96 protein-coding genes and 2 pseudogenes are annotated in these 115,343 nt (G+C 76.1%); 44 read left to right on the top strand and 54 right to left on the bottom strand.

Features of this window, described 5'->3' with window-relative positions; genetic code table 11:
• The first annotated feature begins 233 nt into the window (after positions 1 to 233).
• On the top strand, positions 234 to 1,058 hold the full coding sequence (locus WAA21_RS01735) for an Ltp family lipoprotein (protein ID WP_336921010.1): 825 nt from the start codon (positions 234 to 236) through the stop codon (positions 1,056 to 1,058).
• Positions 1,059 to 1,138: 80 nt separating this feature from the next.
• On the opposite strand, the gene cls is transcribed toward WAA21_RS01735, so the two are convergent.
• The 5 genes from cls to WAA21_RS01710 all read right to left on the bottom strand — a co-directional run bounded on the left by cls (position 1,139) and on the right by WAA21_RS01710 (position 6,361).
• Positions 1,139 to 2,614 (bottom strand): cardiolipin synthase, encoded by a 1,476-nt coding sequence (gene cls, locus WAA21_RS01730; protein WP_336921009.1) that lies wholly within the window; start codon positions 2,612 to 2,614, stop codon positions 1,139 to 1,141.
• A gap of 158 nt (positions 2,615 to 2,772) precedes the next feature.
• A complete protein-coding gene (locus tag WAA21_RS01725) occupies positions 2,773 to 3,000 on the bottom strand; it encodes a zinc-binding dehydrogenase (protein ID WP_336921008.1) in 228 nt (75 codons plus the stop codon).
• Between the two features lie 159 nt (positions 3,001 to 3,159).
• The gene (locus WAA21_RS01720) at positions 3,160 to 4,722 is read right to left on the bottom strand and encodes an MFS transporter (RefSeq protein ID WP_336921007.1); all 1,563 of its coding nucleotides are present in this window, start codon (positions 4,720 to 4,722) and stop codon (positions 3,160 to 3,162) included.
• Positions 4,723 to 4,804: 82 nt separating this feature from the next.
• The gene (locus WAA21_RS01715) at positions 4,805 to 5,467 is read right to left on the bottom strand and encodes a hypothetical protein (RefSeq protein WP_336921006.1); all 663 of its coding nucleotides are present in this window, start codon (positions 5,465 to 5,467) and stop codon (positions 4,805 to 4,807) included.
• 147 nt (positions 5,468 to 5,614) lie between these two features.
• Complete coding sequence (locus tag WAA21_RS01710; protein WP_336921005.1) at positions 5,615 to 6,361, bottom strand: GntR family transcriptional regulator; 747 nt, start codon at positions 6,359 to 6,361, stop codon at positions 5,615 to 5,617.
• 78 nt (positions 6,362 to 6,439) lie between these two features.
• Here WAA21_RS01710 and WAA21_RS01705 point away from each other — a divergent pair, with 78 nt between their 5' ends.
• The 3 genes from WAA21_RS01705 to WAA21_RS01695 are packed head-to-tail and all read left to right on the top strand — an operon-like array spanning position 6,440 to position 8,987.
• Positions 6,440 to 6,754, top strand: a complete 315-nt coding sequence (locus WAA21_RS01705) for a rhodanese-like domain-containing protein (RefSeq protein WP_336921004.1) — start codon at positions 6,440 to 6,442, stop codon at positions 6,752 to 6,754.
• A complete protein-coding gene (locus tag WAA21_RS01700) occupies positions 6,751 to 8,118 on the top strand; it encodes an MBL fold metallo-hydrolase (protein WP_336921003.1) in 1,368 nt (455 codons plus the stop codon). Before WAA21_RS01705 ends, WAA21_RS01700 begins: the two co-directional genes overlap by 4 nt.
• A complete protein-coding gene (locus tag WAA21_RS01695) occupies positions 8,115 to 8,987 on the top strand; it encodes a sulfite exporter TauE/SafE family protein (protein WP_336921104.1) in 873 nt (290 codons plus the stop codon). Before WAA21_RS01700 ends, WAA21_RS01695 begins: the two co-directional genes overlap by 4 nt.
• 78 nt (positions 8,988 to 9,065) lie before the next feature.
• Here WAA21_RS01695 and WAA21_RS01690 read toward each other — a convergent pair whose 3' ends face one another.
• Together WAA21_RS01690 and WAA21_RS01685 are read right to left on the bottom strand one after the other, a co-directional pair.
• Complete coding sequence (locus tag WAA21_RS01690) at positions 9,066 to 11,009, bottom strand: adenylyl cyclase (protein ID WP_336921002.1); 1,944 nt, start codon at positions 11,007 to 11,009, stop codon at positions 9,066 to 9,068.
• A gap of 101 nt (positions 11,010 to 11,110) precedes the next feature.
• Positions 11,111 to 11,668 carry a helix-turn-helix domain-containing protein gene (locus WAA21_RS01685; RefSeq protein ID WP_336921001.1) on the bottom strand — a complete coding sequence of 186 codons (558 nt, stop codon included), beginning with the start codon at positions 11,666 to 11,668 and terminating at the stop codon, positions 11,111 to 11,113.
• A gap of 77 nt (positions 11,669 to 11,745) precedes the next feature.
• On the opposite strand from WAA21_RS01685, the gene WAA21_RS01680 reads away from it, so the two are divergent.
• The 9 genes from WAA21_RS01680 (at position 11,746) to WAA21_RS01640 (ending at position 20,572) form a co-directional block, all read left to right on the top strand.
• Positions 11,746 to 13,404: a bifunctional NAD(P)/FAD-dependent oxidoreductase/class I SAM-dependent methyltransferase gene (locus tag WAA21_RS01680; protein WP_336921000.1), complete on the top strand. Its 1,659-nt coding sequence runs from the start codon at positions 11,746 to 11,748 to the stop codon at positions 13,402 to 13,404.
• 81 nt (positions 13,405 to 13,485) lie between these two features.
• Complete coding sequence (locus WAA21_RS01675) at positions 13,486 to 14,088, top strand: TetR/AcrR family transcriptional regulator (RefSeq protein ID WP_336920999.1); 603 nt, start codon at positions 13,486 to 13,488, stop codon at positions 14,086 to 14,088.
• Between the two features lie 52 nt (positions 14,089 to 14,140).
• Complete coding sequence (locus WAA21_RS01670; protein WP_336920998.1) at positions 14,141 to 14,464, top strand: putative quinol monooxygenase; 324 nt, start codon at positions 14,141 to 14,143, stop codon at positions 14,462 to 14,464.
• On the top strand, positions 14,461 to 15,837 hold the full coding sequence (locus WAA21_RS01665) for an FAD-binding oxidoreductase (RefSeq protein ID WP_336920997.1): 1,377 nt from the start codon (positions 14,461 to 14,463) through the stop codon (positions 15,835 to 15,837). Before WAA21_RS01670 ends, WAA21_RS01665 begins: the two co-directional genes overlap by 4 nt.
• Positions 15,838 to 16,060: 223 nt before the next feature.
• The gene (locus WAA21_RS01660; protein WP_336920996.1) at positions 16,061 to 16,279 is read left to right on the top strand and encodes a type II toxin-antitoxin system CcdA family antitoxin; all 219 of its coding nucleotides are present in this window, start codon (positions 16,061 to 16,063) and stop codon (positions 16,277 to 16,279) included.
• The gene (locus WAA21_RS01655; protein ID WP_336920995.1) at positions 16,276 to 16,722 is read left to right on the top strand and encodes a type II toxin-antitoxin system VapC family toxin; all 447 of its coding nucleotides are present in this window, start codon (positions 16,276 to 16,278) and stop codon (positions 16,720 to 16,722) included. Before WAA21_RS01660 ends, WAA21_RS01655 begins: the two co-directional genes overlap by 4 nt.
• Before the next feature lie 15 nt (positions 16,723 to 16,737).
• Positions 16,738 to 17,478 carry a siderophore-interacting protein gene (locus tag WAA21_RS01650; protein ID WP_336920994.1) on the top strand — a complete coding sequence of 247 codons (741 nt, stop codon included), beginning with the start codon at positions 16,738 to 16,740 and terminating at the stop codon, positions 17,476 to 17,478.
• A 54-nt stretch (positions 17,479 to 17,532) separates the two neighbouring features.
• On the top strand, positions 17,533 to 17,661 hold the full coding sequence (locus WAA21_RS01645; protein WP_336920993.1) for a hypothetical protein: 129 nt from the start codon (positions 17,533 to 17,535) through the stop codon (positions 17,659 to 17,661).
• A 475-nt stretch (positions 17,662 to 18,136) separates the two neighbouring features.
• Positions 18,137 to 20,572, top strand: coding sequence for a right-handed parallel beta-helix repeat-containing protein (locus WAA21_RS01640; RefSeq protein WP_336920992.1), 2,436 nt, complete (start codon positions 18,137 to 18,139; stop codon positions 20,570 to 20,572).
• Between the two features lie 83 nt (positions 20,573 to 20,655).
• Here the strand turns inward: WAA21_RS01640 and WAA21_RS01635 are convergent, their stop codons facing one another.
• Genes WAA21_RS01635 through WAA21_RS01605 form a run of 7 tightly spaced genes read right to left on the bottom strand, consistent with a single transcriptional unit; the run spans position 20,656 to position 26,535 of the window.
• Positions 20,656 to 21,756: a sugar kinase gene (locus WAA21_RS01635; protein WP_336920991.1), complete on the bottom strand. Its 1,101-nt coding sequence runs from the start codon at positions 21,754 to 21,756 to the stop codon at positions 20,656 to 20,658.
• The gene (locus tag WAA21_RS01630) at positions 21,753 to 22,088 is read right to left on the bottom strand and encodes an L-rhamnose mutarotase (protein WP_336920990.1); all 336 of its coding nucleotides are present in this window, start codon (positions 22,086 to 22,088) and stop codon (positions 21,753 to 21,755) included. Before WAA21_RS01630 ends, WAA21_RS01635 begins: the two co-directional genes overlap by 4 nt.
• Positions 22,085 to 23,098 (bottom strand): aldo/keto reductase, encoded by a 1,014-nt coding sequence (locus tag WAA21_RS01625; RefSeq protein ID WP_336920989.1) that lies wholly within the window; start codon positions 23,096 to 23,098, stop codon positions 22,085 to 22,087. The genes WAA21_RS01630 and WAA21_RS01625 overlap by 4 nt, the downstream gene beginning before the upstream one ends.
• Positions 23,095 to 23,757, bottom strand: coding sequence for a bifunctional 4-hydroxy-2-oxoglutarate aldolase/2-dehydro-3-deoxy-phosphogluconate aldolase (locus tag WAA21_RS01620; protein WP_336920988.1), 663 nt, complete (start codon positions 23,755 to 23,757; stop codon positions 23,095 to 23,097). Before WAA21_RS01620 ends, WAA21_RS01625 begins: the two co-directional genes overlap by 4 nt.
• Complete coding sequence (locus tag WAA21_RS01615) at positions 23,754 to 24,515, bottom strand: SDR family oxidoreductase (protein WP_336920987.1); 762 nt, start codon at positions 24,513 to 24,515, stop codon at positions 23,754 to 23,756. Before WAA21_RS01615 ends, WAA21_RS01620 begins: the two co-directional genes overlap by 4 nt.
• Positions 24,512 to 25,570 carry a zinc-dependent alcohol dehydrogenase gene (locus tag WAA21_RS01610; protein WP_336920986.1) on the bottom strand — a complete coding sequence of 353 codons (1,059 nt, stop codon included), beginning with the start codon at positions 25,568 to 25,570 and terminating at the stop codon, positions 24,512 to 24,514. Before WAA21_RS01610 ends, WAA21_RS01615 begins: the two co-directional genes overlap by 4 nt.
• Entirely contained in the window at positions 25,567 to 26,535 is a 969-nt protein-coding gene (locus WAA21_RS01605; protein ID WP_336920985.1) for an amidohydrolase family protein, read from the bottom strand. The genes WAA21_RS01610 and WAA21_RS01605 overlap by 4 nt, the downstream gene beginning before the upstream one ends.
• A gap of 102 nt (positions 26,536 to 26,637) precedes the next feature.
• Here WAA21_RS01605 and WAA21_RS01600 point away from each other — a divergent pair, with 102 nt between their 5' ends.
• From WAA21_RS01600 to WAA21_RS01590, 3 genes are read left to right on the top strand one after another with little or no spacing between them, the layout of a single operon-like run.
• Positions 26,638 to 28,002, top strand: coding sequence for an ABC transporter substrate-binding protein (locus tag WAA21_RS01600; protein ID WP_336920984.1), 1,365 nt, complete (start codon positions 26,638 to 26,640; stop codon positions 28,000 to 28,002).
• A gap of 16 nt (positions 28,003 to 28,018) precedes the next feature.
• Positions 28,019 to 28,960, top strand: a complete 942-nt coding sequence (locus WAA21_RS01595; RefSeq protein WP_336920983.1) for a carbohydrate ABC transporter permease — start codon at positions 28,019 to 28,021, stop codon at positions 28,958 to 28,960.
• Positions 28,957 to 29,859: a carbohydrate ABC transporter permease gene (locus WAA21_RS01590; protein WP_336920982.1), complete on the top strand. Its 903-nt coding sequence runs from the start codon at positions 28,957 to 28,959 to the stop codon at positions 29,857 to 29,859. The genes WAA21_RS01595 and WAA21_RS01590 overlap by 4 nt, the downstream gene beginning before the upstream one ends.
• 5 nt (positions 29,860 to 29,864) lie before the next feature.
• Here the strand turns inward: WAA21_RS01590 and WAA21_RS01585 are convergent, their stop codons facing one another.
• Positions 29,865 to 30,599 (bottom strand): FadR/GntR family transcriptional regulator, encoded by a 735-nt coding sequence (locus tag WAA21_RS01585; RefSeq protein WP_336920981.1) that lies wholly within the window; start codon positions 30,597 to 30,599, stop codon positions 29,865 to 29,867.
• A gap of 92 nt (positions 30,600 to 30,691) precedes the next feature.
• Between WAA21_RS01585 and WAA21_RS01580 the strand changes: the two genes are divergently transcribed.
• Positions 30,692 to 31,858 (top strand): mandelate racemase/muconate lactonizing enzyme family protein, encoded by a 1,167-nt coding sequence (locus WAA21_RS01580; RefSeq protein ID WP_336920980.1) that lies wholly within the window; start codon positions 30,692 to 30,694, stop codon positions 31,856 to 31,858.
• Positions 31,859 to 32,006: 148 nt separating this feature from the next.
• Here WAA21_RS01580 and WAA21_RS01575 read toward each other — a convergent pair whose 3' ends face one another.
• Complete coding sequence (locus tag WAA21_RS01575; RefSeq protein ID WP_336920979.1) at positions 32,007 to 32,735, bottom strand: hypothetical protein; 729 nt, start codon at positions 32,733 to 32,735, stop codon at positions 32,007 to 32,009.
• A gap of 191 nt (positions 32,736 to 32,926) precedes the next feature.
• Between WAA21_RS01575 and WAA21_RS01570 the strand changes: the two genes are divergently transcribed.
• The 4 genes from WAA21_RS01570 to WAA21_RS01555 all read left to right on the top strand — a co-directional run bounded on the left by WAA21_RS01570 (position 32,927) and on the right by WAA21_RS01555 (position 35,994).
• A complete protein-coding gene (locus WAA21_RS01570; protein WP_336920978.1) occupies positions 32,927 to 34,084 on the top strand; it encodes a sensor histidine kinase in 1,158 nt (385 codons plus the stop codon).
• Positions 34,081 to 34,764 carry a response regulator transcription factor gene (locus WAA21_RS01565; RefSeq protein ID WP_336920977.1) on the top strand — a complete coding sequence of 228 codons (684 nt, stop codon included), beginning with the start codon at positions 34,081 to 34,083 and terminating at the stop codon, positions 34,762 to 34,764. Before WAA21_RS01570 ends, WAA21_RS01565 begins: the two co-directional genes overlap by 4 nt.
• 252 nt (positions 34,765 to 35,016) lie before the next feature.
• Positions 35,017 to 35,688, top strand: coding sequence for a nucleoside/nucleotide kinase family protein (locus tag WAA21_RS01560; protein WP_336920976.1), 672 nt, complete (start codon positions 35,017 to 35,019; stop codon positions 35,686 to 35,688).
• Positions 35,689 to 35,817: 129 nt separating this feature from the next.
• Positions 35,818 to 35,994, top strand: a complete 177-nt coding sequence (locus WAA21_RS01555; RefSeq protein WP_336920975.1) for a CsbD family protein — start codon at positions 35,818 to 35,820, stop codon at positions 35,992 to 35,994.
• 7 nt (positions 35,995 to 36,001) lie between these two features.
• Here WAA21_RS01555 and WAA21_RS01550 read toward each other — a convergent pair whose 3' ends face one another.
• Positions 36,002 to 36,193 carry a hypothetical protein gene (locus tag WAA21_RS01550; protein ID WP_336920974.1) on the bottom strand — a complete coding sequence of 64 codons (192 nt, stop codon included), beginning with the start codon at positions 36,191 to 36,193 and terminating at the stop codon, positions 36,002 to 36,004.
• A 61-nt stretch (positions 36,194 to 36,254) separates the two neighbouring features.
• On the opposite strand from WAA21_RS01550, the gene WAA21_RS01545 reads away from it, so the two are divergent.
• From WAA21_RS01545 to WAA21_RS01530, 4 genes are all read left to right on the top strand, one after another.
• Positions 36,255 to 37,469, top strand: a complete 1,215-nt coding sequence (locus WAA21_RS01545) for a pyridoxal phosphate-dependent aminotransferase (RefSeq protein ID WP_336920973.1) — start codon at positions 36,255 to 36,257, stop codon at positions 37,467 to 37,469.
• A gap of 113 nt (positions 37,470 to 37,582) precedes the next feature.
• Entirely contained in the window at positions 37,583 to 38,227 is a 645-nt protein-coding gene (locus tag WAA21_RS01540; RefSeq protein WP_336920972.1) for a hypothetical protein, read from the top strand.
• A gap of 190 nt (positions 38,228 to 38,417) precedes the next feature.
• Positions 38,418 to 39,158 (top strand): DsbA family protein, encoded by a 741-nt coding sequence (locus tag WAA21_RS01535; protein ID WP_336920971.1) that lies wholly within the window; start codon positions 38,418 to 38,420, stop codon positions 39,156 to 39,158.
• Positions 39,159 to 39,288: 130 nt separating this feature from the next.
• Positions 39,289 to 39,867 (top strand): VanZ family protein, encoded by a 579-nt coding sequence (locus tag WAA21_RS01530; RefSeq protein ID WP_336920970.1) that lies wholly within the window; start codon positions 39,289 to 39,291, stop codon positions 39,865 to 39,867.
• Here WAA21_RS01530 and WAA21_RS01525 read toward each other — a convergent pair.
• Positions 39,761 to 40,684, bottom strand: a complete 924-nt coding sequence (locus tag WAA21_RS01525; protein WP_336920969.1) for an NAD-dependent epimerase/dehydratase family protein — start codon at positions 40,682 to 40,684, stop codon at positions 39,761 to 39,763. The genes WAA21_RS01530 and WAA21_RS01525 overlap by 107 nt on opposite strands.
• 181 nt (positions 40,685 to 40,865) lie before the next feature.
• Here WAA21_RS01525 and WAA21_RS01520 point away from each other — a divergent pair, with 181 nt between their 5' ends.
• On the top strand, positions 40,866 to 41,657 hold the full coding sequence (locus tag WAA21_RS01520; RefSeq protein WP_336920968.1) for a hypothetical protein: 792 nt from the start codon (positions 40,866 to 40,868) through the stop codon (positions 41,655 to 41,657).
• A gap of 133 nt (positions 41,658 to 41,790) precedes the next feature.
• Positions 41,791 to 43,302: a histidine kinase N-terminal 7TM domain-containing diguanylate cyclase gene (locus WAA21_RS01515; protein ID WP_336920967.1), complete on the top strand. Its 1,512-nt coding sequence runs from the start codon at positions 41,791 to 41,793 to the stop codon at positions 43,300 to 43,302.
• Between the two features lie 55 nt (positions 43,303 to 43,357).
• On the opposite strand, the gene acs is transcribed toward WAA21_RS01515, so the two are convergent.
• Complete coding sequence (acs, locus tag WAA21_RS01510; RefSeq protein WP_336920966.1) at positions 43,358 to 45,367, bottom strand: acetate--CoA ligase; 2,010 nt, start codon at positions 45,365 to 45,367, stop codon at positions 43,358 to 43,360.
• 97 nt (positions 45,368 to 45,464) lie between these two features.
• Between acs and WAA21_RS01505 the strand changes: the two genes are divergently transcribed.
• Entirely contained in the window at positions 45,465 to 46,379 is a 915-nt protein-coding gene (locus WAA21_RS01505) for a ribonuclease Z (protein ID WP_336920965.1), read from the top strand.
• On the opposite strand, the gene WAA21_RS01500 is transcribed toward WAA21_RS01505, so the two are convergent.
• From WAA21_RS01500 to WAA21_RS01490, 3 genes are read right to left on the bottom strand one after another with little or no spacing between them, the layout of a single operon-like run.
• Complete coding sequence (locus WAA21_RS01500) at positions 46,362 to 46,898, bottom strand: DUF2306 domain-containing protein (RefSeq protein ID WP_336920964.1); 537 nt, start codon at positions 46,896 to 46,898, stop codon at positions 46,362 to 46,364. The two genes, WAA21_RS01505 and WAA21_RS01500, sit on opposite strands and share 18 nt — an antisense overlap.
• Positions 46,895 to 47,332, bottom strand: coding sequence for a MarR family winged helix-turn-helix transcriptional regulator (locus WAA21_RS01495; protein ID WP_336920963.1), 438 nt, complete (start codon positions 47,330 to 47,332; stop codon positions 46,895 to 46,897). The genes WAA21_RS01500 and WAA21_RS01495 overlap by 4 nt, the downstream gene beginning before the upstream one ends.
• 53 nt (positions 47,333 to 47,385) lie before the next feature.
• Positions 47,386 to 48,774 carry a dihydrolipoyl dehydrogenase family protein gene (locus WAA21_RS01490; RefSeq protein WP_336921103.1) on the bottom strand — a complete coding sequence of 463 codons (1,389 nt, stop codon included), beginning with the start codon at positions 48,772 to 48,774 and terminating at the stop codon, positions 47,386 to 47,388.
• A 247-nt stretch (positions 48,775 to 49,021) separates the two neighbouring features.
• Here WAA21_RS01490 and WAA21_RS01485 point away from each other — a divergent pair, with 247 nt between their 5' ends.
• A complete protein-coding gene (locus tag WAA21_RS01485) occupies positions 49,022 to 49,987 on the top strand; it encodes an ATP-binding cassette domain-containing protein (RefSeq protein WP_336920962.1) in 966 nt (321 codons plus the stop codon).
• 1 nt (position 49,988) lies between these two features.
• The gene (locus WAA21_RS01480) at positions 49,989 to 50,828 is read left to right on the top strand and encodes an ABC transporter permease (protein ID WP_336920961.1); all 840 of its coding nucleotides are present in this window, start codon (positions 49,989 to 49,991) and stop codon (positions 50,826 to 50,828) included.
• Here the strand turns inward: WAA21_RS01480 and WAA21_RS01475 are convergent.
• From WAA21_RS01475 to WAA21_RS01465, 3 genes are all read right to left on the bottom strand, one after another.
• Positions 50,825 to 51,208, bottom strand: coding sequence for a DoxX family protein (locus WAA21_RS01475; protein ID WP_336920960.1), 384 nt, complete (start codon positions 51,206 to 51,208; stop codon positions 50,825 to 50,827). The two genes, WAA21_RS01480 and WAA21_RS01475, sit on opposite strands and share 4 nt — an antisense overlap.
• A 74-nt stretch (positions 51,209 to 51,282) precedes the next feature.
• Positions 51,283 to 52,014: a PIG-L deacetylase family protein gene (locus WAA21_RS01470; protein WP_336920959.1), complete on the bottom strand. Its 732-nt coding sequence runs from the start codon at positions 52,012 to 52,014 to the stop codon at positions 51,283 to 51,285.
• A 44-nt stretch (positions 52,015 to 52,058) separates the two neighbouring features.
• Entirely contained in the window at positions 52,059 to 54,248 is a 2,190-nt protein-coding gene (locus tag WAA21_RS01465) for a phospholipase D family protein (RefSeq protein ID WP_336920958.1), read from the bottom strand.
• Positions 54,249 to 54,335: 87 nt separating this feature from the next.
• On the opposite strand from WAA21_RS01465, the gene WAA21_RS01460 reads away from it, so the two are divergent.
• A complete protein-coding gene (locus tag WAA21_RS01460; RefSeq protein WP_336920957.1) occupies positions 54,336 to 56,060 on the top strand; it encodes an HNH endonuclease signature motif containing protein in 1,725 nt (574 codons plus the stop codon).
• A 21-nt stretch (positions 56,061 to 56,081) separates the two neighbouring features.
• Here the strand turns inward: WAA21_RS01460 and WAA21_RS01455 are convergent, their stop codons facing one another.
• The 8 genes from WAA21_RS01455 to WAA21_RS01420 form a co-directional block, all read right to left on the bottom strand.
• Positions 56,082 to 56,915: a carbon-nitrogen hydrolase family protein gene (locus WAA21_RS01455; RefSeq protein ID WP_336921102.1), complete on the bottom strand. Its 834-nt coding sequence runs from the start codon at positions 56,913 to 56,915 to the stop codon at positions 56,082 to 56,084.
• A 19-nt stretch (positions 56,916 to 56,934) separates the two neighbouring features.
• Positions 56,935 to 57,405: a hypothetical protein gene (locus tag WAA21_RS01450; protein ID WP_336920956.1), complete on the bottom strand. Its 471-nt coding sequence runs from the start codon at positions 57,403 to 57,405 to the stop codon at positions 56,935 to 56,937.
• A gap of 148 nt (positions 57,406 to 57,553) precedes the next feature.
• The gene (locus tag WAA21_RS01445; protein ID WP_336920955.1) at positions 57,554 to 58,594 is read right to left on the bottom strand and encodes a M14 family zinc carboxypeptidase; all 1,041 of its coding nucleotides are present in this window, start codon (positions 58,592 to 58,594) and stop codon (positions 57,554 to 57,556) included.
• Between the two features lie 143 nt (positions 58,595 to 58,737).
• Positions 58,738 to 60,843: an exodeoxyribonuclease V subunit alpha gene (gene recD, locus WAA21_RS01440; RefSeq protein WP_336920954.1), complete on the bottom strand. Its 2,106-nt coding sequence runs from the start codon at positions 60,841 to 60,843 to the stop codon at positions 58,738 to 58,740.
• On the bottom strand, positions 60,840 to 64,235 hold the full coding sequence (locus WAA21_RS01435; RefSeq protein WP_336920953.1) for a UvrD-helicase domain-containing protein: 3,396 nt from the start codon (positions 64,233 to 64,235) through the stop codon (positions 60,840 to 60,842). Before WAA21_RS01435 ends, recD begins: the two co-directional genes overlap by 4 nt.
• Positions 64,232 to 67,756: an exodeoxyribonuclease V subunit gamma gene (gene recC / locus WAA21_RS01430; RefSeq protein ID WP_336920952.1), complete on the bottom strand. Its 3,525-nt coding sequence runs from the start codon at positions 67,754 to 67,756 to the stop codon at positions 64,232 to 64,234. Before recC ends, WAA21_RS01435 begins: the two co-directional genes overlap by 4 nt.
• 114 nt (positions 67,757 to 67,870) lie before the next feature.
• Positions 67,871 to 68,554 carry a response regulator transcription factor gene (locus tag WAA21_RS01425; RefSeq protein WP_336920951.1) on the bottom strand — a complete coding sequence of 228 codons (684 nt, stop codon included), beginning with the start codon at positions 68,552 to 68,554 and terminating at the stop codon, positions 67,871 to 67,873.
• Entirely contained in the window at positions 68,551 to 69,780 is a 1,230-nt protein-coding gene (locus WAA21_RS01420; protein WP_336920950.1) for a sensor histidine kinase, read from the bottom strand. The genes WAA21_RS01425 and WAA21_RS01420 overlap by 4 nt, the downstream gene beginning before the upstream one ends.
• A 197-nt stretch (positions 69,781 to 69,977) precedes the next feature.
• Here WAA21_RS01420 and WAA21_RS01415 point away from each other — a divergent pair, with 197 nt between their 5' ends.
• Positions 69,978 to 70,595 (top strand): hypothetical protein, encoded by a 618-nt coding sequence (locus WAA21_RS01415; RefSeq protein ID WP_336920949.1) that lies wholly within the window; start codon positions 69,978 to 69,980, stop codon positions 70,593 to 70,595.
• A gap of 44 nt (positions 70,596 to 70,639) precedes the next feature.
• A complete protein-coding gene (locus tag WAA21_RS01410) occupies positions 70,640 to 71,473 on the top strand; it encodes a serine hydrolase (protein WP_336920948.1) in 834 nt (277 codons plus the stop codon).
• Here WAA21_RS01410 and WAA21_RS01405 read toward each other — a convergent pair.
• Positions 71,463 to 72,385 (bottom strand): annotated as a pseudogene (locus WAA21_RS01405) (NADP-dependent oxidoreductase). The gene WAA21_RS01410 and the pseudogene WAA21_RS01405 overlap by 11 nt on opposite strands.
• 205 nt (positions 72,386 to 72,590) lie before the next feature.
• On the opposite strand from WAA21_RS01405, the gene WAA21_RS01400 reads away from it, so the two are divergent.
• Complete coding sequence (locus WAA21_RS01400; RefSeq protein ID WP_336920946.1) at positions 72,591 to 73,625, top strand: hypothetical protein; 1,035 nt, start codon at positions 72,591 to 72,593, stop codon at positions 73,623 to 73,625.
• Between the two features lie 151 nt (positions 73,626 to 73,776).
• On the opposite strand, the gene WAA21_RS01395 is transcribed toward WAA21_RS01400, so the two are convergent.
• Positions 73,777 to 73,944 carry a hypothetical protein gene (locus tag WAA21_RS01395; protein WP_336920945.1) on the bottom strand — a complete coding sequence of 56 codons (168 nt, stop codon included), beginning with the start codon at positions 73,942 to 73,944 and terminating at the stop codon, positions 73,777 to 73,779.
• A gap of 174 nt (positions 73,945 to 74,118) precedes the next feature.
• Here WAA21_RS01395 and WAA21_RS01390 point away from each other — a divergent pair, with 174 nt between their 5' ends.
• Positions 74,119 to 75,264, top strand: a complete 1,146-nt coding sequence (locus WAA21_RS01390; RefSeq protein ID WP_336920944.1) for a DNA topoisomerase IB — start codon at positions 74,119 to 74,121, stop codon at positions 75,262 to 75,264.
• Between the two features lie 9 nt (positions 75,265 to 75,273).
• Here WAA21_RS01390 and WAA21_RS01385 read toward each other — a convergent pair whose 3' ends face one another.
• Together WAA21_RS01385 and WAA21_RS01380 are read right to left on the bottom strand one after the other, a co-directional pair.
• Positions 75,274 to 75,858 carry a hypothetical protein gene (locus WAA21_RS01385; RefSeq protein ID WP_336920943.1) on the bottom strand — a complete coding sequence of 195 codons (585 nt, stop codon included), beginning with the start codon at positions 75,856 to 75,858 and terminating at the stop codon, positions 75,274 to 75,276.
• A gap of 210 nt (positions 75,859 to 76,068) precedes the next feature.
• Positions 76,069 to 77,466, bottom strand: a complete 1,398-nt coding sequence (locus WAA21_RS01380; RefSeq protein WP_336920942.1) for an HNH endonuclease signature motif containing protein — start codon at positions 77,464 to 77,466, stop codon at positions 76,069 to 76,071.
• Positions 77,467 to 77,790: 324 nt separating this feature from the next.
• Here WAA21_RS01380 and WAA21_RS01375 point away from each other — a divergent pair, with 324 nt between their 5' ends.
• The gene (locus tag WAA21_RS01375; protein WP_336920941.1) at positions 77,791 to 80,826 is read left to right on the top strand and encodes a S8 family serine peptidase; all 3,036 of its coding nucleotides are present in this window, start codon (positions 77,791 to 77,793) and stop codon (positions 80,824 to 80,826) included.
• Positions 80,827 to 81,334: 508 nt separating this feature from the next.
• Here the strand turns inward: WAA21_RS01375 and WAA21_RS01370 are convergent.
• The 6 genes from WAA21_RS01370 to legP form a co-directional block, all read right to left on the bottom strand.
• A complete protein-coding gene (locus WAA21_RS01370) occupies positions 81,335 to 82,492 on the bottom strand; it encodes an ABC transporter substrate-binding protein (protein WP_336920940.1) in 1,158 nt (385 codons plus the stop codon).
• Positions 82,493 to 82,572: 80 nt separating this feature from the next.
• On the bottom strand, positions 82,573 to 83,358 hold the full coding sequence (locus WAA21_RS01365; protein ID WP_336920939.1) for an ABC transporter permease: 786 nt from the start codon (positions 83,356 to 83,358) through the stop codon (positions 82,573 to 82,575).
• On the bottom strand, positions 83,355 to 84,149 hold the full coding sequence (locus WAA21_RS01360) for an ABC transporter ATP-binding protein (protein WP_336920938.1): 795 nt from the start codon (positions 84,147 to 84,149) through the stop codon (positions 83,355 to 83,357). The genes WAA21_RS01365 and WAA21_RS01360 overlap by 4 nt, the downstream gene beginning before the upstream one ends.
• Positions 84,146 to 85,105 (bottom strand): ABC transporter permease, encoded by a 960-nt coding sequence (locus WAA21_RS01355; RefSeq protein ID WP_336920937.1) that lies wholly within the window; start codon positions 85,103 to 85,105, stop codon positions 84,146 to 84,148. Before WAA21_RS01355 ends, WAA21_RS01360 begins: the two co-directional genes overlap by 4 nt.
• A gap of 192 nt (positions 85,106 to 85,297) precedes the next feature.
• Positions 85,298 to 86,605, bottom strand: coding sequence for an MvdC/MvdD family ATP grasp protein (locus WAA21_RS01350; protein WP_336920936.1), 1,308 nt, complete (start codon positions 86,603 to 86,605; stop codon positions 85,298 to 85,300).
• An 11-nt stretch (positions 86,606 to 86,616) separates the two neighbouring features.
• On the bottom strand, positions 86,617 to 88,023 hold the full coding sequence (legP, locus tag WAA21_RS01345) for a Dot/Icm T4SS effector Zinc-dependent metalloprotease LegP (RefSeq protein WP_336920935.1): 1,407 nt from the start codon (positions 88,021 to 88,023) through the stop codon (positions 86,617 to 86,619).
• Positions 88,024 to 88,169: 146 nt separating this feature from the next.
• Here legP and WAA21_RS01340 point away from each other — a divergent pair, with 146 nt between their 5' ends.
• Positions 88,170 to 88,913: a phosphatase PAP2 family protein gene (locus WAA21_RS01340; RefSeq protein WP_336920934.1), complete on the top strand. Its 744-nt coding sequence runs from the start codon at positions 88,170 to 88,172 to the stop codon at positions 88,911 to 88,913.
• A gap of 31 nt (positions 88,914 to 88,944) precedes the next feature.
• Here the strand turns inward: WAA21_RS01340 and WAA21_RS01335 are convergent, their stop codons facing one another.
• The 3 genes from WAA21_RS01335 to WAA21_RS01325 all read right to left on the bottom strand — a co-directional run bounded on the left by WAA21_RS01335 (position 88,945) and on the right by WAA21_RS01325 (position 93,374).
• The gene (locus WAA21_RS01335; RefSeq protein ID WP_336920933.1) at positions 88,945 to 90,759 is read right to left on the bottom strand and encodes a hypothetical protein; all 1,815 of its coding nucleotides are present in this window, start codon (positions 90,757 to 90,759) and stop codon (positions 88,945 to 88,947) included.
• Positions 90,760 to 90,823: 64 nt separating this feature from the next.
• Positions 90,824 to 91,840 carry a TIGR03842 family LLM class F420-dependent oxidoreductase gene (locus WAA21_RS01330; RefSeq protein WP_336920932.1) on the bottom strand — a complete coding sequence of 339 codons (1,017 nt, stop codon included), beginning with the start codon at positions 91,838 to 91,840 and terminating at the stop codon, positions 90,824 to 90,826.
• A 16-nt stretch (positions 91,841 to 91,856) separates the two neighbouring features.
• Positions 91,857 to 93,374, bottom strand: a complete 1,518-nt coding sequence (locus tag WAA21_RS01325; RefSeq protein ID WP_336920931.1) for a CoA-acylating methylmalonate-semialdehyde dehydrogenase — start codon at positions 93,372 to 93,374, stop codon at positions 91,857 to 91,859.
• 83 nt (positions 93,375 to 93,457) lie between these two features.
• Here WAA21_RS01325 and WAA21_RS01320 point away from each other — a divergent pair, with 83 nt between their 5' ends.
• Entirely contained in the window at positions 93,458 to 94,660 is a 1,203-nt protein-coding gene (locus WAA21_RS01320; RefSeq protein WP_336920930.1) for a serine hydrolase domain-containing protein, read from the top strand.
• Between the two features lie 19 nt (positions 94,661 to 94,679).
• On the opposite strand, the gene hydA is transcribed toward WAA21_RS01320, so the two are convergent.
• Positions 94,680 to 96,098, bottom strand: a complete 1,419-nt coding sequence (gene hydA, locus WAA21_RS01315) for a dihydropyrimidinase (protein ID WP_336920929.1) — start codon at positions 96,096 to 96,098, stop codon at positions 94,680 to 94,682.
• 76 nt (positions 96,099 to 96,174) lie between these two features.
• Positions 96,175 to 96,828 (bottom strand): dihydrofolate reductase family protein, encoded by a 654-nt coding sequence (locus WAA21_RS01310; RefSeq protein WP_336920928.1) that lies wholly within the window; start codon positions 96,826 to 96,828, stop codon positions 96,175 to 96,177.
• 111 nt (positions 96,829 to 96,939) lie between these two features.
• Between WAA21_RS01310 and WAA21_RS01305 the strand changes: the two genes are divergently transcribed.
• Positions 96,940 to 98,853, top strand: a complete 1,914-nt coding sequence (locus WAA21_RS01305) for a glycerophosphodiester phosphodiesterase family protein (protein WP_336920927.1) — start codon at positions 96,940 to 96,942, stop codon at positions 98,851 to 98,853.
• A 52-nt stretch (positions 98,854 to 98,905) separates the two neighbouring features.
• Here the strand turns inward: WAA21_RS01305 and WAA21_RS01300 are convergent, their stop codons facing one another.
• From WAA21_RS01300 to WAA21_RS01290, 3 genes are all read right to left on the bottom strand, one after another.
• The gene (locus WAA21_RS01300; RefSeq protein ID WP_336920926.1) at positions 98,906 to 100,249 is read right to left on the bottom strand and encodes an aspartate aminotransferase family protein; all 1,344 of its coding nucleotides are present in this window, start codon (positions 100,247 to 100,249) and stop codon (positions 98,906 to 98,908) included.
• Positions 100,250 to 100,311: 62 nt separating this feature from the next.
• Entirely contained in the window at positions 100,312 to 101,844 is a 1,533-nt protein-coding gene (locus WAA21_RS01295; RefSeq protein ID WP_336920925.1) for an AI-2E family transporter, read from the bottom strand.
• A gap of 61 nt (positions 101,845 to 101,905) precedes the next feature.
• Positions 101,906 to 102,748, bottom strand: a complete 843-nt coding sequence (locus tag WAA21_RS01290; RefSeq protein ID WP_336920924.1) for a nitrilase-related carbon-nitrogen hydrolase — start codon at positions 102,746 to 102,748, stop codon at positions 101,906 to 101,908.
• A gap of 114 nt (positions 102,749 to 102,862) precedes the next feature.
• On the opposite strand from WAA21_RS01290, the gene WAA21_RS01285 reads away from it, so the two are divergent.
• Together WAA21_RS01285 and WAA21_RS01280 are read left to right on the top strand one after the other, a co-directional pair.
• Positions 102,863 to 104,530, top strand: coding sequence for a cation:proton antiporter (locus WAA21_RS01285; protein ID WP_336920923.1), 1,668 nt, complete (start codon positions 102,863 to 102,865; stop codon positions 104,528 to 104,530).
• A gap of 26 nt (positions 104,531 to 104,556) precedes the next feature.
• A complete protein-coding gene (locus WAA21_RS01280) occupies positions 104,557 to 105,294 on the top strand; it encodes an SDR family oxidoreductase (RefSeq protein WP_336920922.1) in 738 nt (245 codons plus the stop codon).
• A 99-nt stretch (positions 105,295 to 105,393) separates the two neighbouring features.
• Here WAA21_RS01280 and WAA21_RS01275 read toward each other — a convergent pair whose 3' ends face one another.
• The gene (locus WAA21_RS01275; protein WP_336920921.1) at positions 105,394 to 107,559 is read right to left on the bottom strand and encodes a chorismate-binding protein; all 2,166 of its coding nucleotides are present in this window, start codon (positions 107,557 to 107,559) and stop codon (positions 105,394 to 105,396) included.
• A gap of 140 nt (positions 107,560 to 107,699) precedes the next feature.
• Here WAA21_RS01275 and WAA21_RS01270 point away from each other — a divergent pair, with 140 nt between their 5' ends.
• Both WAA21_RS01270 and WAA21_RS01265 read left to right on the top strand, forming a co-directional pair.
• On the top strand, positions 107,700 to 110,378 hold the full coding sequence (locus WAA21_RS01270) for a hypothetical protein (protein WP_336920920.1): 2,679 nt from the start codon (positions 107,700 to 107,702) through the stop codon (positions 110,376 to 110,378).
• 212 nt (positions 110,379 to 110,590) lie between these two features.
• Complete coding sequence (locus WAA21_RS01265) at positions 110,591 to 112,732, top strand: RecQ family ATP-dependent DNA helicase (RefSeq protein WP_336921101.1); 2,142 nt, start codon at positions 110,591 to 110,593, stop codon at positions 112,730 to 112,732.
• A gap of 30 nt (positions 112,733 to 112,762) precedes the next feature.
• On the opposite strand, the gene WAA21_RS01260 is transcribed toward WAA21_RS01265, so the two are convergent.
• Positions 112,763 to 113,395 (bottom strand): helix-turn-helix domain-containing protein, encoded by a 633-nt coding sequence (locus WAA21_RS01260; protein ID WP_336920919.1) that lies wholly within the window; start codon positions 113,393 to 113,395, stop codon positions 112,763 to 112,765.
• A 79-nt stretch (positions 113,396 to 113,474) separates the two neighbouring features.
• Between WAA21_RS01260 and WAA21_RS01255 the strand changes: the two are divergent.
• Positions 113,475 to 114,665: pseudogene (locus tag WAA21_RS01255) on the top strand (MFS transporter); the annotation flags it as partial.
• A 75-nt stretch (positions 114,666 to 114,740) separates the two neighbouring features.
• Here the strand turns inward: WAA21_RS01255 and WAA21_RS01250 are convergent.
• Complete coding sequence (locus WAA21_RS01250) at positions 114,741 to 115,184, bottom strand: DUF1801 domain-containing protein (RefSeq protein ID WP_336920918.1); 444 nt, start codon at positions 115,182 to 115,184, stop codon at positions 114,741 to 114,743.
• Positions 115,185 to 115,343: the final 159 nt, after the last annotated feature.

Raw genomic sequence — 115,343 nt, 5'->3', positions numbered from 1 at the left:
ACGGCGCCGGACGCCTACACCGTCTCGTGGTGGTTCGGCGGGCCCTTCGACGCAGGTCGTCCTTTCGTCCCCTCTGCACCCGTTCGGCTGCTCAGCCCGCCCGAGGACATGTGACATGGGCGGGTCCTTCGACGCCGATGACCTGGAGCGCTGCGATGTCCGGCTCTGCCACCCTCCCGCCCGTCTCTCCCGGAGCGCCGCCTCCTGCGTCCCCGGCCGGCCCGGGGCGGGGCGTGGAGCCGCTCGCCGTCGTCGCGCTCGTGCTCGCCATCCTGTTCTGGCCGGTCGGACTCGTGCTCGGCGTCCTCGCGCTGCGTCGGACCGGTCCCGGGAGGCGCGACGGTCGTGGCCTGGCTGTGGCCGCCGTCGTCATCGGCGGCCTCGCGGCTCTGTTCTGGGTGATCGTCATCGCTGTCGCCGTCGCCGCGGGCGGTAGCACCACCGAGGTCGAGGCCGCCTCGGCGGCCGACACGTCCGAGCTGGTCGAGGAGGTTGCTGCGGCAGAGGCCGAGGCCTCCGTCGTCGCTGTCGACGAGGCCGCCGCCGAGGCGGCGGCCGAGAACGAGGCGGCCGAAGAGGCTGCTGCGCAGGAAGCAGCCGAGAAGGAGGCGGCAGAGGAAGCGGCGGCGGCTGCAGAGGCCGCCGAAGCCGAGCGCGTGGCGGCCGAGGAGGCGGCGGCCGCACAGGCGGCCGAGGAGCTCGCGGCGGAGCAGAAGGCGGCAGAGGAGCGGGCGGCAGCGGAGAAGGCGGCCGAGGAGGCTGCGGCCGGGACGGTCGCCCAGCAGAACGCGAAGCGGTCCGCCGAGGACTACCTCGCCTTCACCGCCTTCTCCCGGTCCGGGCTCATCGAGCAGCTCGAGTTCGAGGGCTACTCGAACGCCGACGCGGAGTGGGCCGTCAGCCAGCTCGATGTCGACTGGAACGAGCAGGCCGCCAAGTCCGCGCAGGACTACCTCGACTTCACGTCCTTCTCTCGCTCCGGCCTCATCGAGCAGCTCGAGTTCGAAGGCTTCACCCGCGAGCAGGCCACCTACGGGGTCGATCAGACCGGGCTGTGACGCCCCCCTCACCGCGGCGCCGGGTGGCGCGTTCCGTGCGTGGGTCGGTGCGGAGTCGACCGGAGGGCAGCCCGCTGGCGTCACTGCAGCGCGGACGTGAGGCGCGCGAGGTTGTCGACCACCCGTGCTACGCGCGGCCGGTACAGCCACTCCGCGAGCGTGAGCTCGCGGCTCGCCGCCCGGTACCCGTCCTCCACCCGCCGCAGGTCGTCGACGAACTCACGGCCCTGGATGAGCAGCGAGGACTCGAGGTCGAGCTGGAAGGAGCGGATGTCGAGGTTGCTGGAGCCGACGTAGGCGACGTCGTCGTCGATGCTCATGTGCTTGGCGTGCAGCACCGTCGGGGCCGGGTAGAGGTGGATGCGGACGCCTGCGCGCAGCAGCGTCTCGAAGTAGCTGCGCTGGGCGTGCTGCACGAAGAACTGGTCGGCCTCGGCCGGCACGAACAGCTCGACGTCGAGGCCACGCAGCCCGGCGGCGACGACGGCGTCGAGCAGCGACTCGTCCGGCACGAAGTACGGGCTCGTGATGCTGACCCGCCGGCGGGCGGAGTACAGCAGCGCGTTGAACATGAGCAGGTTGTTCTCGGTGTCGTAGCCCGGCCCGCTCGGCAGGACCTGGATCGCGAGCGGCCCTTCCGCGGCCACCCCGGCGGCGTCCGTCGGACGCTCGGGTGCGGTGATGTCGAGCAGCTCGTCGGTCTCGCTGAACCAGTCGGTGAGGAACACCGCGTCCAGCGACTGCACGACCGGGCCGCGCACGCGGACCATGAGGTCCTGCCAGCGCAGCCCCTTGCGGCGGTTGGCGCGCTTGTCGTAGGAGCTGTCGATGACGTTCTGCGACCCGGCCCAGCCGACGAGACCGTCGACGACGACGAGCTTGCGGTGGTTGCGCAGGTCGGGGCGCTGGTAGCGGCCGCGCCACGGCTGCACCGGCAGCATGAGGTGCCATTGCACGCCGGCCGCCGTGAGCCGCTCCAGGGTCGCGCGGTAGCCGGGGTAGCCCGCCGAGCCGATGTGGTCGAGCAGGACCCGCACGCCGGCGCCGTTGGCGACGGCCTTCTCCAGCGCGGCGAAGAACGGCTCCGTCGTCTCGTCGAGGGACAGGATGTAGACCTCGACGTGGACGAAGTCGGTGGCGGCGGCGATGTCGTCGGCGATCGCCTGGATCGTCTCCTCGTAGCCGTCGTGGATCTCGGCGGAGCAGCCCTGCAGCATGGGCAGGGCGCCGACGTTCTGGTTCTGCCGGACGACGCCGTCCAGCCACGGCGGGCCCGGTGCCTCGACGTGCCCGAGGCCCTCGGCGACCACGCGGGCCGCGATCCGACGGTCGACCTCGGTCTGCCGCGCGCGCCGGGCGGCGGGCAGGCGGGGGCTGCCGATGACGAGGAAGGCGAGCAGACCGACGACGGGCAGGATGTAGATGAGGAGCATCCAGGCCGTCGCCGAGCTCGGCTTGCGGTTCCGCGGCACGACGACGAGGGCGACGTAGGCGGCGACCAGCAGGACCGCGAGGACCGCGACCCCTAGCGGTCCCCGCAGCTGCTCGACGGTCACGACGAGGCCACCGCGGTCGGTCGGTCCGCGGGCGGCTGCATCGGCTCACGCTAGGGCGGAGCCGCTCGGGCGGTCCAGACGCCGGGTGGTCCGGGCGGCGGACGGTCCAGGTCGCCGACGGCCATGAGCACGCCCCCGACGGTTCCGGACCCACCCCCTCAGAGCGTCGGAACCACCTTGCCGACGACGTCCGTCCGGGCGCGCGCCGCGGCGGCACCGGCCTGCTCGAGCGGAAGGACGGTGTCGAGCGCAGGCCGGAGCCGCCCGTCACCGACCAGCCTTACGAGGTGCGCGAGGTCGCCGGGGCGCGGGGCGCGCGGGGTCGGTCGGTCGCCGACGACGAGGCGTCCGTCGCCGTCGCTGTGGTCCACGCCCGCTGCCCGCACCCGTCCAGCGTGCCTCCCGACCCGCGCGACGCCAGTCGCGACGGTCGGCGTCAGGGGCGCCCGTCGACCGGTCGGCGCCGGAGCCGAGGACGGCTGCGACGCCGTGGGGGCACAGTGGGGGCATACCGCGGTGACGACAGCTGCCTCCCGCCGACCGGCTCACGACCCCGCGAGCGCGTCCTCCAGCTCGGAGGCGCGGACCTGGCCCTTGCGCGGTGCGAGCCACAGCACGAGCGCCGCGGCGACGAGCTGCACGACGGCGGCCACGACGAAGGCCGTCGTCGCGGCGTCGACGAAGGCCGCCTCGGCCGTGTCGAGCAGCTGCTCGCCGGCGGGTCCGAGCCGGTCGGCCGCGAGCCGGACGAAGGCGATCGACGCCTCCGCACGCTCCGCGGCCTCGGGCGGCAGGCCCTCGACCGCGCCCGAGACGCCACTGCGGTACACGGCGGTGATCGTGCTGCCGAGGACGGCGATGCCGACGGCGCTGCCGACCTCGCGCGAGACGTCGTTGACCGCGGAGGCGACGCCCTGCTTGGCCTGCGGCAGCGACGACACGATGGCCGTGGTCGACGGCGTGCCCGCCAGGCCCATGCCGGCGGCGAAGACGACGAGGCCGAGCGCGACGTGCCAGTAGCGCAGGTCCGTCGTGAGGCCGGTGAGCACGAGCATCCCCGTCGCGCTCAGGGTGAGGCCGAGCGCGACGACCCGGTTCGTGCCGAGCCGGTCGGCGACGCGCGGGGCGTTGCGGGCGACGGGGATGAGCACGAACGGCAGCGGCAGCAGGCACAGCGCCGCCTGCAGCGGCGACAGGTCGGTGACGAACTGGAGGTACTGGAGGATGACGAAGAACAGCCCGAAGCTGCCGAAGAACTGCACGGTGAGCGCCAGCGACCCGGCGCCGAAGCCGCGCAGGCGGAACAGGCGCGGGTCGAGCAGCGGGTGCTCGCGCCGCAGCTCCCACCACACGAAACCCACGAGCGACACCGCTCCGACCGCGAGCGACGACAGCGTCCACGCGTCGCCCCAGCCCCGCTCGGCGCCCTCGATGATGCCGAAGACGAGCCCGGCCACGGTGAGCACCGACAGGACCCCGCCCACCGGGTCCAGCGGCGGGCGGTGGGGGTCGCGCGAGCTCGGTACCACGACGAGCGTGCCGAGGAGGGCGAGGACGGCGAGGGCGACGTTGAGCCCGAAGAAGGACGACCAGTCGAACAGCTCGAGCAGGATGCCGGAGGCGAACAGGCCGAGGACGGCACCGCCGCCGGCGACCCCGACCCACACCCCGACGGCCCGACCGCGCTCCTCGGGCGGGAACGACGTCGTGATGACCGACAGCGTCACGGGCATGACGGCGGCCGCGCCGACACCCATGACGCCGCGCAGCGCGATGAGCGTCTGCGGGTCGTCGACCGTCATCGCCATCCCGGCGGCGGCGCCGAACAGGGCGAGCCCGGCCAGCAGGATGCCCTTGCGGCCGAACCGGTCACCGACAGCGCCCGCGGACAGCAGCAGCCCGGCGAACACGACGGTGTAGGCGTCGACGATCCACGTCAGCTCGGTCTGGGTGGCGCCCGTGGCGAGCGCGAGGTCGGGCAGGGCCACGTTGAGGCCGCTCACCGCGCTCACGACCATCATGAGCGCGAGGGCGACGACGCCGAGGAGCGCGCGGCGCCGCCGGGGCGAGAGCTCGACCGGGGTGGGAGCCGGGGCGGTGGACGGCATGGCGGCCTCCTACGAATTCAACGGCTGCTGAATTCTGCTCCCGGCCTCGTCGTGCGGTCAAGAGGCCCGCGGCCGCCGGCGCTCAACGGTTGAGGACCTCGACCACCGTCTCCTGCACGACCGGCTCCGGCTCGAAGGTGACGGTCGAGCGGGCGCGCACCACGAGCCGCTCGCCGCTGCCGGTGACGACGGTGCCGGTGGCGCTGTTCGTCTCCCGGCCGACCCGGACGGGACCGTCGTCGCCCGCGACCCACGTCGCGGACTCCCGCAGCCGCAGCAGACCCTCGCCGCTCGCGAGGGGCTCGACGGACTCGCCGGCGAACAGGACGCCCGGGCAGACGCTGTCGAGGAGCTCCGGTACCGACAGCCCGTCACCGTCGTACAGGGTGAGCCGGACCTGGTCGTCGACGGCGACGTCCTGGGTCGCGCCCGGCTCGGGCGGCGTGCCCGTGGTGCGGGTCCGCAGCGCGACCTCGTCGATGTCGCTGAACCGGCAGACGTCCTCGACGGTGACGCCCGCGAACAGGAGCAGGTCGGTGTCGAGGCCGTCGCCGCCGGTCACGAGGTTGTCGTAGAAGCGGCCGAAGGGGACCTGGACCCGCTCGACGTCCGTCCGGGCCTGCGCCGGGGCCGCGCCCACGGCGGCGAGCCCGACGACGGCGGCGGCCGCGACCGACACCGCGGTCCAGGGCGGTCGCCGACGCTGCGGCGGGACGTCGGGTCGGGCCGGGTGGTCTGCGCTCATGGTGTCGCCTCCGTGTCGTCGGGGTCCCGACGCTAGGAGCCCGTGCGACCCGGCGGTGCCGTGCAGGCGCCCGGTGAGTACCGCCCGCCCGCTCGGTGAGTAGGGCGCCGGTCGGGGGCAGGGCGGCCCGGACGTCCGGCCGTCGGCTCAGCGAGCGGCCAACCGTGAGCCCTCCCGCGCCGAGAACTCCGCACCGAGCACGAAGCGGTCGGAGCGCACGACCGTCCGGCGCACCTCGAACGGGCGGCCGTCGGCGAGCCCCAGGCGCTCGACCTCGACGACGGCCGCGGGGTCCGGCAGCCCGAGCGCCTCCCGCGTCGGTGCGTCGGCGAGGGCGGCGCGGATCTCCTCCGAGCCGCCGGAGATCGTGACGCCGCAGCGCAGCCGCAGCTCGTCGTACAGCGCGGTGTGGGAGAAGTCGACGCCGAGCAGCGGCCGGGTCTCGGCGGCGGGCAGCCACACGTCGTCCACGGCCAGGGGCACGTCGTCGGCGAGGCGCACCCGGGCCAGGTGCAGCAGCCGGAGCCGGGGGCCGCGGCCGAGCCGGGCGGCCACGTCGGGGTCCGTGACCACCTGCAGCGAGCGGACGAGGCTCGTCTGGCGCCGCCCGCTGCCCTCGACGGACCGGAACAGGCTGTACAGCGCGCCGAGCGGCTGGACCAGGGCGCCGTCCTCGGCCACGCGCGGCGCCCGGCCGCGCGCGGCGCTCACGAGGCCCTCGCCGCGCAGGTCCCGCAGCGCCTCGCGGACGGTGTGGCGGCTCACGCCGTACTCGGCCGCCAGGCCGTGCTCACCCGGGAAGCCGGCCTCGAACTCGCCGTCGGCGATGCGCCGGCGCACGTCGTCCTGCAGCCGCCGCCACAGCGGGCCCGCGCCGGGCTCGAGCGTTCGCACGGGACCAGCGTAGGGCTGGACAACGGCATCTAATGTACGTACATTTACGCCGTGCCGTTGTTCCGCTGGAGGAGAGCCATGACCCCCGAGACCGACATCCCCGACCTCGCCCGCGCGCACCGCGAGGGCGCCGTCGTCGTCGACGTCCGCGAGCCGTCGGAGTACGCCGCCGGGCACGTGCCCGGCGCGCTCAACGCCCCGCTGGCCACGGTCGCCGGCCGCGCCGGCGAGCTGCCCGACGGCCGGCTCTACGTCGTCTGCGCGGGCGGCAACCGCAGCAAGGCCGCCACCGACGTGCTGCGCCGCGCGGGCCGCGACGCCGTGTCCGTCGTCGGCGGCACGAAGGGCTGGGTGTCCGCCGGTCACCCCGTCACGAAGGGAGCCCGGCCGTGATCGAGGTCATCACCATCGAGACGCCGAGCCTCGGCGACCGCAGCTACGTCGTCACCGACGGGACCGTCGCGGTCGCCGTCGACCCGCAGCGCGACCTCGACCGCGTCCTCGACGTGCTCCACGAGCGCGGTCTCCGGCTCACCCACGTGCTGGAGACGCACATCCACAACGACTACGTGACGGGCGGGTACGCCCTCGCGCAGGCGACGGGTGCGCGCTACTGCGTGAACGCCGACGACGAGGTGTCGTTCGAGCGCACCCCCGTGCGCGACGGCGACGAGTGGACGACCGGGGCGCTCCGCGTCCGCGCCCTCGCCACCCCCGGACACACGTTCACGCACCTGTCGTACGCGGTGGACGCACCGGGCCACGACGACGAACCCGTCGTCTTCACCGGCGGGTCGCTGCTGCACGGCTCGACGGGCCGTCCCGACCTGCTCGGCCCGAACCACACCGACGCCCTCGCGCGCCACCAGCACGCCTCCGCCCGTCGCCTGGTGGCCGAGCTGCCGGACGCCACGGAGATCTACCCGACCCACGGCTTCGGCAGCTTCTGCGCGGCGACGCCGACCTCGGGCGACGCCTCGACGATCGGCAGCCAGCGCACGAGCAACCCGGCGCTGCGGCAGGACGTCGAGGAGTGGGTCGAGCAGACCGTCGCGTCCCTCACCGCCCACCCCGCGTACTACGCCCACATGGCGCCGGCCAACAGCGCCGGGCCCGCCGCCCCGGACCTGTCGCCGCCGGCCCCGGCCGACCCGGCCGAGCTGCGTCGGCGGATCGACGCGGGGGAGTGGGTCGTCGACCTGCGCGGGCGGACCGAGTTCGCCGCCGGCCACCTGCGCGGCGCCTTCAACTTCGGTGCCGACGGCTCGTTCGTCACCTACCTCGGGTGGCTCCTGCCGTGGGGCACGCCGGTCACCCTGCTCGCCGACACGCCCGAGGACCTCGAGGCCGCGCAGCGCGACCTCGTGCGCATCGGCATCGAGCGGCCCGCGGCGGCCGCCACGGGCCGGGTCGAGGACTGGGCCGGGGTCGACGCCCTCGCCTCCTACCGGCGCGTCACCTTCGCCGACGTCGCCGCGGCCCGCGCCGCGGGCGAGGAGCCGCACGTGCTCGACGTGCGTCGCGACGACGAGCGGCGCTCCGGTCACGTCGCCGGCTCGCAGCACGTGCCGCTCCACGAGCTGCTCGACCGCGCGGACGAGGTGCCGCACGACCGCGGCGTCTGGGTGCACTGCGCCTCCGGCTACCGCGCGTCGATCGCCGCGGCGGTGCTCGACCGCGCCGGTGTGGACGTCGTGCTCGTCGACGACGGCTTCGACAACGCCGCCGGCGCGGGCCTCGTCGTCGTGGCGGGCTGAGCGTGCTCTGGCTCGTCCTGGCCCTCGCCGTCGCGGTCGGGCTGAGCCTCGGCCTGCTCGGCGGGGGCGGCAGCATCCTCGCGGTGCCGCTGCTCGTGTACGTCGCGGGGCTGGACCCCAAGGAGGCGATCGCCACCTCGCTGCTCGTCGTCGGCGCGACGAGCCTCGCGGCGCTCGTGCCGCACGCCCGCGCCGGGCGGGTCCGCTGGCGGACCGGCCTGCTGTTCGGGGCGGCCGCCATGGCGGGCGCCTATGCGGGTGGACGGCTCGCGGCCCTCGTGCCCGGCGCCGTCCTGCTGCTGGTCCTCGCCGCGATGATGCTCGCGACCGCCGTCGCGATGATCCGTGGCCGTCGCGCGGTGCGAGCGCACCCCGACGGCGGGCTGCGGGTGGGCGTCGTGCTCGCCGAGGGCGCCGTCGTCGGCCTCGTCACCGGCATGGTGGGCGCGGGCGGCGGGTTCCTCGTGGTGCCGGCGCTCGTGCTGCTCGGCGGGCTGCCGATGACGGCAGCCGTCGGGACGTCGCTGCTCGTCATCGCGCTCAAGTCCTTCGCCGGTCTCGCGGGCTACCTCGCGAGCACCGACATCGACTGGCCGCTCGCGCTCGCCGTGACCGGCGCCGCCGTGCTCGGCTCGCTCGCCGGCGGGTCGCTGACCGGCCGCATCCCGGCCGACGTGCTGCGACGGGCGTTCGGCTGGTTCGTCGTCGCCATGGGCGGCTTCGTGCTCGCGCAGGAGCTCGGCGACGTCCTCGGGCTGGCCGCGCCCGTCGCCGTGGCCGTCGCGCTGCTCGTCGTCGCGGTCACCGCGGTCGCGGCGCTCGCCCCGCGCCGGGGCGCCGACCGCGACCGCGTCGGCGCGAGGACCTAGGTCCGACAGCCGGAGCGCCGGCCCACCCGAGGGTGGACCGGCGCTCCGTGCTGGTGCGGTCGTGCCTGCCGCCGCCCGTCAGGGCAGCGGGTAGCGGACCAGGTAGGCCGGGTTCTCGTAGTCGTCCGGGTCGCCCTCGTCCGGGATGCCGTCGACCCGGTCGCCGACCCCGTTGACGATCGAGTCGATGATCCCGGGGCCGCTGAGGTTCTTCGTCATGATGTGGTGCAGCACGACGCCCGGCGTCTCGGGCACCTCGTAGCCGTTCGCTGTGACGATGTCGGGGTTGTTGCGGTTGAACACGTACACCCCGCCGCCCCACAGCGTGTGGCGCTCGACGTCGTCGGCGACCTTGTACGCCGCCCAGCCGAGCGTGCCGTCGTCGGCCGTCCACTCCGCCTGCGTCGGCGGGTCGTACGGCAGCTCGTTCTGGAAGAAGAGGACGAAGCCGTCCTCGCCGTTCCACACGACGTTGTGCTCCTGGAAGTGCTCGACGAAGAAGCCGGTCGCGGTGACGCGGTCGCCGTTGACGACGACGCCGTTGCGGCCGATGTTCGTCCGCCAGCGCTCGTTGTCGCCGAACGTGCCGTCGGTCCGGTCGAAGCCCTCGACGCCGTGGTCGGCCCGCCACACCCACGTGTGGTCGATGAGGACGTCGTCGCTGTTGACCTCGAGCGCGACGTCGGTCTTGCCGACGTAGGGCCCGCCGACGCGGAAGTACACGTCGGACAGCGTCGTCGGGTTGCTCGCGCTCGACTTGTTCGCCGCCTTCGGCCCGTTCGTCTTGCCGACACGCAGCAGGGCGGGGGACTCGACCTCGCCGGCATCCACCGTCACGCCCGCGACCACGACGCCGGGGACGTCGGCGACGACGAGCGGGACGGACCCGCCGACGGAGTGCAGCGTGGCCAGGCCCATGCCGAGCACGACCGTGTCGGCGCGCTTCACCGAGATGCTGCGGGCGACGTCGTACACCCCCGGCGTGAGCAGCAGGTGCTTGCCGCGCGCGAGCTGGTTGTTGATCTCCTGGACGGTGTCGCCGGGCTTCGCGACGAAGAACTCGGTGAGCGGGATGGTGCGGCCCGGCGTCATGCCGTAGGCCCACGTGAGGCCGCGGGTCCCGGTCCGCGCCGACGGCACCCGCACCTGGTAGCGGCCGGCGTCGTCGACGAAGAGGAACGGCTTCTCGCGGCTGATGGGCGTCTCGTCGAACGTCGTGTACGGCGGGTCGGGGTAGGTGCTGTCGTCGGGGGCACCGACGACGCCGGAGAACACCTGGTTCCACACGGCGTTCGACCACGTGCCGAACTCGCTGTTGCGCGCGTACCACTGCTGCTGGGACCCGTTGACGACCGTCTCGGCACGGGAGTCGGCGATGAAGCCGCCGCTCGCGAACGACGGACCGGTGCAGTAGTCCATGAGCGTGAGCGTCGGCCCCTGCACGTCGACCCGGCGCATGGACACCGCCTGCGAGACGGCCCAGAAGTTCGCCGAGGCCTCGCAGCCGCCCTGCCCGGCGGTGTTGACGTCGATCGTGAGGTTGGAGATGCCGCGCCAGAAGTTGTTGAGGGCGAAGCAGCCGACGAACTCGGGGTTCGTGGGGTCGTCGAAGCACTGGTTGTAGACCTCGACGGCGCCGTTGATGACGACGTCGCCGGGGTCGGCGCCGAGGCCGATGACCTCGGTGTAGTAGCCGACCTTCATCTGCAGCGGCTCCTCGTCGGTGCCGTACACGCCCGGCTCGAAGACGAGCGCGTAGCGGTTGGGGCCCATCTCGTCGCTGACCTGCTGGGCGTGGATCGCGTCGGCCGTCGCCTGGATCTCGCTGGTCGGCATGCTCGGGTCGAAGACGATCGTGCCGGGGCCGAGGTCGGGGTCGGTCGCCGACGTCCTCGGTGGGGGCGCTGCGCCCGCGGAGACGGCCGGGACGAGGGCGAGGGCGGTCGCGGCCACGAGGGCCGGGGCCAGGAGACGGGCGGCCCGACGGCGACCGCCGGGCAGGGTGGAACCGGGTGGGGTCATGCGTGGACTCCTTCGTCCATCGGGGTCGCGCGTACCGGTCGGCGCGACCGTCACACGATGCCACGCCGGGCGGACGGTCGGGAGGGCCCGGCCTCCTCGGCTCAGGCGTGCGTGTGGGCGCGCTGCCCGTCCCGGTCGAAGATCATGATGACCTCGGCGGGACCGTCGAGCGCGCTGAGGGCGTGCGGGGTCATGGTCGTGAACTCCGCAGCCTCGCCGGTGTCGACGTCGACGTCGCGCTCGCCCAGGTGCAGCCGCACGCGACCGAGCAGCACGACGAACCAGTCGTGCCCGGGGTGGACGCGCTGCGCGGGCCGGCTCGCCGTCGGCTCCAGGCGCATCTTGAGCGCGACGGTCCGCCCGTCCGGCCGGCTCAGCGGCCACGTGGTGCGGGCGCCGTCGCTGTGGGCGACTGGACGGATGACGACGTCCTCGTCGCCGGGCGCCTCGAACAGCGTGTCGAGGCTGACGGACAGCGCCCGCGCCAGCGGGACGAGCACGTCGAGCCCGAGCGTCCGCTTGCCCGTCTCGACGCGGCTGATGGTCGACGGGCTCAGGTGCGTGCGGGCGGCGAGCTCCTCCAGGGAGTAGCCGAGCGTGGTCCGCAGGCTGCGCAGCCGCGTCCGCGCCAGCGCCTCGACGTCCCGGGTGTCGGTCACGGGATCAGGATGGGACTGTCTTGCAGATCCTGCAAGGCCTCTGCCGGTTACGTACCGACCGCCGTAGCGTTCCTCCTATGACGACGACGGGTGAGAACACGCGGCACCAGCACGACCACGGGCACGCCCACGACCACGCCCACGACCACGGGCAGTCCCCGGTCGTGGAGCGGCGCTGCGACGTCGCCGTCGTCGGCGGGTCGGCCGCGGGCCTGGCCGCCGCGCTGCAGCTGGCCCGGCAGCGCCGCAGCGTCCTCGTCGTCGACGACGGCACGCCGCGCAACGCCCCCGCCGCGCACATGCACGGCTACCTCGGCCGGGAGGGCGCCGCCCCCTCGGAGCTGCTGGCCGTCGGACGCGAGGAGGTCCGCTCCTACGGCGGGGAGGTGCTGGCCGGCCGCGTGCTCGCCGTGCACCGCCTGGACGAGGGCGGCTTCCGGGTCGAGCTGACGGGCGGGCACACCCTGCTGGCCCGGCGCGTGGTCGCCGCGACCGGCATCACCGACGAGCTGCCGGACATCGAGGGGCTCGCGGAGCACTGGGGCCGCGACGTCGTGCACTGCCCGTTCTGCCACGGCTACGAGGTGCGCGACGCCCGGCTCGTGCAGGTCGTCACGCACCCGATGGGGCTGCACCCGACGGCGGTGCTGCGGCACCTCACCGGCCGCCTCACCGTCGTGCTCGACGGCCGCGACGCCGACCCCGACGCCTTCGACCCGCAGGCCCTCGCCACGCTCGAGGCCGCCGGGACGCCGGTCGTCCGGGGCAGCGTCCGTCGCGTCGTCGGCGGGCCCGACGGCCGGCTCACGGGCGTCGAGCTGGCCGACGGCGAGGTGCTGGCGGCCGACGCCGTCCTGGTCGGCGCCCGGTTCCGCGCCCGCGTCGACGTCCTCGCCCCGGCCGGCGTGACGGCCACCGCGCACCCCACCGGCTTCGGCGACGTCCTCGAGGTCGACGCGCGCGGCGAGACCGCCGTCCCGGGCGTCTACGCCGCCGGCAACGTCACCGACCCGAGCCTGCAGGTGCTGCCGTCGGCCGCCCACGGCAGCCGGGTCGCCGCGATGGTCGCCTTCGACCTCGCCGAGGAGGACCTCCGGGCGGGCTTCCGCGCCTCGGGGGCGCAGGTCGACTGGGACCACCGCTACGGCGGGGCGGAGCCGGTGTGGAGCGCGAACCCCAACGGCACCCTCGTCGCCGAGGCCGCCGGGCTGCCCGTCGGTCGCGCGCTCGACGTCGGCGCGGGGGAGGGGGCCGACGCCCTGTGGCTGGCGGAGCACGGCTGGACCGTGACCGCGAGCGACGTCTCCGGCAACGCGCTCGCGCGGGTCGGCGCCGAGGCGGGACGGCGCGGGCTCGACGTCCGGCTGCTGCGCGCGGACGCCGGCGAGGCGGGCGCCTTCGGCGCCGAGACCTACGACCTCGTGTCGCTGCAGTACGGCTCCTTCCACCGCAGCCCCGACGGCCTGGGGGTGGCGAACCTGCTGGGGGCGGTCGCGCCGGGCGGCACCCTGCTCGTCGTCGCCCACGACCTGACTCCGCTCACCGAGCCGCTCGACGTCGCCGAGCAGACGCGCATGTGGGACCCCGCCGCCTACGTCGGGGTCGAGGAGCTGGCCGCGGCGCTCGACCGCGACGAGTGGGACGTCGACGGCCCCGCCACCCGGCCGCGCCCGCCGGGGGCGGTCAGCGGGCACCACGTCCACGACGTCGTGCTGCGGGCGACCCGCCGCCGCTGACGCCCGCGCCGCCCTACCCCGCGCGGTCGTGCGGGATCATGACGCGGCAGCGAGGTGGTGGGGCGGCGGAGAGGTGGCGGCGTGGCGGGACGACCGAGCGGGCGCCGGCCCGGCGACAGCGGCACGCGCGAGGCGATCCTCGCCGCGGCGCGGCGGCTGTTCGCCGAGCAGGGCTTCGACCGGACGACCATCCGGCAGGTCGCGGGCGCCGCCGACGTCGACCCCACGCTCGTCCACCACTACTACGGCTCGAAGCAGCGGCTGTTCGTCGCCGTCGTGGAGCTGCCGTTCGAGCCGGATCACGTCGTCGCCCACGTGCTGACCGGCGACCCCGCCGGGGTGGGGGAGCGGCTCGCCCGCTTCGTCGTCGGCGCGCTGGAGGCCGAGGAGTCCCGCCGCCGGCTCCTCGGGCTCATCCGCGCCGCCGCGTCGGAGCCGGAGGCCGCGGCCATGCTGCGGACCCGGCTCACCGACGACCTGCTGTCGCGGGTCGCGACGGGGATCGGCGCCGACCGGCCCGAGTACCGGGCCACGCTGTGCGCGTCGCAGATGATCGGCATCGCGATGGCGCGCTACGTCGTCGCGGTGGAGCCGCTCGCGTCCGCGTCCGCCGCCCGGCTGGTCGCCGACGTCGCGCCGACGCTGCAGCGCTACCTCACGGGCTCGCTCTCCCCGTCCGGCTGAGCCGGCGCTGCCCCGGAGCGCGTCCGTCGGGGACGGGCGGGAGGATCGGCCCATGATTGCCATCACCGCCAAGTTCCCGGTGAAGCCCGAGCACGCCGACGACTGGCCGGAGCTGTCCCGCGCCTTCACCGAGGCGACCCGCGCCGAGGACGGCTGCCTGTGGTTCGAGTGGTCGCGCTCCCTCGACGACCCGACCGTGTACGTGCTCGTCGAGGCGTTCCGCGACGGCGACGCCGGCGGCGCGCACGTCGGCTCCGCGCACTTCCGGCAGGCGCAGGCCGACCTGCCGCAGTACCTCGTGCGGACCCCCGACATCGTGAGCACCGAGGTCGACGCCGACGGCTGGTCCGAGCTCGGCGAGATGCGCGTGGGGTGAGCGCCCACCCGCTGCTCGCAGAGCTCCGGACGGCGCTGCCCGAGGACGGTGCCGTCCTCGACGCGCCCGCCTCCACCGACCGCTACCGCCGCGACCAGGCGGCGTGGGCCGAGGCCGGTGTGCCGCTCGCCGTCGTGCGGCCCTCGACCGCCGAGCAGGTGCGCGACGTCGTGCGCGCGTGCCGGCGGCACGGGGTGCCGGTCGTGCCGCGCGGGGCCGGGTCCGGTCTCGCGGGCGCGGCGAACGCCGTCGACGGCGGGGTCGTCGTCAGCACCGAGCGCCTGCTCGGGGTGACGGTCGACCCGGTCGAGCGGCTCGCCGTCGTCGGCCCCGGCGTCGTGAACGCCGACCTGCGGGCGGCCGTGGCGGAGCACGGCCTCTGGTACGCGCCCGACCCGGCGAGCGCCGGGTTCTCCAGCATCGGCGGCAACGTCGCGACGAACGCGGGCGGGCTGTGCTGCGTGAAGTACGGCGTCACCCGCGACCACGTGCTCGGCGTGCAGCTCGTCACCGGCGCCGGGGACCTCGTGCGCCTGGGCCGGCGCACCGCCAAGGGCGTCGCCGGGCTCGACCTGCTCGGCGCGGTCGTCGGCTCCGAGGGCACCCTCGGCGTCGTCACCGAGGTGACGGTCCGGCTGCGCCCGGCCCGCCCGCCGGAGCGGACGGTCGCCGGGTTCTTCGACTCCCTCGTCGACGCCGGGGAGGCGGTCGCCGCCGTCGCGCGCGCCGGCGTCGTGCCGTCGGCGCTGGAGCTCGTGGACTCCCACAGCCTTCGCGCGGTCGACGCGTGGAAGGCGACCGGGCTCGCCGACGAGGCCGACACCGTCCTGCTCGCCCGGCTCGACGCGCCCGGCGAGGTCGGCGACGCCGACGCCGCGACCGTCGAGGCGTGCTTCACCGCCGCGGGCGCGACCTGGGCGGGCGCCTCGAGCGACGAGGCGGAGGCCGAGGCGCTGTTCGACGCCCGCCGTCTCGTGTGGCCCGCGGTGGAGCGGCTCGGGCCGCTGCTCACCGAGGACGTGTGCGTCCCGCTCGGCGCCCTGCCCGCGATGCTCGCCCGCGTGCAGGCCGCGGCGGCGCAGCACGACCTCGTGATCGCGACCGTCGCCCACGCCGGTGACGGCAACCTCCACCCCCTCGTCGTGGTGCCTGCGGGGGCCGACGGCGAGGCCCGGGCGGCGGCCGCCTTCGAGCAGCTGATGGACGACGCCCTCGCCCTCGGCGGCACCATCACCGGCGAGCACGGCGTCGGCCGGCTCAAGCGCGAGGGCCTCACCCGCGAGCTCGACCCGCTCGTGCTCGACCTGCAGCGGCGGGTCAAGGCCGCCTTCGACCCCGACGGGATCATGAACCCGGGCGCCGTCTGGGCCTGACGGCCGTGCCACGGTCCGCGGCGGCCCCGCGGGAGAAGACCCTCCTCCGGCGGCGTGGGGGCACAGTGGGGGCATACGCCGGACACCGAGGGGGTCTCGCTCGGGGCCACCTCGACGCGCCGCGCGACGGCGGGCGGACTCGGCTGCGTCCACAGGGGCGACGCGCCGTCCACACCCGCTCGTCGCGGGGTGCCACCGACCACGACGCCAGGACACTGGCGGAGTGCCGAAGGTCAGCGTCTACCTCCCCGACGACCTCGCGGCCGAGGTGCGGGCACGGGAGCTGTCGCTCTCGGCCCTGGTCCAGCGGGCGGTCGAGGCCGAGATCCGGACGGTGGACCGCGAGCGCTGGCTCGCCCGGATGCGACGGCTGCCGTTCGCGGACCACGACGTCGACGTCGTGGACCTCGTGCGCGAGGTGCGCGGTGAGGGCCGCACGTGATCGTGCTGGACGCGTCCGCGCTCGTGGAGGTGGTCGTCGCGCGGCCCGATCGTCACTGGGTGGTCGACCTGCTCGCCGTGCACGAGCCGGCGGCTCCGGCGCACCAGCTCGTGGAGGTGACGACGGCGCTCGCCGTCCTGGGGCGACGCGGGGTGCTGTCACCGGACGAGGTGGACGCGGCGGCTGTCGCGGCGGCCGAGCTGCCGCAGCGCGTCGAGCCGGTCGACGCGGACCTCGTGCAGCGCGCCCTCGCCCTCCGCCGCGGCGGGACCGTCGCCGCCGCGCTGTACGTCGCGCTCGCCGAGCGCCTCGACGTGCCGCTGCTGACGACGGACCCTCGGCTGGCGTGGGCCGTGCCGACGGGTCGGGTCCTCGCTCCCGAGCCGTGGCCCGGCCGCACCCGCCCCAGGCCGCCGCGCGGATCCGCCTGCAAGGTTGGTTAGGCTAACCTCATCGACATGCGCCACGGCTGGGAGGGCGTCGTCCTCAGGGCGATGCGGGGGCGGGACTTCGTCCTCACGGTCGGCGAGTCCGAGGACGTCACCGACCGCTACCGGCGGGTCCGCGTCACCGACGACGGCGGCCTTCTCGCCGCGTGCGGCACGCACCCGACGATGTGGGTGCGGCTGTGGTTCGACGACGGCGGCTCACCGCACCAGCGCGCGTACACGCTCGTCGACCCCGACCCGGCCGCGGGCACCTTCGACCTGGAGTTCGCCCTCCACGACGGCGTCGCCGCGCGCTGGGCGCAGAGCGTCCGGCCCGGCGCGACGATCGACGCGACGGTCCAGGGGACGGGCTTCGACCCGGTCCGGCCCGCCCCGCGGCGCATGCACGTGGTCGGCGACCCCGCGTCGCTGCCGGCGGTCAACAGCCTGCTCGACGCCTCGCCCGGCACTCCGGCGCGGCTGTGGCTGGAGCACGGCGCGGACTCCGACCGGACCCTGCCGCTGCGCCTGCGCGCGGGCGACGAGGTGACGTGGGTCGCGCGGCACGGGGCGGCGGTCCCGGGCGGGGCCCTCGTCGCCGCCGTCACCCAGGCGTGGACGTGCCCGGCCGCCGACGTCGACGTCGCCGCCGACTGGTTCTGGCTCGCCGCGGAGGCCGCGAGCACCCGCGCCCTCGCCCGCACGCTGCGCAAGGAGCTCGGCGTGGCCAAGGACCGCTGCTCCGCGCTCGGCTACTGGCGGGCCGGGTGAGCGCGGGTGCCGCCGCGTACGCCGCGCGGGGCGGTCCGCCGCTACACCGTCGTCATGGACCTGTCCCGGCCCGCGACGGCCGGCAGCGACTTCACGACCCTCACGACGGTCCCGCTGCTCGCCTCGTTCGTCGCGGGCTCGCTCGCGCTCGCCGTCGCCGGCCCGCTGAGGGAGGCCTCCTGATGGTGGGCCCGCGTGGGCCGATTCCGCGCGGACGGGCTGCCACGGACCGTCCGTCGCCGCACGGTGGTGTGCGACGAGGCGGTGTACCCCCATTGGGGGCACACCGCCTCGCGCGGGTACCTGCCCACCGGCTCGGCGTCACCCGGCGGGCGGGTGGAGGCGGACGGCCACCGCTCTTGATATGACGTCATACCTATGCTTCGCTTTCGTCGGGCACCTGCCCTAATCACGAGGGAGTGAGCAGATGACGACGACGTCACCACCGACCCCGACCCCCCTGCGCCGCGTGGGACGCGCTGCGCTCGGGGTCTCAGTCGCCGCGGCCTCCGTGCTCGGTACGACGGCGACGGCCCCGTTGGCGGCCGCGGCCCCGCCGGGCACAGCGCGGACCGTCCATGTGGTCCCGGACGACCAGGCCCGTGGCGCCGCCTGCGTCGCACAACGGCCCTGCTCGATCGACCGCGCGCGAGCCGTCGTGCAGCGTCTGGCGGCCACCGGCCGGCACGACGTCACCGTCGAGCTGGCCGACGGCACCTACCGCCTGGAGGAGCCCCTGGAGCTCGGCCCGGAGGACGGCGGCCGCGACGGTCGCACCGTCACGTGGGCCGCCGCGCCCGGAGCCACGCCCGTGCTGAGCGGGGCGACGGACGTGTCCGGCTGGTCCGTGCACGACGCCGACGCCAACGTCTGGGTCGCCGACGTCCCCGCCGGCACCGACTCGCGCCAGCTGTACGTCGAGGGCGTCGTCGCCCCCCGGGCCACGCTCGAGCTCGCGGTCTCCGACGTGTCCGTGTCGCCCGACGGCCTCACGATCGAGAACCCGGACCTGCAGTGGCTCACGGAGCTGCCGGACCTCGACCGGGTCGAGTTCGAGTCGCTCGGCGACTTCACCGACCGCTACTCCCCGGTCGCGGGGGCCGAGGGCGACCTGCTCGTCATGGAGCAGCCGGCGTGGGACAACAACACGTGGGGCTGGGACACGTTCCAGAACTCGTTCCTCGCCGCGCCCACCTACCTCATGCAGAACTCGCTGGCGTTCCTCGACGAGGTGGGCGAGTGGTACCTCGACCCCGAGGCCGGGCAGCTGTTCTACAAGCCGGGCGACGGCGTCGACCCGGCCGACCTCGACGTCGAGCTGCCCCGCCTGGAGGCGCTCGTCAGCATCGGCGGCACCTACGACGAGCCCGTCACCGGCATCGGGATGCGGGGCCTCACCTTCACGGGCACCTCGTGGCTCGACCCGTCCGACGTCGGGTACGCCAACCAGCAGAACGGCTTCTTCATCGCCGAGGAGGTCGACTACCGGCCCGCCGACGCGTTCACCAGCTGCTCGCGCGGCTGCGAGGCGTTCGAGCGCGCGCGCTTCGTCACGTGGTCGCAGCAGCCGGCCGCCGTGCAGGTGTCGGCCGCGTCCGGCATCACGTTCACCGAGAACCGCTTCGTCGCCCTCGGCTCGACCGCGCTGGGGATCGGCCAGGACGACAACGCCGTCCTCACCGGCGTCGGGCTCGGCGCGAGCGACGTGCGCGTCACGGGCAACGTCTTCAACGAGGTCGCCGGCCACGGCATCGCCGTCGGCGGGGTCGAGGTCGACGCCCACCACCCGAGCGACGAGCGGATGACGAACCGTGACATCACGCTCGAGCACAACACCGTCAACCGCGTGGCCGTCGACTACAAGGACAACTCGGGGATCCTCACGACGTACGTCACCCGGATGGACATCGTCCACAACGAGGTCGCGAACGTCGCCTACAACGGCATCGACACCGGCTACGGCTGGGGCATCCACGACCCGGGCGGCTCCGGCGACTACGTCCGCCGCGGCTACTACAACTGGCACCCGCTCTACGACACGCCCACGACGCTGCGCGAGAACTTCGTCCACGGGAACCTCGTCCGCAACACGAAGGCGCGCTTCGCCGACGGCGGCAACCTCTACAACCTGTCGGCGAGCCCGGGCACCGTGGTGTCGGAGAACTACCTCACCCGCGTCTCCGGGGTCGGGCTCTACCTCGACGAGGGCACCCGGTACACCGTGTACGAGCGCAACGTGCTCGACGGCACGAACCCGTGGGTGTTCACCAACGCCTACAACGCGGGCAACGGCACGAACGACAACCTGCTGCGCAACAACTGGCTGAACTCCGGTGGCGAGCAGATCCCGAACGCCGAGGAGCGCAACAACCGGCTCGTCGACAACGTCCGCGTGCAGGGCACGAACTGGCCGGCCGAGGCACGCGAGGTCATCTGCGCCTCCGGCGTCGCGCCGCGGTACCGCACGGTGCTCAACGCCAACCTCTTCGGGCTCGACGGGTGCACCGTCGAGGCCCCCGTGACCGGCTTCGAGACGACGACGGAGGCGGCGGCGCGCTCCTACACCGGCCAGCAGGGCGACGCGCTCGGCATCGGGGCCGCGGGCTCCGACATCTGGGGCGGCGGCGGCCAGCGCGACGACCAGTACGCCGCGGTGTACGCCGACGACGCCTTCACCGACGGCTCAACCGTGACCGTGCGCGTCGACGCGCTCGTCGACACGGACGTGTGGGCCAAGAGCGGCGTGATGGTCCGCAACGACGTGGCCGCGGGCGGGGAGTCTGCCGGGTACGCGATCGTCGCGGTCACCGGCCGCAACGGCGTCGCGTTCCAGTGGGACGCCGACGGCGACGGGTACGTCGAGCAGGCGGCCACGGCAGCGGTCGACGTCTTCCGGCCCGTGTGGGTGCGGGCGACGCGCACCGGCACGCAGCTGACCGCCTCGTACTCCTACGACGGGGTCAACTTCGTCCCCGTCGGCGGACCGGTCACCCTCACCGGGGCGACGGACGTCCAGGACGCCGGGGCCTTCGCCACCTCGCACGACCGCAACCGCATGGCGGTGAACGTCTTCAGCGACCTCACGGTCGACTGAGCCGGCGTACCACGCAGCAGGGCCCCCGGACTGTGACGGTCCGGGGGCCCTCGCCGCGAGCGTCGACCGGTTGAGGTCCGGGTTCAGCGCTGGACGCGCGCACCCGCCCCGGCCACGAGTGCCTCGACCTCCCGCAGGCTCGCCATCGACGTGTCGCCGGGCGTCGTCATCGCGAGCGCGCCGTGGGCCGCCCCGTACTCGACGGCAACGGCGAGACCCTTGCCGCTCAGCAGCCCGTAGGCCAGGCCGGAGGCGAAGGAGTCCCCACCACCGACCCGGTCGAGGATGTCGAGCCCCGGTCGCGGCGTCGACGTCACGACGCCGCCGTCGCGCGACCACGCGAGCGCGGACCAGTCGTTTGAGCTCGCCGTGTGCGCCTCGCGCACCGTGACGGCGAGGACCTGCAGCGTCGTGAAGCGCTCGCCGACGGCGAGCACGGTCCGCCGCAGCGCGTCGACGTCGATGTCGGTGAAGTCCTCGCGCGCCCCCTCGGTGACGAACCCGAGGGCGGCGCCGAGGTCCTCCTCGTTGCCGAGGAGCACGTCGACGAGGCCGACGAGGCGCGTGTTGACCTCGCGCGCGGCATCGGGTCCGCCGAGGGACCGCCACAGGCTCGGGCGGTAGTTGAGGTCGTACGACACGACGGTGCCGTGCCGGCGGGCGGCCGCCATGGCCTCCTCGGCGACCTCGGCGGTGCTCGCCGACAGAGCGGCGAAGATGCCGCCGGTGTGCAGCCAGCGCACGCCCTGCCGACCGAACAGGTCGTCCCAGTCGACGTCGCCCGGGCGCAGCCGGGACACGGCCGTGTGGCCGCGGTCGGACACCCCGACGGCGCCCCGTACGCCGAAGCCGCGCTCGGTGAAGTTGAGGCCGTTGCGGGCCTCGCGCCCTAGCCCGTCGAAGGGCACCCACCGCAGCAGGGCGGTGTCGACGCCACCGGCGAGGACGAGCTCCTCGACGAGCCGTCCGACCTCGTTGTCGACGAGCGCGGTGACGACCGCGGTGCGCAGGCCGAAGCAGCGGCGCAGCCCGCGGGCGACGTTGTACTCCCCGCCGCCCTCCCACACCCGGAAGGACCGCGCGGTGCGGATGCGCCCCTCGCCGGGGTCCAGGCGCAGCATGACCTCGCCGAGCGCGACGAGGTCGTAGCGGCAGTCCTCGGCGGGGCGCAGGTCGAGGCTCACGCGCCGGCCTCCTGCTGCGCGGCGAGCGTCCACACCGGCTGCGCGACGAGCGGGGCCACGCTGCCGTCGTCGCGGGTCACGGGCACGACGTGCGGGCCGATGTGGCGCTGCCACGCGTGCTCCGCGGGCTCCTCGGCGAGGGCGAGGCGCGCGGCCTCCCAGTCCTCGCAGTCGACGACGTGGAAGACGTCGCGCCCGCTGCGCCAGATCTGCCAGTCGGTGATGCCGGCGCGCGCCATGGCGGTGGCCAGGTCGTCGGGGACGCGCGCGTGGTCGACGTCGTAGCGGTCCTCGTGCCCCGGTGCGAGGCGGGTGTGCAGCGCGACCCTCATGGCCGCTCCTCTCCGTCGGTCGGGGCGAGCAGCCCCTGCTCGGTCAGGTCGTCCCACAGCGCGTCCGGGACGCGCTCGGCGTGCAGTGCGACGTTGCGGCGCACCTGGTGCGCGTCGCGCATCCCGAGGGTCACGTCCACCACCGCCGGGTGGCGCAGCGGGAAGGCGACCGCGGCCGCAGGCAGCGTCGTGCCGTGCGCGCGGCACACCGCCGCGAGCCGCCGCGCCCGGGCGAGAACGGCCGGGGGTGCGGCGGCGTACTCGTAGCGGGCGTCGTCGGGCACGTCGTCCCGCGCGAGCAGCCCCGAGTTGAAGACGCCCGCGGAGACGACGGACCGGCCGGTCGCCAGCGCCGCCGGGAGCGCGTCACGCAGCGCGCCCTGCTCGAGCAGCGTGAACCGGCCCGCGAGCATGACGACGTCGACGTCGGTCTCCCGCAGGAACCTCGCCGCGAGCGGGGCGGAGTTGAGGCCGACCCCGACGGCTCCGACGACACCCTCGTCGCGCAGCCGCGCGAGCGCCGGCACGGCCTCCCTCGAGGCCTGCTCCCAGTGCTCGTCGGGGTCGTGGACGTAGACGACGTCGAGGCGGTCGAGCCCGAGGCGCTCCAGGCTCGAGGAGATCGAGCGGAGCACGCCGTCGCGGCTGTAGTCCAGGCGCCTGGCGAGCGTGCCCGGCACGTCGAAGCCGTCGTCGTCGCGGGGCAGCGGCGGCACCCGCGGCTCCAGCAGCCGCCCGACCTTGGAGCTGACGACGACGGAGTCCCGGTCGGCCCCGCGGAGCAGCTCGCGCAGCGCGGTGCCCAGCCGGCGCTCGGACAGGCCGAGGCCGTAGTGCGGGGCGGTGTCGAAGTAGCGCACGCCGAGGCGCCACGCCTCGTGCACCGCGGCGACGGCGGTGGCGTCGTCGACGGCGCGGCCGAGGTTGCCGATGACGGACCCGCCGAAGCCGAGCTCGGTGACGTGGACACCGCTCGTGCCGAGACGGCGGCGCGGCAGGACGGCGCTCACGCGAGTCCCGCCAGCGCCTCGCCCACGAGCCGGTGCACGTCGGCCCTCGCGGCGGCCTCCGCGGCGGAGCCGCTGCCGTCGAGGGCGCCCAGCCGCGCGGCGGGCACGAACCACGACCCGCCCACGGCCACGACGTTCGACCTGGCGAGGTAGTCCCTCGCCGTGCTCGCGTCGACGCCGCCGGTGGGCACGAGCCGCACGCCCGGGTAGGGCCCGGCGAGCGCCGCGGCCATGCCGGGCCCGCCGACCACGGCGGCGGGGAAGAGCTTGAGCACGTCGAGCCCCGCGCGGCGGGCCCGCTGCACGTCGCCCGGTGTCGCGACGCCCGGGAGGACCGCGAGGCCCAGCTCGCGCGCCCGCGCGACCACGTCGAGGTCGAGGGCGGGGCTCACGACGAAGCGACCGCCGGCCTCGGCGACCCGGTCGACCTGCTCGACGTCGACGACGGTCCCCGCCCCGACGACGAGCCGCTCGCCCGCGGCCTGGACGCAGGCGGCGAGCACGTCGAGGGCGGCCGGGGAGCGCAGTGTCACCTCCGCGGTCGTGAGGCCCGCACCGGCGAGCGCGCGGCCGAGCGAGGCGCCGTCGGTCGTGTCGGGCACGACGAGCACCGGCACGAGCGGGCACCGGGCGAACGCGTCCTCCAGCAGCGCGCTCATCGCCCGAGCCACCCGCCGTCGACGGCGAGCACGGTGCCGTGGACGTAGTCGGAGGCGGGGGCGGCGAGGAACACGACCGCCTGGGCGATGTCGTCGGCGCGGGCCCAGCGACCGGCGGGGATGCGGGCGAGGATGGCGGCCGCGCGCTCGGGGTCCTCCCGCAGCGACGCGGTGTTGTCGGTCTCGACGTAGCCGGGCGCGACGGCGTTGACGTTGACCCCCTGCGCGGCCCACTCGTTGGCGAGCGCCTTCGTGAGCCCGACGACGCCGTGCTTGGCCGCCGCGTAGCCCGGCACCGTGATGCCTCCCTGGAAGCTGAGCAGCGAGGCGGTGAACACGATCTTGCCCCGGCCGCGGGCGAGCATGGCGCGGCCGACGGCCTGCGTGAGCACGAACTGGCTCGTCAGGTCGACCGCCACGACGTGGTCCCAGTCGACGAGGTCGTGCTCCGCGGCCGGGGCGCGCCGGATCGTGCCCGCGTTGTTCACGAGGACGTCGACGGGCCGCTCTCGGGCGGCGAGGTCGGCCCCGAGGGCCTCGACGGCGCCCCGGTCGGCGAGGTCGCAGACGAGACCCTCGAAGGAGCGGCCGTGGGAGCGGACCGCGTCGGCGACGTCCGCCCCCGGGGGCCGGGTGGAGCCGACCCCGACGACGTCGGCGCCGGCCTGCGCGAGCGCGACGGCGGTGGCGGCACCGATCCCGCGCGTGGCGCCGGTGACGACCGCGAACCGGCCGGTGAGGTCGAACGGGCCGCTCACCGCTGGTCCCGCTCGTCGACGGAGGAGCCTGGCCGGCAGTCGACGAGGACCTTGACCGCCCCGCCCGCGGCGAGGCGCTCGAAGGCGGTGGCGACCTCTGCGAGCGGGACCACGTCGCTCACGAGGTCGGCGACCGGCAGCCGGCCGTCGTGGACGAGGGCGACGGCCTCGGCCCAGTCCTCGCGGGTGTACAGCCGCGCCCCCAGCAGCTCCAGCTCGCGCCAGAAGACCCGGTGCAGGTCGAGCGTGCGCGGCCGGGGGTGGATACCGACCTGGCAGAGCCGGCCGCGCACGGCGAGCACGGCGACTGCGGTGTCGAGGCCCGGCTGGGTGCCGGAGACCTCGAAGGCGACGGCCGCGCCGGCCTCCCCGGTCCGCCGGCGCACCTCCTCGGCCACGGCGTCGTCGTCGGCGGGCACCGCGTCGAGGCCGAGCCCTGCCGCGGTGCGGCGGCGCGCCTCGTCCGGCTCGACGACGAGCACGTGCGCGCCCCGCTCGCGGGCGACGAGCGCGACGAGGAGCCCCACCGGTCCGCCGCCGACCACGACGACGGCCTCGCCGGCCACGACCCTGGCCCGGTGCACGTCGTGGACGGCGACCGCGGTGGGCTCCAGCAGGGCGGCGGTGCGCATCGGGAGGTCCGCCGGCAGCCGCAGGAGGGTGTCGGCGGGGACCTCCCAGCGCTCGGCGAGCGCGCCGGGGGAGTCGACGCCGAGGAACGTGAGGTGCTGGCACACGTGGCCGTGTCCCGCGAGGCAGGCCGGGCACGTGCCGTCGGCGTGCAGCGGCACCACCGTGACCGCGTCGCCCGGCTGCCAGCCCTCGACGCCCTCGCCCACCGCGACGACGTGCCCGGCCGTCTCGTGGCCGATGACGGCGGGCGGGTGCACGCGCGCGTCCATGTCGCCGTGTACGACGTGCAGGTCGGTGCCGCAGATGCCGGTGTAGGCGGGAGCGACGTGCACGTGCCCGGGCGGGGGTGCCCCGCCCTCGAGAGGGGTCGCGGCGATGACGCCGCCGCCCTCGTAGCGGGCGGCGAGGTAGGTGGGGCTCACGGGTCCTCCGGGTCGTCGGTGGCGGGGCTGGGGTCGGGCAGGTCGTACGTGCGCACCGCGGTGCCGGCCAGCACGGCGTGCCGCCCGGCGGCGGGCAGCGGCTCGACCAGCCCGGCGGCGAGCGCGGCCCACTCCGCGTAGGGCCGGGCGAGCAGGCAGACGGGCCAGTCGGAGCCCCACGCGAGCCGGTCCGGGCCGAAGGCGTCGAGCAGGACCGTCCACACCGCCTCGAGCGGCTCGGGGGAGCGGTGGGTGTCGATCTTGGTGACGAGGCCGGAGACCTTGCACACCGTCCCGGGCCGCGCCGCGACCGCGCGCACGTCCCGCTCCCAGGCGGTGAGGTGGTCGCGCGCGGGGGCGTCGACGGGGACCTCGGGGTTGCCCGCGTGGTCGAGCACGAGCCGCAGCCCGGGCACGGCCCCCGCGACCTCCGCGACGGCGGGCAGCTGGTGGCTGCGGACGACGACGTCGAAGGCGAGCCCCTCGGCCACGAGCACGCCCAGGCCGGCGAGCACGTCGTCGCGCAGCAGCCAGCGCGGGTCGGGCTCGTCCTGCACGAGGTGCCGCACGCCGCGCAGGAGCCCCCCGCCGGCACCGCCGCGCAGGCGCTCGAGCTGGCCAGGGACGTCGCCGGTGAGGTCGACCCAACCGACCACGGCGGCCACCGTCGGGTCGCCCGCGGCGGTCGTGAGCAGCGCGACGGTCTCCGCGAGCGTCGGGACGCTCTGCACGACGACACCCGCCGCGAGCGGGCGGCCCGCGACCCCCGTGCGGGCGGCCTCCCGCAGGTCGTCGGGGGTGTAGGGCCGTCGCAGGACCTCCAGGCCCGGCTCGCGCAGCCAGTCCTGGCCGGGGTCCGCGGGGTCCCACAGGTGGTGGTGGGCGTCCACGGCCAGGCCGCGCCAGGTGTCCGCGGCGTCCCGTGCGGCCGGGCCGACGTCGTCGTCGGGGAGTCGCTCTCGCATCGCCGTTGACGCTATTGGTCAGTCGTCATATGTTCAAGCCTGCGGAGGTGGTCATACCTTCGCCGACCCGCGTCGAGGACGACCAGGGAAGGAACCCCGTCCATGTTCATCTCCCCCCACCCCGCACGCCGCCGTCGCGTGCTCGTGCTCGCCACGGCCGCCGTCGTCGGCGCCACCGCGCTCGCCGCCTGCGGCTCCGGCGAGGACGTCGCGGCCCCCGGGGCCGGCGCGTCCGGTGCCGCCGGCTCGGCCGGCTCCGGCGGCATCACCGTCTGGGTCGACGCGTCCCGCGCGCCCGCCGCCGAGGCCTTCCTCGCGGCCAACCCCGACGCCGACGTCGAGGTCGTGAGCTACGACGGGTCCGCCAACGGCTCCGACACCTTCAAGACGCGCATGAACCTGTACGACCAGGCCGGCGAGGGCTGGCCGGACGTCGTCTTCTCCACGCAGAACAACGACGCGTCGTGGGCCAGCCAGGCCACCCCCGGCAACGAGCCGTTCGCCGCCGTCCTCGACGACGGCCTCGTCGACCCCGAGGTGCTAGAGGGCTTCACCGAGGGCTCGCTCGACCCGTGCACGGTCGAGGGCCAGGTGTACTGCCTGCGCAACGACCTCGCGCAGGTCGTCCTCTGGTACGACCAGCAGCTCATGGACGACCTCGGCTACGAGGTGCCGACGACGTGGGAGGAGTACGTCGAGCTGAGCGGGCGCGTCGCGGCGGAGAACCCGGGCGTCATCACCGGCTCGGTGGGCGACGCGTGGACGCCGGAGGTCTTCATGTGGGGCAGCCGCTGCCCCGCCAACCAGGTGACCGGACCGCGCAGCATCAGCGTCGACGCCACCGCCGCGGAGTGCGTGCGCGCCGCCGAGGTCATCGACGCGGGCGTCGCCGACGGCTCGCTCACGACGCTCAGCGTCTTCGCGCCGGAGTTCGTGCAGGAGTACAGCGAGAAGGTCCTCATGATGCCGGGCCCGGCGTGGTTCGCCGGCGCGATCTTCAACAACCCCGACTCGCTAGCGCTGCCCGAGGGCCGACTCGGCGTGGCCGCCCCGCTGCCGTGGGAGGGCGAGGAGGCCGTGACCGGCAACGTCGGCGGCGGCACGTGGTTCGTCTCCAGCCACTCCGAGAACCCGGAGCTCGCGGCCGACTTCGTCGAGTTCGTCACCACCGACGACGCGTACCAGGTCGAGCAGGCGCCGGGCTACCCCGCCTACGCCCCGGCGGCCGAGAAGTGGCTCGCGCAGCAGGAGGAGAGCGGCTACTACGCCACCGACCTCTCGGCCCTCACCGAGGCCGGCTCCGTCATCTGGGACGGCTGGGGCGCGCCGGCCTTCAGCCAGGAGGCCGTGTGGGCGGACACCATGACGCCGCTCGTGACCGCGGGCGGGTCGGTGGTCGACAACCTCGACACCTGGGGCGAGGCGATCCGCAACGAGGCCCAGGTCAACGGCTACACCGTCGAGTGACGGGCGGTTGAGCTCCGTGGCCACCGCCCAGAAGGCCGCCGCCCCGCTGCGTCGTGCAGCGGGGCCGGCGACCGGCCCGCGCCCCGGACGGCGCCGCGCGAGCCTGGTCCCCGTCCTCCTCGTCCTGCCGTACACCGTGCTGCTGCTCGCGTTCGGCCTCGGCCCCGCCGTGTACGCGCTGTGGCTCTCGTTCACCGACGCGACGGGCGGCTTCGCCGGCGTCGACAACTACGCCCGGGTCGTGCAGGACTTCCGCTTCCCCGGCGCAGCGCGGCACGTCGCGCTCTTCGTCGGGCTGTGGCTCGTGCTGCTCGTCGTGCTCGTCGTCGTGCTCGCGCTGCTCGTCCACGCCGTCAGCCGCCGGTGGGTGGGCACGGCGCTGCGCTTCGCGTACTACGTGCCGGGCGCGCTCGCGGGCGCCTCGAGCGTGCTGCTGTGGCTGTTCCTGCTCAACCCGGTCGCGAGTCCGGCGGCGCCGCTGCTGCGCCTGCTCGGGTACGAGAGCTTCAACGACACCATCCAGCCGACGAACCTGCCCGTGGTCTTCGCGCTCATCGCGTTCTGGACCGGCGCCGGCGGCTGGATCCTCGTCATGTTCGGTGCCCTCAACAACATCCCCGACGACGTCATGGAGGCCGCCCGCATCGACGGCGCCGGCCCGGTGCGCATCGCGTGGTCCATCCAGCTGCCGCTCATCCGGAAGTGGGTGACGTACATGGTGATCCTGTCCCTGGCCGCGGGAACGCAGCTGTTCGTGGAGCCGACGCTGCTGTCGCAGGCGAGCAACGCCGTCGTGCCGAACGACTACTCGCTCAACCAGCTCGCGTACCAGTACGCGTTCAGCCTCGCCGACTTCAACGGCAGCGCGGCCATCTCGGTGCTGCTGCTCGTGGTGTCGCTCGGGCTGTCGTCGGTCTTCGTCGCGCGCGGCGGCCTCTTCGACACGGACGCCTCGTGAGCACGCTCACGCGCACCGGCACGCGTCCCGCACGCCGACCCACCGCCGGTGGTGCGGTGGCGGCGCTCGTGCACGCAGTGTTCGTCGTGTTCTTCGCGCTGCCGCTGCTGTGGCTGCTGCTCGCCGCGACGCGGTCGGGCGCGTCGCTCGTCCGCGACGCGCCGCTCTCGCCGGGAAGCCTCGGCCAGCTCGCGGAGAACTGGCGATCGCTCGTCGGCTTCCAGGACGCCGCGATCCTCACCTGGGTGGGCAACTCGGCGTACTACTCCCTCGCCGCCCTCGCGCTCACGCTGCTCGTGTCCATACCGGCGGGGTACGCCCTCGCCCTCACGCGCTTCCGGGCGCGGCGGACGCTGCTGCTGACGACGCTCGTCGTCATGCTCATGCCGAACACGGCCCTCGTGCTGCCGGTGTTCCTCGAGATGAATGCCGTCGGCCTCATCGGCACGGCAGCGGCGGTCGTGCTGCCGTTCTCGTTCTTCCCGTTCGGGGTGTACCTCGCCTACATCTACTTCTCCTCGAGCATCTCGCGCTCGCTGCTGGAGGCGGCGCGGATCGACGGGTGCGGGGAGCTGCGGCTGTTCCTCCACATCGCGCTGCCGCTGTCGGCGCCCGTCGTGGCGCTGGTCGGGTTCTTCAGCTTCGTGCAGAACTGGAACAACTACTTCCTGCCGTTCGTCATGCTGCCGAGCAGCGACGACTACCCGGTCCAGATCGGGCTGTCGGCCCTGCTGTCGTCCACGCCGGCCTTCAACCCGAGCGCGGCGGGCGCGGCCGTCATCGACCTGCCGACGCTCGCGCTCGCCACGATCGTCTCGGTGCTGCCGGTGCTGCTCGTGTTCGCCTTCGCGCAGCGCTTCCTCGTGACCGGCCTGACGGCCGGCGGGGTGAAGGGGTGAGGGGCTCAGCCGTTGCGGGGCCGGCGCCGCTCCCAGCTGCTCTCGATGTGCGCGGCCATCGCCCGCTCCGCCGCGGCGGCGTCGCCGGACCCGATGGCCTTCAGGACCTCCCGGTGCTGCCGGTTGGTCTCGCGGCGGTCGACCGGGCCGACCACGCCGCTGTAGCGGCGGCTGCGTCGGGCCTCGGCGTGCACGGTCCGGACGATGGCGCGGCCGAGCTGGTTGCCGGAGGCGAGCATGATCCGCTCGTGGAAGGCGACGTCGGCGTCGTCCATCCGCTCGGGGTCGTCGACGAGGTCGTCGAGCTCGTCGAGCATGCGGCGCAGGTCCGCGAGGTCGTCGGGACCCGCCATCCGGGCCGCGTCGGCGGCCATGCCGGACTCCAGCGCCGTCCGGACGGCCACGAGCTGGTCGAGCACGTGGAACTGCTCGTCGTGCTCGACGACGGCCGCGAGCACCCGCGGCTCCAGCAGGTTCCACGCCTCCTGCGGGGTGACGGTCGTGCCGATGCCCTGCCGGACCGTCAGCAGCCCGTGCGACTCCAGCGCCTTGACGGCCTCCCGCACGACCGTGCGGCTCACGCCGTGCGCGAGGCACAGCGCCGCCTCGTTGGGGACGAGCTGCCCGGTGGCGAGCTCGCCGGAGACGATGTCCTCCAGCAGCGCGTCGACGACGGCGTCGGCCCGCCGCGCCGGCCGGCCGGTGTCCTCGCGGGGCCGCTGGGTCGTGCGGTCTGCCATCGCCTCGTCACCTCCCGCTCGCGCCGCGGCGAGCGTAGCAAGACGTCACATGTTCAACCGCCCGCCGAACACCGCCAGAACCGAGGAGCACCGTGAAGATCACCGGTTACCGCAGCCTGACCACGTACCACGAGTGGGGCCGGCCCATCGGTGACGTCAACTACGCCCACGAGGGGACCCGCACGCCCGTCTCGCTGCTCGTGGTGGAGACCGACACCGGCCTGGAGGGGGTGGGCGTCGGCCCGCACCCGGACGTCGACCGGGTGTTCCACGCGGTGGCGGGGGAGGACCCGCGCTCGGTCGTCGCGCTGTACGACCGGATGTGCGACCACGTCTTCAAGTTCGGGCACCAGGGCTTCACCGCCGGGGCGATCGGGGCCCTCGACATGGCGCTGTGGGACATCAAGGCGAAGGCGGCGGGCGAGCCGCTGTGGCGCCTGCTCGGGGGTCGCGACCGCTTCGTGCCCGGGTACGCCTCCGCGCTCGACATGCACCTGGGCGACGAGGAGCTCGCAGGCCTGCACGCCCGGTTCGTGGAGCGGGGCTTCCGCGCGGTCAAGCTCAAGGGCGGTCGGCTCGTGGCCGACGACCTGCGGCGCCTGCGGCTGCTGCGCGACGTCTACGCCGCCAACAGCGCCGACCCCGGGCTCATGCTCGACGCGAACGAGGCGTGGCACCGCTCCCAGGCCGTCCGGCACATCAGCCGCATCGAGCGCGAGCTCGACCTCACGTGGGTCGAGGAGCCCGTGCGCCGCTGGGACGCGGCCGGGCTCGCCGCGGTCAGGGGCTCGGTGACGGCCGGGGTCGCCAGCGGGGAGAACCTCACCGGCCTCGAGCAGTTCGTGCCGCTGCTGGACGCCGACGCGCTCGACGTCGTGCAGACGGGCTGGGGCTGGGGCACGACGTTCTCCCTGCGGGTGTCCCTCGCCGCTCACGCGCGCGGCCTGCCCGTCAGCCCGGTCGGCTTCACGCCGGCCGTGGCCGCCGCGGCGACCGCGATGCCGAACATGCTCACCATCGAGGTGCAGGACCTCGGGTGGCCGGTCGGCCTCGTGGCGGACATGGAGGTGGCCGACGGTGGCTACGTGCTCGGGGACGCCCCGGGCAACGGCTTCAGCCTCGACACCGCCTCGCTCGACGAGGCGGGCCGGACGCCCGTCACGCTCGTCGGCAACCACGCCCGCCCGCCGCGGGCGTCGCTGCACGTGTCCCCGGAGGACTGGCCGCGTCCCCGCGGCCACGTCGACGCCTCGGCCTGAGTCGGTCCTCGCTGCCGCACGAGGGACGGGGCATGCGACGAGGCGGTGTACCCCCAGTGGGGGCACACCGCCTCGCGCGGGTACCTGCTCGCCGGCCCGGCGTCGCCCGGCGGGCAGGCGCCACGCCGTCGGTCACCCGCGGGTGCGCTCAGGCGAGCGCCTCCGCCGCCCGCACGTCGGCGCGGGCCCGGCGCAGGATCCGGTAGCCGGTGACGGCCGTCGGCGCCCAGCACAGCGCGGCGAGCACGAGGCCGAGCGGGCCCGGCACGACGAACGGCACGACCATGGTGCCGAGCGAGCCGGGCACGAGCCACCACGGCAGCACCCCGGCCCGGGCCAGGCCGACGAAGAGGACGGGGAAGCCGATCGTCGGCAGCAGGCGGGCGCTCATGAGCCACGTCACGCCCCACGCGTCGGACATCGCGACCTCGAACACGCGCACCGCGTCGGCCGTCGCCACCTCGTTGCCGAGGGCCGCGAGGTACCAGTCGCCGAGCAGCAGGCCGCTGATCTGCAGCGAGCCGACCGCCGCCATGAGGGCGCCGACGGTCGCGATGCCCCGCCCGCGCCGGCCGCGGACGAGGGTGAGCGCGGCGAGCGCGCCGAAGGTGAGCAGCAGCCAGCCGTAGTGGAACAGCCCCGCCGAGACCGCGCTCAGCGCGGGGTCAGCGGCGAGCGACGCGATGTAGGCGGCCGGGCTGTCGTCGGCCTGCGGCGGCGAGGTCGCCGACGCGCCGAGCATGAGCAGCGGGGCGGCCACGAGCGCGGCGCCGCCGAGCGGGGCGAGCCGGCCGAGGGCGCCGGCGGCGCGGACGGCCGGGTCCGGGGTCGTCGGTGCGGCGGAGGCCGTGGTGCGGGGGTCGAGGTGCGTGGTCATGACGTCTCCTGTGAGGGTTCCGGGGCCGCTCCGGTCGGTGCGGCGTCGAGGAGGACTCTCGTTGCGGCGGCACCCCGGGCGGATCGGCCCGGCGGCCCGACCGTCCTCACACCGCGGGACGACCTGACCGCTCCGGGGGTCCTCCCCCAGGAGGACCCCGGTCGTCCCGGTCGCGCCCTACCGTCACCCTCGTGCACCCGGTCCTCGCCCGCCGTGGCGTCCGTCGCGCCCTCGCCGTCGGCCTGCCGCTCGCCGCCGCCGGTGTCGCGCTCGTGGAGTCCGCCGCCGACCAGCGGGTCGTCGAGCTGGGCGTCGGCAGCGTCGCGGTCGCGGTGGCTCTCGGCGCCGGGGTCGCCGTCTCTGCCCGCCACCCGCTGCTCGGTGCGCTGTGGCAGGTCGCCCTCTTCCCGCTGCCCGCGCTGCTCGTGGCCTCACCCGGGCCCGGCGGGGCGCAGCTCATCGTGCTGCTCGGCTCGCTGCTGTGGGCCGGGTACCGGCTGCCTCCGCGACGCTCCGCCGCCGCCTACGCCGTCGCGGTGCTCGTGCCGGCCGTCACCCTCGTGGTGGCGGGGGAGACGGTGTGGGAGTTCCTCTTCTTCGCCGTCATCCTCGGCCTCGGCTGGGTGATGGGGCTGCTGCTGCGCCGCGAGCGCGCCCGGGCCCTCGAGCTCGCCGCGCTGTCGCAGCAGCTGCGGCGCGAGCGCGCGCTGCGGGAGCAGCAGGTGGTCGCCGAGGAGCGTGCGCGCATCTCCCGCGAGCTGCACGACGCCGTCGCCCACACGATGAGCGTGATGACGCTGCAGGTCGGCGTCGTGCGGCACCGCCTCGCCGACCGGCCGGTCGAGCGCGAGGCCCTGCAGCAGGTCGAGGCCCTCGGCCGCCGTGGCGTGGAGGAGCTGCGCCGGGTGGTCGGGCTCGTTCGCGCGGGCGACGGCGACACCCTCGCGCCCGCGCCGTCGCTCGCGCGCCTCGACGACCTCGTCGCGGACCTCGAGGCGACCGGCACGACCGTCCGCCTGCACGTCGAGGGCGAGCCGCGCCGGGCCCTGCCGGCCGCCCTCGACGCGTCGGCGTTCCGGGTGCTGCAGGAGGCGACGTCGAACGCGCTGCGCCACGCGCCGGGCTCGCCGATCGACCTCACCGTCCGCTGGGCCGGCGACACCGTGTGCCTGGAGGTGGTGGACGCCGGACCGCGGGGACCGGTGCCGGCCGCGCGTTCCGAGGACGGGGTCGGCGGGCACGGCCTCGTCGGCATGCGCGAGCGGGTGTCCCTGTTCGGCGGCTCGCTGCACGCGGGGCCGCACGGCGGTGGCTTCGCGGTCCGTGCCGAGCTGCCGGTGCCCGCGTGAGCGCGCGCGAGGGCGTGGGCCCGCCGGTGCGCGTGGTCGTGTGCGACGACGAGGCGATGGTGCGCGCCGGGCTGCGGATGCTGCTCGACGGCGAGGCGGACGTCGAGGTCGTCGGGGAGGCGGTCGACGGGGTCCAGGCCGTCGAGGTCGTGACCCGGGAGAGGCCCGACGTCGTGCTGCTCGACGTCCGCATGCCGCGCCTCGACGGGCTCGCCGCCGCCGCCCGGCTGCGGGAGGCAGGCGTCACCTCGCGCGTCGTCGTGCTCACGACCTTCGACGACGAGCCGGTCGTCGACGCGGCCCTCCGTCAGCTCGTGACCGGGTTCCTGCTCAAGTCCTCGCCGCCGGAGCGGCTGCTCGAGGCGGTCCGCGAGGCGGCCGCCGGTCGCGGGGTGCTCGACCCCGCCGTCGTGCCGCACGTCGTGGCCGGCTACGCCACCCGGCCGGCCGCGCCCGCGGCGTCGCCCGTCCTGCAGCGCCTCACGCCCCGCGAGACCGACGTGCTCCGCCTCGTGGCCCGCGGCCTGTCGAACGCCGAGGTAGCGGCGCGGCTGTACCTCGGCGAGACCACCGTGAAGACCCACCTCGGCCGGGTGCTCGACAAGCTGGGCGCCCGGGACCGCCCGCAGGCGATCGCCCTCGCCTACGAGCTGGGGCTCGTGCGACCCGGCGGGGACTGAGGGCCGCCACGGGGTGCGCCGGGTAGCCCGACCCACCGGCGCTCCCGTCCGCCGGCCCTGCGTCGGGCGGTGCCGCGAGCCGCCGGGCCGGCCGGTCGACCTCGCCACCCATGAACACAGGAAGCGCGAGCCGCTCCGCCTCGCCCGGGCGCTGAGCCGTCGTCGGCGCCGGCCGTGCCACGATCGTGGCCGTGGCGAGCGACCGGGACGGACGGGCGGCGGCACCGACCACGACGCCGTGGAGCCGGGCCGTTGCCTGACACCCTCGACGCGCTCCTCGACCGCGCCCTCGCGCTCCTCCCGGCGGACCCGGGACGTGCGGTGCTGGGCGTCACGGGCAGCCCGGGTGCGGGCAAGACCACCCTCGCGGCCGCCCTCGCCGCGCGGGCCGACGCCGCGCTCGGCGGCTCCGACGCGGAGCCCCGCGCGGTGCACGTGCCGATGGACGGCTTCCACCTGGCCAACGCGACGCTGGACCGGCTCGGCCTGCGCGGGCGCAAGGGTGCGCCGGAGACCTTCGACGGCTGGGGCTTCCTCGCGCTGCTGCGCCGCCTGCGCGCCGAGACCCGGCACACCGTGTACGCACCCGGCTTCGACCGGACGGTCGACGAGGGCGTGGCCGGGGCGGTCACGGTCCTGCCCGGCGCCCGCCTCGTCGTCGTCGAGGGCAACTACCTGCTGCTCGGCGAGGAGCCGTGGGTCCACGTGCGTCACGAGCTGGACGAGGTGTGGTTCTGCGACACGGCGGAGACCGAACGCCTGCGCCGCCTCGTGGACCGCCACCGGGCCGGCGGGCGCAGCCCGGAGGCGGCGCGCGCGTGGGCGAGGGACGTCGACGGTGCCAACGCCGTGCTCGTCGAGGCCGGGCGGGAGCGCGCGGACCTGGTCGTGCCGCCCGTCCGGCTCGACGACCCCGGGACCTAGCCGCTGCCCCGCGGTCGGACCGTATGACGCACGTCACACAGTGGGCGCGTGCGGATGCGGGCAGCTGGAGCGACCCACTCCCGGAACCGTCACCCGGTGGACGCCGGGGACCCGTCGAGAGGAGACAGCATGAGCACCGCGGACAAGGCCGGGAACACCGCCGACAAGCTGATCGGCAAGGCCAAGGAGGCCGTCGGCAAGGTGACCGACAACGAGCGCCTCGAGGCCGAGGGTCAGGCGCAGCAGTCGAAGGCCGACCTCAAGCAGGGTGGCGAGAAGGTGAAGGACGCCTTCCGCCAGGACTGAGCAGGTCCTACGTCGCGGCGGGCGGGCCTCCCGCGGACCCCGGTCCCGGAGGCCGCCCGCCGCCGACGCGCCGCTCGCGCTCGCGCTCGTGGCGGATCGCGAGGCGCACCGCCCAGTACAGGCCGAGCAGGAGCAGACCCAGCACGACCAGCCACACGAGCCCCACCACGGGCAGGAAGAACAGGTCGGGACCGACCACCGGCACACCCCCTCGACGTCGTACGGATCGTGCCACTTCCGGCCGGGCTAGCCTCGGAGGCATGCCCGTCGACGTCGACCCGCTCGTCGCCCGCATGCGCGGCTTCGGCACCACGATCTTCGCCGAGATGTCGGCGCTCGCCGCCGCGACGGGAGCGGTCAACCTCGGGCAGGGCTTCCCCGACTTCGACGGGCCGCCGGAGATGCTCGAGGCGGCGCAGCGCGCGATCCGCGACGGCGTCAACCAGTACCCGCCCGGCCCGGGCACCCCGCAGCTGCGAGAGGCGGTCGCCGCCCACCAGCGCCGCTGGTACGGCCTCGACTACGACCCCGGCAGCGAGGTCGTCGTGACGGCCGGGGCGACAGAGGCCGTCACCGCCGCCGTCCTCGCGTTCTGCGAGGCGGGCGACGAGGTGGTCGTCCTCGACCCGCTCTACGACTCCTACGCGGCCTCGATCGCCCTCGCCGGGGCCGTCGTGCGCCCGGTGCCGCTGCGTCCGGGCCCCGACGGGCGCTTCGGCTTCGCCGAGGCCGACCTGCGGGCCGCGTTCGGCCCGCGCACCCGCCTCGTGCTGCTCAACAGCCCGCACAACCCCACCGGGACCGTGCTGTCGCGCGCGGAGCTCGCACTCGTCGCCGAGCTGTGCACCACACACGACGTGCTCGCCGTCACCGACGAGGTCTACGAGCACCTCGTGCTCGACGGCGTCGACGGGGCCGGGCACGTCCCGCTCGCGACCCTCGAGGGCATGCGCGAGCGCACGCTCGTCGTGTCCTCGGCGGGCAAGACGTTCTCCTGCACGGGCTGGAAGATCGGCTGGGTGTGCGGTCCGGCGCCTCTCGTGGGCGCGCTCATGCGGGTCAAGCAGTACCTCACGTACACCAACGGGGCGCCGTTCCAGCCGGCCGTCGCCGTCGCGCTCGGCCTGGGCGACGACTACTTCGACGGGCTCGTGAGCAGCATGCGCGCCAAGCGCGACCGGCTCGCGAGCGGCCTGCGCGAGGCGGGCTTCGCCGTCGAGCGCTCGCAGGGCACGTACTTCCTCGCCGCGGACATCCGCCCGGTCCTCGGCGCCGATCCCGACGGGCCGCTGCCCGACGGGCACGACGGGCTCGCCTTCTGCCGCGCGCTGCCGGAGCGGGCGGGGGTGGCGGCGGTGCCGATGCAGGTCTTCTACGCGACGCGCGGCGAGGGACGCCACCTCGTCCGCTTCACCTTCGGCAAGCGCGACGAGGTGCTGGACGAGGGGGTCCGCCGGCTGCGCGCGACGGCGTAGCGCGACGGCGTAGCGCGACGGCGTAGCGCGACGGCGTAGCGCGACGGCGCAGCCCCGGCGGCCGAGCCTCGGCGCCCGGTCCCGCCCCAGCCGGCTCACGTAGGCTCCGGAGCGTGCGGGTGCGGTCGTGGCGCGACGTCGCCTCCCGCGCTGCCCGCGCGGGCGGCGCCGCGGCGCTCGTCGTCGCCCTCGCCTCCGCCGCGCACGTCGCCGCCGGCGCCGGCTCCGGCGCCACGGGCTGGCTCCTCGCGCTCGTCGTCGTGGCGGGTGCGGCCCTCGTGCTCGCGCCCCGGGCCACGACCCCCGGTCGCCTCGTCGTCCTGCTCGGCGGCGGGCAGCTGCTCGTGCACCTGTCCCACGTCGCCGTCGCGGCCGGCGCCGCCGCCGGGACCCACTGCTACGCGCCGCGTGGGGCCTCCGCCGCCGACCCGGGTGGCGTGTTCGCCGCCGTCCCCGCGGTCGCCTCGTGCGGTGCGGCCGCGGGCAGGGCCGCGGACGCCGTGCACCTGCACGTCCTGCCCTCACCGCTCATGCTGCTCGCGCACGCGGCCGCGACCCTCGTCACCGCCGCGGTGCTCGCGCGGGCACAGCGGCTCCTCGAAGCCGTGGCGGGCCTGTTCCGGGTCCGGCCCCGTCCGGCGACGCCCACGGTCGCGGTGCCCGGGCGCCGACCGGTCCCGGCCGTCCGGGCGCCGCGGCCCGCCACCGGGCCCCGCCGGGGTCCGGCCCCCACCCGCGGTCCTCCGCTCCCGGTCTGACCCGCCCGCCCGCCCCGTCGGGGCCCCGCGGCGCCGGGAGGACCTGCCCCGGCTCGCGCCCGCGCGCCGGGACGCCGGCGGCGACGCACGAGCGCGCCGCCCGACAGCGGAGGAGCACGCCCATGGACACCCGACCCGCAGGACCCGTCCTGCCCCGAACCGACGCCACCCCCGACGGGCAGGCGCTCACGTGAGCCGGCCGCGCAACGGGGGAGCGACCGACCTGCGCTCCGGCAGCCGCACCCTCGTGGTCGTCGTCTCGCTCGTCGTGCTCGCACTCGTCGCGACGACCGTCACCGTCATCGCGCTCGCCGCCCGCGACCGGGACGCGCTCGCCGGGCTCGAGCCGGGCGGCACGACCACCCAGGAGTGGGCCGGCTCGCCCGCCGCCGGCCTCGACGAGACCGGCGGCGTCGCCGTCGGCGACGGCGGACCCGTGCTCACGGTGTACCTCGACCTGCTGTGCCCGGCCTGCCGGCAGCTGGAGGAGACGAGCGGGGAGTACCTGCGGGGGCTGGAGGCCTCCGGCGAGGCGACGGTCGACTACCGCCCGATCGCGATCCTCGACCGTCTGAGCGCCGGCACCGAGTACTCCACCCGCGCCGCGTCGGCCGTCATGTGCGTGGCCGACACCGACGGCCCGGCCACGGCGGTCGACGTCGTCGACGCGCTGTACGCGGCGCAGCCCGCCGAGGGCGGCCCCGGCCTCGACGACGCCGCGCTCGCCGAGGTCGCGCTCGGCGCGGGAGCGAGCGAGGCGGTCCGGCTGTGCATCGAGGAGACCCGGTACGCCGGGTGGGTGGCCCGCTCGACCCAGCAGGCGCAGCAGCTGGGCGTCGGCGGCACCCCGACCGTCTGGGTCGACGGCCAGCCCACGACCGCGCGGACGCCCGAGGCGCTCGCGGGGGCGCTGCGGCAGGCGGGGGGCTGAGCGACCGCCGGCTCGGGACGGGCACCGGACCGTCCCGAGCCGCGGCCGGGGAGGACCCCGAGCGGGTCGTGCGGGGGACGTCGCGGCCGACCCGAGCCGACCGGGCCGCCGTGCGCCGTAGGCTCCCGCGGTGATCGCCACCTGGCTCGTCCTGCACCGCGAGCTGGTCCTGCCCGGCGTCGGGGTCGCGGTCGCCCTGTGCGCGGGACTCGGGCACGCGCTGCTGCGCCTCGGCCGGTGGGGGCGCGTGGTGGCGTGGCTGCTGGCCGGGGCGTGGGCGGTCGTCGTCCTCGTCCTCACGCTCGTGCCGGAGGCCGAGCCGTCCAACGCGCGGGAGTGCCTCGTCGGCCTCACGCTGCCGTCGCCGGGAGCGGTGGAGGCGGTCGCCAACGTCGCGCTCTTCGTCCCGCTCGCCTACCTGGCGGGCGTGGCGAGCCGGCGGCCGTGGCGGGTGCTCGCCGCGGCGGTGCTGTGCTCCGTCGGCATCGAGGTCGTCCAGGGGCTGCTGCGCCGGCTAGGCCGGGCCTGCGACACCAACGACGTCGCCATGAACGCGCTGGGGGCGTTGCTCGGGTGCGTCCTCGCGGTCGCGAGCCTCGCCCTCAGCCGGGCGGCGGAGCGGCGCGGACGTCGCGACGCAGCTCGGCCAGCGCCGCCGCCAGGTCCACCGACGGCGTCCAGCCCCACGCCGCCGCGCGCCCGGTCCTGACCCGGCCGGTCCACACCGGCTCGTCGGTCCACTCGGGGTCCACGCCGAGCGCCTCGCAGACCGCGCCGTGGTACTCCCGCCACGTGGCGGGCCCGCCGGCCACGAGCAGGGGTGTCGCGCTGCCCGGCACCGGGCCGCGTGCCGGGTCGTCGGCGGTCGCGACGACGCCGGTCGCGAGGTCGGCGACGGCCCGGGCGAGGTCGTCGACGTGCACCCAGGCGAAGGACTTCGCCGGGTTGGCGGCCCGCTCGCCGTCGCGCACGGACGCGGGCCGCAGGGCGTTCCACACCGACGTCGGGCCGGAGCCGAGGATCGCCGGCGGCCGGACGAGGACCGTCGTGAGGCCGTCGAGCGCCGCGAGCGCGGCGTCGGTGTCGCGCTTGGTGACGGCGTAGTCGCCGCCGTCCTCGCCGACCAGCGCTGAGCCCTCCTCGACGTCGCCGACGCCCGGCGAGCGGTCGTACACCCCGGCCGTGGACAGGTGGACGAGACGGGTCACGCCGGCGTCGCGGGCCGCGCGGGCGAGCGCGGGCGTCCCCTCGACCGCCACCTGCTGCTGGACGGCGCGGTCGGAGCCCATCGGGTGCACCGTCGTGACGACGGCGTCCGCCCCGTCGACGACGCGGGCGGCCAGCGCCGGGTCCGCGAAGTCGCCGACGTGCTCCTCGACCCCCGGGCCGCCCGGCGCGGTGCCGGGACGCCTCACCACCGCGCGCACCGCGGCGCCGCGCTCGGTGAGCAGCGCGCACACGCGCGCGCCGACGAGTCCGTTCGCCCCGGTGACGACGACGACGGGACCGCTGGGTGTGTCGGGCACGCCCCCACCCTCGCAGCGGGACCGCCCGGGTGCTCGTCGTCGCGGCGAGGTCGGATAGCACCGGAGCGCCGTGCCCGTCCCGGGTTCGACGGAACTCGACCCATGTGTCCGGTCTCGCTGGTTGGGTGCTGGGGTCCGTGACCCTCACGGACGACCGACCCCATCTGGAGGACCTCGAACCATGCGTTCCGTCCGCGGCGCCGTCGCCGCTGTCACCCTGGGCCTCGCGGCCCTCGCCCTCGCCCCGACCGCGTCCGCCGCCGGCACGACCGTCGTCGACGAGACCTCCCTGACGTCCACGTGGACGACCGGCGACCAGCGGGGCGACGGTGCTCTGGCCTTCGTCACCGAGTACGGCGCCCCCGCGGGGCTCGGTGACGGCGCGCTCCAGCTGTCCACCCCCGGCGACTCCGACAAGGTGCAGATGCTCACCGCCGCGGACCTGCCGTTGTCGGCCCTTGCCGACGCGTCCTACTGGACGTACCGCGTCAGCGGCTCGGGCGAGCAGGTCCCGGCGATCAACGTCGTCATCGACCACAACGGCCCGGCCGACGGCGGCTTCGCGACCCTCGTGTTCGAGCCGACGTACTCCTACCCGGGCCAGGTCGCCGACGGCGTCTGGCAGCGCTGGGACGCCGGTGCGGACGCGTCGTGGTGGTCCACCCGGTCCTTCCCGGGCATGCCGAGCGCCTTCGACTCCTTCGTGAGCCTCCGGAGCATCATCGACGCGAACCCGGACGCCGTCATCGAGGCGTTCGGGGTCAATGCCGGCAGCGGCAACGCCGGTCTGCTGGCCGCGGTCGACGGGCTGACCGTCGCCGGCACCACGTACGACTTCGAGCCGCGCACGTACTCGAAGGCGGACTGCCGGGACGGCGGCTGGGCGAGCAACTTCGCCGCCGACCGGTTCGTCAACCAGGGCGACTGCGTGTCCTACTTCGCCTCCGGCGGTCGCACCCACGCGGAGGACTGACCGAGCGGGGGAGCGGCCTCGACCGGCCGCTCCCCCTTCGGGCACGTCCCTCCGGGTGAGGCGGCTCAGACCCGGCCCCCGACCTGCCGATCGCCACCTCGACGGGTGCTCGGCGCAGGAGAGGCGGTGGACGGTGCTCGACGTCCTCGACCTCGCGTGCCTCGCGACGGCGCTCGTCGCCGGCGCGACCGGGGCGTTCCTGCTCCTCGGCCGCCGGTCGGCGATGAGCTCGCGGTCCCTTGCCGTCGTCATGCTGTCCGCGGCCACGTGGGCGCTGCTCAGCATCGCGCTGTCGCACGTGCCCGGCGTCGCCGCGGCCGCCGCGGTCACGCGGGTCATCGTGGCGGCGGCCGCGGTGCAGGCGACGGCGGGCGCCTGGTTCTGCCTGTCGCTCGCGGGGCGCCGCCCGAGCGGCCGGAGCGTCCGGCTGCTGTCGGTCCACCCGGTCCTGCTCTCGCTCGCGCTGCTCACCGACGCATGGACCGGCCTCGTGGTCGAGGAGGTCCGCACGGAGCCGACCGGTCTCGTGGTGGTCTTCGGGCTCGGGTTCTGGGCCCACACCCTGTACTGCTACGCCCTGCTCGGCTGGGGCCTGGTCGCGCTGCTCGTGGCCGCCGGCCGGGCGGTCTCCGGGCACCGGCTGCACTACCTGCTCGCCGTCGGGGCGGTGCTGCCGCCCGTGTGCGGCAACGCCGTGAGCGTCCTCGGCGCCGGCGGCGGCCAGCGCGACCTCACCGCCCCGCTCTTCGTCGTCACGGCGATGCTGTGGTTCTGGGTCGACCGCTGGAGCCCCCGGTTCCGCAGCGCGCCCATCACCACGCCGCAGGTGCTGCAGGCCCTCAGCGACGGCGTGGTCGTGGTCGACGCGCTCGGCCGCATCGTCGACGTCAACCCCGCCGCGCTGCGCATGCTGGCGGGCGTCGGCAGCCGGCGCTCGCACGTGGTCGGGCGCCACTGGCGCGACGTCGTGGACGAGGACCTCGTCGTGGCCGTCGAGGCCGAGGGGACCCGCTCGGTGCTGCGACCGGACGGCTCCGTCGTCGACGTGCGCGTCACCCCCGTCGTGGCCGGCGGCGCACGCACCGGCTGGGTCGTCGTGGCCCGTGACGTCACCGAGGTCGAGCGGCTGCGGGGCGAGCTCGCGGAGCAGGCCCTCCGGGACGGGCTCACCGGCCTGCACAACCGGCGCCACCTCGAGCAGGTGCTCGCCGCCGCGGTCGCCGAGCACGCCGTGCTGTCGCTCGCGGTCGTCGACGTCGACCACTTCAAGGCGGTGAACGACGCCCACGGGCACCTCGTCGGCGACGAGGTGCTCGTCGCCCTGTCGCGCCTGCTGCAGGCCGCCGCCGGCGCCGACGGGGTCGCCGCGCGCCTGGGCGGTGAGGAGTTCGTCCTCGTCCTGCCCGGCCTGACCGCGGGCCGGGCCCACGACCGGGTCGAGGACCTGCGACGGCGGTGCGGCGGGGTCGTGGTCCCGGCGCGCGACGGCACGGTGCGCGTGAGCGTGAGCGCCGGCATCGCGCAGCTGCGACCCGGGCAGGACGCCGCTCGGCTGCTCGCCGCGGCCGACGCCGCCCTGTACGCGGCCAAGGCCGCGGGCCGGGACCGGGTCGTGCTCGCCGACCCCGTCCCCGCGCCGCGCTAGCTGGGTCCGTCGGCCCGCCGGCCCGCCGCCCCGTCGGCCCGTCGGCCCGGACCGCTCAGCCGGCGTTCGCCCGGCCCTCCACGACGCGCTGCAGCACGGGCACGACGGTCTCGTCCTGCAGCGAGGTGGTGTCGCCCAGCGGCCGACCGGTGAGCACGTCGCCCAGCAGCCGCCGCATGATCTTGCCGGAGCGGGTGCGCGGCAGGTCGGGCACGCACACGACGTGCGCGGGCTTCGCGACCGGGCCGATCGCCGCCGCGACGTGGGCGACGAGCGCGGGCCGCACCTGCTCGGCCAGCGCCCGCCACGCGGCGGGGTCGTCGGTGGCGGGCGGCGCGACGGGCACGACGAAGACGGCCACGGCCTGCCCCGTGAGGGGGTCGTCGACCCCGACGGCGCCGGCCTCCGCGACGAAGGGGTGCGCGACGAGCGCGGACTCCACCTCGATCGTCGACAGCCGGTGCCCTGACACGTTGACGACCTCGTCGACGCGGCCCTGCAGGCGCAGGTACCCCGCGTCGTCGAGGACCCCGCCGTCGCCGGCGAGGAACAGCCCGCGCGCGGCGAAGCGGGCGAAGTAGCTGTCGCGGTAGCGGGCGTGGTCGCCCCACACGGTCCGCGCCATCGCGGGCCAGCGGCCCTCGAGGGTCACGAGCCCGCTCGTGCCCGCGGGCACGTCCGTCCCGTCCTCGTCCACCACGCGCACGCGCTGCCCGGGCAGGGCGACGCCCGCCGCCCCGGGCACCCCGGTGTGCACGCCCGGCAGCGTGGAGACGACCGCGGCCCCGGACTCCGACTGCCACCACGTGTCGACGAGCGGGGCGCGGCCGCCGCCGACGTGGCGGTGGAACCACACGTACGCCTCGGGGTTGATCGCCTCCCCGACGCTGCCGAGCAGGCGCACGCTCGACAGGTCCCGGTCCCGCCCGTCCGGGTGCGCGCCGAAGCCGTCGGGGAAGCGGGCCATGAGCGAGCGCACGAGGGTGGGCGCCGTGTAGTACACCGTCACGCCCAGCCGCTCGATGACGTCGGCGTGCCGCGTCGCGGTGGGGTGGTCCGGCGAGCCCTCGGCGAGCACGACGGTGACGCCGTTGCTCAGCGGCCCGTACAGCACGTACGTGTGCGCGGTCACCCATGCGAGGTCCGCGGTGCACCAGTACACGTCGTCCGGCTTCGCGTCGAAGACCGCCCAGTGCGTCCACGACGCCTGCACGAGGTAGCCGCCGGTCGTGTGCACGACGCCCTTCGGCCGCCCCGTCGTGCCGGACGTGTACGTGACGAACAGCGGGTGCTCCGCGTCCCACGCCCCCGGGTCGGTGACCGGCTCCGCCTGCGCGAGCGCGTCGTGCCACCAGACGTCCCGGCCGGCGGTCCACGGCACGTCGGGGGTCTCCTCCCCGGTGCGGCGCACGACGAGCACGTGCTCGACGTGCTCCAGGCCCGCCACCGCCTCGTCGACGGTGCCCTTGACCGCGACCGCGCGCCCGCGCCGGAACTGCCCGTCGGAGGTGACGACGACGCGCGCGCCCGTGTCGGCGACCCGGAAGCGCAGGGCCTCCGCCGAGAAGCCGCCGAAGACGAGGGAGTGCACGGCGCCGACGCGCGCGCACGCGAGCGCGACGACGACGGTGTCGACGAGGACGGGCAGGTAGACGACGACGCGGTCGCCCGGTCCGACGCCGAGCGCGCGGAGCGCCCCGGCGGCGCGCGCCACCCGGTCCTGCAGCCCGGCGTAGGTGACGCGCTCGGTGTCGCCGCGCTCGCCCTCGAAGAGCAGCGCCGTGTGCTCGCCCCGTCCGGCGGCGACGTGCCGGTCGACGCACACCACCGAGGCGTCGAGGGTCCCGCCGTCGAACCAGGTCGCGCGCGGCGTCGCCGGGTCGTCCGGGTCCACCGGCACCCACTCGTGCACCGAGTCCCAGCGCCGCGACCACGGCAGGCGCTCCGCCTGCTGCTCCCAGAAGGCGAGCGGCTCCTCGGGCAGCGCGGCGAGGACGTCCGGGGTGACGTTGGCGCGGGCGGCGAAGCCCGGCGGCGGCGGGTAGCGACGGGGGTCGTGGACCACGCGGCGATGCTAGGGACCCGCCAGGGGCCCCCGGCTGGCGGGGACGGGCAGTCCGCCGCGAGCCTGGGGGCGTGGCAGCAGCACAGCGGGCGGTCCGGTGAGCGTCCGCGAGCTCGTGGTCCTGGGGACCGCGTCGCAGGTGCCGACGCGCACCCGCAACCACAACGGCTACCTGCTGCGCTGGGGCGCCGACGGCCTGCTGTTCGACCCGGGTGAGGGAACCCAGCGGCAGCTGACGCAGGCGGGCGTGCCCGCCTCCGCCGTCACCCGGGCGTGCCTCACCCACCTGCACGGCGACCACTGCCTCGGCCTGCCCGGCGTCGTGCAGCGGCTCGGCCTCGACGGGGTGCGCCGCGACCTGCCCGTGCACTACCCGGCGGCCGCCGCGCCGACCGTGACGGCGCTGCTCGCGTCCAGCGTCCACGTGCCGCTCGTGCCCGTCGCGCACCGGCCCGTCGACGGTGACGGTCCGGTCGCCCGCGGCGAGGGCTGGACCCTGTCCGCGCGGGCGCTCGACCACCGGGTGCCGACCGTCGGGTACCGGCTGGAGGAGGACGACGGCGTCCGCATGCTCCCGGACGCGCTCGCCGCGGCGGGCGTGCAAGGCCCCGACGTCGCCCGCCTGCAGCGGCAGGGCACGCTCGAGGTGGGCGGTCGCACGGTCGCCCTCGCCGACGTGAGCGTGCCGCGGCGCGGGCAGGTGGCGGCCGTCGTCATGGACACGCGCTGGTGCGACGGCGCCGTCGAGCTGGCCCGAGGCGCCGACCTGCTGCTGTGCGAGGCGACGTACCTGCACCGTGACGCCGACCTCGCCGAAGGGCACGGGCACCTGACGGCCCGTCAGGCCGGCGAGCTGGCCGCGGCCGCGGGGGTCCGTCGGCTGGTGCTCACGCACTTCTCGCAGCGCTACGGCGACAGCGGCGAGCCGTTCCGGACCGAGGCGGCCGAGGTCCACGACGACGTGGTCGCGGCCGAGGACCTGCAGCGCGTGCCGCTACCGCCCCGCCGGTAGCGCCACGGCGGCGCGCGCCCGCCGCGGCCCGAGGGCACGGCGCCTGCGGTCGGTCGTGCGGGCCCACGCGTGCGCCCCGCCGACCACGACGACCCAGCAGGCGACGAGCACGAGGACCGCGGCGACGGCCTCGAGCGGGCGGGTGACGACGAAGGTCGGCACGAGCCGGTCGGGCACCGCGACGGCGCCCGCGAAGGCACCGAGCAGGCCGAGGTAGCTGCCGAGCATGTTGCCGCGGTGCGCCTGCCGGTCGTGGCGGCGGGCGGCGCGCACCCCGAGCACGAGCGCGACGAGCGTGACGACCGACAGCACGTGCAGCACGCTGAGTCGCCCGTCGCGCAGGTCGCGGATGGCGAAGGAGCTCGTGGCGACGAACGTCATGCCCGCCACCCAGCTCCACCCGACGAGGCGGTGGACGGCGTCGCCCTTGCGCCGGCGCAGCAGCGCGTAGCCGCCGAGCCCGACGCACAGCACGGCCGTGGCGGCGTGGACGGCGACGAGCACGAGGGGTGCGGTCACGGTGCCTCCTCGGGGGCGACGGCGTCGAGCGCGCGCACCAGGCGGCGCGTGTCCTCGGCGTAGCGGTCGTAGGGCACGCCGCTGCGCTCGACGAGCGCGGCGAAGCGTCCCTCGAGCAGCGCGGCCGCCGCCTCGACCGCGTCCTTGCCGGCCGTCGTGAGCGACAGCACCCTGCGGTTGCCGCCGCCGGGGTCGGGGGCGACCTCCAGCAGGCCGGCCTCGCGCAGCACCCCGACCATGCGGCTCGTCGACGGCTCGGTGACGCCGAGACGGTCGGCGAGCGCGCGCTGCGTGGGGGCGTCCTCGCCGACGAGGACGAGGGCGAGGAAGCGCCGGTACGACAGGTCGAGGTTCGTGCGCAGCAGCCGGTCGGCCGAGCGGTCCAGCCGCGCGGTGAGCGCGTGGAGGTCGAAGGTGAGGGAGCGCTCGGCCACACCCAGAGACTAAGCGTCCTAAGTTAGATTCACAAGGTACTAGGCGGCGGGTGTCACAGGCCCGCCTCCTCCAGCAGCCGCAGCCACGTCTCGCTGATGGTCGGGAACGACGGCACGGCGTGCCGCAGCCGGGCCAGCGGCACCTCGCCGACCACCGCGACGGTCGCGGAGTGCAGCAGGTCGGCGACGTCCTGCCCGACGAACGTGGCGCCGAGCAGCACGTCGCGCGCGGCGTCGACGACGAGCACCGCGGCGCCGCGGTAGCCCTCCGGCGCGTGCAGGTAGCTGCCGGCCGTCGACATGTCGTGCTCGAGCACCCGCACCTCGTGGCCCGCCTCGCGGGCCTGCGCGGCGGTGACGCCGACCGCGGCGACCTCGGGGTCGGTGAACACGACCTGGGGCACGGCGCGCTCGTCCGCCCACGCCGTCCACGACGGCTCCTCGCCGCGGGCACGGGCGAGGACCGCGTCGGCGGCGACGCGCCCCTGGTACTTGCCCTGGTGGGTGAGCAGCACCCGTCCGTTGACGTCGCCGATCGCGTACAGCCACGGCACGCCGTCGGCCTGCAGGGTGTCGTCGACGGGGACCGGCCGGTCCTCGTCGAGCCCGACGGCGCCGAGCCCCAGGCCGCTCGTGCGGGGGCGGCGCCCGGCGGCGACGAGCAGCTCGTCGGCCACGACGTCCCCGTCGCCGTCGAGGCGGAGGGTGACGGTCCCGTCGCCGGCCCGCTCGACGGCGGTCGTGCTCGCGCCGAAGCGCACGTCGACACCGTCCTCTCGCAGGGCCTCGGTGAGCAGCCGCCCGACGACGGGCTCGTGGCGGGGGAGGAGGGCGTCCCCGCGCTCCAGGAGCGTGACGCGCGAGCCGAGGGAGGACCACGCCTGCGCCATCTCGAGCCCGACGACGCCCGCACCCAGCACGGCCAGTCGGCCCGGGACAGCCCGGGCGGAGGTGGCGTCGCGGCTGGTCCACGGACGCGCGTCGCGCAGCCCGGGGACGTCCGGCACCGAGGCCGCGGAGCCGGTGGCGAGGACGACCGCGCGGCGGGCCCGCAGGGCGGTCCCGCCGTCCGGGCCGTCGGTCACCTCGACCGTCCGCTCACCCGTGAGCCGCCCGCGGCCGCGGAGGAGCCGGATGCCCTTGTCCGTCAGCCACGGCACCTGCCCGGAGTCGTCGTAGCCGGACACGGCCTCGTCCCGGAACCGCAGCACCGCCTCGGCGTCGAGCGCACCGGTGACGGCCTCGCGGGCGCCCGGCACGCGCCGAGCCGCCCGCAGCGCGTGCGCGGGCCGCAGGAGCGCCTTGCTCGGCACGCACGCCCAGAACGAGCACTCCCCGCCGACCCGCTCGGCCTCCACGACCGCGACCGTCAGGCCGCCGTCGGCCACCCGCCCGGCGGCGACCTCGCCGGCCGGGCCGGCCCCGACGACGACCACGTCCACCTCGACGACCCCGTCGGTCCCGCCGCGCTCGGCGGGCTGCTCGTCACGCCGCTCGTCCTGCTGGCCCCGCTGGTCCTGCTGCTCGCTCACGGTGCCGACGGTAGGCCGGGACCCCGGTGGCGGCGACCGATGAGAACGAGGCGGCGGGCCGGTCGAGAAACCCGGTGCCGGCCGTCGGTGCCTGTCGCTACCGTCCCGGCGGCGGTACCGCCGCCCCGCACCCCGTCCGGCCCACCAGGAGGCTCAGGTGATCCACGCCCGCGGGCTCGCCCGCACGTTCCGCACCCGCAAGGGCCGCGCCCGCGAGGACGTCGTCGCGGTGGCCGGGGTCGACCTCGACGTCGCCGAGGGCGAGGTCGTCGGCTTCCTCGGCCCGAACGGCGCCGGCAAGACGACGACGCTGCGCATGCTCGTCACCCTCCTGGCCCCGACCTCCGGCACCGCGACGGTCGCCGGGCACGACGTCGCCCGCGACCCCGTCGCCGTGCGACGCTCCATCGGGTACGTGTCGCAGTCCGGCTCGACCTCCCGGGAGGCCGTCGCGGGGGAGGAGGTCGTCGACCACGGCATGCTCTACGGCATCCCGCGGCAGCGCGCCGAGACCCGCGGCCGGGAGCTGTTCGAGCAGCTCGACCTGCCCGGGGCGTGGACGCGGAAGCCGGGCAGCCTGTCCGGCGGGCAGCGGCGCCGCCTCGACATCGCGATGGGCCTCGTCCACGACCCGCGGCTGGTGTTCCTCGACGAGCCGACGACCGGCCTGGACCCGCAGGCGCGCGCGAACCTGTGGACCCACATCCGCTCGCTGCGCGAGCAGCGCGGCATGACGGTGTTCCTCACCACCCACTACCTCGACGAGGCCGACGCGCTGTGCGACCGGATCCTCGTCATCGACCACGGCCGGATCGTCGCCGCCGACAGCCCCGACGCGCTCAAGCGCCAGGTGGCCGGCGACCTCGTCGAGCTCGACGTGCTCGACCCGGCGCGCGTCGGCGACGCGGTCGCGGTGCTCGGCGGGGTCGACGGCGCCGCCGAGGTGAGCGCCGACGGCGCGCGGGTGTCGACCCGGCTGCCGAACGCCGGTCGCGTGCTGCCCGGCCTGCTGCGCGAGCTCGACGTGCGCGGGGTCGCGCTCGACGCCGTCGAGGTGCGCCGGCCCACCCTCGACGACGTGTTCCTCACCATGACCGGCCGCTCGCTGCGGGAGGAGTCCTGACATGACGACCACCACCTCGGCCACGGTGCCGAGCCCGCGGACGTCCGCCGACGGAGGCGCCGCCTCGCGGGTCGGCGCGGCGGAGTTCGCACGGCAGACCGGCATCGTGTGGCGCCGGCAGATGCGCATGAACCTCCGTAACCCCGCGTGGGTGATCATCGGGCTCGCGCAGCCCGTCCTCTACCTCGTGTTCTTCGGGCCGCTGCTCGAGCCCATCGCCGAGCAGATCGGCACGCAGAACGCGTACACGTTCTTCGTGCCCGGGCTGCTCGTGCAGCTCGGCCTGTTCGGGGCGCTGTTCGCGGGCTTCGGGCTGATCGCCGAGTGGCGCGAGGGGGTCGTCGAGGCCGAGCGGGTCACGCCCGCCTCGCGCACGGCCCTGCTGCTCGGGCGGGTGCTCCGCGACGTCGTGCTCCTCACCGTGCAGGGCGTCCTGCTCGTGTCGCTCGCCTTCGCGTTCGGGCTGCGGGCGTCCCTCGGCGGGCTGCTGCTCGGCCTCGTCATGGTGATGTTCGTCGGCGGGGCGTGCTCCGCGGCCTCCAACGCCCTCGCGCTCACGACGAAGAGCGAGGACGTCATGGCCCCGGTCCTCAACAGCATCGTGCTGCCCGTGCTGCTGCTGTCCGGCATCCTCCTGCCGATCTCCACCGCCACCGGGGCGCCCGGCTGGCTCGTGGCGGTGAGCAGCGTGATCCCCACCCGCTACGTCGTCGACGCGGTGCGTGCCGTGTTCGCCGGCGAGTGGGGCCTGACGGTCGTGTGGGGTCTCGCGTGGACCCTGGTGCTCTTCGTGCTCGGTACGTGGGTGGGCACGCGCACGTTCCGCAAGGAGAACGCCTAGGGGTCGCTCCGCTCCCGCCCGCGGGGGATGACCCCACCGGCGAACAGCGCGGCGAGCACGAGCACCGGCTGGAACAGCAGCCGCACGAAGCGGCTCGTGTCGGAGTCGAGCCCGAACGCGTCGGTCCCCTCGAGGTACTGGGCGACGTTGCCGGGAAAGACCACGACGTAGAACGCCGCGAGCAGCAGCCCGACCGTGCGGCGGAGGCGCCGGGGGGCCAGGAGCAGGGCGGAGCCGAGGGCGACCTCCACCGCGCCGGATGCGAGCACGGTGAGGTCGGCGCCGACGGGGAACCACTGGGGCACCTGGGCGCGGAACTCCTCGCGCAGCGTCGTGAGGTGGCCGAGGCCGGCGCCGACCATCGCGGCGCCGAGCCCCACGCGCGCCACGGTGCGGGCGACCTCGAGGCCGTCGGTCCGCGGTCGTGACCCGTCCCGCGGCTCCGGCCCGCGGCTCACGAGGCGGTGCCGGCGTACAGCCGGAAGCCGACCCGCCGGGAGGCGTCCGGCTGCTCGGTCGCCATGTCGACGACCGCGCGGGCCTGGTCGGCGACGGGCTCGTCGGACAGCGCCGCGAGGTAGCGCGCGTGCTCGGCGAGCGAGGCGACGGCCCGCTCGACCGCGTCCGTCACGTCGACCGCGTGCGTGGCGGTGGGGCCCGGCTGCTGCACGGCGACGTGCCGCACGCCGGACCACGGCTCACCGGCGAGGTCGGGGAAGATCCACTCGTCGGCCGCGTCGGACACCGCGTCGAGGGCCGCCTCGCCGAGAGCACGGTGGTCGGCGGAGCTGACGACACCGACGGACGCGTCCGGCGGGGTCCACGTCGGGCCGCCGTACATGGTCACGACCAGCTCGGGCCGGTGGCGGCGCACGGCGGCGGCGAGGTCCCGCCGCAGGTCCGGCCCGGCCTGCAGCACACCGTCGCGGTGGTCCAGGACGTCGACCTCCGACACCCCGACGACGGCCGCGGAGCGCCGCTCCTCCTCCTCCCGCACCGGCCCGCAGTCCGCGGGCGCCAGGCCCGCGATGCCCGCCTCGCCGCGGGTGGCGAGCAGGTGGCGGACGTCCTTGCCGTCACCCGTCCACACCGCGACGGCCGCCGCCACGCCGTACTCGATGTCGTCGGGGTGCGCGGCCACCACGAGCGCGCGCTGCCAGTCGTCGGGGAAGGGCTCCGGTGCCATGCCCGGCAGTCTGCTCGCCGGGGCGCCGGTGCGCCGTCCGGCGCTCAGTGCAGCCCGCGCAGCCGCATCCGCGGCGGGCGCCCGTCCGGGTCGAAGACCGTGCGGTAGACCGGCGCGACGGCCAGGCGGAGCAGGCGCGGCTGCTCCGCCACCCGGTGCGGGCGCAGCCGCCCGGGCGGGCGCTCCCCGGTGCGACCGCCGTCGTACCAGCGCTGCAGCGCATCGGCCTGGGCGCGCAGCGCCCGCACGGCGGCGTCGGGGTCGAGCAGGGTCGCGTCGTCGGCCCCGCCGCGGTCGCTGTCGAGGTGCTCGCGCCACAGCTGCAGGCGCAGGTCGCGCGCGTAGCGGCGCGCGCCGTCGCCGAGGCCGCCGGGGTCGCGCGGTTCGCGCGGGTCGCGCGTGGAGTCGAGGACCGCGGCGGTGAGCTCCGAGTCGTGGGTCCACGAGCGGCGGTTGAAGTTGTCGCTGCCGACCGTCGCCCACACGTCGTCGACGACGCACACCTTCGCGTGGACGTACACCGGCTCGCCCCGGCGGTTCTCCACGTCGACGACCGTCACCCGGTCGCCCCCGGCCTCGCGCACCCGCTCCAGCGCCTCCATGTGCCCGAGCAGGGCCGCGCGGGCGGTGAGCGCGCCGTCCTGGTCGGGGTGGCGCGGGACGACCGCGACGAGATGCAGCCGCGGGCAGCGCCGCAGGGCCGCGGCGAAGACCTGGGCGACGTCCGTCGACCACAGGTACTGGTCCTCGACGTACACGAGGCGCTGCGCGCGCAGCAGCGCCTTGGCGTAGCCGCGCGCCGCGGTGCGCTCCCCGTCGGGGGCGAACGGGTAGCCCGGCCAGCGGTTCGGGTACGTGCGCAGGAGCTGTACCGCGGCGGGACCGGCCGGCGGCGGCGGCGGGGCCGGGTCCGGCAGCGGGTCCGGCTCGCGGTCGGCGCCGCGGAGCAGGTCCGGCAGCACGTGCCACGGCAGGCGGCTGAGGACCGCGGGGTCCTGCCAGCGCTCGCGGAACGTGTCCTCGACCGCGCGCACCACGGGCCCGCGCAGGCGCAGCTGGACGTCGTGCCAGGCCGGCGAGCCGCCGTAGGGGTCGGCGAACGGCTGGGTCTGCGGGTCCCCGCCGTGCTCGTCGTCGTCCCGGCGGCTGTGGGCGAGGTCGATCCCCCCGACGAAGGCGACGTCGCGGGCCGGGTCGTGACGGTGACGGATGACGACCACCTTCTGGTGGTGGCTGCCGAGCGGGCGGACCCGCTGGTCGAGCAGCACCTCCGCGCCGTGGTCGGCGAGACCCTCCGACAGGTCGCGGTTCTGCTCCTGCGAGAACTGGAGACGGTCCCAGTGCGAGCGCCACAGCAGGCCCTTGACCGTGACGCCGCGGTCGGCGGCGGCCGCGAGCGCCTGCGCGACGGTGGGCCCGTCGTCGACGAGCCGCTGGTCGGGGTCGCCGCGCCAGTCGCACACGAGGACGAGGTCGCCCTCGCCGGCGCCGTCGAGCGCCTCGAGCAGGGCGGGGAAGTACGTGCGGCCGTGGACGAGCGGTGTGACCTCGTTTCCGGTCGTCCACGCAGGGGTGCGGGTGCGGTCGTTGCCGCGCTGGTGCGCGTCGAGGAACCACGCCGCCACGGCCGGGTCGTCCGCCGCCTCCGCCGCCCGGCGACGCCCGGCGAGCCGCGCCAGCAGGCCCTCGCCGTGGGGCGCGCGGACCACCGGCACGTCACCCATCCGGTCGACGAGGTCGGAGCCGGCGAGCCGGACCCCGCCGTACGGCGCCGCCTGGCGCAGCAGGACCGCCGCGGTCCTCGCGGGGTGACGACCGGCCGCCTCCAGGAGCAGCGACGTCACCTCGGCCGAGTCGCCCCCGACCAACGTCCACCGTTGCGCCGGGCCCCCGGTGAGGACCCGGTCGAGCGCCGCGGGCGCCTCCTCCGGCGGCACGACGAGGAGCGGCCCGGGTGGCATGCCGAGGCGGTGCAGCCGCGCCCGGACCCGGCGGGCCGTCCGCCCCTCCCGGTGCGGCGACGGCAGGTCGCGGGCGAGGTACACGACCGGGCCGGCGGTCCCGCGGAGCCGGTCGAGCAGCGCCGGCATCCTGTGCCCCGGGCGACGGTCGGCGCCCGTCTGCACGGCAGCGCGCCACGCCGCCGCGACGGGGTGGCGCAGCGTGTCGAGACCGGTGACGTCGTCGACGTCGAGGAGCACGCCGGTGTCGTGCGGGTGGGGGGCCTGGGGCACGCGCACGAGGCTCGCAGACACCGGCGCTTCTCGCTATGGCGATCGAACACGTGTTCGACTAGCATGGCGGTAGCTGGAGGGGGTGCCATGGTCGGGACGGAGCCGGACGACGACGGTCCCGCTCGTGGCGTGCTCCTGTCCGCCGTCGACCGCGTCGCCGCGGCCACGGCGGCGCTGGACCGCCTCGCGTCGCCGGGGCAGGCGTGGCGCACCCGCGACGCCGACGTGCTGACGGCGGTCGCCGAGGTGGCCCGGGTGCGCGCCGCCCTCGACGCCGTGCACCTCGCGCTGGTCCGGGAGGTGGACCAGCGCGGCGTCGCCGAGGCCTCGCCCGTCGCCACGAGCGTGGAGGGGTTCCTGCGGACGGCCTGCCTCGTCGACCGTGGCGCTGCGGCCCGCGACGTGGCCGCCGCACGGGCCACAGCGCCCGGCGCCGTCCTGGAGCCGCTCGGCCAGGCCCTGCGGGGCGGGCGGTGCACGCGCGCCCACGTCGACGTCGCCGTCCGCTGCACCGAGCAGCTGCCGAGCGCGCTGCTCGAGCGGCCCGGTGCGGCCGCCACGGTGAGCGACTACCTGCTCCTGGCCGTCACGGAGGCCACCCCGCGCGAGGCGGACCGGGCTGCCAAGGCCCTCCTGCGCACCATGGTCGACGACCCCGCCGAGCGGCACGACCCGCGGGCGCACGAGCGGCGCCTGCTCGACCTGGCGGAGGACGCCACGGGCATGACGGTCGGCCGCTTCCAGCTGGACCCGGTGAGCGGCGCGGTGCTGCGCGCCGCGCTCGACCGGTGGTCGGGCCCGGTGTCCGGCGCCGACGGGGAGCGGGACTCGCGCTCGCCGCGGCAGCGGCGGGCGGACGCCCTGGTCACGGCCCTCGAGACGGCGTCGTCGGTCCAGGGGCCGCAACGCGGCGAACGCCCGCGCATCGTCGTGCACGTGACGCCGGAGCAGCTGCGCGCCGCCAGGACACCCGCGGCGGGCGACGGCCCCGCGGGCTCGGGGCCGCCGGACCCGGTCGGCGGGCGACCCACGGTCGAGGGCGGCGGTCAGCTGCCCGCGTGGGCGGCTCGCCGGCTCGCGTGCGACGCCGTGCTGCAGCGTCTCGTCGCCTCGCCGACGGAGGGGGTGCTCGAGCTGGGCCGCACGGTGCGCCTCGCGAGCGTCACCCAGCGCCGGGCGCTCGCGGGCCGCGACAGCGGGTGCGTGGTCCACGGCTGCGGCGCGGCGCCGGCGTTCTGCGACGCGCACCACGTCGTGCACTGGGCGGACGGCGGGCCGACGGACCTGTCGAACCTCGTCCTGCTGTGCCCCGGGCACCACACCGCGGTGCACGCGGGCACGTGGGGTGTCGACATCGACCGCACCGGACAGGTGTGGGTGGTGCCGCCGAGGTGGAAGGACAGCCGCCGCACACCGCGGCCCGCGTGGCGCCAGCGCGCGGAGCGGGCCCGGGAGGCGGTGCTCCGCGCACTGCGACGACCTGAGGACGTCTGCGACGCCGGTCCGCCGGGTCCGGTGGACCGGCCGGGCTCGGTTCCCCCGGCTCCGGTGGACCGGCCCGGCGCCTCGGGCCCGCCGGGCCCGGTGGTCCTCGACGGCACGTCGGACTGCCCCGGCGAGCCCGACTCCCGGGGCGCCGGGTGGGACGACGCCCTCGACGCCGGGATCTGCGAGCGCGAGGCCTGGACCCTCGCGCCGTGGGACGAGGGCCCGGGCGCGGACCGCCTCCGGTCGGACCTGGCCGAGCGGTCCCGGCGGTTCGGTGCGGAGCTCGACCGCGCGCTGGCGACGACCTCCCGGGCAGGGCCCTGAGCAACCCGGGCGGCGTACGTGCTACCCGGGACGGTCGGTGGTGGTGCGGGCGACGGCGGGCACGGCCCGCAGGTGCTCGAGGACGGGCAGCCGGGCGCGGACGGCGCGGACCTCGGCGACGTCGAGGTCGGCGAGCAGCACGCCCGGTGCGGCACCGAGCCGGTCGCGGACCTCCCCGAGCGGGGACACCACGCAGCTGCGTCCGATGCCGTTGGCCGCTCCGGGCACCGGCTCCAGGCCGGCGGCGCGCGGCTCGGCCTGGTCGCACGCCACGACGACCGTGGTCGCGTCGAGGGCCCGCGCCCGCACGAGGAGGTCCCACTGCTCGGCCTTGCCGGGCCCGTCACCCCACGACGCGGGCAGCGCCACCACCTCCGCCCCGGCGCTGGCCAGGGCGGTGAACAGCGCGGGGAAGCGCACGTCGTAGCACGTGGCGAGGCCGACCCGGACGCCGTCGACGTCCACCACGACCGTGCGACCACCCGGCTCGACCGTGTCGGACTCCCGCGAGCCGTACGCGTCGAAGAGGTGGAGCTTGTCGTAGCGGGTGTCGCAGCCGGGGCCGGTGACGAGCAGCGTGTTGCGGACCCGGTCGCCGTCGGAGCCGGGGGTGAACATGCCGACCACGACCGTCACCCCGCTCGCGGCCGCGGTCTCGCGCACCGCGCTCGCCCACGGCCCGTCGAGGGGCTCGGCCACGTCCCGCAGGCGCGTGCCGAAGCGGGCCATCGTCGCCTCGGGCAGGACGACGAGCCGGGCGCCGGCCCGGGCGGCCGTCGTGACGCCGTCGCGCACCAGCGCGAGGTTGTGCGCGGGGTCCGCGGTGGCGGCGACCTGGCACAGCGCCACCCGCAGCCCGTCAGCGCTCATGCCGTCACGGTAGCGACGGCGGGCGCAGCCACAGGCGCGACAGCGGGGTGAAGACCCGGTGCACGGACCTCGCCCACCACGGGGCGTCCGCGGGCAGGTCCACCCGGACGAAGGTCGCCCGCAGCCGCCACGCGAGCAGGCCGTCCTGCAGCGGCTGGTCGCCGACGACCACCGCGCCCGCGGGCGCGGTGAGGCGGGTGAACGGCTTGCGCGCGACCCGCATCTGCCGCCACGTCGCGGGGAGCACACCGTCGGAGACCCGTCGCACGGAGTTCGTCACCACGTGCACGTGCTGGTCGGCCCACTGAGCGCCGAGCCGGGTGACGGCCTCGTCGAGCTCGACCTGCCCGGTCCGCCAGTGCGCGACCCACGGCTCGAGGTCGAGGACGACGAGGCTCGGGCGCGGCCGGCGCCCGCTCCCGACCTGCTCGGCCCAGTCGTCGACCGCCACGACCTCCACCCGGCGTCCGCTCACGTCGTCATCCTCCCCTGCGTGTGCCGTGCCCCCGTGGCGCCCGGGCCCGCCGGGTCCTGACGCCGTCGCGCCCCGGTCCGCGGAGGGACCGGGGCGCGACGGAGGTGCGGTGCGGGTGGCCGGTGGTGGACCGACCTCCGTCAGTGGCTCAGACGCCGCACGACCCGCGGTCGGCGTAGGGCAGCGCGTCGTAGTCGGCCCAGTCGCTGCTGTACAGCGAGCCGTCGGCTGCCGCGGTCAGCACGGCCATGGTCGGGCGGGAGAAGAGGTTGGCGAGGTAGCCGTTGCTCTTCTGGCCCACCGAGCGCACCTCGTAGAAGATCGCGCCCGTGACGGTGTCCTGGCCGAGCGGGGTCTCGCCCGCGGGGGCGGTGCCGCCGAGCAGCATGCGCGACAGCGCCGCGTTCGTGATGTCGATGTCGGGGTAGCGCGCGACGTGGGTCTGGCCGTAGCCGGCGAGGGCGTCGAGGCTCACCTCCGACATCTGCCGGGCGGTGTCCCACTGCTCGTCGGTCAGCCGGGACGGGTCGACCGTGCGGGCGCCGATCTGGAACTGGTTGAGGTCGGTGGTGCCGGCCACGCGCGGTGCGGAGCTCATGTGGTGCAGGTCGAGCCCGAGGTCGGGCTGCACCTCGGCGAAGAGGTTCCAGAACGCGACCGACTCGACCTGGGTGAAGTTCTCCCAGTCGCGGTTGAGGTCGGTGCGCGTCGGGGTCGTGCTCTGGCGCGTGTTCGCCTCGGACCCGTCCGGGTTGTACATCGGGATGACGACGACGGTGAGGTTCTCGCGGATGAGCCGGGCCTCGGGCGTGTTGCTGCTGCCGAGCTCCTGGAGGATGTGGAGGACCGCCTGCGTGGACTGCAGCTCGTTGCCGTGGATGCGGGCCTGCAGCCAGAACACCGTGTCGCCGGTGCCGACGGTGGCGTAGTAGAGCTCGCGGCCCTCGCCGGACAGCCCGGCCGACTCGACCGTCACGCGGCCCTGGCTGTTCGCCTCGATGGTCTGCAGGCGCCGCTGCACGTCGGCGTAGTCCGCGACGCTGCTGCGCGACACCTCCTGGTTCTCCTGCAGGCAGGGGCCACCGGGGGTGTGGGCGGGCTCCGCGCTGGCGGGGGTGGCGGCGACGGCGCTGAGGGCGCCGGCCGCGAGCAGGCCGCTCGCGCAGGCGGCGACGATCCGAGTACGCACGTGGATCTCCTTCGATCGCTTAGAGGTGCGGGGTCGACACCTTTCGTACACGTAGCCGGACTAACTACACAAGGGGTTCTCGACCGTCCGTTCGGGGACTGAGACGGCGCGGACGTCTCCGTCCGACCGCGCGACGGCCGGGCTCAGTCCTCCGCGAGCCGGCGTCGCAGGCCGGTCGCGCGGGCGGCGGGTCGCGCGACGGCGGCGGCGAACGCGTCGACGGAGCCGACCACCCGCACGTGCGACACCGCCCGGGTCAGCGCCGTGTACACCGTCTCCCGGGTCGCCAGCGGCGAGTCGGCGGTGGGCAGGACGACGGTGACCCGGCCGAACTGCGAGCCCTGGCTGCGGTGCACGGTCATGGCGTGCACGGGCCGCACGGACCCGAGGCGCACGAGCGGCACGCCGACCGGTCGGCCACCGCGCGCGAACCACGCCCGCAGCCCGCCGTGGTCCGCGCCCGGGGACGCACCGGCCCCGCGCCCGCCGCCCGGCCCGGCGTCGTCCTGCGCGCGGTCGGCGACGACGACGCCGGTGTCGCCGTTGAACAGGTTGACCTCGTAGTCGTTCGTCGTGACGAGGAGGGGCTCGCCGGGGTGGTGACCGTCCGCGCGCGAGGTGAGCAGGTCGGGGTCGGCGGCGACGAGCCAGCGCAGCGAGAGCGCCTCCCACTGCTGCACACCGCGCGGCCCGCGCCGGTGCGCGCACAGCAGGCGGTGCCCGTCCAGCGCCCGCAGCGCGCCGGCCGGGTCGCCGGCCAGGGCGGCGTGGCGCAGCGCCGTGCCCCACGCCACGACGTCGCGCTCGACGGCGGCGAGCGCGTCGAGGGGGAGCGGGGCGTCGTCGGCGACCTCGACGAGCTCGACACCGTGACGGCCCGGCCCCGCGGGCGCGTCCGGGGCTCCGGCGCCGTCGCGCAGCAGGTCGACGGCGTCCTCGACCCGGCCGTCGCGGACCGCGTCGGCGAGGCGGCCGATCGCGCTGGCGGCGTCGAAGCGGTGGTTGACGGTGAGCGCCGCGATGCCGTCGCGCACGTACGCGGCGGGGCGGGCGGGCACGACGCGCGCGCCGTGCCCGGGGACGACCACGTCGAGCGCCGCGGCAGCCCGCGCGGTCCGCGACCCCAGCGCACCGCGGTCGACGAGGTCACCGAGGACGGCGCCCGCCTCCACCGACGCCAGCTGGTCGGGGTCGCCGACGAGCACGAGGCGCGTCGTGTCGCGCAGCGCCTCGAGCAGTCGCGCCATGAGGGTGAGCGGCACCATCGACGCCTCGTCGACGACGACCACCTCGTACGGCAGCCGGTTCGTGCGGTCGTGCCGGAACCGGGACCGCGAGCCCGGTCGCCAGCCCAGCAGCCGGTGCACCGTCGTGCCCTCCAGCCGGCCGACGCGCTCGCGGTCGGCGGCGGCGAAGCCCGCGCTGGAGGAGGCGACCGCCTCGTCGAGCCGCGCGGCCGCCTTGCCGGTCGGTGCGGCAAGGGCGACCCGCCAGGTCGGGTGCTGCTCGCGCAGGAGGGCGAGGACCTTCGACACCGTCGTCGTCTTGCCCGTGCCGGGGCCGCCCGCGAGCACCGACACCCGAGACAGCGCGCACACGGCGGCGGCGAGGCGCTGGTCGGCGTCGGCGGCGGGGAAGAGCCGGTCCAGCCCGGCGCGCAGCACGTCGAGGTCGAGGTCGTCCGGTGCGGCGGCGGTGCGCCGGCGCAGCTCGTCGACGACGAGCCGCTCCTGCGCGTCGTAGCGCGCGAGCCACAGTCCCGTGCCGTGCAGCCGCAGGGGTGCGTCGTCCCCGGTGGTGAGGGCGCTCGCCGCGCACGCCGCGACCCACGCGCCCGGCTCGGGCCACGGCAGCGCGCCCAGGTCGCTCGCCCCGGCGGACGCGCCCCCGTCAGGCGTCGTCCCGTCCGGCGCCGTCGCGTCGGGTGTCGTCCCGTCCGGCGTCGTCTCGTCCGGCGTCGTCTCGTCCGGCGTCGTCTCGTCCGGCGTCGTCGCGTCCGGGTCCTCGGCGTCGAGCACGACCGTGTCGGCGACCCGCGCGAGGTCGACGACGACGGAGCCCTGGCGCGTCGAGCGGACCGCGAGCGCCGCCGCGAGGAGCACCCTGTCGTCGCTCTCGCCGACGAGCACCCCCAGCCGCGAGGCGAGGTGGACGTCGGCGGCGCTGAGCACGCCCGCGTCGTTCATGACGCGCAGCAGGCCGTCGGCGCGCAGGGCGAGGTCCGCCGACCACGGCGAGGCGGGGCTCACGCGTCACCTCCGGCGAGCAGGTCCGACAGCCCGACGACGAGCGCGGCGGGTGGCCGCCACGCGAGGACGCCGGGCGCCTCGCCGCCGTCGTCGACGACGCCGGGACCGCTCATGCCGCGCAGGTACAGGTAGAGGACCCCGCCGAGGTGCTGCTCGGGGTCGTAGCCCGGCCGGCGCCAGCGCAGGTAGCGGTGCAGCGCGGCGGAGTACAGCAGCGCCTGCAGCGGGTAGTGGGCCTCGACCATCGACCGCTCGAGCGCCGCGGCGCGGTAGTGCCACGCGGTGAGCGGCTCCTCGCGCGGCGCGAGGCGGTTCGTCTTGTGGTCCACCACGAGGTACCGCTCGGCGCCGGGTGCGCCCACCCGGACGACGGCGTCGACGGAGCCGGCGAGGTAGCCCCGCAGCGTCGTCTCCCCGCGCGCGACCGGCAGCTGCGCGAGCGCGTCGGCGTACCCGGCGAGCCGGCCGCTCGGCACGTGCTCGCGCCACAGCCGGACGAGACCGGCGAGCGTCGCGCCCGCGCCGTGCTGGGGACCCGGTCGGTCGCCGCCGGCCAGCGGCAGCTCGAAGTCGAGCTCGGGCAGCCGGTCGCCCACCCGCAGCCGCGCCCACGTGAGGTCGTCGGCGAGGGGTCCGAGGGGCGTGGCGAGGGCCACCTCGAGCGCCCGGGCCAGGACCGGGACGTCGGTGCCGCCGCGCGCGAGCCGGGCCACGAGAGCGCCGACGTCGTCGCCGGGGGAGTACCGCTCGAGCACGAGGTGGACGAGCGTGCCGAACCCGGTGCCGCCGGCCAGGTCGTGCCACAGCGACGGCACGTCGAGCAGGTGGGCGTCGGCCGCGGCGTCCACCGGCGGCGCCGGGTCCGCCGCAGCCACGACGGCGTCGACCTCGTCGTCCTTCTGCCGGGCCTCCGCCTCGCTCGCGAACGGCGCCTGCGGGCCCTCGACGGCGGGAAGCGGCCCCGTGCCGTAGGTCGCCTCGTGGGCGTCGTGGGTGAGGGCGCTGTAGGAGGTGCGTCGCCAGCCGAGGTCCGGCTCGCGCCCGAGCCGGGCGAGCGTGAGCCGTGGCCGCGCAGTCGTGGGCGGCTGCCACACCCCGAGCGGGGCGCTGCCCGGGACCGGGACGGTGCGAACGTCGAGCGCGCCGCCCGTCGTGGCGGCGCGGGCACGGAACGCCCGCAGCGCGTCGGCGTCGCCCGGCACGGGGACGTGGAACGGGGCGACGGTGGTCGGGTCGTCGTGCAGCAGCAGCCGCTGCAGCGGCGAGGACGGCGTGTTGCTCGTCGGGCACCACCACGTCACGACCTTGCCCTGGGCGCGCGTGAGCGTGACGTAGGCCAGGCGCAGCTCCTCGGCGGCCTCCTCGTCCTGGTGCTGCCGCACGTGCTCGCCGAACGCGGGCCCGGTGGGACCGCCCACGTCGCGCCTGCGCACCCCGGCCGCGTCGTGGAACACCGGGTGCGCGGGCGGCCGGCCCGTCCAGTGGTTCCACAGCGACGGCGCGAGGACGACCGGGAACTCCAGGCCCTTGCTCGTGTGGGAGGTGAGCACCTGCACGGCGTCGGCGTCGGTCTCCAGGCGGCGGCTGCGCTCGACCGTGCCGTCGCTGCGCTCGGTGCGGCGCCGGCACAGCCACGACGCGAGCGCCGTAAGGCCGAGGTCGCCGCCGAGCGACTCCTCGTGCAGCACCTCGGCGACGTGACGGAGGTCGGTGAGGACGCGCTCGCCGTCGGGCTGGGCGAGCAGCCGCTCCTGCACCCGCAGGTCGACCTGCACGCGCTCGAAGAGCGCCGCGACGCCGCGCGCGGCGAGCACGCGGGCCCACGTGCGCAGCCGCAGGGCGAGGTCGTCGACGGCGGGCGCCTCGCCGTCGAGGTCGGCGGCGGTGAAGCCGACGAGCCGTCCGACGCCGAGCCGGCGCACCCGGGCTGTGCGGTGCGGCTGCTCGAGCGCCTCCAGCAGGTGCTGCCACTCCTCGGCCGCCCCGGTGGTGAAGACGCTCGTGCGGCCCGAGACCACCGCGGGCACCCCCGCGCGCCGCAGCCATGACTGCACCCCGAGCGCCTCGGAGTTGCTGCGCACGACGACCGCGACGTCACCCGGGTGCAGCGGCCGTTCGGCGCCGCCGCGCGGGGTGAGGGTCGTGCCGTCGAGCAGCTCGACGACCCGTCGCGCGCAGTCCTCCTGCACCGCCGCCCGCGCGGCGCGGGCCGTCACGAGGCCCGCCCCCGTCGTGTCGCGCGGGCCCAGCCCGTCGCGCTGGAGGACGCGCAGCTCGACGGGCGCGCCGACGGCCGGGCCGTCCAGCACGCGCCCCGGGTGCGCCGCCGACACCGGGCGCACCCGGATGCGCTCGTCGCCGAGGGCCGCCCCGGCGAGCACCCCGTCGAGCCCGCGCAGCACACCCGCGTCGCTGCGGTGGTTGCGCGGCAGCGTCGCCTGCTGGTCCGTGGCCGCGCGCGCGTCGAGGTACGCGGCGACGTCGGCGCCGCGGAAGCCGTACACCGCCTGCTTGGGGTCGCCGACGAGCACGAGCGTCGCCTGCCCGTGGAAGGCCGTCCGCAGGATCCGCCACTGCACGGGGTCGGTGTCCTGGAACTCGTCGACGAGCACGACGGAGAACCGCGCGCGCATGCGGGCCGCCGCCACCGCGGCCGTCGCGGGGTCGGCGAGGGCGTCGTCGAGGCGCAGCACCATGTCGTCGTAGGTGAGCAGGCGGCCGGCGCGGGTGCGGCGGGCGACCTCGTCGCGCACCGCCGAGGCCACCCGCACCCGCAGCCGCGTGGGCTCGTCGACCGCCTCCGCGTCGGCCGGGACGAGCGGGGTCGCGGGGTCGAGGCCGACCTCGCGGGCGAGGCGGCGGAAGGTGTCGACGTCGAGCCCGGGCCGCTCCTCGGAGCGTGGTGCACCCCACTTGCGGACGTACAGGTCGTCGGCGACCTCGCCGACGAGGTCGGACGGGTCCTCCACGAGCACGGCGTCGCGGTCGTGGTCCGCCGCGGTGCCGAGCTCGACCAGCATGGCGTGGCAGAACGCGTGGGTCGTGGTGACGGTGGCGCCGTCGAAGTCCGCGAGGGCCCGGTCGAGGCGCTCGACGTGCAGCGCGGCGACGCCCGGCGCGGCCTCCTCCGCAGCGCGGGCGGCGGCTCGCGCCCGGTCCGACACGAGCCGGTCGCGGACGCGCTCGCGCAGCTCGCGCGAGGACTCCCGGCTGAAGGACACGACGAGCAGCCGGTCGACCGGCACGGCCTCCTCCGCGACGTAGCGGGAGACCAGCCGCGCGATGGTGAACGTCTTGCCGGTCCCGGCGCTCGCCTCCAGCACCGACGTGCCCGTCGGCAGCGGGCCGTCGAGGTCGAACGGCTCGGGCTCCGTCGCGCGGTCCGCGCTCACAGCACGTCCCGCGTCTCGGCGTCGAGCAGCGGGGTCCACAGCCGGCGGGCGAGCACCCCGAAGCGGTCGCCCTCCTCCTCCGCGGCCACGTGCGGGACGGCGCTGCCGGCGTCGGCCGCCGTCGCGCTTGCGGCGAGGAGGTCCGCGAGCGGGACGCTCCCGCCGTGGACGAGCACGTGCTCGGGCTCGGACTGCTCCCCGCCGTAGCCGTTGGGACTGTCCTCCCACTTCTGCGCGGCGACGGTCCGGGCGATCGTGACGCGCTTGCCCTCGTGGCGCCGGCCCGCGTACGCCCCGGCGGTCGCGCACGGCAGCGGCAGCGGTGCGGCGAGCCCGGCGCGGTGCAGGTCGACGAGGTCGCCCAGCAGCACCCGGGCGCGCCCGGGCTCGACCGGGCCCAGCACGCTGCGCGCGCAGCGGGCCTTGTCGCGGCCCGTGCCACGGCCGAGCGTGACGGCCTGCCACGGCCGCTCGTCGGCGCCGGCGGACAGCGCCAGCAGCCGCACCCACGCGGTGAGCCGGTGCCTGGCCGCGAGCGAGGAGAAGGCGACCGAGACGAGGCAGTCCCCGCGCGTCCCGGTGACGGTGCCGGTGAGCCGGGTGCCGTCCCCGAGGTCGACGGCGACGTCGTGGGAGCCGGGCTCGTGGGCGTACCAGAACCCGGCCGCGGCGGCGAGCGCCTCGACCTGCGCTCCGACGTCCTGCAGCACGCGGGTCCCCAGCGGGCCGGGCGGCAGGGTGCCGCGGCCCCGCTCCAGCGCTGCGACGGTCGCGATGTCGAGGCCTGCGAGCCGGTCGCGGAGCAGGCGGTCGCCCACGCCCCACCGGCCGAGCCCGTCCAGCTCCACGGGCAGCTCGTCGTCGGGGTCGTCGTCGCGCTCGGCGAGGGACAGCTGCAGGCGCTGGCGCAGGTACTGCCGCGCGGGGTGGACGAGCAGACGGACGAGGTCCTCGAGGCCGACGTCGCCGGGCGGCGGGACCGGCAGCGGCGCCCCGAGCAGCGGGGCCGGCGCCCGCCGGTCACCGGTCGCGGCGAGCGCGCCGCGGAACGCCCGCGGGTCGAAGCCGAAGGACCGGCCCGTGCCGTCGGTGCCGAGCGCGCCGGGGGTGAACGCGCGGGCGTCGAAGGGCTGCAGCGGGTGGTGCGTGGTGACCGCCTCGCGGCCCGGTGACCCGCCCGGGCCGACGACGGTCCGGTCGACGGCGTCCAGCAGCTCCCCCAGCGGCACCGCGGGCGGGACGGGGCCGCCGGTCCGCTCGTCGTGCCCGGTGAACAGGACGACGAGGTGCTCACCGGCCGCGCCGACCGCGTCCAGCAGCAGCTGCCGGTCCTCGCTGCGCGGGTCGCGGTCGCCGACCCACGGCTCCCGCGTGAGGAGGTCGTCGCCGTCCCGGACGGTCCGGCGCGGGAAGGCCCCGTCGTCGAGGCCGAGCAGGACGACGACGCGGTGGGGCACGGACCGCATCGGCACGAGCGTGCAGACGGTGAGCGCGCCGGTGCGGAACCCCGTGCGGGTCGGGCGCCCGGCGAGCGCCTCGCGCAGGACGGGGCGCAGCTCGGCGAGCGCGAGCGTCGGTCCCTCCTGCGTCGACCCGCCCTGCGACGACCCGCCCTGCACCGCGGCCTCGGGGTCCGGCAGCAGGGCCTCCTCGAGGACCTCGCGCACCTGCCGCTCCTGCCAGGCGGCGTCGCGCTCCGGCGCCGCGAGCCGCAGCGTCGCGCGCTCGAGCACGTCCGCCCACGTCGCGGGCGGGTGGGTGGCGCCCAGCTCCGCGTGGACGGCGTCGAGGCGGTCCAGGAGCTCCGCGACCCGGCCCAGCAGGTCGAGGTCGGCGGAGTCGACGTCGTCGACGGGCACGAGCCCCGCGACGGGTCCCGCGGCGGCGCCGCGACCCTGCTCGACCGCCGCGCCCAGCAGGAGCCGGTCCAGGCCGCGCCGCCACGTGCCGTCGCCGACGTGGTGCAGCTGCCACGCGGCGCGGTGCTCGCGGTGCAGCCCCCAGCGGATGCCCGCCGCGCCCACCCAGTCCCGCAGCCGCTCGACCGCGTCGTCGTCGAGGCCGAACCGGCGCGCCACCGCGGGGTGCCCCGCGAGGTCGAGCACCTCGCTCGCCCCGAGGCGCCCCGGGGCGAGGTCGAGCAGCCGGTCGAGGACGGCGAGCAGCGGGTTCGACTGGTGCAGCGCGCGGTCGGCCACCCGCACCCGCAGCCGCGACGCCGGGTGGACGTCGACCGGGGCCGTCGCGTCCGTCTCGCCGCGCGTGGCGAAGGTGGCCGCGAGCAGCGGCGCGAACGACTCCACGTCGGGGCACATGACGAGCACGTCGCGCGGCTCGAGGGTCGGGTCGTCGGCCAGCAGCCCGACGACGACCTCACGCAGCACCTCCACCTGCCGCGTGCGGCCGTGGCAGGCGTGAACCTGCACGCTGCGGTCCCCGGGCGCGAGCGGCACCGGTGCCGCCGGCACCCGGTCGGCGACGAGGTCGGCGCGCAGCCGCTGCAGCAGCGTGCCGGGTCCGCCCGCGGGCTCGTCCCGCTCGCCGGCCCCGGGCGCGTGGTGCACGTCGACCGCGTCCGGCACGTGGGCGCGCAGCAGCTGCTGCAGCTCGCGCACGTCGCGCGACAGGCTGCGCAGCAGCGGGTTGCGCACCGGGGTGCGGTCGTCGGCGCGACGGACCACGGGCGGCCGCGCCGCGACGGCCTCCCACAGCGCCGGCGAGGCGTGGTGCAGCCACACGTGCACGTCGCGGTGCTCGGCGAGCGCGGCCAGGAGGTCGAGGTCGGTGCGCGGCAGACGGCTCACGCCGTACAGGTGGAGGCGGGCGGGGGCGGCGACGTCGCCCGGCCGGTCCCGCACCGACGCGCACACCTCCTCGCGCAGCCGTACCGGTCCGGGTCCGCCGAGCTCGGCGAGGACGAGCCGCCACAGGCGGGGCTGCCACTGCTCGTGCGCCTCGACCGGCTCCCAGGCGTCCTCCCGCGGCAGGACCGCCTCGCCCTCGGCCCAGCGTCGGAGCACCTCGGGCCGGGAGCGGGCGTAGGTGTCGAAGAGGCGGGCGACGTGCGTGGCGAGGCTGAGCCGTCGACCGGTGGGGGCACCGGACCGCTCGCCACCGACGTGCAGGTGCCGCCGGGGCACCGCGCACCAGTCCTCCTGCAGCGCCGCGTCGAGCACCGTCAGCAGCGGCAGCGCGAGGCGCTCCGGGTCCCAGGCGGCGAGCGCGCGCGCCGCCTCCGGCGCCGCGCCGGCGGCGAGGTCGTCGAGCACCCGCCGCGGGGACGGGAACGCGACGTTCGCGCACACGCCGTCCTCCCGGCCCGACGTGCCGTCACCGCCGGCGTCGGTCGCGGCCGCCGTGCCGAGGCGGTGCGACAGCCGCTGGGCGAGCCACCGTTCCACCCCGCGCGCCGGGACGGCGACGAGCTCGGTCGCGAACGGGTCCGCCAGGGGGGCGGCGAGGACGTCGGCGAGGCCGTCGGCCAGCACGGTCGCGCGCTCCGCGCGGTGCACGACGAGCACGCCCTCACCTCTTCGTCCGCCGGCCCTGGTGCGGCCCCTGGTCCCGTTCCCGATGTCGAGGGGGACCCTAGCGACGGGGCGGGACACATGGGCGAGGGCCGCCGAGGGCGCTGGTCACCCGCCGGGCCGGACCGCCCCCGACTCGTAGGCCGCCACGACGGCCTGCACCCGGTCGCGCGCGCCGAGCTTGGCGAGCAGCCGCGTGACGTGCGCCTTGACGGTCGCCTCGGTGACGAACAGCCGGGCCGCCACCTCCGCGTTCGACAGGCCCTGCGCCACCAGGAGCCACACCTCGCGCTCGCGCGCGCTCAGGTGGGCGCCGGGGTCGGTGCCGGTGCCGGCCGCGGGTGCGCGCAGGTAGCGCTCGATGAGGCGGCGCGTGACGGCGGGGGCGAGCAGCGCCTCGCCCGCGGCGACCGTCCGGACGGCCTCGACCAGGCGCGACGGCGGGGCGTCCTTCAGCAGGAAGCCACCCGCGCCCGCCTGCAGCGCCCGGTACACGTACTCGTCGAGGTCGAAGGTCGTGAGGACGAGCACCGCGGGCGCGTCAGGGTGCTCGCGGAGCCGTCGCGTCGCCTCGATCCCGTCGACGTGCGGCATGCGGACGTCCATGACGACGACGTCCGGGCGCAGCTCGAGCGCGAGCCGGACCGCCTCCTCGCCGTCCGCCGCCTCCGCCACGACCTCGAGGTCCGCGGCCTCGAGCAGGCCGCTGATGCCGGAGCGCACGAGGGCGTGGTCGTCGGCGACGAGGACCCGGAGGACGGCTGCGCCCCCGGGGCCGCGGTCGGCGCTCACGCGTGCCCGACCGGCACGTGCGCGTGGACCCGCCAGCCGCCCTCGCCGTCCGGTCCGGCCGCGAGCGTCCCGCCGTACACGCGCACGCGCTCGGCCATGCCCGGCAGGCCGTGCCCGCCGCGGGACAGCCCGCTGCCACCGGGCCGGGGCGGGGGGCCGTTGACGACCTCGACGTCGACCCCGTCGCCGGCGGTGGCGACCCGCACGGTCGTCGGCGCACCGGGCGCGTGGCGCAGCACGTTGGTGAGCGACTCCTGCACGATCCGGTGGACGGCGAGCGACAGCCCGTCGGGCAGGGACCCCTCCACGGTCGTCGTGAGGGACACCGGCAGCCCGGCGGCGCGGGCGTCGGCGACGAGGTCCGGCACGCGGTCGAGCCCGGGCTGCGGGACGTACACCGCCTCGCCCTCCCGCAGGACGTCGAGCAGGTGGCGCATCTCCGTCATCGCCTCGGCGGCCGTGCGCCGCGCGAGACCGAGGTGGCGGCGGGCGCGCTCGACGTCGCGGTCGAGGAACTGCTCCGCGGCGCCGGTCTGGAGCACCACCACGGAGACCGCGTGCGCGACGACGTCGTGCAGCTCCCGGGCGATGCGGGCGCGCTCCGCCTCGACGGCGAGCGCGGCGCCGGCGCGGCTCTCGCGCGCGTCGGCCTCGGCGCGCACCCGCCGCTCCTCGGCGAGCCGGACCGCGAGCGCGCGCTGCCGCACGACCCGCCCACCGGCCCACGCCGCGCCCACGAAGAAGACGAGGATGAGGCCGCCGCGCACCTCGATGCCCGGCTCGCCGAAGAACCCGATCCGGCTGGCCAGCAGCATCGCCGCGACCGGGAGGGCGCCCACCACGAGCGACGGCACGAGCGGGGCCACGTGCACCGCGACGGTGAAGGAGGCGACGAGCAGACCCGGGAAGGGGGCGAACGACGCACCCGCGCCGCCGGTGGCGGACTGGACGAGGAGCACGGCGCAGACCGTCACCATGACGAGGACGGGGAACCGCCGGCGCACCACCAGCGGCGCGGTCGAGCCGACCGCGAAGGCGAGGCCGCCGGGGGAGCGCAGCTCGGGGATGACCAGCGCCTCGCACACCGCCCACAGGGCCAGCGCCCCCGCCACGGCGAGGTCCAGCCGCGTGGTCCAGCGCGGTACCCGGGACACCGCGACGGCCGGGTGCTCGCCGGCGCCGACGACCGCAGGGGCGCTCGCGACGGCGGCGGGGCTGCTGCTCACGGCGGGACCGTACGCCGGTGCCGCCCGGGTCCGCGTCGTCCTCGGGTCGACACCGGGGTCGACCCAGGTCGACACCGCCCGCCCGGTGGTCGAGGCGGAAGGAGTCGACCCGCGCCCGATGCCCGCCCGACCCGCGCGTTCCTAGCGTCCCGGTCGACGGCACCGCCAGGGTGCCCCGAGCCCGAGAGGCCACCGACATGACCCGCACCACCCTCACCCCCGCCACGACCGCCGAGCAGCCCGGGACCGCCCGCGCCCCGCGGCCGCTGCGCGTCGACACCGAGTCCGCGACGCGCCGTCGCGACCGGGTCGGCGGCGCCGCCGCCGTGCTCGCCGGCGTCCTGTCCGCCGCCATCGGCGTCACGCAGGTGCTCTTCCCGCAGGACCTGGACCCGGCGATCGACCCGCGGACGCGCGTCATCCTCGTCGGCTTCTCGCTCGTGCTGTGGGCGCTCGTGCCCGTGCACCTGCGCCTGGCCGCCCGGGCCCGGTCGCGCTGGGGCGGCGTCGCCGCGTCCTGCGGCACCGTCCTGCTGACGGTCGGCACCGTCAGCAGCGCCGTGAACGGCGCGGACCTCGCGATCTTCCCGCCGGTCGCCGTCGTCGCGAACGCGCTGTGGCTCGTCGGCTCGGTCGCGCTGGCGGTCTCGCTGTGGCGGACGCGCCGCGTCCCGCGGGCCGTGGCCGCGCTGCTCGTCGTCGTCATGCCGGCCTCGATCCTCGGCTCGCAGAACGGCGGCGCCGTGCTGGCGGGCGGCTACCTGCTCGTGGTCGGGCTGCTGCTGCTGACGGCGCGGCTGGACCGGCGCGCCTGAGCCGCACCGCACGCCCGGGGCGAGGGCCTGGCACGATCGCGCGCGTGCTGACGCGGGCGGTCGGCCGGGCCCTCGCCGGCCCGGTCGACGGGGTGCGGTGGTCGGTGGTCGTGCGCGACGGCACGGGCGCCGTGCTCGCGGCCCACGAGCCGGACGCGCTCCGCTCGAGCGCGAGCGTGGGCAAGCTCCTGCTGCTGCTGGAGGTCGCCCGGGCGATGGGGGAGGGCCGGCTGGCGGCGGACGGGCGGCTCGCCCGGCGGACGGACCTCGACGTCGCCGACTCCGGGCTGTGGCAGCACCTGCGGGCGGAGGCCCTGCCCGTCGCCGACCTCGCGGTGCTCGTCGCCGCCCTCAGCGACAACCTCGCGACCAACGTCCTGCTGGACGCGGTCGGCGGGACGGCGCCGGTCGCCGCGACGGCCGCCGCGGCGGGGCTCGCCGACGTCGCCCTGCTCGACCGCGTGCGCGACCGGCGCGGTCCGGGTGACCCGCCGCGCCTGAGCGAGGGCAGCGCGGCGGGCTGGTCGGCGCTCGTGCACCGGGTGGCGATCGACGACCTGCCGTGGCCCGGTGTCGCCGCGCGCGTCCGCGGCTGGCTGACGACAGCCGTCGACACCTCGATGGTCGCCTCGGCCCTGCACCTGGACCCGCTGGCCCACGGCGGGTCCAGGTGGTGGGGCAAGACCGGCACCGACACCGACGTGCGGGCCGACGTCGGCCACGTCAGCGGGCCGGGCGGCCGGCTGTCCTACGCCGCGATCGCGGAGGGCGACCTCGGCGGGTCGGGCCTCGACGCCGTCATGACGGGGATGCGAGACCTCGGCGCGGCGCTGCGCGCCGAGGTCGCAGGGGGACCCGGCGGGTCGCTCAGAGCGTGACGACGACCTTGCCGCGGCCGTGCCCGCGCTCGCTGTGCGCGTGGGCGTCGGCGACCTGCTCCAGCGGGTAGGCGGCCGCGACCTCGACGACGAGCGAGCCGTCGGCCACCAGGCCCGCCAGGTGGGCGAGCTGGTCGCTGTCGGGCCGCACGAACACGTAGCGACCGCCGCCGCCGAGCACGCCGGCGGCGTCGGTCACCGACACGACGCGGGAGCGGTCCTCGACGAGCTCGAACGACGCGGCGACGGCGTCGGGGCCGACGAGGTCCACCGCGGCGCTCACCGGACCGCCGACGACGTCACGGACCCGCTCGACGAGGCCGTCGCCGTACACGACCGGCTCGATGCCGTAGCCGCGCAGCGCGTCGTGGTTGCCCTCGCTGGCGGTGCCGACGACGCGGGCGCCGCGCAGCCGCGCCAGCTGGCTCGCGAGCAGCCCGACGCCGCCGGCGGCGGCGTGGACGAGGACCGTGTCGCCCTCGCGCACCCCGGCGGCCTCCAGCGACTGCAGCGCCGTCAGCCCGGCGAGCGGCAGCCCGCCCGCGGCCTCCCACGCGGCGCCGTCGGGCAGGGGCGCGAGGTGCCGGGTGGCGGCGCGCACCAGCTCCGCGGTCGTGCCGTGCTGGATGGAGTCCTTCCGCACGTAGCCGACCACGCGGTCCCCGACGGAGTAGCCGGCCACCGCGGGCCCGACGGCCTCGACGGTGCCGGCGACGTCCCAGCCCGGGACCACGGGGAAGTGCGAGGGGAAGGCGCCGTCGAGGTGGCCCTGGCGGACCTTCCAGTCGACGGGGTTGACGCCGGCGGCGGCGACGCGGACGACGACGTCGTCCGGGCCCGTCACCGGGTCGGGCAGCTCGCCCACCTGGAGGACGTCGGGTCGCCGTAGCGGTCGTAGAAGGCTGCTCTCACGGCGGGCGGCAACGACGGGGACCGGCTGCCTCTTCCCGGTCGCGGCGGCCGGTGACCGTCCCGGTGCCGGCCGGGGCGCGGGTACCGGTGAGTAACCGGAACGTCGGCAAAAGTATCCGCTGAGTTTGCTTGACCTCACAGCCCGTGACAGGAAAGGTGCGTCCCGTTCCAACTCCATAACCCACCACTTCGAAGGGGTCCCGAAGTGCACATCTCCAAGTACGCCGTCCTGGCGTCCTCGGCGGCGATCGCTGCCGCCACCACGTTCGTCGTCGTCGCTCAGCCGGCGTCGGCGGCGCTCACCACCCGCTGCACCGGCGAGGCCGGGGCCGTGACGGTCCCGGGCGACCTCGTCGTCCCGGCCGACCGGTCGTGCGTCCTCGTCGGGACGACGGTGTCCGGCAGCGTCCGCGTCGCGGCCGGGGCCGACCTCGTGCTCGAGGGCGCGACGATCGGCGGTGACCTGCGCGCCGTCGACGACGCGTTCGTCGACGCGATCGACAGCACCATCGGCGGGCAGGTGCTCGGCCGCGACCAGTTCGGCCTCTACCTCGAGGGGTCGGAGGTGTCCGGTGCGCTGCTGCAGCGGGCGCGCGGCACGACCGAGTACGACCCGTTCCTGTACGTGTTCGACACCGACGCGGCCTCGCTCGACAGCCGCGCCGGTGAGGTGTTCGTGGAGTCGGCCGAGCTCGGCTCGCTCTTCTCCGTCAACGGTGTCTACACCGACCTGTTCGACACCGTCATCGACGGTGCGCTGACCGTGCGCAACAACGAGCTCGGCGGCATCGTCTGCGAGAGCGAGATCTACGGCGACGCCGAGTACCGCGGCAACGGCTCGGTCCTGCAGATCGGCGGGAGCAGCGAGCTCTCGGCGTGCGAGGGCGCGAGCTACTGGGGCGGCAACGTCTCCTTCGTCAACAACTCCGCGACGGACGGGTTCGACATCTCGAACAACATCGTCGCGGGTGACCTCACCGGCTCGGGCAACGACCCGCTGCCGACGGGCTCGGGCAACCGCGTCCGTGGCGAGATCGCCCTCGAGTTCGCCGCGGACGACGCGGAGGCCTCGATCGCCCAGCGCTCGACCATGTCCCTGCAGTCGCAGGAGCTGGCCGAGGAGGTCTCGGCGCAGCGCGGCGAGGAGCTCCAGCAGCGCATCGAGCAGCGTCGCGGCGCGGCCGAGAAGGACGCGGCGGCCACCCCGCAGCGTCAGGCGCTCGTGCCGGGCAACGGCTGACGGACCCGTGACCGGTCCACCGGGCCGGTAGCGGCCGGAACGGCCGAGGACGACGGAGGGCCGCCCGACGAGGTAGTCGGGCGGCCCTCCCGTCTGTCCGGGGCGCGGGCCCGGCGGGTCCGCCGGAGCCGGCAGCCCCTGCTCGGCGCGGTCAGCGCCTGGTCGGACGGACCGTCTCCGCCGCCTTGCGGATCCCACGGGCGATCCGCGAGCTGGGACCGCGCCGCTCCTCGACGACGTCGGCGAGCTTCTTGGCCCCGGCGGCGGCCACGGGGACCGCGACGGCCAGGACGGCCCAGCGGAGCAGTCGTGCGCGCATGGTGACCTCCGTAGCGTTGGTTGTCGTCCGCTCGTCCCGCGGGCACCCGCCCTGGGTGCGGGTCGAGCCTCGGGCGGCGCCGCCCGACGGTGCCGTCGAGCGGTGCGGGTGCGTCGGCGATCGAGTACCCGGGGCGCAGGCGTGCGAAACGGGGACCCGGGGTACTGCCACCCCGTGCCACGACTGCGACGCTCCACCCCGTCCGGCGCGGGTCTCACCCGGCGCCGGGCCGGTCGGGGCTGGGTGTACCTCGACAGCGACGGGGCCCGCATCACCGACCCGGACGTCATCGGGCGCTGCGCCGGGCTCGTCATCCCGCCGGCGTGGAAGGACGTGTGGATCTGCCCGTGGCCCAACGGCCACCTGCAGGCCGTCGGCACCGACGCGGCGGGTCGCCGTCAGTACCTGTACCACCCGCAGTGGCGGGCGGCCCGCGACGAGGAGAAGCACCAGCGGGTGCTCGACATCGCCACACGGCTGCCCCAGGCGCGACGCACCGTCGTGGACCACCTGGGGCGTGGCGACATGTCGCGCGAGCACGTGCTCGCGGCCGCGTTCCGGCTGCTGGACCTCGGGCTCTTCCGGGTCGGCGGCGAGAGCTACGCCGCGGACAACGGCTCGTTCGGGCTCGCGACGCTGCGGCGGCAGCACGTGAAGGTGACCGACGAAGGCATCACGTTCGACTACACGGCCAAGCACGGCCAGCGCCGCCGTCTGGTGCTGCAGGACGAGTCGTGCGCCGAGGTGGTCCGCACCCTCAAGCGCCGGCGCGACCGCAGCGAGGAGCTGCTGGCGTGGCGGACCGTCGAGGGCGGCCGCACGCGCTGGCGCGACGTGACGAGCGGCGACGTCAACGACTACGTGCAGGAGGTCGTCGGGCCGGACACCACGGCGAAGGACTTCCGCACGTGGCACGCGACCGTGCTCGCGGCCCGCGCGCTCGCCGACGCGGGCCCCGCCGAGGACCTGTCGCGGACCCGGCGGGCGCGGACGGTCACCGCGGTCATGCGGGAGGTCTCGGAGCACCTCGGCAACACCCCGAGCGTCGCGCGCGCGTCGTACGTGGACCCGCGGGTCGTCGACCTGTGGGAGGACGGCATCAGCATCGCCCCGGTCGTCACGGCGCTGGGGGCCGAGGGCAGCGCCGACGTCGCGCCGGGGGAGCGGACCGAGGACGCGCAGGACGCGCTCGAGCGCGCGGTGCTGGAGCTGCTCACCCTGCCGCCGCTCAAGGCGCAGGTGCGGCTGCAGCGCACGGCGCGCCAGGTGGCGAAGGGACCGGCGGCCCGGCGCCGCGACCGCTCGCGCGGCGCGGCCTGACGGCCCCGCTCAGTCGTCGTCGCGGCGGCGCAGGAGCCCCATGCCGGGCAGGCCCTCGACGAGACGGCGCAGGTCGTCGACGGTCTCCAGCAGCGCGTGGACGTCGGGGCCGACCTGCTCGAGCCGCCGCATGACCGGCAGCAGGTCGCCGTCCAGTCCCGCCAGGACGGTGGGCAGGCGGTCGACGACGGCGACCGCCGCGTCGACCTCGTCGGTGTCGATGGAGCCGACGAGCCGGCGGGCGACCGGCAGCGCCTCCGCGGCGATCGGCTCCACCTGGTCCACGAGCGCCGTGCCGCGCTGCACCGCCCCGCTCGCGGCGGACGCGACCCGGTCGGCCTTGCCGGTGACCCGGCGGACGAGGTCCACCTGCTCCTGCGCGTGGGCGGTCACCGCGCCGACGCGTTCGACCGCGGACTCCGCCGCCGCGGCCGCCGACTCCGCGCGGGCCAGGACGGCCTCGGCGCGCGCGACGAGCGCGTCGATGCGCGTCAGCAGCGTGTCGGCCCGGCCGACCAGCCCGACCGCGGTCTGCACCAGGTCGGCCGCGGAACCGACCACGTCGGCGAGCAGACGGTCCGGTCTCGGGATCACCACGGGAGCCTCACGGCTGAAGAGTGGGGCACCGCTCGGACACCCGCCAGCGGACGGAGGGCGGTCCCTCCGGACGTGACTGCGGTGGGGACCGGGACCTTCACAACAACCCCTGCGCTCCTGTGACCCTGACCCGCGGTCCCCACCGCGTACCGGAGCACTACCCGCCGCCGGCGGGACCAAACCTCGTCGCACGTCGCGTCATCCCGCCTATGTCCGCCGGGTGTAGGTGACCTGTTTCCGTCCGGTGCGGTCGGTGGTGACGGCGTGCTGGTAGGTGGGGTCGTGGACGCGTCGGTGGTGGTGCCCGCACAGGGGCACGGCCTTCGCCAGGTCGGTGGGGCCGAGGGTGGCCCAGGGGTCCTCGTGGTGCAGCTCGGTCCACGCGTAGGGCCGGTCGCAGTCTCGGGCGGCGCACGTGTCGTACACGGTGGCCAGGGCGGTGCGGTGGGCCTCGGTGAAGAACCGGCCGGCCCGGCCGAGGTCCAGCGGCAGCGAGGCACCACCCAGGACGGCGGGTACGACGCCCGCCCCGCACGCCAGGCGCCGGGCCTGCCCGGCCGAGACCGCGTGTCCGGTGTCCAGGCGGGCGGTGCCGAGGTTCCCGGTCGCCTCGTGCAGCTGGGCGAGGCTCATCGTGACCACGACGGTGGCGGCGACCTTGCCGTGCAGCCGGTCGGTCGGCAGGTGCTCCAGCAGGTCCGCGAACGCCAGACCCCGCTCGTTCGCCCGCTCCTGCGCCGTCGGTCGCTCCTGCGCGCTCGCCGGTCGGGCCGGCTGCTTCACAGTCGAAGCCGGCTGCCCGGTCGGGGCCGGCTGCCCGGTCGGGGCCTGCTGTCCGGTCGAGGTGCTGTGCCCGTCCGACTCGGCTCGTCCCGCGCGGCGGGGTGCGGTCATCTGCTGCACCGCCTTCACCAGCACCGCGGCGGAGGCGCTGGGCAGGGTGGCCCACAGGTCGGTGGTGCCGTCGGTGTTGTCCCGCCACGACAGCCGTGTCCGAGCCCGCGCGCGTTCCTCCTCCGAGCGCTGCACACGGTCCTCGTGCGCGGCGACCTCCCGCGCCGACAGCCGCGCCGCCTCGACCGCCCGCGCCGCCAGGCGCCGCAGCTCGGCCGGGGACACCTCCCGCGCCCGGGCGACCAGCCGTTGTTCCACCGCCGCCCGGCGTTCCGCGGACAACCCCGCGGGCAGGTCCCGCATCGTCCGCGCGATCACCGCCGCGGACTCCCGCGGCACGTCCCCGGCGCTCATCGCCTGCCGGGTCACCGGCAGGGACGTCGCGAGGTCCCCGGCCAGCGCCACGTCGGCGGCCGCGGCGGCGCCGCTGGTCTTCGAGCGGCCCGCCAGCCACGCCGACGTCCCCGACGCACCCGAACCCGACGCGACGTCGGCGGTGTCCGCGGCCCGCACCAGCGCCAGCCGCACCGCCTGCCACCGCGTGATCAACCGGTCCACCTCACGCAGCCGAGCCGCGACCTGCGGCACACCCGCACCAGCCGCCTGCACGTGCTCGATCTGCTCCACCAGCCCGTCCAACGCGGCCCCCGCCGACGCCAGGCGCACCGGCAGCGGATCCCAGCGAGGGACCTCCACCACCAACGCCGCCATGCAGACACACTACTCGAACACGTGTTCGAACACAAGACGTGACCGCCAGCGCGGGACAACCGACGCACACCGTCGGTGACGTATCGTGACTACCGACCGGTAGGTACTCACCTTGTCCAGGCGTTGTTCACCGAACCGTCGCCGCTGCTGGGCGCTTTGTCCTGGTTCGGTCGTTCAACCGTCACCCGCTCACCGACAGTCACGTCGACATAACGAGCGTGTAACTGCTGAGCCTGACTTCTTGACGCCGAACGATCGGTGACAAAAGGTGCGGAGGTCCCGCGCGCTCTGCTGCGCGCCTCCCTCCACGAGGAGACACCCACCGTGACAGGAACTCCCACGGGCAGGCGCGCCGTCGCCTGCCTCGTCGCGACGGCCACCGCCGTCGCCGGCGCCGCCGTGGTCGCGAGCACCCCCGCGTCCGCCGCGCCCCTCCCGTACGACGACGGCAGCTACGTCGTCCTCCTCGACGACCCCGCCGTCGCCTCCTACGACGGCAGCATCCCCGGCTTCGCCGCAACGAAGCCGCGCGAGGGCGAGGCCGTCGACGTCACCGGACGCGACGTCCGCCGCTACGCCGGCCGGCTCGCCGACCAGCAGGCCGAGCTGCTCGACGAGGTCGACGCCAAACCCACCTACACCTACCAGGTCGCCTTCAACGGCTTCGCGGCCGAGCTGGAGGGCGCGCAGGCGACGAAGCTCGCGGGCCTCCCCGGCGTCACCGCGGTCCTGCCCAACGAGGTCCGCTCCCTCGACACCGTGCAGTCCCCGGAGTTCCTCGGCCTGACGGGCGAGGGCGGCGTGTGGGACGAGCTCGGCGGCACCGACGCCGCGGGTGAGGGCGTCGTCGTCGGCGTGCTCGACTCGGGTGTCTGGCCGGAGAACCCGTCGTTCGCCGGTGACCGGCTCCGTACGGGCAGCGGCCTGCGCACGGACGGCAAGGGCCGTGTCGTCGGCCGCAACCCGCTGGTCGGGAAGCCGTTCCGGACCCGCGACGGCGAGATCTACATGCTCAAGGGCGACCGCACGGTCTTCCGCGGCGAGTGCGAGCTCGGCGAGGGCTGGGACAGCGCCGACCTGTGCAACGACAAGCTCATCACCGCCCGCTACTTCGCCGACTCCTTCCTCGCGAGCGTCGACGAGGAGAACCGCGGCGAGCACGAGTTCGTCTCCACCCGCGACGGCGACGGCCACGGCAGCCACACCGCCTCGACGGCCGCGGGCAACGACGGCGTCGCGATGTCCGTCGACGGCAACGAGCTCGGCGAGGGGTCCGGCATGGCGCCGGGCGCCAAGCTCGCCGTCTACAAGGTCTGCTGGGAGGACGACGACCCCGACACCGGCGGCTGCTACACCGCCGACTCCATCAGCGCGATCGAGCAGGCGGTCGTCGACGGAGTCGACGTCATCAACTACTCGATCTCCGGCACGACGACGACGGTCGTCGACGCGGTCGAGCTCGCCTTCTACAACGCCGCGAACGCCGGTGTCTTCGTCGCCGCCTCGGCCGGCAACTCCGGCCCCAACGAGTCGACCACGGCGCACAACAGCCCGTGGGTGACCACCGTCGGCGCGACCACGTTCAAGCGCGACGAGGGCACGGTCGTGCTCGGCAACGGCGCGAAGTACCTCGGCGCGAGCGTCATCACCGCCCCGCTGGCCCCCACGCCGGCCGTGCTGTCGAGCGAGGTCGCCCTCGCCGGAGCCGACCCGGTGCAGGCGAGCCTGTGCACCCCCGGCACGCTCGACCCCGCCCTCGTCGAGGGCAACGTCGTGGTCTGCGACCGCGGCGTCATCGCCCGCGTCGACAAGTCGCTCGCGGTCGCCCAGGCCGGCGGCGTCGGCACGGTCCTCGCGAACGTCACCGAGGGCAGCCTCGACCCCGACTACCACACCATCCCGACGGTCCACGTGGACGAGGTCAAGGGCGCGGAGATCAAGGAGTACGTCGGGTCCGCCGACGCCCCCACCGTCGCCTTCGAGCCCGGTGACACCACCGGCGGCGAGCCCACCCCGATCCCGCAGATCGCCGGGTTCTCCTCGCGCGGGCCGTCGCTCGCCTCGCGCAGCGACATCATCAAGCCCGACATCGTCGCCCCCGGCGTCGCCGTCGTCGCCGCCGTGGCCCCCGGCCCGAACAACGGCAACGACTTCAACGCGATCTCCGGCACCTCGATGTCCGGGCCGCACATCGCCGGTCTCGGCGCGCTCATCCTCGGCGAGAACCCGCTGTGGCACCCGAGCGCGGTGAAGTCGGCGATGATGACGACCGCCGACGACATCGTCGAGGCGGACGGCAGCACCGAGACCGACCCGTTCGTCCAGGGTGCCGGCTTCGTCGACCCGGACCAGATGTTCACCCCGGGCCTCGTGCTCGAGGCGGACGAGGAGGACTGGGCCCGCTTCTACGCCGGCCAGGGCCTGCAGCTGGGCGCGCCCGGCGAGGAGTACGAGCCGATCGCCGCGAGCGACCTCAACTACCCCTCCGTCGCGATCGGCCAGCAGGCCGGCCCGCAGACCGTGACCCGCACGTTCCGCGCCCTCCAGGCCGGCACGTGGGACGTCTCGGTCGACGTGCCCGGCTTCGACGTGACGACCTCGGTCGACACCGTCCGCGGTGACGCCTCCGGGCGTCGCTCGACGAGCGTCGACTTCACCTTCACGCGCACCGACGCCGAGCTCGCGTCCTTCGCGACGGGCTTCATCACGCTCGAGGGCCCGACGACGGTCCGCATGCCGGTCGCCCTGCGCCCGGTGTCGGTCGCGGCGCCGGCCGAGGTGACCGCCGACGTGGCCGACGGCTCCGTCGAGGTGGGCATCACGCCGGGCTTCACCGGCAGCCTGCCGCTGGAGACCGCCGGCCTCGCCGAGGGCACGGTCCTGTCGGGGACCTTCCCGCAGGGCGCCAACCGGTACGTCTTCACGACCGTCCCGGAGGGCACGTCGTTCGCCCGCTTCGACCTCGATGCGGCCGACGACGACGCGGACCTCGACCTCACGGTCTACCGCCTCAACGCCGCGGGCAACGCGATCGTCGCGCTGGCCGGGCAGTCGGCGACCGGTGCGGCCGACGAGCGGGTCGACCTGCTCGACCCGGTGCCGGGCACGTACTACTCGGTGGTCAACAACTACGCGAACGCGCCCGGGTCCGACGCGGAGGCCTTCGACTTCACGACGTACGCCGTGACGCCGCAGACCACCCTGGGCGACCTCACCGCCGTGCCGAACCCGCTCGACGTGACGGCCGGGGAGCCCACCTCCTTCGACCTGACGTGGTCGGGCCTCGAGGACGGCACGCCGTACCTCGGGTGGGTCGGCTACGAGGGGGCGCTCGCGCCCACCATCGTGTCGATCGACTGACGCACCGGGCCGAGCACGACCGCTACGGCAGCAGGCCCCCCGCCCGGAAGGGCGGGGGGCCTGTGTGCGTCCGGGCCGGGACGAGCGGGGACGACGTTGCGCGTGCCGGCCGACCCTGTGAGGGTCGGGTACGGAACGAGCCACGACGGGGGGAACCGGTGACCGTCGACCGCGACACGCCGCACGGCGGCGGCCGGCTGAGCGGGCCGATGCCGTCGGAGAGGCGCCACAACCTGTTCTCGACGCGACCCCTGGTCGCCTCGCTGCTGCTCGCGCTGGCGCCGACGCTCGGGATAGTGATCGGACAGGCGGTCCGCGGTGGCCTCGCCGCTGACGCGGTCCCGGGCCTGCTCCTCCTCTGGTGCCTCGCTGCGCTGACGGCGTACGCGGTCCTGCGCGCCGCCCGGGGGCGCCGCCCGCGTCTCGGGACGAGCACGAGGCACTACGCACGACGACCCCCGCCCGGCAGGACAGGGGCCGTCGCGCGTCGGCCGGGTGAGCGGACGCCCTAGACGCCGCCCTCCTCCAGCTCCACCTCGCTCTTCTCGAAGCCTTCGCCCGTGACGTCGAGGCCCTCCTCCTCGAGCGCGGCGACCGCGTTCTCGGCGAAGGAGGAGTCGTAGGCGGAGTCGTCGACCTCGGCGCCCTCCAGCTCGGGGATCTGGCTCGTCGCGACCTCGACCGTCTGCTGCCACTGCGCCTGGTCCATGACGCCGATGCCCTCCGGGGAAGGCCAGACGAGCGCGTTCACCTCGTTCATCTGCCACGCCTGGTGGCTCGTGCCGAGCGTCGGCCCGGCCGCCAGCACGTGCTCGACGCACGCGTCGGGGTTGTCACGGCAGAAGATCCAGCCGCGGAAGGTGCCGCGCAGGAACGCCTCGATGGTCTCCCCGTTCTCCGCGGCGTAGTCCTCCGTGACCCACAGGGAGTCCTGCAGCATGGCGGTGCCCACGTCGTTGAAGTCGATGACGGTGAAGTCCTCCGGCTGGTACAGCTCGCCGGTCTCGGGGTCGACGGCCTCCAGCAGCTGGGCGTACTCGTTGTAGATCATCGCCTCGGCCGCGTCGAGGTCGCGGCTCAGCAGGCCCTCCATGTCGAAGTTCTGGGCGACCAGCTCGACGTCCTCCACGCCCTCCTGCTCGATGGCGGCGGTGAGCTCGTACTCGTTGCCGAAGCCCCAGTTGCCGACCGTCCGGCCCGCCCAGTCGGCGGGGGACGTGATGCCGGAGTCGGCCCACGACACCATGAGCGTCCCCGAGCGCTGGAACACCTGGCCGACGTTCACCAGACCCGCGCCCTCGGTGTTGGACACGAGCGCCTTGGGCACCCACGCGATGCCGAAGTCGGCGCCGCCGGTGGCGACCACCTGCTGGGGCACGATGTCGACGGCCCCCTCGATGATCTCGACGTCGAGCCCCTCCTCCTCGTAGAAGCCCTCCTCGAGAGCGGCGTAGTAGCCGGCGAACTGCGCCTGCGCGAACCACTGCAGCTGCAGGCTGACCGGCGTCAGCTCGCCGTCGCCGCCGCCACCCGCCTCGGTCGCACCGCCGGACGCGGCGTCGTCGGCGGACGTGGTGTCGTCGGAGCCGCCGCAGGCGGCGACCCCGAGGGCAGCCGCGGCGAGGAGCGCGACGGCGGGGGCGAGGGAGCGGGACCGTGCTGTCACTGGGACCTCCTGAGGGACGGGCGGGACGGACGGGACGGACGGATGGACGGACGGACGGACGGCGAGCGGGACGGGCGGGCTCAGGCGGTGCGCGCCGCGCGGACCGACACGTGCCACGGCATGAGACGGCGCTCCAGGAGGGCGACGAGCAGGTACAGGCCGATGCCGAAGACCGAGGCGAGCACGATCGCGGCCCACGCCTCCGCGAACTGGAAGAGCGCCGCCTTCGTCGTGATGTACTGCCCGAGCCGGTCCTGCGGCCCGCCGAAGTACTCCTTGACGATGGCTCCGATGAGGCTGAGCGGCGCCGCGACCTTGAGCGCGGAGAACAGGAACGGCAGCGCGGTCGGCACCTGCAGGCGCTGCAGCGTGGACCGGCGGTCGCTGGCGTAGGAGGCCATGAGCTCCCGCTGCGACGGGGTCGTCGACAGCAGCCCCCGCAGGACGTTGACCATGACGGGGAAGAACACGAGGACGCCGACGACGAGGACGGTGCCGAACGGGCTGAGCAGGCCGAACCAGGCGTTGGCGACCGGGGCGAGCACGATGATGGGCATCGAGTTGACCGCCACGGCGAGCGGCAGCGCGCCCCGGCGCAGCGCGGTCCAGCGCGCGCACGCGGCCGCGGCCACCACCGCGAGGACGCCGCCGACGAGCAGGCCCGAGACCGCCCCCGCCAGCGTGGCGAGGCCCGCCGAGACCAGCGACGGCCACTCCGCCACGACGGCGCGGGCGACGTCGGTCGGCCTCGGCAGGATGAACGACTCCGCCCCCGTCGCGCGCAGCGCGACCTCGACGGCGACGAGGGCCCCGACGAAGAGGGCGAGGGCGGGGAGCGCCCCGACGAGGCGGGCGCGTGCCGTCACGGGCCCGGCGTCCCGTGCTCGGCGTCGACCTTGCGCAGGGCGTCGCGCACGCGGGTGGTGAGGTCGAAGAAGCGCTGGTCCTCGCGGGTGTCGTCGTCGCGCTCGCGGGGCAGGTCGACGTCGACGACGTCGGCGACGCGGCCGGGCCGTGGCGACATGACGACGACCCGCGTCGACAGGAACACGGCCTCGCCGATCGAGTGGGTGACGAAGACGACGGTCGTGCCGGTCTCGCGCCAGATGCGCAGCAGCTCGGCCTGCATCCGCTCGCGGGTCATCTCGTCGAGCGCGCCGAACGGCTCGTCCATGAGCAGCACGGCCGGTCGGAACGCGAGCGCGCGGGCGATCGCGACCCGCTGCTGCATGCCGCCGGACAGCTGCCAGGGGTAGGCGTCGGCGAAGTCGGCGAGCCCGACGAGGGCGAGCATCTCGGTGGCGCGGGCGCGGCGCTCCGTGCGCGCCACCCCCATGATCTCCAGGGGCAGCTCGACGTTGGCGCGCACCCGGCGCCACTCCAGCAGCGTCGCCGCCTGGAAGACCATGCCGTACGTGCGGTCCAGGCGGGCCCGGTGCGGGTCGGACCCGTCGACGAGCACCGTTCCGCTCGTCGGGCGGATGAGGTCGGCGAGCAGGCGGAGCAGCGTCGACTTGCCGCAGCCGGACGGGCCGATGAGGGACACGAACTCGCCGGCCTGCACGTCGAGGTCGATGTGCTCCAGCGCGGTCACCGGACCGCCCGGGGCGGGGAAGACCATCCCGACGTCGGCGAGGTGGAGCGCGGGCGTGCTCATGCGGCGGCTCCCGCCGGTGCGGCGGTGGCGCCGGCCGGCGGCGTCCCGGTCCGCTCGGCGGGGTCGGTGTGCCGCAGCGGTGCGGGCACCACGAGCCGCTCGACGAGGGCGACGAGACCGACGAACAGCACCCCGAGCAGCGCGGAGACGAGCACCGAGGCGAAGAGCTTCTCCGGGGCGGCGGAGAAGCTCGACGCGAAGGACAGGATCTGCCGCGCGAGGCCGTCGGACTGCCCGGCCGGGAGCTCGCCGACGATCGCGCCGATCACCGACGCCGTCGCCGCGATCCGCAGCGCGGGGAACAGGAACGGCAGGGCCGCGGGCAGCTGCAGGTGCAGCAGGACGGTGCGCGGCGGCGCCGCGTAGGAGCGCATGAGCTCCGTCGCGGTGGCGGCGGGGGAGCGCAGGCCGCGCACGGCGGCGATGGTGACGGGGTAGAAGGCGAGGTACGCCGACAGGAACGCCACCGGCAGCCAGATGGGGAGCTGCTCCCGGCGGCTGAACGAGATGAGCAGCGGTGCGATCGCGAGCACCGGGACGGTCTGCGACGCGACCACGTACGGCATGAGGCCGCGCTCGGCCACGCGCGAGCGCACGACGAGCACGGCCAGCGCCACACCGAACAGCGACCCGGCGAGGAAGCCGACCAGGGCGATGCGCCACGTGTAGAACGCCGCGCGGCCGAGGATGACGAGCAGGACCTCCTCGCCACCGCGCCGCGCCGGCTCGAACAGCGTCGCGAGCACGTCCCAGGTGTGGGGCATGGCGCGGTCGTCGGGACGGACGGGCAGCTCCAGCGTCGTGCCGGGCCACGTGCCCCCCGACGCCTGGCCCGCCCACTTGTACCCCTCCCACAGCAGGGCGAGGGCGACGAGCACGAGGACACCGGACAGCACCGCCCGCCCGGTGCCCGAGACGGAGCCCCGCAGCGTGCGTGCGCCGAGCGCCTGGTCCATCGCGCCACCTTGGCCGTGCGCACCCCCCGTGACAAGGACCGCCGTGTGACGTCTCGGTTACGACGCCCGCCCGGTCACACCCTGGCGCGGGCGTCGCGCGGGGAGGACCATGCGCGCATGGCCCTCCCGCGCGTCGTCGTGGAGCTCGTCGCCGAGCCCGCACCCGCCCCGGCCGTCGCCCCGACCGCAGCCTCAGCCGCAGCAGGACCAGGAGGCGCCCCACGGCATCGCGGGGACGCGGGTCCACGGCTTCGGGTGGTCCTCGCCGACACCGGCCGGCAGGACGTCGCCGCCACGACGGTCGCGGCCGTCGACGTCGACGCCGCCGACGTCGTCGCCCGCCTCGACGACGCCGAGGAGCCCGGCGAGGTGACCGTGCGGCTGGCCGTCGACCCGCAGCGGCTGCAGGAGCGGACCGACCACACGCTGCGCGCCCACCTCGACGTGTCCGGCGACGGCGAGGTCGCCGCGGGGGACGCCCTCACGACCGTCGCCGTGCCCGTGCACGCCGACGACGTGACCGCCGGCCGCCGGGTCGAGGTGCCCCTCACCCGGCTGTGAGCCCCGGCGTGCGTCGGCGCGGGTGAGCGCCGCCGCGATCGCCTCCGGCACCGGCAGCCCCGCGCGCTCGCTGGCGAACAGGAACTCCCCGGCCGGGTTGATCTCGAGGAACACGTACCGCCCGTCCGGGGTGAGCCGCAGGTCGATCGCCCCGTACGTCACGCCGAGGCGCGCCATGAGCGCCCGCAGCCCGTCGGCGACGGTGTCCGGCAGGACGTGCGGCGCGACGTCGGCCGTGCCGAGGCCGAGCCGGTAGTCGACCTGGTGGTCGGCGTCGCTCGTGATCTGCGCGGCGAGCACCTCGCCGTCCACGACCGTCACCCGCAGGTCGACGACCGCCGGCACGTACTCCTGGAAGATGACGGGGGCGTGGCGGACGAGGTCGAGCCGGTCGAGGTGCTCCGGGCCCACGACGGCGGTCTCCCGCGGTGCCTCGGGGATGTTGCGGAACGCCTTGCGGACGACCCGGCCCGGTCCGACGCGCTCGACGAAGGCCCGCGCGACGGCCGGGTCGTTGGTCACGAGGGTGTCGGGCACCTCCAGGCCCACCTCGACGGCGACGCGGAGCTGGAGCACCTTGCGCTGCGCCGCCTCCTCGGCGAGGGGGGAGTTCATCCACCACGCGTCGAGGCTGTGCCACATGCCGAGCAGCGCCTCGGTGCTCTCCGACCACGCGAAGAGACGACCGGTGTCGTCGAGGCCGTCGGCGAGCCCGAGCGGTCGCAACCGGCGGTACCAGACCGCGCCCACGTCGGCGAGGTCGAGGACCCGCCCGTCGCGCAGCCGCCACGCCATGCTCGTGCCCGTGACGTCGGTCGCGACCGACAGCGCGCTCGCGACGGGGAAGTCCGCCACGTCGACGACGGCGTACGGCACCCGCAGGTGCCGCACGACCGCCTCGACGTGCGGGTTGTCCGGGAAGCTGACGACGAGGATCACCGTCGTCCTCCTCAGCCCTGCTCGTCGAGCAGCTGCTGGGCCGCCGTGGCGGCCTGCTGCCACGCGGCCCGGTCGTCCGGGCCGAGGACCCCGAGCGCGTCGAGCCGCGCGTAGTGGGCGACGAGCGCCTGCAGCTGCGCGAGCGCCTCGGCGGCTGCCACGTCCGGCTGGGCCGGCTCCGCCTCACCGGCGTCCTGCCCCGTCGCGAGGACGAAGGGCTGGACGCCGGGCTGCAGACCGGACCGGAACGGCGGGACCGGCTGCACGACCGGGCCGGGCACGCGGAACGGCGGGTCGAAGCCGAACCGCTTGACCGGGTCGTTCACGAGGTCCTTCGGGAGGTCCTTCGGACGGTCCTTCGGCAGCTCCTTCACGACCTCCTTGACGAGCTCCTTGGGCCGCTCCTTGACCACTTCCTTCACGACCTCCTTCGGCCGCTCCTTGATCAGGTCCTTGGGTCGCTCCTTGACGAGCTCCTTCGGCAGCTCCTTGACGGGCGGCTTCACGACGGGGCACATGGAGTTGGCCGCCGCGATGTCGCCGGCGCTCAGCCCGGTGCGCTGCCCGATCGTGACCCCCGCCTGCAGCGGCACGATCGTGTCGGCGCCGTTGCGGCTGAAGGCGTTCCGCGGGTAGTGCATGATCGACCCGTAGTCGTACGCGCCGCTGTCGTCGCCGTCGGTGATGTGCTGGTCGAAGTTGTGCAGCGCGGTGGGCTCGATGTTCGCCCACTCCACCCGCACGAAGGCGTCGCGGTCCTCGCGGCTCTGCTCGTGCCAGAGCCCCACGACGTGGCCGATCTCGTGGATCGTGTTGCCGAGCGTGCAGCCGGCGGCGAGCCGGACCTCCTGCCGGCCGCCGCGGCGCCCGACGAAGGACGAGCAGCCCGTGCCGGGCACGAACGCGACGAAGTCCGGGAACTGCGCGGCGTTGGCCGCGGTGCGCCGCACGAACCGGAAGCGGGTGCGGGCCTCCCAGTGCGCGATCGCGTCGGTGACGCGCGCCTGGTCCGGCAGCCCGCCGTCGATCTCGTACGGCACCCGGCACTGCGGCCACCGGAACTCCGCGCCGCTGCGGAGGACCGCCTCGACCATGGCGCCCGTGTCGGGGCTCGCCAGCTCGTCGCGACGGATCTGCGTGATCGCCTCGACCTCCTCGACCGGCCCGAGGGTGATGTCGCCCTCGAGCATTGCGAGGCCGTCGACGACCACGTACTGCACGGGCCTGCTGCGGAATGTGACGCCGTCGAGGTAGGCGGTACCGACCTCGCCGTCGCGGCGGGCCGGGTCGCCCCCCTCGAGGAACTCCTCGCCGGAGCCGTCGCCGGAGCCGTCGCCGCTGCTGCCGCCGCGGCCCGTGCCGGAGCCGCCGGACCGGCTCCGTCCGCTCCCGGACCGTCCCTTGGGTGTCTCTGCCATCTCGACGCGCCTCCTCGCGGTCGCTGGCGCCGGTCGCCGGGGTGGTGGCCGGTCGTCCGAGGAGCAGGAGGCGGTCCCGGCGGCGCGGATACGTGCCCCGGCGCGTCCGACGCGCGGGACCCGACACGCGGCGGCAGGCTCAGCCCGTGAGCCGCGACATCGACATGCCGGGCGGGACGACGCAGTCCACGCCACCGGCCTCGGACTGGACCACGGCGACGGGGCGCTGGTGGCTGCTGCTCGCGCTCGGCGTCGTGGTCGCGCCGAGCCTGGCGATCACGGGGGCGCTGTTCACCGCCGAGGCGGAGGAGACCCTCGACGGCTTCGACGAGCCGGTGCTCGAGTCCTTCACGTCGGCGCGGGAGCCGGTGGGGGAGTGGGTCGTCCGCGTCTACAGCGCGCTGGGGGCCCCGGTCTTCGCGACGATCTTCACGGCGCTCGCGGTCGCCGGGCTGTGCGTGCTCTGGCGCAGCCGCACCCCGTTCCTCCTCATGCTCGTGGCGGCCACCGGGTCGCTCACGATGTCGATGACGACGAAGGGACTGGCCGCGCGCGACCGGCCGCCCGCCGTGACGGCCGTGGGGGAGCTCGAGCCGTCGTTCTCGTTCCCCAGCGGCCACGCCCTGAACGCGACGATCATCGCCGGCGTCCTCGCGTACCTGTTCGTCATCCGCGCGGGCCCGCGCCGCTCACGCCGGGTGGCGGTCGTCGCGGTGTCGCTCGCCACGCTGCACGTCGTGCTCATGGGCCTGTCGCGGGTGTACCTCGGCCAGCACTGGTTCACCGACGTGGCGGTCGGCTGGGTGATGGGCCTCGCGTGGCTCGGGGTCGTCCTCACCGCCCACCAGCTGTTCCTGCGCCTGCGGGCCCGACCGCGCCGCGGCGGGTGACCCGGCGCCGCGAGCGGCCCCCGGCCGTTCGTCAGGAGGACGGTGCGGGGTCGGGTGCGGCGACGTGCACGACCCCGCCGTCGAAGTAGGGGTCGGTGAGGCGCACGAGGCCGTCGTCGCTGCGGCGGTAGCCGCCGCTCAGGCCGAGGCGCCACGGGCAGCGGGGGTCGAGGGCCGTGACGTGGCTCGCGGTCGCGAACCGCTCGGCGTCGACGGCGACGAGGAGCTCCGCGGGCGCCGACCCGCCCTGCTCGACGACGCGGGCGTAGGCCCGGGCGGTGGTGACGAGCACGGGCCCCGCGGCGTCGGAGTCGCTGTGCAGGGCGGTCGAGGTCGTGACGGTCGTGCCGGGCATCGCGCCCCGCAGCTCCTCGGCCCACACGGCGACGTCCGCGCGGCGGGGCGCGACGACGACGACCGGGCGCCCGGTGCTGCTGACGTGGCGCAGCACGGCGAGGCCGAGCGTGAGGCGACGCTGCGGGTCGGGGTCGACCACGACGCCGCGACCGCCCGCCAGCACCCACGCCTGGACGGCGATCAGGCCCTCCTCGGACAGCCCGACCTCGTCGGCAGCCCGCGCGAAGGCGTCCGAGGCGGCGACCCCGAGCCGGCTGGCACGGTCGGCGAGCTCGTCGTTGCGGGCGAGCAGCACCTCGCGGGTCGACACGACCCGCGGGTGGACGGGGCGCTGCGCGACCTCCTCCCGCAGCCGCGCCACCTCCTCGCGCAGGAGGGTGGTCTCCGAGCGGTGGGAGTCGAGCAGGTGACCGAGCAGCTGCCGCGTCGCGGCGAGCTCGGTGACGAGCGCCTCGACGGCCCGCAGCGCGACGTCCTGCGACGCGCCGGCCGGTGACGGAGCGGGCGAGGCGGCGGGCGACGCGGCCCACGTCACGCCCTGCGGGCCCGAGGGCGCGGGGGGCGGCGTGCCGGGGACGGCGCCGCGGCGTGACGCGACGACGTCGCCGTCGGGCGACACGGGCAGCGTGCGCGTGGTGCGGCGCAGCGCGGACCCCGCGGGTGCGCCCCGGTCGGTCTCGAACCGGTAGGAGGCGGGCGGACCCGTGGCGGGCGGGACCGGCTCGGTCGACGGCCGGGACACCGGCACCCGCGCGGCGGGCAGCGCCCCTACGAGCTGTCCGGTCGTCGGCCCCGTCGGCCCGGTCGAGCCGGTCGAGCCGGTCGAGCCGGTCGGGCCGATCGGGACCGGCCGGTCGGGACCCGGGCCCTGCGTCCTCACGGCGGTCGCGGGGCCGCCGACGACGGCCCCGCCGCGGACGAGCGCGGGCACGCCCGCGAGCGAGGGCACCGACGACAGCTCCCGCGCCCCGGCGCCCCCGGCCGGCGCGACGCCGGTCGGGCGGGCCGTGGGCGTGGTCCGCTGGGCGGGCAGGTTCGGGTGCGCGGGCCGGGCGCCCGGCGGTGCGGCGGTCACCGCTCCGGGTCGCCGGACGGGCAGCCCCGCCGGCCCGGCGGCGCTCGCGACGCCGGCGAGGGCCGTGCTGCTGCCGCTGCCCGACGACGGGCGCACGACCGCGCCGGCGGGCGTCGGGGCTGTGCCGGGCGCACGGGCGGCTCCCGGACGCGAGGCGGAGGAGGCAGGAGCGGTGGTCGAGGGGGGCGTGGCGGCGGGGTCACCCGCGCCGTCTCCGGCCGCGGTCTCGCCGGCTGCGTCGTCGATGGCGTCGGTGGCGTCGGTGGCGTCGGTGGCGTCGGTGGCGTCGGTGGCGTCGGCGGGCCGACCGCCGCGGCGCCACGACCAGCGGCTGCGGGTGGCGGCACGACGGGGCACCACCGTCACGGCGGGCTCCCGCGGCGGTGGCGCGGCCACGTCCGGCTCGTCGCTCACCTGTCGCTCATCGGCACCGCGTGTCGGTTCTTGAGCCGGACGGGGGACCCCGTCCGGCCCCGCCTCAGCCGCGGTCGCGCCGCAGGACCGGTGCGACCCGCTCGCCGTAGGCCGTGAGCGTCGCCTCCGGCTCGTCGTGCATGAGGTAGACGGCGAACTGGTCGACGCCCAGGTCGCGCAGCTCCGCGAGGCGCTCGAGGTGGCGCTCGACCGGCCCGAGCAGGCAGAAGCGGTCGATGACCTCGTCCGGCACGAAGTCGGTGTGCGTGTTGCCGGCCCGACCGTGCTCGGCGTAGTCGTAGCCCTGCCGGCCCCGGATGTAGTCGGTGAGCGCCGTCGGCACCGCCGCGCCGGCGTCGCCGTAGCGCCCCACCAGGTCGGCGACGTGGTTGCCGACCATCCCGCCGAACCAGCGGACCTGGTCGCGCATGTGCGGCAGGTGCTCCTCCGGGCCGACGTACGCGGGCGCGGCCACCACGACGTAGACCGAGTCCGGGTCGCGGCCGGCGGCCGCGGCGGCCTCGCGGACGGCCCCGACCGTCCACTCGACGACGGACGGGTCGGCCAGCTGGAGGATGAAGCCGTCGGCGTGCTCCCCGCACGTCCGCAACGCCTTCGGCCCGTACCCGGCCATGTAGACCGGGAGGGACCCGCCCGCGCGCCACGGGAAGGCGATCTCGCGGTCGTTGTACGTGACGGTGCGTCCCTCGGCGAGGTCCTTGACGGTGTGCATGGCGTCGCGGACCTCCGCGAGGGTGCACGGCGACCGGCCGATGTAGCGCATGGCCGAGTCGCCGCGGCCGAAGGCGCACACCGTCCGCTCGCCGTACATGTCGTGCAGCGTCGCGTGCAGGCTCGCGATGACCGTCCAGTCGCGGGTGCCGGGGTTCGTCACCATCGGGCCGACGACCATCCGGTGCGTGGCGGCGAGGACCTGGCTGTAGACGACGTAGGGCTCCTGCCACAGCACGTGGGAGTCGAACGTCCAGCCGTGGCTGAAGCCGAGGGTCTCCGCGCGGCGGAGCAGGTCGACGACGCGCCAGGCCGGCGGGTCGTTCTGCAGGACGAGGCCGAGGTCCATGCTGCGCCGCGCCCTCTCAGGAGTTCCGCGGGAAGCCGAGGTCGACGGCCGACGTGGCCGGGTCCGGCCAGCGGCTCGTCACGACCTTGCCGCGCGTCCAGAACCGGATGCCCTCCGGGCCGTACATGTGCGTGTCGCCGAAGAGCGAGTCCTTCCAGCCGCCGAAGGAGTAGTAGCCGACGGGCACGGGGATCGGCACGTTGACCCCGACCATGCCGGCGCTCACCTCGTGCTGGAAGCGGCGGGCGGCGCCGCCGTCGCGGGTGAAGATGGCCGCGCCGTTGCCCCACGGGTTCGCCTCGAGCAGCGCGACGGCCTCGGCGTAGGTGTCGGCGCGGACCACGCACAGCACCGGCCCGAAGATCTCGTCGGTGTACACGCTCATGTCGGGTGTGACGTGGTCGAGCAGCGTGACGCCGAGGAAGAACCCGTCGCCGTCGAAGTGCCTCTGCCGCCCGTCGACCACGACGCGCGCGCCGGCCTCCTGCCCGGCGCCGACGTAGCCGGCCACCCGGTCGCGGTGCTCGCGCGTGACGAGCGGACCCATCTGGGAGTCGGGGTCGTCGCCCGGCCCGATCACGAGCTTGTCGACGCGGGCCGCGATCGCGTCGACGAGCGGGTCGCCGACGTCCCCGACGGCGACGACGACGCTGACGGCCATGCACCGCTCGCCCGCGGAGCCGTAGGCGGCGGACACCGCGGCGTCGGCGGCGAGGTCGACGTCGGCGTCGGGCAGGACGACCATGTGGTTCTTCGCGCCGCCGAGGGCCTGGACGCGCTTGCCGTGCGCGGTGCCCGTCTCGTACACGTACCGCGCGATCGGCGTCGAGCCGACGAAGCTGACGGCCGCGACGTCGGGGTGCACGAGGAGCCGGTCGACGGCCTCCTTGTCGCCGTTGACCACCGTCAGCACGCCGGGTGGGAACCCGGCCTCGGCGAACAGCTCGGCGACGAAGAGCGGCGCCGAGGGGTCCTTCTCGCTCGGCTTGAGCACGAAGGTGTTCCCGCACGCGACGGCGTTCGGCAGCATCCACAGCGGGACCATGGCGGGGAAGTTGAACGGCGTGATGCCGGCGACGACGCCGAGCGGCTGCCGCATGGAGTACACGTCGACCCCGCCGGAGGCCTGCTCGCTGTAGCCGCCCTTGAGGTGCTCGGCGAGCCCGCACGCGAACTCGATGTTCTCCAGCGCCCGGGCGACCTCGCCGCCCGCGTCGGACAGCACCTTGCCGTGCTCGGCGGACAGCCGGCGCGCGAGCTCGTCGCGGTTGGCCTCCACGAGCTCGCGGAAGCGGAACATGAGGCGGGTGCGCGTCGCGACGCTCGTGTGGCGCCACTCCTGCCACGCCGCGAGCGCGGAGGCGACCGCCGCGTCCACCTCCTCGGTGCTCGCGAGGTCGACGCGGCCGGTCACGCGGCCGGTCGCCGGGTCGTGCACGTCGGCGCTGCGTCCCGACGTGCCGGGCCGGTGGGCGCCGTCGACCCAGTGCGGGATGCGGGCGGGGGCGGCGGCCTCGGTCGGCGCTGCGGTCATCGTGGTCTCCTCGCGGCAGGTCCTGGGACTGTAGCGAGGGGCGCGCGACGCAGGTAGGGCCCGGGCTCTGGCAGCCTCGGGGCATGCCCGAGGCGTCTCCCGATCCCGTCCCCGACCCCGCCGCCGACCCCGCCACGGCCCCGCTGGCCGCGCTGCTCGCGCGCCACGTCGAGGCGGGGACCGTGCCGGGGGCGGTGGCCGTGCACGGCGGCCGCGGCGCGAGGCCGCTGGCGGCGGGCGTGGCCGAGGTCGGCGGCGCCCCCCTGCGCACCGACGCCGTGTTCCGCGTGCAGTCGATGACCAAGGCGGTCCTCGCCGTCGCGACGCTGCGGCTCGTCGAGCGCGGTGCGCTCGGCCTCGACGACCCGGTCGCCGGCTGGCTGCCGGAGCTGGCGGACCTGCGGGTGCTGCGCTCGCCCGGCGCCGACCTCGACGACACGGTGCCGCTCGCCCGGCCCGTCACCGTCCGGCACCTGCTCACGTGCACCTCCGGCTGGGGGGTGGCCGTGACCGACAGCCCGCTCGCCCGGCAGATGGAGCGCGACGGCACCGCCGCCGGCCAGGAGCCGCCCGCGCTCGCCGCCCCGGAGTGGCTCGCGCGGCTCGCGGGGCTCCCGCTGGCCTTCCAGCCGGGTGAGGGCTGGCGCTACCACCACTCGTACCAGGTGCTGGGTCTCCTCCTCGGGCGGTGCACCGGGGGCGACCTGGGCGCGCACCTGGCGGACGACCTCCTGTCGCCGCTCGGCATGCACGACACGGGCTACCGGGTCGACGGTCCCGACCGCGCCCGGCTGCCCGCCGCCTACCGCCGCACCGGCGACGGCCTCGTCGAGGTCGAGCCCGCGGGCTCGCTCGCGGTGCCGCCGGGTGACGACGTCGGCCACGGCGAGCTCGTCTCAAGCGTCGGCGACTACGCGCGGTTCGCGCGCCTGCTCGCCGACGACGGCGTCCTCGACGGGGAGCGGTTCCTCGCCGCCGAGCACGTGCGCGCGATGACGAGCGACCAGGTGCCGGACGCCGTCAAGACGCCCGACAGCTTCTTGCCGGGCTTCTGGGAGGGGACGGGCTGGGGCTTCGGCGTCGCCGTGCGCGACGCCGGCCCGCACGCGGGTCGCTTCGGCTGGTCCGGTGGTCTGGGGACGGACTTCTTCGTCGACCCGGACGGGACGGTCGCGGTGCTCGCCACGCAGGTGGAGATCGACGGGCGGGTGGCGGCCCTGTTCGAGGACCTGCAGGACCTGCCCACCCCCGCCGGGCCCACCGGCCCCGCGGGCTCGGGCGGCTGAGGACGCGGCGCCCGTCGCCTCAGCGCAGGTACGTCGACAGGCCCCGCGGCACGAACCGGCCGTCGCCCTTGGAGCCGAGGTAGCGGCCGCGGTCGACGACGACCCGGCCACGCGACATGACGGTGCGGACCCCGCCCGCGATCTCGAACCCCTCGTACGCCGAGTAGTCCATGTTCATGTGGTGCGTGGCGGCGCTGATCGTGGTCCGTGCCCGCGGGTCGTACAGCACGATGTCGGCGTCCGCGCCGGGGGCGACGACGCCCTTGCGCGGGTAAAGGCCGAACATGCGCGCCGGGGTCGTCGAGCACGTCTCCACCCAGCGCTCGAGGCTCAGGTCGCCGGTGACGACGCCCTGGTAGACGAGGTCCATGCGGTGCTCGACGCCGCCGATGCCGTTCGGGATGAGGCGGAAGTCGTCGCGGCCGAGCTCCTTCTGGTCCTTGAAGCAGAAGGGGCAGTGGTCGGTCGCGACGACGGCGAGGTCGTTGGTCCGCAGCCCGCGCCACAGGTCGCGGTGGTGGTGCTCGTCCCTGGTGCGGAGCGGGGCGCTGCACACGTACTTCGCGCCCTCGAACCCGTCCTCGCCGGGCGCGCCGAGGTGGTCCTCCAGTGTGAGGTAGAGGTACTGCGGGCACGTCTCGGCGAAGACGTTGTGGCCCTCGGCCCGGGCCCGCGCCACCTCGGTGAGGGCCTCGGAGCTCGACAGGTGGACGAAGTACACGGGCGCCCCGGCCACGAGGGCGAGCTGGATGGCCCGGTGCGTCGCCTCGCCCTCCAGCCGCGCGGGCCGGGTGATGCCGTGGTGGATGGGGGCGGTCTCGCCGCGGGCGGCCGCCTGCTCGGCGAGGACGTCGATCGCGATGCCGTTCTCGGCGTGCATCGAGATCATCGCGCCGAGCTCGGCGGCGCGCTGCATGGCGCGCAGGATCTGCCCGTCGTCGGAGTAGAAGACGCCGGGGTAGGCCATGAAGAGCTTGAAGCTCGTGATGCCCTCGGCGACGAGGTCGCCCATGAGCTTGAGGCTCGCCTCGTCGACCCCGCCGATGATCATGTGGAACGCGTAGTCGACGGCGCACTCGCCGTCGGCCTTCGCGTGCCACGTGTCGAGGCTGGCCCGGACGTCGTTGCCGGCCGTCTGAACAGCGAAGTCGATGATCGTCGTCGTGCCGCCGTGCGCGGCGGCCCGGGTGCCGGTCTCGAACGTGTCGGAGGCCTGCGTGCCACCGAACGGCATCTCCATGTGCGTGTGGGCGTCGATGCCGCCCGGCACGACGTACGTGCCGGTGGCGTCGATCGTCTCGTCGGCGGTGACGCCGAGCGCGGCCGCCTGGCCCGGCTGCAGCAGCGCCGCCACCGTCTCGCCGTCCACGAGGACGTCGAGGGCGTGGCTGCCCGTCGCCGTCACCACGGTGCCGTTGCTGATGAGCGTCCGGGTCATGGGGGCCTCCTGCGTCGGGGTGCCCGACGCTAGACCGCCCCGCGGCCCCGGTAAAGGTCGCCGGGGCCGTGCCGCCTCACGCCGGCCGCGACACCTCGCGGCCGTCCTCGACGACGAACTCGCCCGCCCCGGCGTGCGCGACCGGGCGGTAGCGCGCGGCGACCGCGCCGGACGCCGTCGGCGTCGCCTCCACCAGCCGCCACGTGCTCGGCGGCAGCCCCGGCTCGAACAGGCGCTTGCCCGCGCCGACGACGGTCGGGAACACGAGGGTCCGCACCTCGTCGACGAGGCCCTCCCGCAGCAGCGCCTGCACGAGCGTCGCGCAGCCGTGCACCTGCAGCTCGCCGCCGCCGTCCGCCTCGCGCCCCTTGAGCGCCCGCACCCCGGCCACGAGGTCCCCGCGCAGCGGCGCCGCCCCCTGCCACGGCGCGAGGTCGTCCGGGTGCGACGTGACGACGTGCTTGGGGCGGGCGTTGAGCGCCTCGCCGGCGAGGCCGCCGTCGTCGGTGACGTGGGGCCAGTACGACTGCATGAGGTCGTACGTGCGGCGGCCGAACAGCAGCTCGCCCGTGCGCGCGAACCAGCCGTCGACGACCTCGCCGAACCCCTCGCCCATGAGCGGCACGAGCCAGCCGCCGCGGTCGAAGCCGCCGCTGCGGTCCTCGTCGGGGGACCCGGGGCCCTGCACGACGCCGTCGAGGGAGGTGAACAGGTGGATGGTGAGCTCCATGCCCCCTCCGACCGGCGGGCGGTCCGGGACTCATCGACCGTCACCACACGGCCACCTGGTGCTCACCCTGCGTAAGCCACCGGTTCACGCGCGGTCCCTAGCGTCCGCGTCATGCGTCCCAGACGTCTCCTCCGTCCCGTCCTGTCCGCCCTCGCCGTCACAGCCCTCGCCGTGACCGCCTCGACCCTGGCCCCCACCGTCGCCCCGGCGCCGGCCGCCGCCGCAGAGCCGACCGACGAGGGGCGGGTGGTCCTCGACGAGGACTTCTCCGACGGGTTGCCCGCCGGCTGGACGCCGGTCGAGGGGGAGTGGCAGGTCGTCGACGGGCGTCTCGTCGGCGTGTCCACCGGCTCGCAGCTGTCCCGCCTGACCTTCGGTGAGCACCTCGACAACTACCGCCTCGAGGCGACCGTGCGCTTCGAGACGGTCGCCAACAGCAGCCGCTGGGCCGCGCTCGGCCTCGACCTCGCGGCGGACGGCGCCGTGCCGTGGTGGATCGCGACGATGCGCTCGAACAGCACCGCGGCGAACGGCATCGAGTTCGCCGAGCGCACCGCGGCGAACACGTGGAACGTCACGCAGACCGCCCCGGCGCCGCGCGCGGCGGGCACGGGCAGCGACGTCCGCGTCGCGGTCGACGTGCAGGGCACCGCGGCCCGCTGGTCGTTCGACGGGCAGCAGGTGCTGACGACCCGCAGCCTGCGCCGCAGCGCCGACGGCGTGCTCGGCCTCGTCGTCAACGGCGCGAGGGCGTCGTTCGACGACGTCCGCGTCACCGAGCTGCCGGAGCCGACCCTCGTGCAGCCGGACGGGACGCTCCCGGCCGTCGTCGCCCACCGCGGCTACTCCTCGGTCGCGCCGGAGAACACGCTCGCCGCGGTCGAGGCGGGTGTCCGCTCGCGCGCCGAGTACGTCGAGGTCGACGCGCACTCCACGCGCGACGGCGTGCCCGTCGTGCTGCACGACCAGACCGTCGACCGCACCACGGACGGCACGGGCGACGTCGCCACCCTGGACGCCGCCTACGTTGCCACCCTCGACGCGGGGTCCTGGTTCGACGCCGCCTACGCCGGCGAGCCCGTCCCGACCCTCGCGCAGGTGCTCGACGCCGTCCGCGGCAGCGGCACCACGCTGCTGCTGGAGGTGAAGGGCCCCGAGACCCCCGCCGAGGTCGAGCGCATGGTGCGCCTCGTCGAGGAGCGGGGGATGGTCGGCGAGGTGCTGCTGCAGAGCTTCGACACCGGCGTGCTCCGCTCGGCGCGCGCCGCGAGCGCCGAGCTCGACCTCGGCCTGCTGCGCGGCACCCTCGACGCCGACCCCGTCGCGACCGCGCGGTCCCTCGACGTCGTCGCGTACAACCCGTCCGCCGCGACGCTCGCGACCCGACCGGAGGTCGTCGCGGCGCTCAACGAGGCCGGCGTGGCCGTCATGCCGTACACGCTCAACGACCCGGCGCAGTGGGCGCAGCTCGTCGAGGTGGGTGTCGACGGCATCATCACCGACCGCGCGGGCGCGCTGGTCGGCTGGCGCTCGCGGGTCGAGCAGGAGCGCTCGGCGCCCGTGCCACCCGCACCCGCACCCGTCGTCGAGGTGCTGTCGCCCACGCCCGGTGCCGTGCTCGGGCGCGAGCAGGCGCCGGTCCTCGCGGTCGCCGCTCAGCACGCCGAGGCGGTCGAGGTGCACCTCGACGGCACGCCCGTGACCCCCGGCGAGCCGCTCGACCTCGCGGGACTCGCGCTCGGCGGCCACGAGCTCGTCGCCGTCGCCCGCGGCGAGGGCGGGGAGACGACCGCGACGGCCACCTTCGACGTCGTCGCGACCCAGGCGGGCCTCGCGTCCCTCGTCCTCGCCGCGGAACCGGTCCGCGGCGGCGACGAGGGAGCGCGGACGGCCCTGCTCACCCGCCTGGCCTCCGGTGACCTCGAGGGCCTGGCGCGCCGGGCCGAGCAGGCGGCCGGGCGGCAGCTGGACGCCGCCACGATGGCCCTCGTCGCGGCCGACGCCCGCGCCCTCGCCGAGGGCTGAGCGGGAACCCCCGGCCGGCAGGACCTGCCGCTCGTCGGCGCCGTCCCCCCGCTCAGCCGAGCGAGCGGATGGCGTCGACGAGCAGCTGGGCGCCCTCGTCGGCCTCCTCGGCGGTGAGCGACAGCGGCGGCGCGACGCGGAGCACGTTGCCGTACAGGCCGCCCTTGCCGATGAGGAGGTGACGGTCCTTGCACGCCTCGGTGAGGGCGGCCGCGCGCGCCGGGTCGGGGTCGATGCCGCCGGGGTGCACGGTCTCCAGGGCGAGCATGAGCCCGCGGCCGCGCAGCTCGGCGATCCACGGCGTGTCCGCCACGACCGGCGCCAGCGTCGCGCGCAGCCGCTCGCCCATGACCCGCGCGTTGCCCTGCAGGTCGTGCTCGAGCAGGTAGCGGAGGTTCGCGTTCGCGCCGGCGGACACCAGCGGTGAGCCGCCGAAGGTGGAGATGTGGTTGCCGGCGATCGCGTCGACGACCTCGGCGCGGGCCACGACGCCGCCGAGCGGGAGCCCGTTCGCGACGCCCTTGGCGAAGGTCAGCATGTCCGGGACGATGCCGTGCGCCTGGTAGCCCCAGAAGTGGTCGCCGGTGCGGCCCCAGCCCGTCTGCACCTCGTCGGACACGAAGAGGATGCCGTGGGCGTCGCACACCTCCTTCATCGCGCCGAAGAAGCCGTCGGGCGGGGTGGCGAACCCGCCGACGCCCTGGATGGGCTCGGCGATGAGGCAGGCGAAGTCGCCGCCGGTCATGTCGAGCAGCTGGCGCAGGTCGGCGACGCACGCGGCGGTGTACTCGCCGTCGGGCAGGTCGCGGAACGGCGAGCGGAGCCGGTAGCCGCCGTGCACGTACGTGGTCTGCAGCCCGGAGAAGCTCGTCGGGCTCCACGAGCGGTGGCTCGTGACGCCGATCGTGGAGAACGAGCGGCCGTGGTAGCTGTTGCGCATCGCGAGCACCTGGTTGCTGCGGCGGTAGGCCGTCGCCATGAGCAGCGCCGCGTCGTTGGCCTCGGTGCCGGACGGGGTGAGGAACACCCGGGCGTCGGGGATGCCGGAGAGCTCCGCGATGTGCTCGGCGAGCTCGACGGTCTGCTCGTTGAGGTACAGCGTGCTCGAGTGGAGGATCTTCCCGGCCTGCTCCTGCACCGCGGCGGTGACCTCGGGCAGCGCGTGCGCGGTCATCGTCGTGAGGATGCCGCCGAAGAAGTCGAGGTAGCGCGTGCCCTCGACGTCCCAGACGTGCCGGCCCTCGCCGTGGCTCAGCGCGATCGGCTGCTCGTAGTACAGCGACTGCCAGCGCGGCGTGACGGCCCGGTGCCGCGCGAGCAGGTCCTCGGTGCGCGTGCGGGCCGCGTCGGCGGAACCGGGGGCGGCGCTGCCCACGGCGGGGTCGGTCATCGTCATGGTGGGACGGTAGGGCAGCGGGGCCCCCGCGGTCACGGGTGCCGGCCGCTCGCGCCCCGGGGCTACTTCTCGCGGGGGTCGAGGGGCTCCGGCTCGCTCTGGAAGCTGACCCCCAGCCCGCTGGCCTGGCCGCTGCCGAGACCGGTGTCGGAGGCGAGCGCGGCCACGTCGGCGCGGCTGAGCCCGAGCGAGCGCAGCTGCTCGGCGTCCCGGTCGGTGTCGACCTCGTCGGGCAGCTCGGCCTCGGCGCGGCGGAGCTGCTCGTCGTCGCCCCGGTCGCGCAGGCTGTCGAGGACCTCGGCCTTGCTGACGTGCATGTGTCTCCTCCTGTCGTGCGTGCGGGAGCGCGTCCGGACGGTCCGCGACCCGTCGGAGGAGTCCCCCGGCCCGTCGTCGCGAAACCTGCCGCGCCCCGGCCGCCGGTCCCCGTCCCGGTCCTCGCCCGCGCGCCCGTCGGCGTCGCCGTCCGCGTCACCGTCCGCGTCACCGTCCTGGTCGTCGCGCCCCGTCACGTAGCGGGTGAGGCGGTACGCGACGGCCACGGCCGGCACGGCGAGGACCGCCCCGGCGACCCCGAGCACGAGGGTGCCGACCGTCACCGCCGACACGACGACGAGCGGGTGCAGCTTGATGACGCCGCTCATGACCAGCGGCTGGAGCAGGTTGCCCTCGAGCTGCTGGACGAGGAGCACGAGCCCGAGGACGAGCAGCGCGTCGGTCGCCCCGTTCGTCACGAGGGTGACGAGGACCGCCGCGGCGCCGGCGACCGTCGCGCCGACGATCGGGACGAAGGCGCTGACGAAGGTGAGGAGCGTGAGGGACAGCCAGAGCGGGACGCCGAGGACGAGCAGGCCGATCCCGATGCCGACGGCGTCGCCGAGCGCGACGAGCGCCGTCCCGCGGACGTACGCGGTGAGCGCCTGCCACGCGGCCACGCCACCGCCGTCGACCCGGTCGCGCCGCCGCTCCGGCACCCACGACAGCAGCCAGCGCCACATCGTGTCGCCGTCCTTGGCGAGGAAGAAGACGGCGAAGACGACGAGGAGCAGGCCGGTGAGCACGTGCAGGGCGGTCGTGGTCCCTGCCACGGGGCCGGGGAGCGCGGCGCGGCCGGCGTCCAGCGCGGACACGCGCAGCTCGTCGATGCGTGCCGGGTCCATGCCGAGCGGCCCCTCGACGAGCCACGACCGGACGCGGTCCAGGCCCTCCGTGAGCGCCGGTCCCACCTGCTGCAGCTGCACCATCACCCGGCTGTAGAGGAACCAGCCGACCCCGACGGGCACCCCCAGGAGCAGCAGGAGCGCGACCAGGGCCGCGAGGGCGCGGGGGAGCCCCAGCCGCCTGAGCCGCGTCGTCGCGGGCGCGAGCAGGGCCGTCAGCAGGAGCGCGGCCAGCAGCGCGAAGGCGACCAGGCCGACCCGCAGGAGGACGACGGTGACGACCGCCACGACGGCCGCGACGACGAGCGCGGCCACCCCGTACGCGACGGTCCGGCGCAGCCACCCCGGCAGCGGGGCGAGGAGACCGCCGGCCGGGGGGCCGGGGGCGGGTCCCTGGACGGAGACGTCCTCGACAGCGGGTGCTCGACCGGTCATGCCGGTCCCTACCCGTCTCCGGGCGTCCCACCGCCCCCGGGCGGGCGGAGGTCGCGCGGGCTCAGGCCTCGGTGAGGGAGTCGTAGGCGTCGGGGCGGCGGTCGCGGTAGAAGGCCCACTGGTTGCGGACCTCCTCGATGAGCGACAGGTCGAGGTCGCGCACCACGAGCTCCTCGTCGGTGCTGCTCGCGACGTCGCCCACGAACTGCCCGCGCGGGTCGACGAAGTAGCTCGTGCCGTAGAAGTCGTCGTCCCCGAGCGGCTCGACGCCGACGCGGTTGATCGCGCCGACGAAGTACATGTTCGCCACCGCGCTCGCGGGCTGCTCGAGCTTCCACAGGTAGCTCGACAGGCCGCGCGAGGTCGCTGACGGGTTGAACACGATCTCCGCGCCGGCCAGCCCGAGCGCGCGCCAGCCCTCGGGGAAGTGCCGGTCGTAGCAGATGTAGACGCCCACCTTGCCGACCGCGGTGTCGAAGACGGGCCAGCCGACGTTGCCGGGGCGGAAGTAGAACTTCTCCCAGAAGCCCTTCACCTGCGGGATGTGGTGCTTCCGGTACTTGCCGAGGTACGTGCCGTCCGCGTCGAGTACCGCGGCCGTGTTGTAGAGGAAGCCGGGCTTCTCCTGCTCGTAGACAGGCAGCACCATCACCATCCCGAGCTCCTTGGCCAGCGCCGAGAACCGCTGGACGGTCGGGCCGTCCGGCACCGCCTCGGCGTAGGAGTAGTACTCGGCGTCCTGCACCTGGCAGAAGTACGGCCCGTAGAACAGCTCCTGGAAGCACATGACCTGCGCGCCCTGCGCGGCGGCGTCGCGCGCGTGCTTCTCGTGCAGGTCGAGCATGGAGTCCTTGTCGCCCGTCCACGGGGTCTGGACGATGGCGGAGCGCACGACGCGGGACATGGCGGCACCTCTCTCCTCGACGGCCGGCCGAGGGCGGCGGCCGGTGCGCAGACGCTAGGCGACCGGGCGCCGTCGGGGAAGTGCCCCGGTCGGCGGTCTCGCTAGCGTGGTCGGGTGGACGCGCTCGCCGAGCACCCGTTCTGGGTCGTCGCGGCGGTCCTCGCGCTCGCGGCGGTCCTCGGGGCGCTCGCGGTGCGCCTGCGGCAGCCGCTGCTCGTCGGCTTCCTCGCCGTCGGGGTCCTCGCCGGGCCCGCCGGCCTCGGCTGGGTGGAGGCGAGCGGCGAGGTCGCGCTCCTCGCCGAGCTGGGCATCGCCGTCCTGCTGTTCCTCGTCGGGCTCAAGCTCGACGTCCACCTCATCCGCAGCACCGGCGCCGTCGCCCTCGTCACGGGACTCACGCAGGTCCTCGTCACCGCCGCGGTGGGGCTCGCCGTCGCGCTCGCGATCGGACTCGCGCTCGTGCCGGCGCTGTACGTCGCCCTGGCGCTCGCGTTCTCCAGCACGATCATCGTCGTCAAGCTGCTGTCGGACACGCGTGAGATCGACCGGCTGCACGGCCGGGTGGCGGTCGGCATTCTCATCGTGCAGGACGTCGTCGTCGTCCTCGTCATGATCGCGCTCACGGCGACGGGGGGTCTCGGGGCGGGCGACGACCTCGCGCTCACCGTCCTCGCCACGCTCGCGAAGGGTGCCGGGCTCCTGCTGGTCGTCGGCGCGGCCATGCGCTGGATGCTGCCGCGCGTCCTCGGGCAGGTGGCGCGCAGCCCGGAGCTGCTCGTCCTCGTCGCCCTCGCCTGGGGGGTGTCGCTGGCCGCGGTCGGCGACGCGCTCGGCTTCAGCGCGGAGGTCGGCGCGTTCCTCGGGGGCGTCTCCCTCGCGTCGACGCCGTTCCGGGAGGCCGTCGGCTCGCGGCTGGTGAGCCTGCGCGACTTCCTCCTCCTCTTCTTCTTCGTCGACCTCGGGGCGCGGCTGCGCCTGGACGACGCGGTGGGCCAGCTGGGCGCGGCGGCCGTCCTGTCGGTCGTCGTCCTCGTCGGCAAGGTCGTCGTCGTGGTCGCCGTCATGGGCGCCCTCGGCTACCGGCGACGGACGTCGTTCCTCACCGGCGTGACCCTCGCCCAGATCAGCGAGTTCTCGCTCGTCCTGGTCGCGCTCGGCCTCGGCCTCGGCCACATCGGCACGGGGACGGTCACGCTCGTCACCCTGGTCGCGCTCGTCACCATCAGCGTGTCGAGCTACGTCATCCCCCTCGCTCGGCCGCTGCACGCCCGCCTCGACCCGTTCCTGCGCCGCCTGGAACGCCCGGGCGTCGACGCCGACGCCCGTCACCGCGAGGAGCACGCGTCGGTCGAGGTCGTCGTGCTGGGCGCCGGGCGCTACGGCGGTCGGCTCGTCGAGCAGCTGCGCGCCCGCCGGACGGACGTGCTCGTCGTCGACGTCGACCCGCACGCGCTCGCCCGCGCGGAGGGGCTCGGGGCGGAGGTCCTGTTCGCCGACGCCGGCGAGCCCGAGCTCAGCCGCTCGCTGCCGCTGGGTGCGGCCCGGTGGGTGGTCTCCACCATCCCGTCCCGGGACGTCGGCGTCGCCGTGCTGCACGGGCTCCACCACGCCGGCTTCACCGGCGGCGTGGCGGTCACCGCGCACCTCGAGCAGGACGTGCCCCGCCTGCGGGAGGCGGGCGCCGACGTCGTCCTCCGTCCCTTCGCCACCGCGGCCGAACGCAACGCCGACCTGTTCGCCTCGGGGCCGCCGGCGTCCCCGGACGACCCCGCAGCGCGCTGAGCGCCCGCCGTCACTACCGTCGGCGCATGGCCCTCATGCAGCCCCGTGACCTCACCGGAACCGTCGTCGCGATCACCGGCGCCTCCGCCGGCATCGGACGCGCCACCGCCGAGGCGTGCGTCGCCGCCGGCGCGCGCGTCGCCGTCGGCGCCCGCCGGCTCGAGCGGCTCGAGGAGCTCGCCGATGACCTGGGGCGCGACTCCGTCGAGTGCGTGGAGATGGACGTCCGCCGCCCGGCCGACAACGCCCGGCTCGTGCAGGCCGCGCTCGACCGCTTCGGGCGCCTCGACTCCGTCGTGCCGAACGTCGGCATCGGCTCCTACGGCTCGATCCTGCACATGAGCGACGACGAGGTCGCCGACATGGTCGACACGAACGTCACCGGCACCGTCCACACCGTGCGGGCGGCCCTGCCGCACCTGCTCGAGCAGGGCGAGGGCGACATCGTCATCGTCGCGTCGGTCGCGAGCTTCCGGGGCGGGGCCGACGAGGCGGTGTACGCGGCCACGAAGTTCGCCCAGCAGGGTCTCGCGGGCTCCCTCGACCGCGAGCTGCGCGAGAAGGGCATCCGCGTCTCGACGGTCAACCCGGCCGGGGTGGAGACCGAGTTCGCCATCGGCCACGGCCGCACCGAGGGCGACCCGGCGCTCGCGGAGTACCTGCGGCCGGAGCAGGTCGCCCACGCGGTCCTCACCGTCCTGCAGCAGCCGCGCAGCATGCGGACGCAGTCGTGGGCGTTCTGGCCGATGGGCCAGCAGAGCTGAGACGACGGGGCCTGGCCGCCGCGGCCCGGCACCGCCCGGAGCGCCCGGAGCCGTCCGGCACCGTCCGGCACCGCCCGGCACCGCCCGGCACCGTCCCGCTCAGAGCCCGCGCCGGGCGCGCAGCAGCCCGTCGAGGGCGGCGACACCCGGCGCGGGCGCCGGCCACCGCACGTCGCCCCCACCGTCCGCCGCCCCGCGCACCTCGCGCACCCACCGCACGCCGCGCAGCGCGTTCGCCGCGAGCAGCCCGTCGGCCCGGGCGAGGACCCCGGCGTCGAGGCCGTCCCGCTCCAGCAGCCAGCCGGCCTCGTCGGCGAGGTCGAGGAGCACCTGCCGCGTGACCCCCGGCAGGACGCGGCCGTCCAGGGGCGGGGTCCGGAGCACGGGCCGGCCGTCGCGGGCGGGGAGCACCGCGAGCAGGCAGTCCCGCGTCGTCTCCAGCAGCCCCGCGACGGGGTCGGCGAGGACGGCGTCGTCCGCGCCGCGCCCGCGCCCGGCGGTGTGCAGCGCGTCGAGCCAGCGGCGGTCGGCGAACTTCAGCCGCTCCGCGCCGGCGGCCGGCGCGTCGACCGCGGCGAGCACGAGCCCGGCCTGCCCGGCGACCGGCGGGGTCGCCCCGACCGGCTCCACCTCCACGTCGAGGCGGACGGGGTCCCCGCCGCAGCGCAGCCGCACGCGGTGCCACCCGGGCCCGGCCGCGCGCGCCGCGTCGAGCACGAGGTCCGTCACGTCGTCGGGCAGCGCGCCGCCGCTCAGCTCCCACCACGACCGTCGCAGCCGCCCGACGTGGTCCGCGACCTCCAGCGCGCGGCCGTCGACGGCGAGCAGCGTCTCCAGCAGCCCGTGCGAGGGGTCGGCCAGCCCCTTGGCCATCGCGGTGGCCGCGGCCGGGCGCACCGGGTCGGCGCCGAGCGCCCGCAGCAGGGGCGCCGCCTTGGTGAGCACCTCGTGCCACTCCCCGGCGGGGGTGGAGTCCGCGACGACGCCGCCGCCCACCCCGAGCGCGGCCGCCCCGTCCGGCGCCACCTCGAGGCTGCGGATCGTGACGGCGAGCACCGCCAGCCGTGGCCCCAGCAGGCCGACGGCACCGGTGTGGGCGCCGCGCGCCGCGGCCTCCACCTCGTCGGTGACCTCGCTCGCGCGCTGCTTGGGGGTGCCGGTCACCGACCCCGGCGGGAAGGTCGCGCGCAGCACCGCACCGGGGCCGGTCCGCGGTCGCAGTCGCCCGCTCACGCGCGACACGAGGTGCTCGACCCCGGTGTGGCGCTCGGCGGCGAGGAGGTCGTCGACGCGCACGGTCCCCGGCTCGCACACGCGCGACAGGTCGTTGCGCACCAGGTCGACGATCATGACGTTCTCGCTGGAGTCCTTGTCGGAGGCGAGCAGGGCGCCGGTGTCGCCGGCCGGGCGCGTGCCCTTGATGGGCGCGGACGTCACGACGTCGCCGTCCCACGCAAGGTAGGTCTCCGGGCTCGCCCCGACCAGCGCGCCCCACGGTCCCGTCACGAGGGCCGCGCGACCCGGGCGCAGCCGGCCGACGAGCGCGCACCACGCCGCGACGGCCGCCGGGCCGCCGTCGGGCAGGCGCAGCGCGAAGCGCGAGCACACGTTGGCCTGGGCGATGTCGCCGGCGCGCACGGCGTGCACGACCTGCTCCACCGCACGCATGTGCGCGCGGGCGTCCGGCGCCCGCACGCCCGCGGCGGGGGTCCGCGGCGGGCGGTGGGTGCGCAGCGCCTCGCGCGCGGTCCGGGCGAGCTCGTGGGCGGCGGCGACGGCGGAGCCGTCGCCGGGGTCGAGCGCCTCGGCCCACCAGCGCGCGCCGTCGAAGCGCAGCAGGTGGTCGGCGAAGGCGAGGGAGGCCACGGGCAGCCGCGGGCCGTCCGGCGGCGGTGCGGCGGTACGGACCCGCCCGGTGCGCCGGCCGAGGTCGTGGCCCAGCAGGCTCACCCAGCCGCCACCGACCGCCCCGGCGGGCGCACGCAGGTCGCGGGCGAGGGGGACCGGCCGGTCGAGCTCGGCGAACAGGTCGAACGGCCCGTCCGTCCCGTCCGGCCCGTCGAGCGCGGCCAGGTCGGCGGCCTCGAGGACGCGCGCCGGGTCGGCCGTGACGAGGACCCCGGCCCCGGCGGACCAGCCGCCGGCGAAGGCGGCGAGGCGTCGGTCGCCGGCCAGGTCCGCGAGGGCGAGGACGACCTCGAGGCCGTCGGCGGGCAGGCCCTCGACCGGCTCGCCCACGAGGCGGCGGACTCCTGGCCACGGCACGCCGGGAGCGTACGGGGAGCCTGCCGGGTGGTGTCCGGGCGCCGTGCCAGCCTGGCCGGACGTACCAGGGGACCGGTTCGCCCCTCCTCCTGGCACGCGGGAGCGCGGCGCCGGTGCCGCGCCGCGGAGGGAGGACGACGATGGCGGTGCGCTACGGCGAGGACGCGGTGCGGACCGTCGCCCGGCTGCTGCGGAGCACGACGGCGCGGGTCGACGACCTGCTCGTGCCCGACCTGCCGGACGGCATGACGACGCGCGCCCCCGCGCCCGGCGGGGACCCCGCCCGCTGGCTGTGGGCGCCGCGGGACGCCGTCTCGACCCGGGCGGCGCCGCGGCCGGTGTGCCTCGGCGGGTGGGGCGACCCGGCGTCCTACCGCCTCGTCGACGACGACGCGCTGCGCGAGCGGCTGCTCACCACCCCGCCGGCCGGTGCGGAGGCGCTCGACGGCCCGGCGCAGCAGGAGTACCTGCGGCGCAGCGTCGACCTCGCGATGAAGGGCGGGGCCACCTCCGGGGTCGTCTACCCGCTCGCGGTGTGCGAGATCGCGCGCGACCACCGGGTGCGCAACGTGGGCGGGGCGAGTGCCGGCGCGATCGCCGCCGCCGCGACCGCGGCCGCCGAGCTCGGTCGCAGCAGCGGCCGCGAGGGCAGCGGGTCGCCCGCGCCCGGCCACCTGCGGGCAGGCTTCAGCGGGCTCGCGGACCTGCTCGCGTGGCTGCTGCAGCTGGACGGTCCCGCCACGGGGCGGACGGACCAGGCGGGCGCGCCCGCGGGGGAGGAGTTCCGCCTCGCCCAGCTGTTCCGTCCCGTCCGCTCCCAGCGCCACGTGTTCGACGTGGTGGTGGCGGTCATGCGCCGGCGCTTCTGGGCGCTGCCGCTCGCCTACGGCTGGGCGGTGGGGACGCCGGCGAGGCTCGTCGTGCTCGGGCTCGTGGTGCTCGCCTCCGTCGTCCTGCACACCCTGCTCGGCGCGGGGACGGACCCGGGGGCGACCGGGCCCGCGTGGTGGCTCGCGCCCGCGCTGCTCGGCGGGTTCGTCGTCGTCGTGTGCGGGCTCGTCGGCGGCGCCCTGCTGGGCCTGACCTGGCGGGGCCAGCGCCGCGAGCAGCACGCCCGGCAGGGCACCGAGGCGCTGCGGCGCCTGGCCGAGGAGGCCTCGAGCCGGCCGGCGCCGGAGCGCGCGCGGACGAACGGCACCGTCGCGCTCGTCCTGCTCGCGTCCGCGCTCGCGCTCGCCGCCGCCGGCCTCGTGCTGCTCGACGCGCCGACCGTGATGGCGACCGTGGCCGTCGGGCTGGCCCTGTTGCTGCTCGCCCTCGGGGCGCTGCTCGCGGGGGCCGTCCGGTGGCTGCTCGCGGCGCGCGGCCGGCACTACGGCGTCGTCGCCGGTGCGACCGCTCCCGGCCCGTCCTCGCTGCTGTCGCGGCTCGTGGGCGCGCCCGCGCCGACGGTCGACCGCGCGCTCGTGCCGTGGCTGTCGGACAGCCTCGCGGAGCTCGCGGGCATGCCCGGCACGGTGCTGCGCTTCGGCCACCTGTGGGTCGGCCCCGGCTTCCAGCCCGTCCCGGAGACGGCCGACGGCTCGCCCGGTCCCGGCGAGGTGCGCCTGCGCGAGCTCGCGGAGCAGCCGGGACGGCGGCTGGTCAACCTCGAGATGATGACGACCGACCTCACCCGCGGCCGCCCGTTCCGGTTCCCGCTGCCGGTCGCGGAGCCCGACGGCGGCGACAGCGGCGGGGCGGACGCGCTGTGGTTCGACCCCGGCGACCTGTGCGCCGCGCTCGCCGGGCCCGGCCGCCCCGGCACCGACGTGCTGCCGCGGGAGGTGGTGGAGGCGATGACGGCCCTCACGCCGCGGCGCACCGTGCCGCTGGCCGACGGCACCGGCGAGGTGGTCGTGCACCGCCTGCCCCACCCGTGGAACCTGCCCGTCGTGCTGGCGGTGCGCATCAGCCTCGCCCTGCCGGTGCTGTTCTCCGCGGTCCGCCTGTACCGGCTGCTGCCGGTCGGCGACGTCCGCGACGACCTCGGCCGGACCGTCGAGGACGGACAGGGCCCGGTGCCGACACAGGCGCACCCGTGCGTGGCGGAGCAGCTGTGGTGGTCCGACGGCGGCATCACGTCGAACTTCCCCGTCCACCTGTTCGACAGCTACCTGCCCCGCTGGCCGAGCTTCGGGCTCGACCTCGCCGTCCACCCGCCAGGGCAGCCGACCCAGGACGTGTGGCTGCCGCAGGACTGGAACGTCTCGCTGACGCCCGGCGGCGCGCTCGGTGCGGGCCTGCCGGCCCTGCTCGGCGCGGTGCTCGGCAGCGCGCGCAGCTGGCGCGACACCCTGCAGTCCGCCCTGCCGGGGTTCCGCAGCCGCATCGCCGCGGTGCGCCAGCACCCGAGCGAGGGCGGTGTCAGCCTCTTCATGCCGCGCGCGACCGTCGCCGCGCTCGCGCTCCGCGGTGCGCTCGCGGGGGCGCGCCTGCGCGAGCGGTTCCGCGACGACGAGCAGTGGGAGCGGCACCGCTGGCTCCGGCTGCGGGTCCTGGCGGGCTCGCTGGAGGAGCTGCGCGCCCGGGTCAGGCGCTCCGACCCGCTGTACGACGACCTCCTGGCCGACGGGCAGGCGGGGCTGGACCGGCTGGCGGCCGTCCTCCCGGGCGACCCGTCGCTGCCGCCGGCGGAGGCCTGGTACCCGCCGGTGCCGCGCTTCTGGGACCACGTCGCCGGTGCCCTCGACGGCCTCGGCACCCCGCCGCCCGACCCGGGGGCCGTGGCCGGCGGCCCGAGCCCCGAGCCCTCCCTCAGCCAGGTGCCGCTGGTGTGAGCCGAGGGGCCCCCCGGCAGCCGCCCGCGGCGCAGGGCACGCCGCCCCGGACGGGCGAGGCCCCGTCCACAGGCGGTCGGGACCGTCCACACCGCTCGGTCGCCGCGGTCGTGTCGGGGGCAGGCCGTAGCGTCGGTGGCGTGGACGGCACCCGCACCCTCGACCCCTCCGGCCCCGCCCCGGGCACGCCCGGCGAGGCGGCCGGGCCGCTCGTGGACCCCGACGAGCTGGCGGGCGAGGCGCGCGAGGTGCTGCGCCGACTCACGGGCCGTGACGAGGTCGAGTTCCGCCCCGACCAGCTCGAGGCGGTCTCCGCCCTGCTCGTCGACCGCGCGCGTGTGCTCGTCGTGCAGCGGACCGGGTGGGGCAAGTCGGCGGTGTACTTCGTCGCGACGGCCCTGCTGCGGGCCGCGGGGCAGGGGCCGACCGTCATCGTCAGCCCGCTGCTGTCGCTCATGCGCAACCAGGTCGACGCGGCCGCCCGCGCCGGGGTGCGGGCCTACACGGTCAACTCCGGCAACGTCACGGAGTGGGAGCAGGTGCGCGACCGGCTCGCGGCGGGCGAGGTCGACGTGCTGCTCGTGAGCCCCGAGCGGCTCAACAACCCCGAGTTCCGAGAGGCGTGGCTACCGGTCCTGTCGCGCGACCTCGGCCTGCTCGTCGTCGACGAGGCGCACTGCGTGTCCGACTGGGGCCACGACTTCCGGCCCGACTACCGCCGCATCCGCGACCTGCTCGCCGAGCTGCCCGTCGGTACTCCTGTGCTCGCGACGACCGCGACCGCCAACGCCCGTGTCGTCACCGACGTCACCGAGCAGCTCGCGGCGGGCGCGGGTGGCGCCGAGCACGCCGTCGTCACCCTCCGGGGCCCGCTCGGGCGCGACTCGCTGCGCCTGGGGGTGCTGCGGCTGCGGGCCGACGACCGCCTGCCGTGGCTGTCGGAGCACCTCGCCGACCTGCCCGGCTCCGGGATCGTCTACACGCTCACCGTCGGGCAGGCCGGCGACGTCGCCGAGGCGCTGCGGGCCGCCGGGCACGAGGTACGCGCGTACACCGGCCGCTCGGACGCCGAGGAGCGGGTCGCGCTCGAGCAGGCGCTGCTCGACAACCGCGTCAAGGCCCTCGTCGCCACCTCCGCCCTGGGGATGGGCTTCGACAAGCCCGACCTCGGGTTCGTCGTCCACCTGGGGGCGCCCGACTCCCCGATCGCGTACTACCAGCAGGTCGGCCGGGCCGGACGCGCCGTCACCTCCGCCGACGTGCTGCTGCTGCCCGGGCCCGAGGACGAGTCCATCTGGCAGTGGTTCGCCTCCATGTCCTTCCCCGGCCCGCACGCCGTCCACCGCGTGCTCGACGTGCTCACCCGGGCCGACCGGCCGGTGTCGACCGCCGCCCTCGAGCCGCGCGTCGACCTGCGCCGCAACCGGCTGGAGCTGCTGCTCAAGGTGCTCGACGTCGACGGGGCGGTGCAGCGCGTCCGCGGCGGCTGGGTCGCGACCGGGCGGGAATGGCACTACGAGTCCGCGCGCTACGCGCGGGTCGAGGCCGCCCGCTCCGCCGAGCAGCAGGCGATGCGCGACTACGTGCGCGACGACACCGGCGTGTGCCGGATGCGCTTCCTGCGCGAGCGCCTCGACGACCCGACGGCCGAGGACTGCGGGCGCTGCGACGTGTGCGCCGGGCCCTGGTACCCCACGTCGCTCAGCGGGCAGGGCCGCGACGTGCTCGAGCAGGTGCTGCGCCGCCCCGGGACCGTCGTGGAGCCGCGGACCACGTGGCCGACCGGGATGGACGTCGTCGGCGTCGGTGTCAAGGGACGCATCCCCGAGGCCGAGCGCGCCGGGGAGGGGCGGGCCGTCGCCCGCCTCAGCGACCTCGGGTGGGGTGCGGCGCTGCGCCGGGCGTTGCGGACCGACGAGGAGGGCCGCCCCGTCGACGAGCCGGTCGGCGACGACCTGTTCACCGCGACCACGCGGGTGCTGCGCGAGTGGGGGTGGGCCGAGCGGCCCGTGGCGGTCGTCTCCGTCCCGTCGCGGTCCCGCCCGCAGCTGGTCGGCAGCCTGCGCTCCCGCCTCGCCGACGTGGGCCGGCTGGAGGACCTCGGTGAGCTCGCGCTGCGCCACGGCGGCCCGAGCGGCGGCGCGGGCGGCAACTCCGCGCTCCGGCTCGCCGGCGTGTGGGACCGGGTCGTCGTGCCCGACGCGCTCGCCGCCCGGCTGGGCGACCTGCGCGGTCCCGTGCTGCTCGTCGACGACCTCGTCGACTCCCGGTGGACCCTGACTGTCGCCGCGCGCGGGCTCCGCCTGGCCGGGGCCGGGACCGTCCTCCCGCTGACGCTCGCCACCGCGGGCTGAGGCGCGACCGCCCCCGGGGCGCGCCGGAGCTCACACGGGCCGGTCCGTCCCCTCCGCAGCCGGTCCGGGGACGAGGGCGAGCACGACGTCGACGGCGCGGGTGCCCGGGGCCCCGGGCGGGTGCCGGTCGGCGTAGCGCCCGACGAGCGCGTGCAGCTCGGTGTGGAGGTCCGCGGCCTCCTCGGCGGTGAGCTGCAGCGTGGCGGGGCTCAGGCCGCCGACCCGCCAGGCCGGGTCGTCGTGGTCGGCGCGGGCCGACAGCGCGTGCAGCGACGCCGCCAGCCGGTCGAGCATGCCGCCGACGAGCAGGTCGAGAGCGGCCCGCGCCTGCGTCCCCGCGCCGGAGGGGCTGCGCACCACCACCTGCGCGCCCGCCGCGCTCCACGGCCGCTCGCGCTCGTCGCCGTCCGGGTCGGCGCGCCGGACCAGCCCGTGCCGCGCCAGGGAACGCAGGTGGTAGCTCATCGCGCTCGGGGTGATGCCCGCCTGCGCGGCGAGCTCCGTCGCGGTCATGGTCCGTCCGGCCCGGGCGAACAGCAGCTCCACGGCGAGCAGGCGCGCGGGGTGGGCGAGAGCACGGATCGCCGCGGCGTCCTCGAGCACGACGTCGTCGGGGCCGGGCGCCCGGCCCGGCCCGGCCGGCCTCGTCTCGACCTCGCTCACCCGGCCGAGGGTAGTCGGCTCCGACGAGGTGTGAAACCGGTGCTTCACATCCGAGGTGTGAAGCAGTACCTTCACGAACATGAAGCAGATCCTTCGTACCTCGCTGTGGCGCGAGCGGGACCTCAGGCTGACGGGGTCGGCGCAGGCGGTGGTGTTCCTGTGCGACGAGCTGCTCGTCGTCGCGCTGCTGCTGCACGCCTTCGCGGCCGGCTGGGGGAGCCCGGGCACGGCGCTGCTCCTCGCCACCGCGGCCCTGCCGCTGGCGGTCGGGTCCGTGCTCGCCGGACCGCTCGTCGACCGGGTGTCGTCCCGGCTGCTCGCCGCGGCGGCCGCCTCGGCGCAGGCGGCCGTGTGCCTCGCGACCGCCCTCGCGCTCGTGCTCGGCGCGCCGTCGTGGACGGTCGTCGCCTGCCTGCTGCTCGTGCAGGTGGCCCAGGCCGTGGCCGGTCCGACGTGGTCGGCGCTGCTGCCCGGCCTCGTCCCGCGCCACCGCCTCGCCGAGGCCGTCGGGGCGGTGCAGACCCTCGTCATGCTCCTCGGCACCGCCGCCCCGGTCCTCGCCGGCGCGGCGGTCGGGGCCGGCGGGGTGCCGCTCGCCCTCACGGTGTGCGCGGTCGGGTTCGCCGCGGTCGCCGTCCTGGCCGTCCGCGTCCGCACCATCCGCGGGGGCAGCCACGCGGACGCGGAGGCGGCGCCGCGGGTGCTCGACGGGCTGCGGCTGGTGCGCGGGGACGCCGTGCTGCGGAGCTTCGTCGTCGGCTTCGTGGCCTTCGTGCTCGCGGTCGAGGTGGTCGGTGTCGTCCTCGTCCTGCTGGTCCGCGGCGACCTCGGCGGCAGCGCCCTCGACTACGGCCTGGTCGGTACCGCGCTGGCCGCGGGACTCGTCGCCGGCAACGTGGTGGCGTCCCGGCTCGGGACGGGGCGACGCCTCGTGCGGGCGGCGGTCGTCGGGGCGGCGGGCATGTCGGTGTGGCTCGTGGTCGGCGGGCTCGCGCCCGGCGTCCTCGTGCTCGCGGCGGCGATGCTCGCCCTCGGCGCGTGCAACGGCGTCGTCAACGTCTCGGCCCAGACCACGCTCGCCCTGCGCGTCGCGCCGGAGCAGCGCGGCCGCGTGCTCGGCACGGTGACCGGCGCGCTGCGCACCGCGTCGGTCGTCGGCCTGGCGGCCGGGGGCGTGCTCGGCACCGTGGCCGGGCCGCGCACCCTCGTCGTGGGGGCCGGGCTGGCCGGCCTGCTCGTCAGCGTGTGGCTGTGGCGTGCCCTGTGGCGGCGCACCGACCTCGACGCCGGCACCGACGGTGGCCCCGGCCCGGACCGTGCCGTCGAGCCGACCGCCGGGGCGGCCTCAGCGGGCCCGGGACCGCTCGTACAGCGCGACGAAGTCGTCGGGGGCGAGGCCGCCGACCGCCTCGGCCACGAGGCCGAGGTCGAGGTCGTCGGCGCGGCGGAAGCGGATGCACGAGCGGCCCATGTCGAGGCGGCGCCCACCGGCTGACCACCGCTCGCGGAAGCGCTGCTCGGTGTCGTGGTCCGCGTACAGGCCCATGAGGTACAGCGAGCCGTGGCGCTTCTGCGAGGCGAGCGCGACGTACTGCAGGGGCCGGCCGTTGTACGTGTCGGGGTAGACGTCCACCGGCACCACCCAGGTGATCATCCCGAAGGCCATGGTCTCGACGTAGCCGTCGGGCATGCTCGCCCGCACGACGTCGAGCACCGTGTGGATGTCCCCGCGGCGCTGCTCGGGGAGCTCGGCGATGTACTCCGCTGCGGTGCGGGCGGCGCTCGGCACGCGGCCCACCGTAGTGGCCCCGGGCCCGCCCGGGAGGCGGTACGGCGCGGTCCCTGCCGCCGCCGCGGCGCCTGCGTCGCGCCGTGCCGGAGGGCGGACCGGTCCGCCGCCCGCCCGCTGGTCGTGCTCGCGGCGGCGTCCCGGGCCACGGGCGGCCCG

Source organism: Aquipuribacter sp. SD81 (assembly GCF_037153975.1).
Classification (GTDB): domain Bacteria; phylum Actinomycetota; class Actinomycetes; order Actinomycetales; family JBBAYJ01; genus Aquipuribacter.
The sequence above is the reverse complement of the archived record's forward strand: the minus strand, read 5'-3'. Positions and strand labels throughout refer to the sequence as shown.

Bases quoted from the DNA above. Each gene is read 5' to 3' on its own strand.
- WAA21_RS01480 (WP_336920961.1), top strand. From the start codon at position 49,989: ATGACGACCACCACCTCGGCCACGGTGCCGAGCCCGCGGACGTCCGCC.
- WAA21_RS01715 (WP_336921006.1), bottom strand. From the start codon at position 5,467: ATGAGCGCAGACCACCCGGCCCGACCCGACGTCCCGCCGCAGCGTCGG.
- WAA21_RS01325 (WP_336920931.1), bottom strand. From the start codon at position 93,374: ATGACCGCAGCGCCGACCGAGGCCGCCGCCCCCGCCCGCATCCCGCAC.
- WAA21_RS01360 (WP_336920938.1), bottom strand. From the start codon at position 84,149: ATGAGCACGCCCGCGCTCCACCTCGCCGACGTCGGGATGGTCTTCCCC.
- WAA21_RS01690 (WP_336921002.1), bottom strand. From the start codon at position 11,009: ATGACCCCACCCGGTTCCACCCTGCCCGGCGGTCGCCGTCGGGCCGCC.
- WAA21_RS01645 (WP_336920993.1), top strand. From the start codon at position 17,533: ATGGACCTGTCCCGGCCCGCGACGGCCGGCAGCGACTTCACGACCCTC.
- WAA21_RS01555 (WP_336920975.1), top strand. From the start codon at position 35,818: ATGAGCACCGCGGACAAGGCCGGGAACACCGCCGACAAGCTGATCGGC.
- WAA21_RS01470 (WP_336920959.1), bottom strand. From the start codon at position 52,014: ATGGCACCGGAGCCCTTCCCCGACGACTGGCAGCGCGCGCTCGTGGTG.
- WAA21_RS01670 (WP_336920998.1), top strand. From the start codon at position 14,141: ATGATTGCCATCACCGCCAAGTTCCCGGTGAAGCCCGAGCACGCCGAC.
- WAA21_RS01330 (WP_336920932.1), bottom strand. From the start codon at position 91,840: ATGGACCTCGGCCTCGTCCTGCAGAACGACCCGCCGGCCTGGCGCGTC.
- WAA21_RS01300 (WP_336920926.1), bottom strand. From the start codon at position 100,249: ATGACGATGACCGACCCCGCCGTGGGCAGCGCCGCCCCCGGTTCCGCC.
- WAA21_RS01650 (WP_336920994.1), top strand. From the start codon at position 16,738: ATGCGCCACGGCTGGGAGGGCGTCGTCCTCAGGGCGATGCGGGGGCGG.
- legP (WP_336920935.1), bottom strand. From the start codon at position 88,023: ATGGCAGAGACACCCAAGGGACGGTCCGGGAGCGGACGGAGCCGGTCC.
- WAA21_RS01620 (WP_336920988.1), bottom strand. From the start codon at position 23,757: ATGAGCGCGCTGCTGGAGGACGCGTTCGCCCGGTGCCCGCTCGTGCCG.
- WAA21_RS01705 (WP_336921004.1), top strand. From the start codon at position 6,440: ATGACCCCCGAGACCGACATCCCCGACCTCGCCCGCGCGCACCGCGAG.
- WAA21_RS01380 (WP_336920942.1), bottom strand. From the start codon at position 77,466: ATGGCGGCGTTGGTGGTGGAGGTCCCTCGCTGGGATCCGCTGCCGGTG.
- WAA21_RS01605 (WP_336920985.1), bottom strand. From the start codon at position 26,535: ATGCGAGAGCGACTCCCCGACGACGACGTCGGCCCGGCCGCACGGGAC.
- WAA21_RS01575 (WP_336920979.1), bottom strand. From the start codon at position 32,735: ATGACCACGCACCTCGACCCCCGCACCACGGCCTCCGCCGCACCGACG.
- WAA21_RS01680 (WP_336921000.1), top strand. From the start codon at position 11,746: ATGACGACGACGGGTGAGAACACGCGGCACCAGCACGACCACGGGCAC.
- WAA21_RS01600 (WP_336920984.1), top strand. From the start codon at position 26,638: ATGTTCATCTCCCCCCACCCCGCACGCCGCCGTCGCGTGCTCGTGCTC.
- hydA (WP_336920929.1), bottom strand. From the start codon at position 96,098: ATGACCCGGACGCTCATCAGCAACGGCACCGTGGTGACGGCGACGGGC.
- WAA21_RS01630 (WP_336920990.1), bottom strand. From the start codon at position 22,088: ATGAGGGTCGCGCTGCACACCCGCCTCGCACCGGGGCACGAGGACCGC.
- WAA21_RS01295 (WP_336920925.1), bottom strand. From the start codon at position 101,844: ATGACCGGTCGAGCACCCGCTGTCGAGGACGTCTCCGTCCAGGGACCC.
- WAA21_RS01280 (WP_336920922.1), top strand. From the start codon at position 104,557: ATGGCCCTCATGCAGCCCCGTGACCTCACCGGAACCGTCGTCGCGATC.
- WAA21_RS01270 (WP_336920920.1), top strand. From the start codon at position 107,700: ATGGCGGTGCGCTACGGCGAGGACGCGGTGCGGACCGTCGCCCGGCTG.
- WAA21_RS01460 (WP_336920957.1), top strand. From the start codon at position 54,336: ATGGTCGGGACGGAGCCGGACGACGACGGTCCCGCTCGTGGCGTGCTC.
- WAA21_RS01310 (WP_336920928.1), bottom strand. From the start codon at position 96,828: ATGGAGCTCACCATCCACCTGTTCACCTCCCTCGACGGCGTCGTGCAG.
- WAA21_RS01355 (WP_336920937.1), bottom strand. From the start codon at position 85,105: ATGGACCAGGCGCTCGGCGCACGCACGCTGCGGGGCTCCGTCTCGGGC.
- WAA21_RS01720 (WP_336921007.1), bottom strand. From the start codon at position 4,722: ATGCCGTCCACCGCCCCGGCTCCCACCCCGGTCGAGCTCTCGCCCCGG.
- WAA21_RS01415 (WP_336920949.1), top strand. From the start codon at position 69,978: ATGACCCGCACCACCCTCACCCCCGCCACGACCGCCGAGCAGCCCGGG.
- WAA21_RS01290 (WP_336920924.1), bottom strand. From the start codon at position 102,748: ATGTCCCGCGTCGTGCGCTCCGCCATCGTCCAGACCCCGTGGACGGGC.
- WAA21_RS01320 (WP_336920930.1), top strand. From the start codon at position 93,458: ATGCCCGAGGCGTCTCCCGATCCCGTCCCCGACCCCGCCGCCGACCCC.
- WAA21_RS01585 (WP_336920981.1), bottom strand. From the start codon at position 30,599: ATGGCAGACCGCACGACCCAGCGGCCCCGCGAGGACACCGGCCGGCCG.
- WAA21_RS01520 (WP_336920968.1), top strand. From the start codon at position 40,866: ATGCGTTCCGTCCGCGGCGCCGTCGCCGCTGTCACCCTGGGCCTCGCG.
- WAA21_RS01545 (WP_336920973.1), top strand. From the start codon at position 36,255: ATGCCCGTCGACGTCGACCCGCTCGTCGCCCGCATGCGCGGCTTCGGC.
- WAA21_RS01395 (WP_336920945.1), bottom strand. From the start codon at position 73,944: ATGCGCGCACGACTGCTCCGCTGGGCCGTCCTGGCCGTCGCGGTCCCC.
- WAA21_RS01305 (WP_336920927.1), top strand. From the start codon at position 96,940: ATGCGTCCCAGACGTCTCCTCCGTCCCGTCCTGTCCGCCCTCGCCGTC.